Source organism: Paraburkholderia sp. BL6665CI2N2 (assembly GCF_004366535.1).
Lineage (GTDB): Bacteria > Pseudomonadota > Gammaproteobacteria > Burkholderiales > Burkholderiaceae > Paraburkholderia.
On the sequence record NZ_SORC01000001.1, the window covers coordinates 6,543,664 to 6,659,006 of the forward strand.

At 61.5% G+C, this 115,343-nt stretch carries 101 protein-coding genes, 1 other RNA gene, 4 pseudogenes and 1 riboswitch (2 of these 107 only partly in view); of the genes and pseudogenes, 49 read left to right on the forward strand and 57 right to left on the reverse strand.

What is annotated here, in order from left to right; genetic code table 11:
- Nucleotides 1–732 carry the 3' portion of a lipid IV(A) 3-deoxy-D-manno-octulosonic acid transferase gene (gene waaA / locus B0G81_RS29365; RefSeq protein WP_134140245.1) on the forward strand. 582 nt of this gene lie to the left of the window's left edge, so only the last 732 of its 1,314 coding nucleotides appear in the window; the start codon falls outside the window, past its left edge; it ends in the stop codon at nt 730–732.
- Nucleotides 733–750: 18 nt separating this feature from the next.
- Complete coding sequence (locus tag B0G81_RS29370) at nt 751–1,554, forward strand: cell filamentation protein Fic (protein WP_243856628.1); 804 nt, start codon at nt 751–753, stop codon at nt 1,552–1,554.
- Between the two features lie 4 nt (nt 1,555–1,558).
- Here B0G81_RS29370 and ureG read toward each other — a convergent pair whose 3' ends face one another.
- The 17 genes and pseudogenes from ureG to tssH form a co-directional block, all read right to left on the reverse strand.
- Nucleotides 1,559–2,212: an urease accessory protein UreG gene (gene ureG, locus B0G81_RS29375; protein ID WP_134140249.1), complete on the reverse strand. Its 654-nt coding sequence runs from the start codon at nt 2,210–2,212 to the stop codon at nt 1,559–1,561.
- Between the two features lie 11 nt (nt 2,213–2,223).
- Nucleotides 2,224–2,904 (reverse strand): urease accessory UreF family protein, encoded by a 681-nt coding sequence (locus B0G81_RS29380; protein ID WP_134143242.1) that lies wholly within the window; start codon nt 2,902–2,904, stop codon nt 2,224–2,226.
- Nucleotides 2,891–3,574, reverse strand: coding sequence for an urease accessory protein UreE (ureE, locus tag B0G81_RS29385; RefSeq protein ID WP_134140251.1), 684 nt, complete (start codon nt 3,572–3,574; stop codon nt 2,891–2,893). Before ureE ends, B0G81_RS29380 begins: the two co-directional genes overlap by 14 nt.
- A 3-nt stretch (nt 3,575–3,577) precedes the next feature.
- Complete coding sequence (ureC, locus tag B0G81_RS29390; RefSeq protein ID WP_134140253.1) at nt 3,578–5,284, reverse strand: urease subunit alpha; 1,707 nt, start codon at nt 5,282–5,284, stop codon at nt 3,578–3,580.
- Between the two features lie 58 nt (nt 5,285–5,342).
- Complete coding sequence (locus B0G81_RS29395; RefSeq protein WP_106285881.1) at nt 5,343–5,648, reverse strand: urease subunit beta; 306 nt, start codon at nt 5,646–5,648, stop codon at nt 5,343–5,345.
- Between the two features lie 27 nt (nt 5,649–5,675).
- Nucleotides 5,676–5,978 carry an urease subunit gamma gene (ureA, locus tag B0G81_RS29400; RefSeq protein ID WP_012431981.1) on the reverse strand — a complete coding sequence of 101 codons (303 nt, stop codon included), beginning with the start codon at nt 5,976–5,978 and terminating at the stop codon, nt 5,676–5,678.
- 175 nt (nt 5,979–6,153) lie between these two features.
- Nucleotides 6,154–6,957 carry a transporter substrate-binding domain-containing protein gene (locus B0G81_RS29405; RefSeq protein ID WP_134140258.1) on the reverse strand — a complete coding sequence of 268 codons (804 nt, stop codon included), beginning with the start codon at nt 6,955–6,957 and terminating at the stop codon, nt 6,154–6,156.
- A 378-nt stretch (nt 6,958–7,335) separates the two neighbouring features.
- Nucleotides 7,336–11,338 (reverse strand): annotated as a pseudogene (gene tssM, locus B0G81_RS29410) (type VI secretion system membrane subunit TssM).
- 28 nt (nt 11,339–11,366) lie between these two features.
- Nucleotides 11,367–12,614 (reverse strand): type VI secretion system protein TssL, long form, encoded by a 1,248-nt coding sequence (gene tssL / locus B0G81_RS29415; protein ID WP_134143243.1) that lies wholly within the window; start codon nt 12,612–12,614, stop codon nt 11,367–11,369.
- A gap of 145 nt (nt 12,615–12,759) precedes the next feature.
- The gene (tssK, locus tag B0G81_RS29420; protein WP_134140263.1) at nt 12,760–14,103 is read right to left on the reverse strand and encodes a type VI secretion system baseplate subunit TssK; all 1,344 of its coding nucleotides are present in this window, start codon (nt 14,101–14,103) and stop codon (nt 12,760–12,762) included.
- Nucleotides 14,104–14,115: 12 nt separating this feature from the next.
- Nucleotides 14,116–14,628 (reverse strand): type VI secretion system lipoprotein TssJ, encoded by a 513-nt coding sequence (gene tssJ / locus B0G81_RS29425; RefSeq protein ID WP_134140268.1) that lies wholly within the window; start codon nt 14,626–14,628, stop codon nt 14,116–14,118.
- 71 nt (nt 14,629–14,699) lie between these two features.
- Nucleotides 14,700–15,182: a type VI secretion system tube protein Hcp gene (locus tag B0G81_RS29430; protein WP_134140272.1), complete on the reverse strand. Its 483-nt coding sequence runs from the start codon at nt 15,180–15,182 to the stop codon at nt 14,700–14,702.
- Between the two features lie 222 nt (nt 15,183–15,404).
- On the reverse strand, nt 15,405–15,878 hold the full coding sequence (locus B0G81_RS29435; protein ID WP_243856630.1) for a hypothetical protein: 474 nt from the start codon (nt 15,876–15,878) through the stop codon (nt 15,405–15,407).
- Nucleotides 15,859–16,392, reverse strand: coding sequence for a L,D-transpeptidase (locus B0G81_RS29440; RefSeq protein ID WP_134140276.1), 534 nt, complete (start codon nt 16,390–16,392; stop codon nt 15,859–15,861). The genes B0G81_RS29435 and B0G81_RS29440 overlap by 20 nt, the downstream gene beginning before the upstream one ends.
- Nucleotides 16,393–16,424: 32 nt before the next feature.
- Nucleotides 16,425–17,924, reverse strand: coding sequence for a type VI secretion system contractile sheath large subunit (tssC, locus tag B0G81_RS29445; RefSeq protein ID WP_116119174.1), 1,500 nt, complete (start codon nt 17,922–17,924; stop codon nt 16,425–16,427).
- Between the two features lie 70 nt (nt 17,925–17,994).
- Nucleotides 17,995–18,540: a type VI secretion system contractile sheath small subunit gene (gene tssB, locus B0G81_RS29450; protein ID WP_116119175.1), complete on the reverse strand. Its 546-nt coding sequence runs from the start codon at nt 18,538–18,540 to the stop codon at nt 17,995–17,997.
- Between the two features lie 36 nt (nt 18,541–18,576).
- Nucleotides 18,577–21,296: pseudogene (gene tssH / locus B0G81_RS29455) on the reverse strand (type VI secretion system ATPase TssH).
- Nucleotides 21,297–22,022: 726 nt separating this feature from the next.
- Between tssH and B0G81_RS29460 the strand changes: the two are divergent.
- From B0G81_RS29460 to B0G81_RS29555, 19 genes and pseudogenes are all read left to right on the forward strand, one after another.
- Nucleotides 22,023–22,595 (forward strand): TagK domain-containing protein, encoded by a 573-nt coding sequence (locus tag B0G81_RS29460; protein WP_166679078.1) that lies wholly within the window; start codon nt 22,023–22,025, stop codon nt 22,593–22,595.
- Complete coding sequence (locus B0G81_RS29465; protein ID WP_134140281.1) at nt 22,592–23,464, forward strand: type VI secretion system accessory protein TagJ; 873 nt, start codon at nt 22,592–22,594, stop codon at nt 23,462–23,464. Before B0G81_RS29460 ends, B0G81_RS29465 begins: the two co-directional genes overlap by 4 nt.
- On the forward strand, nt 23,461–23,997 hold the full coding sequence (tssE, locus tag B0G81_RS29470; RefSeq protein WP_134140283.1) for a type VI secretion system baseplate subunit TssE: 537 nt from the start codon (nt 23,461–23,463) through the stop codon (nt 23,995–23,997). Before B0G81_RS29465 ends, tssE begins: the two co-directional genes overlap by 4 nt.
- A 15-nt stretch (nt 23,998–24,012) precedes the next feature.
- Nucleotides 24,013–25,902, forward strand: coding sequence for a type VI secretion system baseplate subunit TssF (gene tssF / locus B0G81_RS29475; protein ID WP_134140285.1), 1,890 nt, complete (start codon nt 24,013–24,015; stop codon nt 25,900–25,902).
- Complete coding sequence (gene tssG, locus B0G81_RS29480; protein ID WP_134140288.1) at nt 25,902–27,014, forward strand: type VI secretion system baseplate subunit TssG; 1,113 nt, start codon at nt 25,902–25,904, stop codon at nt 27,012–27,014. Before tssF (B0G81_RS29475) ends, tssG begins: the two co-directional genes overlap by 1 nt.
- The gene (locus B0G81_RS29485; protein WP_134140290.1) at nt 27,007–28,113 is read left to right on the forward strand and encodes a type VI secretion system ImpA family N-terminal domain-containing protein; all 1,107 of its coding nucleotides are present in this window, start codon (nt 27,007–27,009) and stop codon (nt 28,111–28,113) included. Before tssG ends, B0G81_RS29485 begins: the two co-directional genes overlap by 8 nt.
- Before the next feature lie 498 nt (nt 28,114–28,611).
- Nucleotides 28,612–29,001 (forward strand): DUF3592 domain-containing protein, encoded by a 390-nt coding sequence (locus tag B0G81_RS29495; RefSeq protein ID WP_134140293.1) that lies wholly within the window; start codon nt 28,612–28,614, stop codon nt 28,999–29,001.
- Between the two features lie 6 nt (nt 29,002–29,007).
- On the forward strand, nt 29,008–29,580 hold the full coding sequence (locus B0G81_RS29500) for a hypothetical protein (RefSeq protein WP_116119185.1): 573 nt from the start codon (nt 29,008–29,010) through the stop codon (nt 29,578–29,580).
- Between the two features lie 88 nt (nt 29,581–29,668).
- Nucleotides 29,669–31,312: pseudogene (gene tssI, locus B0G81_RS29505) on the forward strand (type VI secretion system tip protein TssI/VgrG); the annotation flags it as partial.
- Between the two features lie 336 nt (nt 31,313–31,648).
- Nucleotides 31,649–32,080 carry a DUF1795 domain-containing protein gene (locus B0G81_RS29510; protein ID WP_134140297.1) on the forward strand — a complete coding sequence of 144 codons (432 nt, stop codon included), beginning with the start codon at nt 31,649–31,651 and terminating at the stop codon, nt 32,078–32,080.
- An 85-nt stretch (nt 32,081–32,165) separates the two neighbouring features.
- Nucleotides 32,166–36,326: an RHS repeat-associated core domain-containing protein gene (locus B0G81_RS29515; RefSeq protein WP_134140299.1), complete on the forward strand. Its 4,161-nt coding sequence runs from the start codon at nt 32,166–32,168 to the stop codon at nt 36,324–36,326.
- Nucleotides 36,326–36,775, forward strand: coding sequence for a hypothetical protein (locus B0G81_RS29520; RefSeq protein ID WP_134140301.1), 450 nt, complete (start codon nt 36,326–36,328; stop codon nt 36,773–36,775). The genes B0G81_RS29515 and B0G81_RS29520 overlap by 1 nt, the downstream gene beginning before the upstream one ends.
- Before the next feature lie 27 nt (nt 36,776–36,802).
- Nucleotides 36,803–38,476, forward strand: a complete 1,674-nt coding sequence (locus tag B0G81_RS44180) for an RHS repeat-associated core domain-containing protein (RefSeq protein ID WP_134140303.1) — start codon at nt 36,803–36,805, stop codon at nt 38,474–38,476.
- 5 nt (nt 38,477–38,481) lie between these two features.
- Entirely contained in the window at nt 38,482–38,964 is a 483-nt protein-coding gene (locus B0G81_RS29530) for an Imm26 family immunity protein (protein WP_134140305.1), read from the forward strand.
- A gap of 128 nt (nt 38,965–39,092) precedes the next feature.
- On the forward strand, nt 39,093–40,052 hold the full coding sequence (locus B0G81_RS44855; RefSeq protein WP_134140307.1) for an RHS repeat protein: 960 nt from the start codon (nt 39,093–39,095) through the stop codon (nt 40,050–40,052).
- Nucleotides 40,049–40,711 (forward strand): RHS repeat-associated core domain-containing protein, encoded by a 663-nt coding sequence (locus tag B0G81_RS29540; RefSeq protein WP_243856632.1) that lies wholly within the window; start codon nt 40,049–40,051, stop codon nt 40,709–40,711. Before B0G81_RS44855 ends, B0G81_RS29540 begins: the two co-directional genes overlap by 4 nt.
- Complete coding sequence (locus B0G81_RS29545) at nt 40,708–41,355, forward strand: hypothetical protein (protein ID WP_208328566.1); 648 nt, start codon at nt 40,708–40,710, stop codon at nt 41,353–41,355. Before B0G81_RS29540 ends, B0G81_RS29545 begins: the two co-directional genes overlap by 4 nt.
- Nucleotides 41,356–41,426: 71 nt before the next feature.
- The gene (locus B0G81_RS29550) at nt 41,427–41,705 is read left to right on the forward strand and encodes a hypothetical protein (protein WP_134140311.1); all 279 of its coding nucleotides are present in this window, start codon (nt 41,427–41,429) and stop codon (nt 41,703–41,705) included.
- A 2-nt stretch (nt 41,706–41,707) separates the two neighbouring features.
- The gene (locus B0G81_RS29555; RefSeq protein WP_095420942.1) at nt 41,708–41,926 is read left to right on the forward strand and encodes a DUF2283 domain-containing protein; all 219 of its coding nucleotides are present in this window, start codon (nt 41,708–41,710) and stop codon (nt 41,924–41,926) included.
- Between the two features lie 73 nt (nt 41,927–41,999).
- Here B0G81_RS29555 and B0G81_RS29560 read toward each other — a convergent pair whose 3' ends face one another.
- The 8 genes and pseudogenes from B0G81_RS29560 to B0G81_RS29595 form a co-directional block, all read right to left on the reverse strand.
- Nucleotides 42,000–42,305 (reverse strand): hypothetical protein, encoded by a 306-nt coding sequence (locus tag B0G81_RS29560; protein ID WP_134140312.1) that lies wholly within the window; start codon nt 42,303–42,305, stop codon nt 42,000–42,002.
- 121 nt (nt 42,306–42,426) lie between these two features.
- Nucleotides 42,427–43,308, reverse strand: a complete 882-nt coding sequence (locus B0G81_RS29565) for an urease accessory protein UreD (RefSeq protein WP_134143245.1) — start codon at nt 43,306–43,308, stop codon at nt 42,427–42,429.
- A gap of 116 nt (nt 43,309–43,424) precedes the next feature.
- The gene (urtE, locus tag B0G81_RS29570; RefSeq protein WP_116119192.1) at nt 43,425–44,117 is read right to left on the reverse strand and encodes an urea ABC transporter ATP-binding subunit UrtE; all 693 of its coding nucleotides are present in this window, start codon (nt 44,115–44,117) and stop codon (nt 43,425–43,427) included.
- Between the two features lie 21 nt (nt 44,118–44,138).
- The gene (urtD, locus tag B0G81_RS29575; protein WP_134140314.1) at nt 44,139–45,002 is read right to left on the reverse strand and encodes an urea ABC transporter ATP-binding protein UrtD; all 864 of its coding nucleotides are present in this window, start codon (nt 45,000–45,002) and stop codon (nt 44,139–44,141) included.
- Nucleotides 44,999–46,183, reverse strand: a complete 1,185-nt coding sequence (gene urtC / locus B0G81_RS29580; protein WP_116119193.1) for an urea ABC transporter permease subunit UrtC — start codon at nt 46,181–46,183, stop codon at nt 44,999–45,001. Before urtC ends, urtD begins: the two co-directional genes overlap by 4 nt.
- 1 nt (nt 46,184) lies before the next feature.
- Nucleotides 46,185–47,846: an urea ABC transporter permease subunit UrtB gene (gene urtB, locus B0G81_RS29585; RefSeq protein WP_134140316.1), complete on the reverse strand. Its 1,662-nt coding sequence runs from the start codon at nt 47,844–47,846 to the stop codon at nt 46,185–46,187.
- A gap of 210 nt (nt 47,847–48,056) precedes the next feature.
- Nucleotides 48,057–49,352 (reverse strand): urea ABC transporter substrate-binding protein, encoded by a 1,296-nt coding sequence (gene urtA / locus B0G81_RS29590; RefSeq protein WP_106285903.1) that lies wholly within the window; start codon nt 49,350–49,352, stop codon nt 48,057–48,059.
- Between the two features lie 455 nt (nt 49,353–49,807).
- Nucleotides 49,808–50,902, reverse strand: a pseudogene (locus B0G81_RS29595) (DUF3443 family protein); the annotation flags it as partial.
- 17 nt (nt 50,903–50,919) lie between these two features.
- Here B0G81_RS29595 and B0G81_RS44860 point away from each other — a divergent pair.
- Nucleotides 50,920–51,249, forward strand: a complete 330-nt coding sequence (locus B0G81_RS44860; RefSeq protein WP_243856635.1) for a hypothetical protein — start codon at nt 50,920–50,922, stop codon at nt 51,247–51,249.
- Nucleotides 51,250–51,399: 150 nt separating this feature from the next.
- On the opposite strand, the gene B0G81_RS29600 is transcribed toward B0G81_RS44860, so the two are convergent.
- From B0G81_RS29600 to B0G81_RS29620, 5 genes are all read right to left on the reverse strand, one after another.
- Nucleotides 51,400–51,852: a DUF2844 domain-containing protein gene (locus tag B0G81_RS29600; protein WP_134140320.1), complete on the reverse strand. Its 453-nt coding sequence runs from the start codon at nt 51,850–51,852 to the stop codon at nt 51,400–51,402.
- 144 nt (nt 51,853–51,996) lie between these two features.
- On the reverse strand, nt 51,997–53,331 hold the full coding sequence (locus B0G81_RS29605; protein ID WP_243856637.1) for a DUF3443 domain-containing protein: 1,335 nt from the start codon (nt 53,329–53,331) through the stop codon (nt 51,997–51,999).
- 30 nt (nt 53,332–53,361) lie between these two features.
- Nucleotides 53,362–53,832 (reverse strand): DUF2844 domain-containing protein, encoded by a 471-nt coding sequence (locus B0G81_RS29610; RefSeq protein ID WP_134140323.1) that lies wholly within the window; start codon nt 53,830–53,832, stop codon nt 53,362–53,364.
- Between the two features lie 196 nt (nt 53,833–54,028).
- Nucleotides 54,029–54,352: a rhodanese-like domain-containing protein gene (locus B0G81_RS29615; RefSeq protein WP_091796474.1), complete on the reverse strand. Its 324-nt coding sequence runs from the start codon at nt 54,350–54,352 to the stop codon at nt 54,029–54,031.
- Between the two features lie 59 nt (nt 54,353–54,411).
- Nucleotides 54,412–55,065: a protein-L-isoaspartate O-methyltransferase gene (locus B0G81_RS29620; RefSeq protein WP_106279814.1), complete on the reverse strand. Its 654-nt coding sequence runs from the start codon at nt 55,063–55,065 to the stop codon at nt 54,412–54,414.
- A gap of 301 nt (nt 55,066–55,366) precedes the next feature.
- On the opposite strand from B0G81_RS29620, the gene B0G81_RS29625 reads away from it, so the two are divergent.
- The 6 genes from B0G81_RS29625 (at nt 55,367) to B0G81_RS29650 (ending at nt 62,307) form a co-directional block, all read left to right on the forward strand.
- Complete coding sequence (locus B0G81_RS29625) at nt 55,367–56,446, forward strand: LacI family DNA-binding transcriptional regulator (RefSeq protein ID WP_134140325.1); 1,080 nt, start codon at nt 55,367–55,369, stop codon at nt 56,444–56,446.
- A gap of 3 nt (nt 56,447–56,449) precedes the next feature.
- Entirely contained in the window at nt 56,450–57,937 is a 1,488-nt protein-coding gene (locus B0G81_RS29630) for a sugar ABC transporter ATP-binding protein (RefSeq protein WP_134140327.1), read from the forward strand.
- Nucleotides 57,918–58,931 (forward strand): ABC transporter permease, encoded by a 1,014-nt coding sequence (locus B0G81_RS29635; RefSeq protein ID WP_134140329.1) that lies wholly within the window; start codon nt 57,918–57,920, stop codon nt 58,929–58,931. Before B0G81_RS29630 ends, B0G81_RS29635 begins: the two co-directional genes overlap by 20 nt.
- 89 nt (nt 58,932–59,020) lie before the next feature.
- Nucleotides 59,021–59,983 carry a substrate-binding domain-containing protein gene (locus B0G81_RS29640; RefSeq protein ID WP_116119201.1) on the forward strand — a complete coding sequence of 321 codons (963 nt, stop codon included), beginning with the start codon at nt 59,021–59,023 and terminating at the stop codon, nt 59,981–59,983.
- A 91-nt stretch (nt 59,984–60,074) separates the two neighbouring features.
- A complete protein-coding gene (locus B0G81_RS29645) occupies nt 60,075–61,124 on the forward strand; it encodes a sugar phosphate isomerase/epimerase (RefSeq protein ID WP_134140331.1) in 1,050 nt (349 codons plus the stop codon).
- 31 nt (nt 61,125–61,155) lie between these two features.
- Nucleotides 61,156–62,307 (forward strand): Gfo/Idh/MocA family oxidoreductase, encoded by a 1,152-nt coding sequence (locus B0G81_RS29650; protein ID WP_134140333.1) that lies wholly within the window; start codon nt 61,156–61,158, stop codon nt 62,305–62,307.
- 38 nt (nt 62,308–62,345) lie between these two features.
- Here B0G81_RS29650 and B0G81_RS29655 read toward each other — a convergent pair whose 3' ends face one another.
- Nucleotides 62,346–62,606, reverse strand: coding sequence for a hypothetical protein (locus tag B0G81_RS29655; protein ID WP_106279827.1), 261 nt, complete (start codon nt 62,604–62,606; stop codon nt 62,346–62,348).
- Between the two features lie 174 nt (nt 62,607–62,780).
- On the opposite strand from B0G81_RS29655, the gene B0G81_RS29660 reads away from it, so the two are divergent.
- Nucleotides 62,781–63,845, forward strand: coding sequence for a type IV toxin-antitoxin system AbiEi family antitoxin (locus B0G81_RS29660; protein ID WP_134140335.1), 1,065 nt, complete (start codon nt 62,781–62,783; stop codon nt 63,843–63,845).
- Nucleotides 63,820–64,713: a nucleotidyl transferase AbiEii/AbiGii toxin family protein gene (locus B0G81_RS29665; RefSeq protein WP_134140337.1), complete on the forward strand. Its 894-nt coding sequence runs from the start codon at nt 63,820–63,822 to the stop codon at nt 64,711–64,713. The genes B0G81_RS29660 and B0G81_RS29665 overlap by 26 nt, the downstream gene beginning before the upstream one ends.
- Nucleotides 64,714–64,741: 28 nt before the next feature.
- Here B0G81_RS29665 and B0G81_RS29670 read toward each other — a convergent pair whose 3' ends face one another.
- Entirely contained in the window at nt 64,742–65,911 is a 1,170-nt protein-coding gene (locus B0G81_RS29670) for an ABC transporter substrate-binding protein (RefSeq protein WP_134140338.1), read from the reverse strand.
- A gap of 34 nt (nt 65,912–65,945) precedes the next feature.
- Nucleotides 65,946–66,887 (reverse strand): CysB family HTH-type transcriptional regulator, encoded by a 942-nt coding sequence (locus B0G81_RS29675; protein ID WP_106279834.1) that lies wholly within the window; start codon nt 66,885–66,887, stop codon nt 65,946–65,948.
- 220 nt (nt 66,888–67,107) lie between these two features.
- Here B0G81_RS29675 and B0G81_RS29680 point away from each other — a divergent pair, with 220 nt between their 5' ends.
- From B0G81_RS29680 to cobA, 6 genes are all read left to right on the forward strand, one after another.
- Nucleotides 67,108–68,787 carry a nitrite/sulfite reductase gene (locus B0G81_RS29680; RefSeq protein ID WP_106279836.1) on the forward strand — a complete coding sequence of 560 codons (1,680 nt, stop codon included), beginning with the start codon at nt 67,108–67,110 and terminating at the stop codon, nt 68,785–68,787.
- A 22-nt stretch (nt 68,788–68,809) separates the two neighbouring features.
- The gene (locus tag B0G81_RS29685) at nt 68,810–69,349 is read left to right on the forward strand and encodes a DUF934 domain-containing protein (RefSeq protein WP_134140340.1); all 540 of its coding nucleotides are present in this window, start codon (nt 68,810–68,812) and stop codon (nt 69,347–69,349) included.
- Complete coding sequence (locus B0G81_RS29690) at nt 69,346–70,092, forward strand: phosphoadenylyl-sulfate reductase (protein WP_134140342.1); 747 nt, start codon at nt 69,346–69,348, stop codon at nt 70,090–70,092. Before B0G81_RS29685 ends, B0G81_RS29690 begins: the two co-directional genes overlap by 4 nt.
- A 109-nt stretch (nt 70,093–70,201) precedes the next feature.
- Nucleotides 70,202–71,164, forward strand: coding sequence for a sulfate adenylyltransferase subunit CysD (gene cysD, locus B0G81_RS29695; protein ID WP_106279842.1), 963 nt, complete (start codon nt 70,202–70,204; stop codon nt 71,162–71,164).
- 25 nt (nt 71,165–71,189) lie between these two features.
- A complete protein-coding gene (locus tag B0G81_RS29700) occupies nt 71,190–72,506 on the forward strand; it encodes a GTP-binding protein (protein WP_116119209.1) in 1,317 nt (438 codons plus the stop codon).
- A 62-nt stretch (nt 72,507–72,568) separates the two neighbouring features.
- On the forward strand, nt 72,569–73,324 hold the full coding sequence (cobA, locus tag B0G81_RS29705; RefSeq protein ID WP_166679079.1) for a uroporphyrinogen-III C-methyltransferase: 756 nt from the start codon (nt 72,569–72,571) through the stop codon (nt 73,322–73,324).
- A gap of 157 nt (nt 73,325–73,481) precedes the next feature.
- Here the strand turns inward: cobA and B0G81_RS29710 are convergent, their stop codons facing one another.
- Together B0G81_RS29710 and B0G81_RS29715 are read right to left on the reverse strand one after the other, a co-directional pair.
- On the reverse strand, nt 73,482–73,742 hold the full coding sequence (locus tag B0G81_RS29710) for a PAAR domain-containing protein (protein WP_134140346.1): 261 nt from the start codon (nt 73,740–73,742) through the stop codon (nt 73,482–73,484).
- 28 nt (nt 73,743–73,770) lie between these two features.
- Nucleotides 73,771–74,670, reverse strand: coding sequence for a DUF6396 domain-containing protein (locus B0G81_RS29715; RefSeq protein ID WP_347877473.1), 900 nt, complete (start codon nt 74,668–74,670; stop codon nt 73,771–73,773).
- Here B0G81_RS29715 and B0G81_RS29720 point away from each other — a divergent pair.
- Complete coding sequence (locus B0G81_RS29720) at nt 74,623–76,119, forward strand: IS5 family transposase (RefSeq protein ID WP_243856640.1); 1,497 nt, start codon at nt 74,623–74,625, stop codon at nt 76,117–76,119. The genes B0G81_RS29715 and B0G81_RS29720 overlap by 48 nt on opposite strands.
- On the opposite strand, the gene B0G81_RS29725 is transcribed toward B0G81_RS29720, so the two are convergent.
- The 11 genes from B0G81_RS29725 to lptF all read right to left on the reverse strand — a co-directional run bounded on the left by B0G81_RS29725 (nt 76,107) and on the right by lptF (nt 94,450).
- The gene (locus B0G81_RS29725; RefSeq protein WP_347877468.1) at nt 76,107–77,066 is read right to left on the reverse strand and encodes a tetratricopeptide repeat protein; all 960 of its coding nucleotides are present in this window, start codon (nt 77,064–77,066) and stop codon (nt 76,107–76,109) included. The genes B0G81_RS29720 and B0G81_RS29725 overlap by 13 nt on opposite strands.
- A 122-nt stretch (nt 77,067–77,188) precedes the next feature.
- Nucleotides 77,189–78,841, reverse strand: a complete 1,653-nt coding sequence (locus B0G81_RS29730; RefSeq protein WP_243856642.1) for a DUF6396 domain-containing protein — start codon at nt 78,839–78,841, stop codon at nt 77,189–77,191.
- A 122-nt stretch (nt 78,842–78,963) separates the two neighbouring features.
- Complete coding sequence (locus B0G81_RS29735) at nt 78,964–80,616, reverse strand: tetratricopeptide repeat protein (protein ID WP_243856644.1); 1,653 nt, start codon at nt 80,614–80,616, stop codon at nt 78,964–78,966.
- An 11-nt stretch (nt 80,617–80,627) separates the two neighbouring features.
- Nucleotides 80,628–82,622: a phospholipase D-like domain-containing protein gene (locus B0G81_RS29740; protein WP_134140350.1), complete on the reverse strand. Its 1,995-nt coding sequence runs from the start codon at nt 82,620–82,622 to the stop codon at nt 80,628–80,630.
- Between the two features lie 101 nt (nt 82,623–82,723).
- The gene (locus tag B0G81_RS29745) at nt 82,724–84,265 is read right to left on the reverse strand and encodes a tetratricopeptide repeat protein (RefSeq protein ID WP_134143249.1); all 1,542 of its coding nucleotides are present in this window, start codon (nt 84,263–84,265) and stop codon (nt 82,724–82,726) included.
- A 131-nt stretch (nt 84,266–84,396) separates the two neighbouring features.
- Nucleotides 84,397–86,322: a phospholipase D-like domain-containing protein gene (locus B0G81_RS29750; RefSeq protein ID WP_134140352.1), complete on the reverse strand. Its 1,926-nt coding sequence runs from the start codon at nt 86,320–86,322 to the stop codon at nt 84,397–84,399.
- 48 nt (nt 86,323–86,370) lie between these two features.
- Nucleotides 86,371–89,139 (reverse strand): type VI secretion system tip protein TssI/VgrG, encoded by a 2,769-nt coding sequence (tssI, locus tag B0G81_RS29755; RefSeq protein WP_134140354.1) that lies wholly within the window; start codon nt 89,137–89,139, stop codon nt 86,371–86,373.
- Between the two features lie 40 nt (nt 89,140–89,179).
- Nucleotides 89,180–91,066, reverse strand: coding sequence for a type VI secretion system baseplate subunit TssF (gene tssF / locus B0G81_RS29760; RefSeq protein ID WP_134140356.1), 1,887 nt, complete (start codon nt 91,064–91,066; stop codon nt 89,180–89,182).
- Nucleotides 91,067–91,817: 751 nt separating this feature from the next.
- The gene (locus B0G81_RS29765; RefSeq protein WP_134140357.1) at nt 91,818–92,189 is read right to left on the reverse strand and encodes a CbiX/SirB N-terminal domain-containing protein; all 372 of its coding nucleotides are present in this window, start codon (nt 92,187–92,189) and stop codon (nt 91,818–91,820) included.
- A gap of 11 nt (nt 92,190–92,200) precedes the next feature.
- Nucleotides 92,201–93,349 (reverse strand): LPS export ABC transporter permease LptG, encoded by a 1,149-nt coding sequence (gene lptG / locus B0G81_RS29770; RefSeq protein WP_106279858.1) that lies wholly within the window; start codon nt 93,347–93,349, stop codon nt 92,201–92,203.
- A gap of 3 nt (nt 93,350–93,352) precedes the next feature.
- Entirely contained in the window at nt 93,353–94,450 is a 1,098-nt protein-coding gene (gene lptF, locus B0G81_RS29775) for an LPS export ABC transporter permease LptF (protein WP_106279860.1), read from the reverse strand.
- Between the two features lie 137 nt (nt 94,451–94,587).
- Here lptF and B0G81_RS29780 point away from each other — a divergent pair, with 137 nt between their 5' ends.
- The 3 genes from B0G81_RS29780 to B0G81_RS29790 all read left to right on the forward strand — a co-directional run bounded on the left by B0G81_RS29780 (nt 94,588) and on the right by B0G81_RS29790 (nt 97,391).
- Nucleotides 94,588–96,114 carry a leucyl aminopeptidase gene (locus tag B0G81_RS29780; RefSeq protein WP_134140358.1) on the forward strand — a complete coding sequence of 509 codons (1,527 nt, stop codon included), beginning with the start codon at nt 94,588–94,590 and terminating at the stop codon, nt 96,112–96,114.
- Nucleotides 96,115–96,172: 58 nt separating this feature from the next.
- On the forward strand, nt 96,173–96,589 hold the full coding sequence (locus B0G81_RS29785; protein ID WP_134140359.1) for a DNA polymerase III subunit chi: 417 nt from the start codon (nt 96,173–96,175) through the stop codon (nt 96,587–96,589).
- 91 nt (nt 96,590–96,680) lie between these two features.
- Nucleotides 96,681–97,391: a DUF2486 family protein gene (locus B0G81_RS29790; protein ID WP_134140360.1), complete on the forward strand. Its 711-nt coding sequence runs from the start codon at nt 96,681–96,683 to the stop codon at nt 97,389–97,391.
- A gap of 66 nt (nt 97,392–97,457) precedes the next feature.
- Here B0G81_RS29790 and B0G81_RS29795 read toward each other — a convergent pair whose 3' ends face one another.
- Complete coding sequence (locus B0G81_RS29795) at nt 97,458–97,796, reverse strand: c-type cytochrome (RefSeq protein ID WP_134140361.1); 339 nt, start codon at nt 97,794–97,796, stop codon at nt 97,458–97,460.
- Between the two features lie 177 nt (nt 97,797–97,973).
- Nucleotides 97,974–99,647, reverse strand: coding sequence for a dihydroxy-acid dehydratase (gene ilvD / locus B0G81_RS29800; RefSeq protein WP_134140362.1), 1,674 nt, complete (start codon nt 99,645–99,647; stop codon nt 97,974–97,976).
- A 178-nt stretch (nt 99,648–99,825) separates the two neighbouring features.
- Here ilvD and B0G81_RS29805 point away from each other — a divergent pair, with 178 nt between their 5' ends.
- Nucleotides 99,826–100,812, forward strand: a complete 987-nt coding sequence (locus tag B0G81_RS29805; protein ID WP_134140363.1) for a LysR family transcriptional regulator — start codon at nt 99,826–99,828, stop codon at nt 100,810–100,812.
- Between the two features lie 119 nt (nt 100,813–100,931).
- Nucleotides 100,932–101,837 (forward strand): prolipoprotein diacylglyceryl transferase, encoded by a 906-nt coding sequence (lgt, locus tag B0G81_RS29810; protein ID WP_134140364.1) that lies wholly within the window; start codon nt 100,932–100,934, stop codon nt 101,835–101,837.
- Between the two features lie 98 nt (nt 101,838–101,935).
- On the opposite strand, the gene B0G81_RS29815 is transcribed toward lgt, so the two are convergent.
- The 5 genes from B0G81_RS29815 to B0G81_RS29835 all read right to left on the reverse strand — a co-directional run bounded on the left by B0G81_RS29815 (nt 101,936) and on the right by B0G81_RS29835 (nt 104,390).
- Nucleotides 101,936–102,667 (reverse strand): SIMPL domain-containing protein, encoded by a 732-nt coding sequence (locus B0G81_RS29815; RefSeq protein ID WP_106279874.1) that lies wholly within the window; start codon nt 102,665–102,667, stop codon nt 101,936–101,938.
- A gap of 174 nt (nt 102,668–102,841) precedes the next feature.
- Entirely contained in the window at nt 102,842–103,300 is a 459-nt protein-coding gene (locus B0G81_RS29820; protein ID WP_012432042.1) for an EVE domain-containing protein, read from the reverse strand.
- 107 nt (nt 103,301–103,407) lie between these two features.
- Nucleotides 103,408–103,589, reverse strand: a non-coding RNA gene (ssrS, locus tag B0G81_RS29825) — 6S RNA.
- 133 nt (nt 103,590–103,722) lie between these two features.
- Nucleotides 103,723–104,037 (reverse strand): cell division protein ZapA, encoded by a 315-nt coding sequence (locus B0G81_RS29830; protein ID WP_106279877.1) that lies wholly within the window; start codon nt 104,035–104,037, stop codon nt 103,723–103,725.
- Nucleotides 104,034–104,390: an ATPase gene (locus B0G81_RS29835; protein ID WP_106279879.1), complete on the reverse strand. Its 357-nt coding sequence runs from the start codon at nt 104,388–104,390 to the stop codon at nt 104,034–104,036. The genes B0G81_RS29830 and B0G81_RS29835 overlap by 4 nt, the downstream gene beginning before the upstream one ends.
- Before the next feature lie 208 nt (nt 104,391–104,598).
- Nucleotides 104,599–104,870: riboswitch (cobalamin riboswitch) on the forward strand.
- Between the two features lie 90 nt (nt 104,871–104,960).
- Between B0G81_RS29835 and B0G81_RS29840 the strand changes: the two genes are divergently transcribed.
- Genes B0G81_RS29840 through cobC form a run of 6 tightly spaced genes read left to right on the forward strand, consistent with a single transcriptional unit; the run spans nt 104,961 to nt 111,278 of the window.
- Nucleotides 104,961–106,862: a TonB-dependent receptor gene (locus tag B0G81_RS29840; protein WP_134140365.1), complete on the forward strand. Its 1,902-nt coding sequence runs from the start codon at nt 104,961–104,963 to the stop codon at nt 106,860–106,862.
- Nucleotides 106,863–106,892: 30 nt separating this feature from the next.
- Nucleotides 106,893–107,945: an iron ABC transporter permease gene (locus B0G81_RS29845; RefSeq protein ID WP_134140366.1), complete on the forward strand. Its 1,053-nt coding sequence runs from the start codon at nt 106,893–106,895 to the stop codon at nt 107,943–107,945.
- Nucleotides 107,945–108,787: an ABC transporter ATP-binding protein gene (locus tag B0G81_RS29850; RefSeq protein WP_134143250.1), complete on the forward strand. Its 843-nt coding sequence runs from the start codon at nt 107,945–107,947 to the stop codon at nt 108,785–108,787. The genes B0G81_RS29845 and B0G81_RS29850 overlap by 1 nt, the downstream gene beginning before the upstream one ends.
- A gap of 35 nt (nt 108,788–108,822) precedes the next feature.
- The gene (gene cobT / locus B0G81_RS29855) at nt 108,823–109,884 is read left to right on the forward strand and encodes a nicotinate-nucleotide--dimethylbenzimidazole phosphoribosyltransferase (protein WP_134140367.1); all 1,062 of its coding nucleotides are present in this window, start codon (nt 108,823–108,825) and stop codon (nt 109,882–109,884) included.
- Between the two features lie 42 nt (nt 109,885–109,926).
- On the forward strand, nt 109,927–110,703 hold the full coding sequence (locus tag B0G81_RS29860) for an adenosylcobinamide-GDP ribazoletransferase (RefSeq protein WP_134140369.1): 777 nt from the start codon (nt 109,927–109,929) through the stop codon (nt 110,701–110,703).
- A complete protein-coding gene (gene cobC, locus B0G81_RS29865; RefSeq protein ID WP_106279891.1) occupies nt 110,688–111,278 on the forward strand; it encodes an alpha-ribazole phosphatase in 591 nt (196 codons plus the stop codon). Before B0G81_RS29860 ends, cobC begins: the two co-directional genes overlap by 16 nt.
- Before the next feature lie 28 nt (nt 111,279–111,306).
- Here the strand turns inward: cobC and B0G81_RS29870 are convergent, their stop codons facing one another.
- The 4 genes from B0G81_RS29870 to cobU are packed head-to-tail and all read right to left on the reverse strand — an operon-like array spanning nt 111,307 to nt 114,809.
- Nucleotides 111,307–112,209 carry a cobalamin-binding protein gene (locus B0G81_RS29870; RefSeq protein WP_134140370.1) on the reverse strand — a complete coding sequence of 301 codons (903 nt, stop codon included), beginning with the start codon at nt 112,207–112,209 and terminating at the stop codon, nt 111,307–111,309.
- A 53-nt stretch (nt 112,210–112,262) separates the two neighbouring features.
- Nucleotides 112,263–113,327, reverse strand: coding sequence for a threonine-phosphate decarboxylase CobD (cobD, locus tag B0G81_RS29875; RefSeq protein WP_134140372.1), 1,065 nt, complete (start codon nt 113,325–113,327; stop codon nt 112,263–112,265).
- A complete protein-coding gene (cbiB, locus tag B0G81_RS29880) occupies nt 113,320–114,255 on the reverse strand; it encodes an adenosylcobinamide-phosphate synthase CbiB (protein WP_134143251.1) in 936 nt (311 codons plus the stop codon). The genes cobD and cbiB overlap by 8 nt, the downstream gene beginning before the upstream one ends.
- Nucleotides 114,255–114,809, reverse strand: a complete 555-nt coding sequence (gene cobU / locus B0G81_RS29885) for a bifunctional adenosylcobinamide kinase/adenosylcobinamide-phosphate guanylyltransferase (RefSeq protein ID WP_134140374.1) — start codon at nt 114,807–114,809, stop codon at nt 114,255–114,257. Before cobU ends, cbiB begins: the two co-directional genes overlap by 1 nt.
- A gap of 263 nt (nt 114,810–115,072) precedes the next feature.
- Between cobU and B0G81_RS29890 the strand changes: the two genes are divergently transcribed.
- On the forward strand, nt 115,073–115,343 hold the beginning of the coding sequence (locus B0G81_RS29890; protein ID WP_208328620.1) for a cobyric acid synthase. It continues 1,190 nt past the right edge of the window; the window shows 271 of its 1,461 coding nt (coding positions 1–271); its start codon is at nt 115,073–115,075; its stop codon lies off the right edge, out of view.

The window sequence follows — 115,343 nt, forward strand, 5'->3', positions numbered from 1 at the left end:
ACCGCGCTCGGCGCGCGCAACGTGGCCGTGCTCGGCAATCTGAAATTCGACATGAGCACGCCGCCGGAACTGGCGGCGCGCGGGCATGCGTGGCGCGCGGCGATCGGCGCGCGTCCGGTGTGGGTCGCGGCGAGTACGCGCGAGGGTGAAGAGGAACTGGTGCTGCAGGCGTTCGCGGCGCTAGGCATTGATAACGCGCTGCTGATTCTGGTGCCGCGTCATCCGCAACGTTTCAACGAAGTGGCCGCGCTGGTCGAGAAGGCCGGGCTGCGGATCGCGCGACGGTCGGTGTGGGCGCCGGATGCCAAGGTGGCGTCGGCGGCAACGAGTGGCGCAGTGCCGCCGTTGCCTGCGGGCGTGAACGTGCTGCTGGGCGATTCGATGGGTGAGTTGGGTGCTTACTATGCCGCGTCGGATCTGGCGTTCATCGGCGGTAGTTTGTTGCCGTTGGGTGGGCAGAATCTGATCGAGGCGTGCGCGGTCGGTGTGCCGGTACTGATCGGACCGCATGTGTTCAACTTCACGCAGGCCACCGCGGATGCGGTGGCGGCGGGCGCCGCGGTGCAGGTTAAGGATCCTGAGGATCTTGGGCGGGCGTTGCGCGAGTTGTTTGGTGATAAGGCCAGAAGGCTGGCAATGGGCGGCGCAGCGTCGGCATTCGCCGCGCGCCATCGTGGCGCGACGGCGCGTACCGTGGATGTGTTGATGGCGTTGTTGCCGGAGGGAGAGTGAGGGCGGGGTGCGGAAGCGGTGCTGCCGCTCAGCTTTGCGCGTTCATTGCTGATATGTTGCGCGAAGGTTGACATTCCGGCACTGCGCTTTCCTTCGCTTTCACCGACTGCAATGACGCTTTTCACCGACCTCGGTTTCAAATGGGATCGCGCCGCGATTCTACAAGACATCCCGACCCATTCAATTCGACGGGTGTGCTTCCGTTTTCATCGAATGCTGCCGGAATTCGTGTGGGATGCGAGCGTTGTCGAAGGTAATCCCTTCACGTTCACCGAGGTGAAGACACTGCTTGACGGTGTAACTGTGGGCGGTCGAAGAATATCCGATCAGGACCAGGTTCTGAACCTGCTTGAGACTTCGAAGTATCTGCTGGCGATTGTGCAGAACGGGCGATTCGCGCTCGATAAGGCGACGTATTGCGGGTTACACCGGCCAGCTGCGCGTCAAGAGGCCCATGAGTGGGGTGTCTTTCAAGGAGAAGGAAAGACGCGCCACACGCCGCTACCAACCCTGCCGGGCGCCCCGGAACTCAACCGCGTCTTTGCTGCAGGCACGCGGGCGCTGACTGATCAGGTCTCCAACGCCTTCGAACGCGGTTGTGCTTTTTTCCTCTTCGGCGCACTGCAGCAGTTCTTCTTCGACGGCAACAAACGCACATCACGTTTCATGATGAATGGCGTGCTGATGGCAAACGGTATCGACGCGATCAGCGTCCCCGCTCAGCGTGCGGCCGACTTCAACGAAAAGATGGTGCGCTTTTACCTTTCGAAGGACGGCACCGAAATGATGGCATTCCTGCTGGAATGCCATCCGGGCGAGTGAAGCCTCAAACCTTCAACAACCCCTTCTCCTCAATAAACTTCACCACCACCTCCAACCCGTCGAGCGCCTTCAGATTGCACATCACGAAGGGCCGCTCGCCGCGCATCTTCTTCGCGTCCGACGCCATCACCTGGAGGTTCGCGCCGACCATCGGCGCGAGGTCCGTCTTGTTGATCACCAGCAGATCAGACTTCGTAATGCCGGGGCCGCCCTTACGCGGGATCTTTTCGCCGCCCGCCACATCGATCACGTAGATCGTCAAATCCGACAGTTCCGGACTGAACGTCGCGGCGAGGTTGTCGCCGCCCGATTCGATGAACACGATATCCGCATCGGGAAAACGCGTCAGCATGCGGTCGACCGCTTCCAGATTGATCGAGGCATCCTCGCGAATCGCCGTGTGCGGACAGCCGCCCGTTTCGACGCCCATGATCCGTTCGGCCGGCAACGCGCCCGCCACGGTCAACAGACGCTGATCTTCTTTCGTATAGATGTCGTTGGTGATGGCGACGAGGTCGTACTGTTCGCGCATCGCCTTGCAGAGCATTTCGAGCAGCGTGGTTTTGCCCGAGCCGACCGGGCCGCCGACGCCCACGCGCAGCGGCGGCAGTTTTTTCGTGCGGACGGACGAGTGGGCGGGCTGATGAAGTGCGTTCATGATGGATCGTTTTATGAGCGAAAGAGCCGCGAATACTGCGACTCGTGACGCGCCGAAAGAATGCCGAGTTGCGGCGCGAAAGTGTTGATGTTCTCGGGCGACGTGGCCATGGCGCGCGTGACGGCAGCATCGATCGGCTCGCGCAAAGCGACGATGATGCGTTGACCGGCGAGCTGTCCCAACGGCACGGCCTTCAACGCGGCGGCGGCCTGGTTCTCCACCCAACTGAAGGCGTAGGCGGCGAGCGCGGCGTCGACGGCGGCGTCGTGCGTGTAGGCGGCGAAAGCGAACGCCGTGGGTTGAGCGAGCGGCGTCAGCGAGGCGAGCGTCGTGCGCCGCTCGGCGTCGCCCCATTCGAGCGATACGCACAACTGCCGCAACGACCAGCCCATCTGCTCCGTTTCGCGGCGCAGTTCCGCGGATTCGCGGCTCGCCAGGAATTCGCTGTTGGCCTGCGCGAGGGCCGAAGCGTCATGCGTGCGCCAGCGTTCCATCTGATGCGCGAGGAACGGCAGTTCGCCGTGCGCGAGCACGTCGGTCAAGCCGCTGGCGATCCAGTCGCGGGCGGAGTCGGCGTCGGTGATCAGTTGCGCTTCGATGGCGGCTTCCAGACCCTGCGAGTAGCTGAATGCGCCGATCGGCAGCGCCGGCGACGCAAGGTGCAGCAGCGCCGTCAGTTCAGCGATGCGCATGATGGTGGTGATGCCCGTGGCCGCACGATTCGTCGTGGACGTGATCGCCGTGATCGTGATCGTGCGCATGCTCATGGCCGTGGTCATGATCGTGCGAATGCGAATGACCGTGCGCCGCGTGGCTATGCTCATGGTCGTGACCATGCTCATGTCCATGATGCTCGCCGAACACCTGTTGCGCGAGCGCATAGTCTTCGGCGAAGGTTTCATCATGACCATGCTTGTGGCCGCCGCCATACGCGCCGGACTCCGGCTGGAACGGCATCGAAACCTGATCGACGGTCGCGCCGATGCGCTTGAGCATGTCGGCCAGCACCGGATCGTATTCGAGCTTCAGGTAATCGGCGCCGACCTCCACTGGCGTATGGCGGTTGCCGAGGTGATAAGCGGCGCGAGTCAGAGTCAACGCGTCTTTCGCGCACACGTAGAGCACCGTTTCCGGTGCGGCGACGACGCGTACGAGGCCGCCGTCGTCGGCGACCAGTAAGTCGCCGTCGCGCAGCACGGTGCCGCGCGGCAACAGCAGCGCGACTTCTTCGCCGTTATCCAGCGTGGCGGCGAGCCGGCTCTTGCGGCGATCGTCGAACGCCAGTGTCAGCGTCGGCGCGCGCTTGACCAGCACGGGCGCGAGCTTCAGATGCGGCGCGATGAGTTTGTCGATGGTGCGCATGGGCTAGAACAGGAAGTAGCGTTGCGCCATTGGCAGCACGGTGGCCGGTTCGCAGGTCAGCAGCTGACCGTCGGCAATCACCTGATAGGTTTCCGGATCGACACTGATCGCCGGACGCCACGCATTGTGGATCATGTCTGCCTTCGAAATGTTGCGGCAGTTCCTGACCGCAACGATACGCTTGTTCAGGCCGTAGCGTTCGCCGACGCCCGCATCGGCGGCCATTTGTGAGACAAAGGTCAGCGACGTGCGTCCCAGGGCGCCGCCGCGCGTCGCGAACATCTCGCGATAGTGCACCGGCTGCGGCGTCGGAATCGACGCGTTAGGGTCGCCCATTTGCGCCATGGCGATCATGCCGCCCTTAAGGATCAGCGACGGCTTGATGCCGAAAAACGCCGGCTCCCAGAACACCAGGTCGGCCCACTTGCCCGGTTCGATCGAGCCTACTTCGTGCGCGATGCCGTGCGTGATCGCCGGATTGATCGTGTACTTGGCGACGTAGCGCTTCGCACGGAAGTTGTCGTGGCGCGCGTTGTCTTCAGGCAGTGCACCGCGTTGCACCTTCATTTTGTGCGCCGTCTGCCAGGTGCGGATGATCACCTCGCCGACGCGGCCCATCGCCTGCGAGTCCGACGACAGCATCGACAGCGCGCCGAGGTCGTGCAGGATGTCTTCGGCGGCAATGGTCTCGCGGCGAATGCGCGATTCGGCGAACGCGATGTCTTCGGCAATCGACGGGTCCAGGTGGTGGCACACCATCAGCATGTCGAGATGCTCTTCGAGCGTATTGACGGTGTACGGGCGCGTCGGATTGGTCGAGGAGGGCAGCACGTTCGCTTCGCCGCATACCTTGATGATGTCCGGTGCGTGGCCGCCGCCCGCGCCTTCCGTGTGATACGTGTGAATCGTGCGGCCCTTGAACGCGGCCACGGTCGCTTCGACGAAACCGGCTTCGTTCAGCGTGTCAGTGTGAATCGCGACCTGCGTGTCGGTATCGTCGGCGACTGAGAGGCAGTTGTCGATCGCGGCGGGCGTCGTGCCCCAGTCCTCATGCAGCTTCAAACCGATCGCGCCCGCGGCGATCTGCTCCAGTGCCGGCTGCGGCAGACTCACGTTGCCCTTGCCGAGAAAGCCGAGATTCATCGGATAACCGTCCGCCGCTTGCAGCATGCGTTCGAGATGCCACGGACCCGGCGTGCAAGTGGTCGCGTTGGTGCCCGTGGCCGGCCCGGTGCCGCCGCCGAGCATCGTGGTCACGCCGCTCGCGAGCGCCTCTTCGATCTGCTGCGGGCTGATGAAGTGAATATGCGTGTCGATGCCGCCGGCCGTCACGATCAGGCCTTCGCCCGCGATCACTTCGGTGGACGCGCCGATCGCGATCGTCACGTTCGGCTGGATGTCGGGATTGCCCGCTTTGCCGATTGCGGCGATGCGGCCGTCCTTGATGCCGATGTCGGCTTTGACGATGCCCCAGTGATCGAGAATCACGGCGTTCGTGACGACGGTATCGACCACGTCGGCATGCACGCGTTGCGACTGGCCCATGCCGTCGCGAATCACTTTGCCGCCGCCGAATTTCACTTCTTCGCCGTAGGTGGTGAAGTCGCGCTCGACTTCGATCAGCAATTCGGTGTCGGCGAGGCGCACGCGGTCGCCGGCGGTGGGGCCGAACATTTCCGCGTATGCGCGGCGGCCAATGCGTAAGGTCATGGTGTGGGTCCGGAAATGAACAGGGTGATCTGGGCGCGTGCAAAGAGGCCGAGGGGCCTCACAGCTTGCCCATCACCTTGCCGTTGAAGCCGTAGACGACGCGATCGCCCGCCAGTTCGACCAGCTCGACGGTGCGCTCCTGGCCGGGCTCGAAGCGCACGGCGGTGCCCGCCGCGATGTTCAGCCGGAAGCCGCGCGCGACGTCGCGATCGAACGAGAGCGCCTCGTTCACTTCGTAGAAGTGATAGTGCGAGCCGATCTGTACCGGACGGTCGCCGGTATTCGACACGACCACCGTGACGGTGGCGCGGCCCGCGTTCAGTTCGTGTTCGCCGTCGTCGATGAGGAGTTCGCCGGGAATCATCTAGCCTGCCTTATGTGATTGCAGTGATCAGGGGATCGGGTGATGAACGGTGACGAGTTTGGTGCCGTCGGGGAACGTGGCTTCGACCTGAATGTCGGGGATCATTTCCGGCACGCCTTCCATGACGTCGTTGCGGGTGAGCAGCGTGGTGCCGTAGTGCATCACTTCGGCGACGGTTTTGCCGTCGCGGGCCGCTTCCATCAGCGCGGCGGTGATGAAGGCGATCGCTTCCGGGTAGTTCAGTTTGAGGCCGCGCGCGCGGCGGCGTTCGGCAAGCAGCGCGGCGGTGAAGATCAGCAGCTTGTCCTTCTCGCGAGGTGTCAGCTTCATCGAATGAGTGCGTAGGGTTGTGACGTTCGTTGCGACGATCCGGGGCGGGACCGGCCGCCACGATGATAGGCGCTGCGTGTCATGGCCGCGATCGCGTGCGCCGCACGGGATGCGTCCATGACGAGTGCAATGCCGGATAAGCCGGTCACGGTATCAAGTTCGGCTAACGGCGCGCTTACAGATCGGCCGGCAGCGGCGCGCTGAACCACTTCTTCGACATCGTGTTGAGCGTGCCGTCCTGCTTCGCCTGCGCGATCGCGGCGTTCACTTTCTGCTGCAGGCGTGGCTCGTTCTTGTTCATACCGACGAAGCACGGCGAATTCTTGATGACGAACTTCGGCTCCGGGCGGCGCGGCGGATTCTTCGCGAGGATCGCGGCCGCGACGATGTTGCCCGCGGCGATCAACTGCACCTGGCCCGACAGGAACGCGGCGATGGTCGCGTTGTTGTCTTCGAAGCGCTTGATGGTCGCGTTCGGCGCCATTTGCGTAAGACCGATTTCCTCGAGCGCGCCGCGGGTTGCGCCGACCGTCTTGCCGGTCAGATCGGCGGGGCCGCCGACCTTGATGTCGGCGGGGCCGAACACGCCCTGGTAGTACGGCGCATAGGCGGTCGAGAAGTCGATCACCTTCTCGCGATCCGGCGTCTTGCCGAGCGACGAGATCACCAGGTCGACCTTGCCCGTTTGCAGATACGGAATGCGGTTGGCGCTATTGACCGGCACGAGTTCGAGCTTCACGTTCATCGACTTCGCGAGCAGGGCGGCGGTGTCGATGTCGTAGCCCTGCGGCTTCATGTCCGCGCCGACCGAACCGAACGGCGGATAGTCTTCCGGCACGGCGACTTTGAGCACACCGGCCTTGGCGATGTTATCGAGCGTATCCGCGTGAGCGGCGGGCGCGGTGACGGCAAGGACGGGCGAGAGCAACAGTGCGGCGAGCCAGGCGCGACGCGCGGGGCGAAGAGTCGATCGAGTCATGTTCTGTGAGCGGTGGTGGCGACGAGCGGTCGGCTGCCGTCGGGACGCGGCAGTATCGTGGGAAGGAGCAGAGCAAGGTGCATGCCAAAGCGGTCGGGCTTGGGCTGGCAAGGCGTGCGCAATCGTGATGCACAGACTTGATGCATTGCAATGCGCCGGATTGGTGCGTTGCTGGTTTTGCGCGGGTGACTGACTCCGGCGCGAGACACACGAAACGCACCGGATCCTTCTCCTAGTTGAGCTGCGCCGGACGACTGGATGAATGACGTGAATGCGTTGCGTGCGACCTGCGCGTTTTGAATGGCGTTCGACTTTGCTTTGCGAATATGCATGACTGGCCGGGCATATTCCTGGGTGTGCCGACGGCTCGCGTAGATATCAACGAGGAATGCGACCGCCGTCCGCCGCAGCGGAAACCGGCGTCGCCGAGGGCAAGCCGGGCGGCGGACCGCTGTCGGGCAGGCTGAACATCGACATTGAGTTGGGGCAACGGAACGCGGTGAGCACATCGCTGGTCAGCGGGTTGGCGACGCTGCCCGCACCGGTGATATCGAGCACCGCCTTGCGTCCGTCGAAATCGAATTCGACGCGCGTGCGCCCGGGCGTAGCCGTCTGGACGATCTGCCCCTTGCGCAACAGACGCATGAGTGCCCAGGGGCCGTCCGCCGCGACCGTCGAAGTTTCGGGGCGAATGCGCGGACTCGCGGTCATTTCGGCGTGCACCCCGCCGCGCGGCCCGGGCCAGCTCACCGCAAATGGTGCGACGGGCCCGTGCTGATACAACATGCTTTGACCATCTATGTCGATCGCCAGTGTCGTCACGGTCGGATCGAGTTCGGGCACGCGGATATCGGTCTTCCAAAAAAGCTGTTTGCCCTGGTCGCCGAAGAACACGTCGCGGATTTGCCTCGCATGCCGGAATGGTTCGAGGTCGGGGCCCTGTACGGGCTCCGTGGCGCCCGGTAGCGTTCTGTAGCGCCACGGCTTCGCCGAGGTATCGACGAACGGTGCGAGGTTCTTCGTGAAGAAGTCGTCGATCACGCCGCCCTGTGCGAATACGCGTGTGAAGTCGTCGACACTCACGTCGCGCGGACTGTCTGGCGCAAAAGGATAGTTGCCCTCCACGGTCATTCGGCAGGTATCGCTGACCACGGCCTGCATCTGCCGCGAAAGCAGTTGGCCGATGCCCAGATTGACTTCGCGCGAGCCCTGTACCGAGAGGCCGAGCAACACCTCGCGAAATGGCGCCGGCGTGGTGTTGGCTGCCATTTTCAGTTTCGCCGCGGCATCGCTGGCGGGCGGCATGCTGTTGTTTGCGATCGCGTTATCCGCGACCGTCAATGTGGTGTAGTAATCGTTGAGCAGGCTCGTTACGCCGTCGAGACCTGTCTTGCCGGCCTGGGCGGTTGCCGGCGCATCGGCGGCCGAAGTGTCGGCGCTGCCTGTGACCATCTCGCGCAGCGCGGCGAAATGGCCGTCCACCAGTTCGCGCTCGACGCGTTCTTCCGCGCGGATGCCCAGCGCCTTATCCGCTTTCTGACTGAACTGGTCGGTCGTTTTCTGCAGCAGAGAACCATTGGCGGCCGCGATCGACTGGGTGAGCGTCGTTTCATGCACGGATGCGCGAGCAAGGCGCGCCAGCGGCGAATCGGGTGCTGCGAACTGGCGCAGCACCTGCAGATTGAAGGCGAGGCTGGTACCGGCGACCGTGCGGATATCGCCGAGGAAAGCGTCCCACTGCTGCGCGTATTCGGTCAGATAGAGCCGGCGAATGGCTTCCGTCAGCGGATCGTCGGCGCTCGTTACCGTGCTCACGATTTCAGCCGTTTTTTTTTTGAGCCTCGCCAAGATACGAACGTCCCATGACCCAGGCGTCGTCGTCGCGCGCTGCCTGGACGAACTCCGGCAGCCGCTTGTCGAACAGGTTCCGGTATCCGTCGAACGTGAAAAGGCCCGGCACGCCGCGAGAGAGCGGCGCGCCGCTGGCGCGCGTGAACACCGTGCCGGCCTGCGGTCCGACCGCGCGAAGCAGCGTGAACTCATCGGGCGCTTCTTTTTGCATGCCCGCCTTGGCGCGATCATAGAGCCGCTGCGTGGCGTTGCTGCTGTCGAGAAATGCGCGGGCTTGCTGGATCAAGCCGTTGTTGCGGATCAGCGGCGACCGAACGATACGCTCGCCGGAAAATAACTGCTCGACGTGTTCGATCATCGAAGCCCGTCCGCCGAAGATCGACGCGCTGTCATTTTTTGCCCAGTCGTCGAGTACCCAGGCCTTGATGTCGGTCGAGTTGAACCTGGCCTTGTCATACAGCATCAAGTAGACGCGCAACGCGTCGTAGGTTGCTTTGGCATCCTTGTTCGCCATCGACTGAGCAATGACATCTTCGAGGCGATGAACAATGGACGGCAGCAGCAGATTGTCCTCGAGCGCACGATACGTGTCGCGGCTCGCCTCGACGACACCCGGCGCGCTGTAGAGGCCATAGCGAAAGCGGCTGTCAGGGTCCGACAGATCCAGTCCTGTCCAGGTCGGCAGGTAGCGCGCCTCGCTCAACGTGTCCGGCACGGCTTCCGGTTTGGGCTCGCGGTAAAGCTGCATGACCTCGGCCGCGAGCGCCTGGGTCTTGCGCGCGACCGCATCCAGATAGTCGGTGTTGTTGCCGAAGCTCACACGCATGCCCATTGCGAGCCAGACGAACAAAACGATACCGAGCGTATGACCGACCAGCCGCAATAGACGGAAACGGTACTCCCAGCGCAGATTGGGACGCACCAGGTGCGCTTCGGGAAAGACGACCTTCGTGAACAGATCGTGCAAAAAGTAGCTATGGTTCGCGGCGGGCCGCGCCGCGTCCGCCGAGAACAGGCGACTGCGCCCCGCCATCAGACGCTGCACGACCGTGAGCGGTTCAGCAGTGACTGTTTGCCCTGCCTGCAACGCACTCGTGAAATAGACGCCTCGCAGCATCGTGTGATTTTGCGTATCGTCGTAACGCGAATCGATGAACAGTTGCCCCAGCAACTCGGCAAGCGGAACGCAGAGCGCGGCGAACGCTTCCGGCAGTGCCGCGAGCCGCCGGCGGCGCTCGATGTCGTACTCGTCTTCCAGCCGTGTGTTCACGCCGCCGGCGAGACGCGTGACAAGCTGCCTGAGTTCTCCGTTGCACGCAACGGCGAGGTTGCTCCGGGCCGATTGGCCACTGACCGGGAGCGTGAATCCCCACATTTGCGCGCGATGTTCCTCGGTCAGCGATCCGAAATAATCGGCGAACCCGGACAAGCGGTCCATTTGCGTAATCATCAGGTACACCGGAAAGCGGATACCCAGCCGGGTGCGCAAATCGGCCAGCCGTTCGCGCAGCAGGTCGGCTTCGGTCGCGCGCACCGTGGGGTCGGAGGCCGTCAGTATGTCGAGGCTTATTGCGAGCACGGCGCCGTTGATCGGCGCGCGCGGGCGGTGACGGCGAAGCATGTCGAGGAAACCATGCCATTCGTCTTCGTCGACACGCCGACGCCAGTCGGCATCGCCCACCGCGGCGTCTGCTCCCTGGGTTGCGGCCATGTCGCGGCCGGCGTTGTTGTCTTTGCTCTGCGCGCGTTTGTCCGCGAGCGCGGGCAATGACTGGGTCGATGCGCCATGTCGCGTGTAGTAGCCGGCGGTATCGATCAGAACGGCATCGTTCGACATCCACCAGTCGATGTTCTTCGTGCCGACGGATGCGCCGACCGTTCGCGGTGTCGCTCCGCCAATCGGAAACGCCAGCCCGGCGTTCAGCAATGCACTCGTCTTGCCGGAGGAGGTCGAGCCGAGCGCGATGAACCAGGGCAGCTCGTACAGATAACGCGTGCCCTGGAAGAGCCGTCCCACGCCTCTCGCGCCCGTGCGCATGGACTTCAGCCGCGCGAGCGCGGCGTTGATGCGAGCCTCGACCTCTTTGAGTCTGCCGGCGGCCGGCGACTCCTCCTTCTTGCCGCCGAACGTAAGCGCCTTTTTAAGGAACGCTTCGTCGCTGCGCATTTTCTGCCAGAGCCAGTACAGACCAAACGCGGCAAAAAGCGCCAGCACGACGGCAATGGCGATCACGCGCGCCGCGACAGATGTCAGCGGCGCGGCACGCCCGAAGCTCAACAGCGGCCCTGCGTACCAGACCAGCAGGCAGAGCAGCGCTCCGAACACCACGCCGGTCGACCAGCCCTTGAGCCAAAGCAGTGCGCTCACGAGCAGCAGCGCGATCACGAGGACGCGCATGCCGACGCTAACAAGAGGCTTGAGGCCGCCAAACGCGACGAACGGCCCCAAAAACCAGATCACCAGTCCGAGGACCAACAGCGCGAGGAACGCGAGGAACCAGCGCGATACCAGAAACGACAACTTCTTCATCCTTGAGTCTCGATGGGCATGTTATTGATCACGGCGTGACCGTGATTTCTACGCGGCGGTTCTGTGCACGGCCTTGTGCCGTTGCGTTGTCGCCAATGGGATTCGCCTCGCCGCCGCCGATCGCCTCAAGGCGCGCCGCAGCCACGCCCGATGCTTGCAACATCTGCATGACCTGGGTTGCGCGTTCTTCGGAGAGCGCATCGTTCGATGCGAACTGGCGGCTTCTGATCGGCAGGTTGTCGGTGTGGCCGGTGACGGTGACCTTACCGGGCACCTTGCCGATTTCGCCCGCGATCTGCGCGATCAGCGGCCCCATCGACGCGTTGACGTTGGCGCCGCCTGGCGCGAACATCGAGTCACCGCGGAATGTCACCGAACTGTGGCGTGTGTCTTCATCGACGCTGACTGTGCCGGCCGCGATCTCGTTCTTCAACAGTTCCTTGAGATGCGGCAGCCGTGGGGCCGGCGGCGGTGTCAGATGGCCGATATCGATAATCTGCTTTTCGACATCCGCGCTGTGGTTGAGCAGATGGTATTTGAACCAGCCGAATAGTCCGAGCAGGATTAGCCCGAGAACGGCAAACGTGATCCAGACCGGAAAGTCGTAGACAGACAGGCGCCGTCCGCGGGCGTCGGATTGCACTGGCGGCGACAGCGCGATCGGCACGACGCCTCGCTGCGTCTGGACCTCGTTGTAGAGCCGTTGGCGCACGGAATCATGCTTGCGAGCGCCGTCGGCTTCATGGCGATAGCGGCCCATGAAGCCGAGGCTCAGAATCCGGTAGACGACTTCGAGCAGGTCGAGATGCTCGCGCGGCTCGTTCATCAGCCGTCCGATCAGCAGATAGACCTTGTCGCCGCCTTGACGGTCCTCGTGGAATTCGGTGGCCAAGCCTTTGCGAAGCCATTCGACGCCGGTTTCGCGTTGACCCCAAACGGTCTTTCCGGCGGCCTCGTCGAGCGCCGTGGCCAGACAGTAACGCGCGCCGATCATGTGATCGCGCCTGATATTCGCTTGCTCGCACAGTCGCTGGAAGATGCGCACCTCCTGTTTGAGCAGCAGGTGAAGCTGATCGATGGCCGTCAGATCCAGATTGTCGGGCATGTCGGCAAGCGCGCGCAGCAACGGGCGCGCGGCTTCCAGCAGCGGATTGATCGCGTCCTCCACGGCCTGCAGGCGGGTGGCCTGCGGTTCACCGGCGGGGATGCTGGCGAGCAACGTGGCCGGCAGTTCGGGCTTCGCGCCGGACGCGGAGTCGCCAGCTTTTTTCTCCATGGCGGCGGACGTAGCGCGGTCGTCGGGCGCGAACGCTGTGCCGAAAGAAGGCAGTCCTCGGTCTGGATTCACTGTGTTCCCCTGATGCGATGATGAACGGGCGCTTCTACGGAAGCGCTCCTGTTTTCCGGTGAGTCACGGCTTATCAGCGCACGCCCCACAGTTCCAGCCTGAGTGCGGGGAACTCACCCGCCACATGCAACGCAATGCCGCCATGCTGCGCAACGGCCTCCCACAGCGGACCCGTACGCGCGAGTTCGTAGTACACATAGCCGGCGTTGAATGGAATCTGCCGCGGCGGCACGGGCAGTGCCTGAAGCGCAATGCCCGGCAGGTGCGAGCGCACCAGATCCGGCAGACGTTCGGACGGTCCCATCTTGGCCTGCATGGCGAATTGCTGGACCAGCGTGTCCGGCGGCATCTGGGCCGACACGGCGAGGACCAGCGAACTGAAACTGCGAATCTCCGCCGGATCGACCACCGCGTTGCGCATGCCGTATCCCGCGTCGGTAAACGGAATGCTTTGCGCACTGCGTACGAGGACCGCGTTGAGCAGCCAGTGTGTGTCGTCGACCACGGGCTTCAGGCACAGATGCGGCTCGATGTGCTGATACGGCGGATGGCTCTCGAGCGGCCGGCGCGTCTGCGGACGCACGTAGGTCGAGAGTTCTCCAGCCATGCTGAGCAGGAGCGCGTAGAGATCGACGGGGGAGGTGGTCGGAACCCGGCGCAGGTGTTGCAACAGCGGTTCGTAGCGGTTGAGCGTTTGCAGCAGCAGATAATCCGAGACCTCCGCAACCGTGCCGGCCTGGCCGTCGCTCCCGGTCAGCCGTTTGGCGAGCGCATCCGCGCGCAGGCGCGTGAGGTCGTGGACCTTCGCCAGCCAGCTCGTGAGCAGCGCGTTGGCGCCATAGCCCGACACCGGCGGGACTAGCGTATCGTCGAGTTCGATGCTGCCGTCAGCGCGAAGCGTCTTGACTCGCGTCAACGGTAGACCGATCCACGCGTCGGTCATCTCTTTCTGCGGTACCAGTCGCAGCCGCAGGTTGGATAGTTGAACGGCTTTCGGACCCTGTCCGATCGAGTTCGTATCGCGCAAGTCCGTGTCGAACACGGCATAGCGGGCGAGCGAATGGGAGGACTCGTCGAAGCTGGTTTCTTCCGCGTTGGGCACGCGAATCGACACGGCAAGATGGATGACCTGGTCCAGATGCTCCGGGCGTACCGTCAGCGGTGCGGGCGGCGGCGTGTTGCCTGGCGAATCGAAGGGCGTGCCGTCGGCGAATACGCCGTTGGCGGACTTCAGAATTACTTTGCCGAGCGCGAGCGCTTCATTGTCGATTGCATAGTGAGAGAAGCCGAAGAAAAAGGGCGAAAGTGGCGCCGCGCGCTTGTGAGCGAAATGTTCGAGGTAGCGTTCCTGCTGCTGGAAAAGCTGAGGGCGCAGGAACAGACCTTCACTCCAGGTGACCTTGTTATACCAACTCATGCGTGTGGTCCATTACTTGTTTTGTTTTTGTGCGTCGGTGATCCGGATCGCACTGGTATCGAGATTGATCGTCAGCTTCAGTTTCGGCGCGATCCGGTACCACGCAGCCGGTGGCGATGACGGCAGTGTCCAGGTGGCGCGCCACACGGAGTTCGGCAGATCGCGGTAGGCCGCGACGACACCTAGTGCGGTCGTGGCCTGATCGGCGTTGCGTTGGATAGTCCTGTTTTCTCCCGGGCGAAGCTGAAACTGCTCGCGCACGACGAGGTCGTCGGCGAGCACGGTCTTGTCCTTGTCCTGCAGCGAGAAAAAGTCGGCGGCAGTGAACGCGTCGGCGTTTTTCAATTCGTAAATGCGCACCACGATCGGCGCGGCGCGTTTCTGGTCATCGGGATTGACGCTCGATGAGGCGGTTATCGACAGGTCGAGCTTCACGGGTTCATGAACGGCTTTGGGATCGTTGCTCGCGCATGCGGTGAGTCCGAGCACGCAGATAAGTGCGACGACGTGAGTGGACGGGCGCATCGGCAGTGAACAGGGGAAGTGGGGCGTTATAGGGTCCGGCGCGCACGCCGGACCTCGCAAGACAAGAGCGCTTACGCTTCCTTGTTGAGTTTGATGTCGTAGCCTGCCGTCACGGCGCCACCACTGCCGCCCTGGGCGTTCTGCACGACGTATTCCTGCTTGACCTTCGCGAACGACAGGCGCACTTGTTCACGGATGCCGTTGTCAGCATTGCTGCCCGACGGATGAACCTGCGTAACGATGACGTCGTTCATCGTGATCTTCAGGTATTCGAGCGGATTGCCGCCTGCCTTGCGCACGGTCAGCACGGCTTGGTCGATGTGCTTGCCGGTCAGGCAATACTTCATCAGGTTCGGGCTTGCACGATCGACCAGGTGCTCGAACGCCAGATCTTCGACAGTTGCCTTACCCGTGCCGCCGCCCGAACCCATGTGCATGTTCGACTGCTGCAGGATTTGCCAGCCCCAGCTCGACACTTCGATTTCATTCTTGTGCGCCGAATCCTGCGATTCGCCGTCGATGCCGTTGATCTTGATAAAAATGTCCTGTGCCATTTAAAAACTCCGTGAGTGAAAAAACAGACTGCTCTTTGTTGCGGGACTGCCGCGTCGTATGAGCGATGCTCTTTGCCACTGGATGTCGCCGCGTATTGGCGGCGCTTCGGCTACCTACCGTTTTTTTTTCGCAGACGAGGCGCGTACCGCGTGCGGACGTACGCGTGCACGCGCGCACCGCGATGGCTGTGGCGTTGGCTACGGTGCGGCGGGCGCATTACTTCATTTCGTTGGCCGTTCGGTCTGCAAGACGGCGTAAGTCAGCGCCTTGCAGAACGTTTCCATGCCCGACGGACAGGATGACGTGGAAAGCCCTTTGATTTTGTTGAGGTCGGCCGTATCCAGCGTGCTGTCGATATGACGCAGCACGAAACCTTTGAGCGATGGATTGCGCTTGATCAATTGACCAAGTCGCGGCAATGTATTCCACCGATCCACCAGTAGTCGCGCAATTGCCTCCGAGTACCCCTCCGCGATGTCGCCGTCATCGCACTGTCCGTACTTCGTGAACGCGACGTTGGCCGCGTTCCAGGTCGTGATCTTGTCAACCATCGCATCCGCACCCACTGCATCATGTTCGGTGCAAGCCTTACCGTAGGCCAATGACATTGACAGGAAACCGAGCACCGTAACGAGACATGCGATCGGCCTGAACACAGCGCCACGAATTGGAAGTCTAACCATGACTGTGCCCATGAAGGCTGGCGTGACGGTTGCGCCGGGACGCGGCGTGCGCGCCCATGCTGTCGTTGCCGACAACTTCGACGGTGGTCAGCGCGTCCGTTCTCATCAGATTGCCGATAGCGTTCATTGCGTCGTCTGTCGTTCGGATGCAACCCATGGTCGGATGTTGCGGACCCGCCAAATGAGTCGCGTTGGCCCGTCCCGAATGGACGCCGATGCCGGGATGACCGGGCACGCTGAAGCGAACAATGCCGTGTAGCCCATAGGGGCCATTGGCGGACGCAGCGTGAGGGTGAGGTATCACCCTGTCCTGGACTGTGTAGACGCCGTTCTGAATATGACGAATCGTGGCATGACTGTCGACGTTGTTGTACGCAGCCCAGGTGCCGGTCGTATTGCCAGCAGAATCAACTAGCGCAATCTGGTGTGTACGCCCATCAAACCGTAGTGAAGACATCTGAGAGACACCCTTTTTGTTAATGGCCGAGGCATTGGGAATGACCTCCGGGACCGCCGGCTGGATCACGCGGCGGCCGGCGGCGTTCTGGCAGCGATCGATCAGGCCGCTTCCTTCACGGTAGGCAGCCGGGCAACGAGACGCAGCGACACCGTGAGTCCCTCGAGCTGGAAGTGCGGGCGCAGGAAGAACTTCGCCTGGTAGTAGCCGGGGTTGCCTTCGACATCCTCGACGACCACTTCGGCCGCCGCCAGTGGGCGACGCGCTTTGGTTTCCTGCGATGAATTCGCCGGGTCTGCGTCGACGTAGTTCATGATCCATTCGTTGAGCCAGCGCTGCATATCCTCACGCTCGCGGAACGTCCCGATCTTGTCGCGCACAATGCACTTCAGGTAGTGCGCGAATCGAGAGCAGGCAAACAGATACGGTAGACGCGCCGACAGGTTGGCGTTGGCAGTCGCATCCGGATCGTGGTATTCGGCGGGCTTCTGCACCGACTGGGCGCCGATGAAGGTCGCGTGGTCGGTGTTTTTACGGTGCACGAGTGGAATAAAACCGTTCTTCGACAGTTCCGCTTCGCGACGGTCCGAGATTGCAATTTCCGTCGGGCACTTCATGTCGATGCCGCCGTCGTCGGTCGGGAACGTGTGGCACGGCAAGCTCTCGACCGTGCCGCCCGATTCGACGCCGCGAATCAGCGAGCACCAGCCATACAGCTTGAACGACCGGTTGATGTTCACGCCCATGGCGTACGCTGCGTTGGCCCACGCATAGTTGCGGTGATCGGGACCGTTGGTGTCTTCCTCGAAGTCGAATTCATCGACCGGGTTCGTCTGCGCGCCGTACGGCAGCCGCGACAGGAAGCGCGGCATTGCGAGCCCGATATAACGCGCATCTTCCGTATTGCGCAGAGAATTCCACGGCGCGTATTCGAGATTTTGCGCGAATATTTTCGTCAGATCGCGCGGGTTGGCGAGTTCCTGCCACGATTCCATCTGCAGCACCGAGGGCGAGGCCCCCGAGATGAACGGCGTATGCGCGGCTGCGGAGATTTTTGCAATCGAGCCGAGCAGGTCGACGTCGGGCGGTGTGTGGTCGAAGTAGTAGTCAGCAACGAGGCAGCCGTACGGTTCGCCGCCGAGCTGGCCATATTCTTCTTCGTAAATCTGCTTGAAAAGCGGACTCTGATCCCATGCGAGACCCTTGTATCGCTTCATCGTGCGACGCAGTTCTTCTTTCGAAACGTCCATGAAGCGGATCTTCAGCCGCTCGTCCGTTTCGGTGTTCGACACCAGATGATGCAGACCGCGCCACGCCGATTCCAGTTTCTGGAAATCGTTGTGGTGGAGAATCAGGTTGATCTGCTCCGACAGCTTGTGATCGATTTGCCCGATGATCGCTTCGATGCTCTTGTACGCGTCGTCGCTGATGATGATCGACTGCTGCAGCGCCTGCTCGGCGAGCGTTTGAACCGCATATTCGACGGCGTCGCGAGCCGCAGCGGTCTTGGGGCGAAATTCTTGCGCGAGCAACTGCGAAAAGTCTGTCTGTGAGTGCGCGGCAGTTGCGGTTGCCGTCGCCTTTACCTGCTGTGTTGTCATGGTGTGTCTCTGTGGTTCTCGGGTCGTTCTTGAGTCGTTTTTGCCGGTGCGCCTTCGCCAGCAGTGGCGGTCAGTTCGACGGTTTGTCGGTATGGCTGTGTTCTGTCTCGTCGATAACCTTCGGCTTCGGCACGGCGGCGAGCGCTTTCAGCAGGGCCGGATCAGCCAGCAGCTTGTTGACGAGCGCTTCGGCGCCGGATTTGCCGTCCATATAGGTTTGCAAATTGGCCAGTTGCGTGCGCGCGTCGAGCAGGCGATGCAAGGGCTCGACCTTGCTGGCGACGGCGGCCGGCGAGAAGTCCTCCATGCTTTCGAATGTCATGTCGACCATTAATTGGCCCTCGCCCGTGAGCGTATTGGGCACTGCGAATGCGACGCGTGGCTTGAGCGCTTTCATGCGCTCGTCGAAGTTGTCGATATCGATGTCGAGGAAACGGCGATCGGCGACAGCCGGCAGCGGTTCGACCGGCTTGCCGGACAGATCGGCGAGCACACCCATCACGAATGGCAGTTCCACCTTTTTCTCGGAACCGTAGATCTCGACGTCGTACTCGATCTGGACGCGCGGCGCACGATTGCGCGCGATGAACTTCTGCGAACTGTTTGAAACGGACATGCATGACTCCGTAAGCGTGGGAAATGGCCGGCAGGTTTAATGAGTCTCGCCGACAGAAACCGGGGATATGCTCTCGGCGACCGCCGTCTTGTTGGCTGATGCAAAGACGAATGCGGCAGCGGGCGCGGCGTTGCTGTCGCCGACGTGGATTTCGATGCTCGAGAGGACTCGCTTCGACGAGAATGCGTCGAGCCAGAGAGCGGACAGTCTCGGTAGAACGTGTTGTTCGATAAACCCGATCAACACCCGAGCGCCGGTCTCCTGCACGAGGCAGCGGCTGATGATGTAGTCGATCACCTGCTCGTTGTAATGCAAAGCAATGCCATGACTGTCGGCCATACGCCGCACGACACGGTTCATATGCAGACGCACGATGCTGGCGAGCGACGCGTGGACCAGCGGGCGATACGGCACGACGGTCACGCGTCCGAGGAAGGCTGCGGGAAATACTTTCAGCAACTCCGGGACTAACGCTTCACGCAGGGCGTCCTGATCGGGCGCGAGCGTGGCGTCCGCGCATAGGCTCGCCGTCAACTCGGAACCGGCATTACTGGTCAAAAGAATCGTGGTATTGCAGAAGTCGATGTAGCGTCCGTCGCCGTCTTCCATGTAGCCCTTGTCGAATACCTGGAAGAACATTTCATGTACGTCGTGATGCGCCTTTTCGATCTCGTCGAGCAGAACAACCGCATACGGGCGCCGGCGGACGGCTTCTGTCAGCACGCCGCCTTCACCGTAGCCGACGTATCCGGGTGGTGCGCCCTTGAGTCCGGAGACCGTGTGCGCCTCCTGATACTCGCTCATGTTGATCGTGATCAGGTTCTGCTCGCCGCCATACAGGGCTTCGGCCAGTGCGAGCGCCGTTTCCGTCTTGCCGACGCCGGACGGCCCCGCCAGCAGAAACACGCCGAGTGGCTTGCGTGGATCGGTAAGACCCGCACGCGCCGTCTGCACCCGCTCACCGATCTGGCGCAAGGCATCGCTTTGCCCGATCACGCGGGCGGCGAGTGTTTCGGGCAAGGCGCGCACAGCCGCAACTTCATTCGTTACCATGCGGCCGACGGGAATGCCGGTCCAGTCCGAGACGATTTCCGCGATGATCGTTTCGTCTACTTCCGGGAAGACTAGTGGCGTCTCACCCTGAAGATCACGGAGACTGTGCGCCAACAGCCCGAGTGTCGCGAGGGAGGGCACAACATCGGCGTGATCCGGATCGGGCTGGGTAAGGATGGCGTCGCGGGCGCTCGCTAACGCCAGTGCAGCTGCGAGCTGGGCCCGCCAATGTGCGTCGATTGCGCTTTCCTCCGCAGAGAGCGTACCGATGCGCGCCCTCGCGGCACTCAGCGCCTCCTCCGCATGGAGTCCGATACGCGCCTCCTGTTCGAGCAGGCGACACTCGACGCGCGCCGCCTGAAGTCGTTGACGCACGCTTTGCAGTTCGCGCGGCGGCGCATGCTGTGAGAGCGCAACGCGTGCGCATGCGGTGTCGAGCAGACCGATTGCCTTGTCGGGCAACTGCCGCGAAGGAATATAACGATGGGACAAGGTAACGGCGGCGCGGATCGCTTCGTCTCGGACAATCACGCCGTGGTGCTTCGAAAACGTGTCGGCCAGTCCCCGCACCATGTCGATGGCTGCGGCTTCCTGCGGCTCGGCGACCTGCAGTAACTGAAAGCGCCGAGTGAGAGCGGGATCTTTTTCGATGTGCCGCTTGTACTCCGACCAGGTTGTCGCCCCGATCATGCGCACCGCGCCTCGCGCGAGGGCCGGCTTGAGAAGATTGGCGGCGTCGCCGGTGCGGCCTGACCGCCCGCGCCGACGAGCGTGTGGATTTCGTCGACGAACAGAATGATGGGTGTCGTGGACCGTAACGCGGCTTCGAGCACGCCTTTGAGCCGCGACTCGAATTCCCCTTTCATACTCGCACCAGCCAGCAATGCACCGACGTCGAGCGTCATCAGCCGCACGTCGGCCAGCGCGGGCGGTACGTCGCCATTGGCGATGGCAAGTGCGAGCCCTTCTACGACGGCAGTCTTGCCGACGCCGGCCTCGCCAGTCAGAAGCGGGTTGTTTTGACGGCGGCGCAGCAGGATATCGATGATCGTGCGAATCTCCTGCTCGCGTCCTGTCACGATGTCGATTTCACCCGCGCCGGCTCGCGCGCTCAGGTCGCTGCAGTACTGCTCGATTGGCGAGCGCTTCGAACCTGCGGGTAATGCCTGCGAAGCCTCGCCCGGCATCGCGGCGGAGAAGTCCGTGTTGTCGTACGGCGCGTCGGAAGACTCGGGCGAGCCGTCGATCCAGGCAATCAGTTCGTCGCGTGGCGTATCGGCCGGGATGCGTGCGAATGCGGGCGAAGCCGAAAGCAGTACCCGACGCAGTTCCGGCGTGCCAAGCAGTGCCGCAAGCAACCACGCGCCACGTATCCGGCGGTCGCCGAAATCGAGCGTGGCGAGCACCCATGCTCGCTCGACGGCCAGTTCAATATGGTGCGAGATGTCGCTGATCGAACTGGCGCCCGCGGGCAAGGCAGCGAGCGCCCGTGCGAGATCGCGTTCCAGTGTTGCACGTTCGATTCCCGCATGCCGGGCAATGCGGTGCATGTCGCTGTCCGGCAATTGCAGCAATTGATGCAGCCAGTGGACAAGCTCCACATACGGGTTGCCGCGCAGCTTGCAAAACGCGGTAGCGGATTCGATGCTGCGGAAAAGTGTGGCCCCGAGCTTGCCAAAGAGTGCCTGGCGGGAAATCGTCATGAACTGGTCGCGTGTGGTTTATTAGGATAACTGATTTGAATTGCGCCTGCACAAGTGGAAATGGAAGCTATTCAAGGGAATTGTCTTATACGGTCAAACGCTTCGCTTTCTTGTAACTTGGCGCTTTTCGAACCCGCCTCCGTTTAATGGTGTTTTTTGAATTATCGGACTTGAAGTTTGGATCAGTCAATGTGTGCAGGTGATTTTTATTTTCCTGTCATTTGTGAATCTTTTTTGATCGTCAACAAATGTAGAGTTAGCCTGTTCTGAGAGTTGTTGAGATAAAAATGTAAGTTAAATCATTGAAAACTATCGTCTTTAGCGTGGAAGTTCGGCTTGTTTTAGTGTTAGGAGATTTCCCCGCATTGGATTGAAAATTCCCTCTGTGTAGGATAAATCTGGCTTGTTGGTGCTTGATATATGTCGGATTATTTATATTTTGGATTGTCGCTTAATTTATCTCGAATTAAGTCTCTATTTTTTAAACATTGCTGCCGAAATTTACGGTGGACATAAACTGCGTAGTCATGCGTTAATCAGTTCTGTTCGGTATAACGGGTGCAGGATCGGCATAGACCTGCTTGGCGTCAGGCAATGACATTTCATACTTACTTCCGCAAAGTTCTTGGCAAGCCGTCGCGCGCAACCGCCGATCGGAGTGCTCTGCATCGTGACCCGTCTTGGATTCACTTGGGTTCACGCGGGCAGGTTCATGCGCAATCACGTATGGAACGTCAAGGGCTGGCTGGGCCGGATCGCAACGACTGCTCACCGGAGTCGAGCGAGGCTATCTTCGAGTTGCTGGGTTCGTCGGCGAACGCTGCGTGCGACACGTCGGCATACGAGCGGCCGGGCGCGTCGGCAAATACCGATCGGGACGATCTTCTCGCCACGCTCAATGAACAGTATTACCAAGCGCTCAAATCGCCGTACTTCCTGCCCAACTCGGAATGGATCGGGTCGTCTGCAAACGGGATACCCGGATTGGGCAAAGAGGCGATGGGTGAACGAGCCCGCGCTGAGGATGATTTAAGTTCAATCCACAGTCTGCTATCCGACATCGACGTGCTCGAGGAAGCCTTCGATGCGTTGCACGAGGGCGGCGTGACGGATCTGGCCGGACAGGACGCGGTGCCGGAAATCCTTCGCCTGTTCGCACCAGCCGAATATCACGCGTCGGCGGCACGCCGCGTGGGAATGGCGCCGCCGCCAGTCGCGCGGCGGGACCATCACACGCTCGCGATAGACAGCCCGCTAGCCGCTCTGAACACTCACGTTCACCACGGGTCCAACGAATGACCGCCCAACCGCTACAAGATGTCTTCGCGAGCCAGGATCGCCAGTGCTCGCCGGCAGCGCAGATCGAAATGGTCGAAGCGAACATTCGTAGTCAGCCGACATCGGCCGCGCATCGCTGGATGCTGTTCCAGTGGCTATGTATCACCTGCCAGTGGACCCGGGCCGTCCAGCAACTCCAGGTTTTTGCCCAACTGGAACCGTCCCAGACGTCCGTCGCGCAAGCCTGTCGAGACTTGGTTCGTGCAGAACACTGGCGCGCAAAAGTCATGGCCGGGCAGCAGGAGCCGGGGTGGGTATTCGGCGACGCGCCCGCGTGGATACATGGCATGCTCAGTGCGCTCAAACTGTCCGCGCAGGGACAACAGAACGCGTCGGATGACGCCCGGGAGCGCGCGTTGGATCTCGCCCCGCTGGTCCCCGGGCAAACCTCGAATCAGCGCTTTGAGTGGATCGGCGACAGCGATTCGCGGCTAGGCCCGGTCTGCGAGCTAATTACCGCGGGGCGCTATCGCTGGCTTTCGCTGGCGGATCTCGCCAGTTGGCGGATCGAAAGGCCGTCGACGCTACTCGACCTCGTGTGGGCGCCGTGCACGCTGTCGCTTATCGACGGCGCGGTGGTGCGCGGCTTCATGCCGGCACGTTACCCGCTCGCCGCCCATGAGCCTCCTGTCCTGCGCGAAACGCTGCAACTCGGACATGAGACCGTTTGGCATGAGTCGGGGCGGACGGCCGTCATTGCATCCGGGCGTAAGACCTGGACGACAAGCGTGGCCGATTTCGATCTGTTCGAATTGGCTGACTGTTCGTTTAGTCCCGCCGCAGTGGACGGCGCCGCGCGCTCCAGTGCGGCGGCAGGAGTGCAGCGATGAGCCGCAAACGTCATGAACCGGACCGAACGGCGCCTGCGCTGCGCCAGGCCGATGCACAGCTGCTGCCCACCTTGTTCGATCGGCTGCGCGACGACGCACCGCACCGGCAGACCGAGGCACCCGGTGACTATGCGGTCAGCCGGGCGCAGATGCGCGACATCATCCAGCGCGATCTTGCGTTTCTGCTCAACGCGACCAGCATGGAAGACCTGATCGATCGGAAGCGGCATTCATACGCGGCCGCATCGACCATCAACTTTGGCGTGCCGCCGCTCGCAGGGGCATTCATGGCGTCGCACAAATGGGCGAAGATCGAACAGGTGATACGGGGCGCCATACGCGACTTCGAGCCGCGCCTGATTGCACATACGGTGCAGGTCGTGCCCCTCACGGATGTCGATAGCCAGAGTCGCTACAACCACCTCGCGTTCGAGATTCGCGGAATGATCCGCATGGACCCCTATCCGCTCGAGTTCATGGTGCAAAGCTCGCTCGACCTTGAAACGAGCCGCCTGCACGCAGCCGCTCGTTGACCACAGGACATTGTTATGGATCCGCGACTGCTCGATTACTACAACCAGGAACTGATGTATGTACGCGAACTGGCTGGCGAGTTCGCGCAACTGCATCCGAAGATCGCACGCCGGCTCGGCATGCAGGCCGGCGAGATGACCGATCCGTACGTCGAACGGCTGATCGAATCGTTCAGCTTCATGGCGGCGCGTATGCAGCTCAAGCTCGACGCGGAATTCCCGCGCTTCACGGGACGTCTGCTCGAGGTGATCTACCCGAACTATGTGGCGCCCACGCCGTCCATGTCGGTCGCGCGTTTCTATCCGAGTCCGAGCGAAGGCAACCTTGTCGAAGGCTTCTGCGTGCCGCGCGGCAGCATGCTCACGGGCAAGAAGTCGCCGGGGGAGGACACTGTGTGCGAATTCCGCACGGGCCAGGACGTCGCACTCTATCCCCTTGAGATTACCCATGCACAACTGACGGGGATTCCGCCGGACATTCCCATGCTCGACCGCTATGTGCCGCCCCACACACAAGTGCGTGGCGCATTGCGGCTGCGGTTGCGTGCCACGGGCGAGGCCAAAATCGCCGAGCTGCGCGGACTCGACCGCCTGCCGGTCTATCTGGCCGGGGACGAGCAGGTTGCGTCGCATCTGTTCGAACTGCTTCACGCGGCAGGCATTGCCTCGATCACGGGCGAGCCTGGGTGTTTCGGCGACGCGGCGCGTCCCTTCTGTGCGGTCACACATGGCGCGGTCGCACAGGAGGGGCTTGGCATCGATCAGGGGTTGCTGCCGCTTACCTGGTCGAAATTCCATGGTCACAATCTTCTGCACGAATATTTCGCATGTCCGAGCCGCTTTTATTTTTTCACGCTGACCGGACTGCGCGAAGGGCTGAGCAAGGCAAAAGGCCGTGAAGTCGAGATCGTCGTGCTGCTCGACCAGTCGCCGGACCGGCTGATCGGCCTTGTCGACGCCTCGCGTTTCGCGCTGTTCTGCACGCCCGTGATCAATCTGTTTCCGCGCAAAGCGCAGCGCATCGAATTGAATACGGCCAGCACGGAATTCCATCTGGTTCCGAAGCGCAACGCGCCGCTCGACTACGAAGTCTATTCGGTCGAAGCGCTCACGGCGCAGGTCGGCAAGAAGTCGACGGAATTCGCCTTCCGGCCGTTGTATCAAACGCTGAACAATGACGAGGGCAACCACGGGCGCTATTTTTCGCTGCGCCGCGAACGCCGGTTGTTATCGGACTCGGCCCGCCGCTACGGCACGCGCACGCCGTACATCGGAACTGAAGTGTTCGTGTCGCTGGTCGACCAGCAGGAAGCGCCGTATCACGAAGGAATGCGCTATCTGTCGATCGACGCCTGGCTGACCAATCGCGACTTGCCGAATCTGTTGCCGCGCAACGGCGTGAACGATCTGGACGCCGTTGATTCGGTGCCCGCGATCAGCGTCGGCTTGATTCGTGCGCCGAGCGCGCCTCGCGCGCCGTTTGCCGAGCGCGAAACCGCATGGCGGCTTATCCGGCAACTGAACTTCAACTATTTGCCGCTGGAAGATATGGATCACCGCCCTGGCGGGCAGGGTGTGCGCGACATGCTGCGCCTGTTCCTCACCGGCGACGACGTGGGACCGCGGCGTCAGGTGGAAAGCCTCGTCGGCGTGAAGACGCGGCCGGTCGCAAGGAAACTGTCCGGTGGCGGCCCACTGGTGTTCGGTCGCGGCATCGAATGTCAGTTGACGGTCGATGAAACCGGCTTTTCCGGTTTGAGCCCCTACCTGTTCGGGCTGATTCTCGAGCACTATCTGGCACGGCACGTATCCATCAATTCGTTCACGCAGACCGAGCTTCACTCAATGCAGCGCGGCCAATTGATGCGCTGGCCCGTGCGCATGGGCACACGCGGAGTGGCTTGATGGAGCGGGCCTTATTCACGTCAACGCTGCGCGACACGGCGCTATCGGCGGATGCAGTCGAGCGGCTGCAGACGCAGCCATGGCATTTCGGATTTTTTTCGCTGATGCGCCGCATCGGTGCCGATGTGCGTATCGATGCGATCGGCAAGGCGCGGCGTCCGCGTGCCGAACCATTCCGGTTAGGCCAGAAGCCGAGCCTTGCATTCGCGCCGCGTGAGATCGCCAGTGTGGGTGAACTCGGCGGGCGCCTGCATATTCGTCTGTTCGCGCTCGGCATGCTTGGACCGAATGGGCCGTTGCCCATCCACATGACGGAGATTGCCAGGGAGCGTGAGGAAAGCCGGCGCGATCCTACGCTCGTCCATTTCCTCGATATTTTTCACCATCGCTACCTCACGCTGTTGTACCGCGCGTGGGCCGACGCACAGGCGACCGCTGGACTCGACCGTGCCGGGCCCGATAGCGAACGATTCTCCTTTTATGTCGCGAGCCTGACCGGCCAGGATACGCGCGAGATTGGGCAGCGCGCTTTGCCCGCACACGCGCAACTTGCCGCGTCTGCGAACCTCGTGCGCGAAGCCCGCAACCCGGATGGCTTGCGCATGACGCTCGAGCGGTATTTCGGCGTTCCCGTCGCGATCGAGGAGTTCGTTTTTAACTGGATCGACGTTGCTGCCGACGATCACAGCTATATCGGCAAGCCCGGCGGTGCGGCGACGATGGGCGACGGCGCGATGCTGGGTGAGCAGGTGCCGGATCGTCAGCACCGTTTCCGGATCATCATCGGCCCGGTCGATATCGACGAATACCTGCGCTTCACGCCTCGCGGCGCGGATCTGCCGCAACTGGTCGATTGGGTGCGGAGTTTCATCGGTCGCGAATTCGAATGGGAGCTGGAGTTGCGCATCCGCGCACAAAGCGCGCCGCCTGCCGTAATGGGCGGCCCGCAGCAATTGGGTTGGTCGGGATGGCTCGGTCGCTCGCCCAGCGGCGAGCCGATTACCGGCATGCGCTTCGAGCCTGAACGCTACGCCGGCACTTTCGCGAAACAAAGTATCGACGCGGCGGGCAAGCGCCGGGTCACGCCGCAAGTGAAAGGACAAGATGAGTAGCAGCAAGAGACAAGCGACGGCGAAGGTGTCGGCAGTCAAGGCCGTTGCACCCCTGCCTCACGACTGGATGTCACCTGTCGAGGCCGCCGCGCCGTGCGGGACCGACCTCGAATACGACCCGGAATTCGTCGTGCTGTCCGCGCAGATGGCCGTGAAAGTGGACGCGCAGTACGGCGACTTCGTCGGGATACCGGAACCGGTGAACTGGAGCGAGGTCGAGCGCGATTGCCGACGCCTGATGATGCGCAGCAAGGACATGCGTCTCGCGGTGTTGTTCACGCGTTGCCGCACGAGGCTCGCGTCAGCGGCGGGACTGGCGGAAGGGCTGGGGCTGTTGGCCGCATGGCTCGCCGCGTTTCCCAGCGCGCTCCATCCCCAACCCGGTGTCGACGACGATCAGGAAGCGGCGCTCGAAATCCGCATGAACGCTTTGCAGGCGTTGACAGATTCGGATGGGTTGCTGTCCGACCTGCGGGAGATCGCGTTGACTCGTTCCACCGCCACGCGCCTTCAGATGCGCGACGTCGAGCGCGCGTTTGCTCATCCACGGCCGAGCGATGCGCTCGCGCCCGAGTCCGTTTCGCGGCAACTCGAGGATCTTCGCATCCAGCAGCCGGACATGCTTCGCGGCTTCGATGGCGCGCTCGCGAGCCTGGAGTCCATCGATACCTGGTGCAAGGCGCATCTCGGCGTCTACCTGCCGGACCTCGCTGCGCTCACGCGGCCATTGCGGCGCGTAGTGGGAGATCGATCGCGCGTGACGATGGCGCCAGATGACGGATCGGTGGAGGCGATGCCGCTCGACGATGCTTGTGCGGCGGCATCGTCGAACGAGGAGACGCGCGTCGAGCATGACGACATTTCGCCGCGGACCGGTTGCGCCGCGCCGGTCAGCCTCGGCGTCAATGTGGCGGCAGCGGGCCGTGAGGGCGCTTTGGAGCGTATCCGGGACGCTCGATACTGGTTCGAGCAACACGAGCCGAGCAGTCCGATCCCCGTTTTGCTGAAGCGCGCCGAACGGTTTGTGGGGAAACGGTACGTGGATGTCGTCAAGGCCATTCCCACGGAGTTGCTCGAACAATGGGATGGCGAGGAATAGTCGTGGTGCGCGATGTTTAGAGCCTTCACTGTGATTGCCATCGGAATAGCGCTTCTCGTCGTGGCGTCGCTGACGGCGATGAATACCCGGCATTTTGTTTTGTCGTCGGTTGTGGTTCCCGGGCGGGTTGTCGCACTGAATGCGGGCGGGAGTCATCCGGGAGTGGCGTTTGTGACACGGAGAGGTGAGCGTCTCTCTTATCCCGAGGGTGGGTTCATCTTCGATATGAAAGTGGGGGACGTCGTGCAGGTTCGCTACGCAGAGGATGAACCATTGCAGAGCGCGACATTGGATAAGGTCGGCACGGTCTGGTTCGGTCCGATCTTGCTCGCACTCCTTGGCGGCGGGTTTCTGGTTGCCGGTTTGTTGAGTTGGCTACGGACGAGAACGAAAGGGGGTAGAGCATGTCGTCGTTAAGACGAAGTCGATGGCGGGTTTTCCACTGACGCCAGTTGTTGAGATTCTCCCTGTCCGACAGCCTCTAGGAGAGCAAAGCCGATGTTCAAATTTATTGCATCGCTCGTGCTTGGAACTGCGTTTCTCGTCGTCGCGCTATTCAATGTGCTGTCCACGCGCCAGTTCTTGCAGGAGTCGATTGTTGTGCCAGGAAAGGTCGAGGCCTTGAACGCGGGAGGAAGCCATCCTCAAATCACCTTCGTGACAAAGAAAGGTGAAGTCATTTCGTACCCGCAAGGGGGCTTCATTTACGGCATGAAGGTCGGAGAGGATGTCAAGGTGCGGTATGCAGAGAACCGTCCGCTCCGGAGCGCTCGAATCGAAGAATTTGGGGCGATCTGGGACACGGCGATAGCGTTTGGGTTTATTGGAGGCTGTGCGCTTTTGACAGCTGTCAGTAACTGGCCGAGGAAGGACAAAAGCCGGAGGTGAATCAACATGTGGTTATTTCGGGAAAGTCTTTGGAGTTTCGAGACCGGCGCGACGGGAGGCTTTAGTCTGGATTTCCTCGTTGCATCTGGCGGGGAGGTCTTTCTTAAAGACCCAAAGCAGCAATCACACACGTTCCACTATGGAGGCGTCGGGGTAGGTTACGGATTTGGCGCGCGGCTGCCTCGAATCAAACTGCCCAAAGTGACGCTGCCCGAGATCAGACTCCCGAAGATAAGCGGACACGAGGTTGGTGGATCCGTTGCTTCGAAGAACTTCACCAGTAACGGTTATGTGTTCATGACCGATGCGTTTGCGGGCAGTGAGCTCCGTCGGTCCGATTTACAGGGCGGCGTTGTCTATATCGACGCCGGTGCAGGTCTGTTCGCCGGAGAAGGTGCGACTCTGATGCTGCTCGGCATCAACGCCGCGTTGCTCACGATGAGCATCGTGAATCCCGGCTTGAGTGGCCTTACAGACTACGCGATTCGTCAAGCACCCGCCGCTCTCGTGATGTACGGTCATACAGCGGCCTTGCAAGCCGGCTTCGGCGCGGGCTTGCTTGTCGGTATGTTGCACTGAAAGAGGCAGAGCGTGATTGTGCGGCGGTAGCGAACTCTCAGCCGCAAACCGTAGATTGAAGTGAAAACACTATCTTAATAGATTCGTTATGCTTAATTTACTGACAAGCCGTACCGTTACCATGGATGGGCCTGCAATCCCGCTGTCGTCCATGAACGACCCGCTGTTGGAGCTAAAAGCGATACAAGGCGCCGAAATCCTTTCGGAGATCTACCGCTACACGCTGTCGTGCCGCACGCCACTCGGAATTCCGGCGGAAGAGGCCGCCAATCTCGACCTGAAATCGATGATCGGCAAGGAGCTGACCGTCACGATCCAGTTGGACGGCATGGGAACGTTCATGGCCGGGATTGAAGGAATGGCGGGAATGGGCAATGTCGGGGCGGGCATCCGCGAGATAAGCGGCATAGTGACGGAAGCCCGATACGCGAATCAGACCGACCAACACAGCAGTTACAACCTGGTGCTGAAGCCTTGGATCTGGCTGGCCGACCAGAGGTCGGATTTCCGGATATTCCAGCGCAAGACGGTCGTCGAGATCATCGAGAACGTGTTTGACAAATACATGTACTCGTACGACCTGCGTCTGAGTGGCTCGTATCCGGTGCTGGACTATCAGGTTCAGTACGGAGAAACGGATTTTTATTTCATTCAGCGATTAATGGCCGAGCACGGCATTTATTGGTTCTTCGAGCACTCGAATACGTTTCATCGGATGGTGCTCGTGGATCAGCTCGGCGCGCACAAACCGGTAGAGAGCGTCGCCTATCAGAACTTGTGGTATTACCCGCCGGGACACAAGATCGATCAGGAATATATCCACGCATTCGACACGGGCGGCGCGCTTCAGTCGGGCCGTTGGACGACGAACGACTTCGACTTCAAGAAACCTGCGGCACGCCTGACTGTGCAGAACGAATTGCCTCAGGAGACAGCGCATAACAACTTCGAACGCTACGAATGGCCGGGGGATTACACCGACCCTGGGCACGGAGAGCAGCTCGCGCGCTTGCGTATGGAAGAAGTGAGGGCACAGGGCGAGCGTGCGTCGGGTAGCGGCAACCTGCGCGACGTGGTGTGCGGGACGACCTTTCATCTAAACGGTTATCCGCACGAGGCTGCGAACCAGGAGTATCTGGTAATCGGTGCCTCGTTCTTCGCAACGGAAACCGGAGAGGCAAGCGGCGGCGAGTACTCTTTAAGCACGTCGTTCACGGTCCAGCCCGCGACGACGGTGTTTCGGCCGTCGAGCAAGCAATATCCAAAACCACGCACCAGCGGACCACAAACGGCGATCGTCACGGGACCTCCGGGGCAGGAAATCTGGACCGACCAGTACGGCCGCGTGAAGTTGAGTTTTCACTGGGATCGATCAGGTGTGAAAGACCAGAACTCGTCTTGCTGGATACGTGTGTCGTATCCATGGGCGGGCAGCAACTTCGGCGGCGTGAACATACCGCGCGTGGGTCAGGAAGTGATCGTGGATTTCGTCAATGGCGATCCCGACCGGCCGCTTGTAACGGGGCGTGTTTTCAATGCTTTCTCGATGCCGCCCTGGGATCTACCGGGCAATGCGACGCAAAGCGGGATCATCAGCCGTTCGATGAAGGGCGGCAAGTCTAACTACAGCGGTATTCGCTTCGAGGATAAGCAGGGAGCGGAAGAGTTCATGATCCAGGCGGAGAAGGATATGAACACCACTGTGAAGAATAACGAAACTCATGTGGTGGGAACGGACCGGACCAAGATCGTCAACGGGCAGGAAGTGACAACGGTGCAGGGCGACCGGACGCAGACGGTCAATGGGCAACACATGGAGACAATCAAGCACGATATCTCCCAGACGTCGACGGACGGCAACGTCAGTGTGACGTCCGAAAATGGCACCGTGACAATCTCCGCGAAGACGCAGATCAAGCTCGTTGTCCAGGGAACGACTGTCGTCCTGACTCCGAAGTTAATCAGACTGATTTCAAAGACGATCGAAAGTCAATCTTCCGCCGAAACGAACATGAAAGGCAGCAAGATCTATCTGAACTGCTAACTGCCTCTGAACAGCCAATAGACAATGACAGTGCACTACACAATGCATGAAGGCAGGATCACCTTGCCCGCCGGCTATAGCGACCGGACAGTAAATATTTTCGTACAGGAACCGATGACGAATGGCCTGTCCAATCTCCAGGTCGCGCGAGACACCGCGCGACAAGGCGAAACACTCGATGATTATGTGAATCGCCAGATCGCTTTGCTAAAGCGGAAGATCAAGGGCTTGTCTGTCACTTCACGCGAAGCAGTTGTGCTTGCGGGATGCCGCGCGGACGGCATCGAAATTGAAACCCGCTATCAGAGCAATGGAAAGTCTGTCTACCAACGCCAATGCGCGGTCTTTATGGCCAACGACAGGGCACTCATCTTCACGGCGACCAATACCGTCCCGTTCACTTCAGAGCAACTCACGATCTGGCGGCGGACGACCGATACATTCGTACCCGCCTGATCGATTTTCATTGTCGTCTGTCCAGTCGATCCTGTTTGCGCCGCTGCCGGTGCACGGTATTCAAGAGCGCGTCTAGAGGAAGAGCATGTTTGAAGCAGCACGTGTCGGAGACGAGATACAACATACGTCGGCCCTGGCTGGTTTTCTGATCGGCGCGATACTTGGCGCAGCGCTGATTTTCGCTGTTGCAATGTTGACGATCAGTTGTCCGTTTCTTGTTGGATTTATTGCCGGCTTTATGGCCAGCATGATCGCGGAACAGATAGTCAATATTGCGACCCAATTAGGCAGCCTGTTTACGAGCACAACCGGCAGTATCACGGAAGGTTCGGCGAATGTGTATGTCAACGGGCGGGCAGCCGTCCCCGCCAAAATCAGTGCCGCCGCGTGCGATCACGATACGCCTCACGAACTGGCGGCATGTGGATCCAGTACCGTATTTATTAACCAGCACGTCGCCGCACGTAAAGGCGACGACATTCAATGTGGCGCGACGATCGAGAAGGGCTCGAAGAACGTATTCTTTGGCAGCGACAAAGCCTGTGAAATAGCGGTAGCCAGTGAAATACCGGCGTGGGCAGTGAATCTCAAGAACGCGTTGTTTCTGGTCGCGGGCGTTGCCGGCGGCTTGGCGGGCGCGCTAAAAAACGGCATGAAGGCGACATGTCCGTGTGTCTTGAAGTTTCTCGCTGGCCAGGTTGCGGGAATCTACGTGGGTTCCAAAGTCTCGGAGGGCGTGTCTGGGCTGTTCGGTCATCCCGTCCATGTGCCGACCGGTCAGAAAGTTCTCGTCAACGAGCTGGATTTCGAGTTGCCCGGCCTCTTGCCGTTCTTTGGTTCACGCTCGTATTCCAGTGCGATCGATTCGAGCGGTATGTTGGGCCGCGGCTGGCAGCATAACTGGGACATTCACCTGAAACGCAGTAGCCGCGGTCTCGAATATGTCGGATTTCAGGGGCGCGAAGTCGGCTTCGACGATATCCTGGCCGGTCAGTACCAGTACAACTCGTTCGAACAACTCTACCTGTCTCACGCGTTGGACGGCCGCTATGTTCTGAACGGCCTCGACGAAATCTTTTACGGATTCAGCGTGCATCCGCTGAACGGCCGGCACGTGCTGGAGCGTATCGAGGACAAATTCGGACACTTCATCGAGTTCCGTCGAGACTCGGGCGGCGCACTCGTCGAGGTGCGCAACGACGCGGATGTCGTCCTTGAATTGCTGCATGCCGATGGACGCTTGATCGGCGTGGACCGCGTCGACGGTACGCGGCGCAGTCTTGTCCGTTACGGCTACGATGAAAATGGACAACTCATCCGCGTGCGCGATCGAACCGACACGCTGGTGCGACAGTTCGCCTATGCCGCCGGGTTGATGATCCGGCATGCCAACGCGCTTGGCTTTACTTGCAGCTACCGTTACGCGCAATACGGTGACGAGTGGCGGGTGGTCGAGCATGCCACGGATTCCGGCGAGCGGTACACGTTCGCGTACGACATCGAGACGAGGCGCGCGAGCGTCAGTAGCGAAGCGCTTGGCACGCAGCATTGGGAGTACGACGCGGACAGCCTGGTCACGCAATGGACCGACTATCTGGGCGCGCGCTATCAGTTCGAATATGACGGGCACCAGCAGCTGGTGCGCATCGAGTCTCCGGGCGAGCGTATTCATCGTCTCGATTACGACGCACTTGGGCGAATCACGAAAACAGTGGACGCCACCGGCCGGGTCTGGCAAAGCACGTATCACCTCAAAACGCTGCGACTGTCTAGCAACACACTGCCTGACGGCAGCGTCTGGCAGTGGAACCATACGGAGCAGGGTCTGCTGGTCGAACGGATCGATCCGCTCGGTCAGGTGGCACGGTTCGAACACGACGGGCGCGGACTGCTCACGTGCTACACGGACGAGCGGGGCGGAACGAACAGCTTCACCTACGACGACCGCTACGGCCTGCTGCTGAGCCGCACGGACTGCTCAGGTTCGACCACGCGCTATGCGTGGAATGACGAGAGCGAGCTGGTCCGCCAGACCGATGCGCTGGGGCAGGTGACGCAGTTACTGCGCAATGCCACCGGCGCGGTCGGCACGGTGGTTCATGCCGACGGCACGCGCGAGACATTCGAGTACAACGCGCTCGGCCAGATCAGCCGGCACAGCAACGCGTTGGGATACGTCTCGCGGTGGGACTACACGCCGCGCGGGCAGGCCGAGCGTTACACGGACCGGCTGGGGCGCACGCTTACCTATCGTTACAACGCGAATGGACAGCTGGTGAGACTGACCAATGCGAACGGGGCGAGCTACGACTTTAGCTATGACGCTGCGGGTCGCCTGACTGCCGAGGTCCGTCTGAACGGCGTGCGGCGCGAGCTGCGCTACAACCCGAACGGCGAAGTGATCGCGCAAACGATGACGGGCCGGCACGGCGAATCGGAAATGATCGGTCTGGAGCGGGATGCAGCCGGGCGGCTGATCGGCAAGCACGGCAGGTGCGCGACTACCCGCTACGTCCATGACCCGCTCGACCGCGTGACGGCGGTCCACCGGCAGCCGTGCGCGGCCGGCGTGGCGCTGGGCATCGAGCCCTGCGAAGTGACGTTCGAGTATGACGCGCTGGGCCGGTTGCTGGCGGAAACGGTGGACGGCCAGCGTTCGGAGTCGCGCCATGACGCGCTCGGCAATCTGACCGAACGCAGGCTTCCTCTGGGTCAGCGGATCTCGATGCTGCACTACGGCTCGGGGCACGTGCACCAGATCAGCCTGGACGGTGAAACGCTCAGCGATATCGAACGCGATGCGCTGCACCGCGAAGTGCAGCGCACGCAGGGGCCGCGTGTCTGCCGCACGACTTACGATCCGCGCGGGCGCACGGTGTCGCGGCTGAGCGAACGCTCAGGGCGCGAGGGAATGGCGGACAACGATCTGCTCGGGTCGGCCTATCAGTACGATCTTGCCGGCAATCTGCATCAGGTGATCGGGCAAGGCGGCGGTGCGCACTCGCGCGGCACGGTCCATTACTCGTACGACGTGATGGGCCGGATGACGGGCTACCACGACGGCAACGGGCTGAACGAGAGTTACCTCTACGACGCGGCTGACAACCTGATCGACGCGACGCGTGACAGCGCGGCGAGCCGGATTCTGGACGATCTGCTCAGCCGTTTCCGGCAGACGGGCTACAGCTACGACGGCTTCGGGCAGCTTAAGCGCCGGGTGCGGGATGGGCTGGTGCAGGACTTCGTCCATGACGACGAGGGGCGGATGGTGCGCGCGTCGGGTCAGGGCCGGCATGGCTGGCACAGCACGGCCTATCGATACGATGCGATCGGTCGGCGAACGGGCAAGCTCACGCGTCGCGCGGCGGCGGACGGCACGGCGCTCGTGGAGGAGACGCGCTTCGTGTGGGAAGGCATGCGCATGGTGCAGGTGCTGCGCGATGAGACGGTGCGCACGTACGTCTACTCACCGGATTCACCGTACCGGCCGATGGCGCGGGTGGACCAGCCTGTTGTCAGTGTCGACGGACAGTGCCGTGCGGGTGGCCGACGCGTCGTGTGGCATCAACATGCGCACGACAATGGTCAGGTGTACGACGTGACGGGCGCAAACGGCGAGGTGGTGTGGGAGCCGGGTTTCACGGGCTTCGGGGAGTACAGGGGAACAGAGTGGCTCGACGACAGGCCGTTCGACGAGGCGCTGCGGTTTGCGGGTCAGTATGCGGACGAAGAAACCGGGCTGCATTACAACACGTTCCGGTACTATGATCCGGCAACGGGACGGTTTGTCAGTCAGGATCCGATCGGGTTGGCGGGGGGATTTAATCTTTATGCGTATGCGCCCAATCCGGTTGGATGGATTGATCCGCTGGGACTGAATGCCGACGATCCCCTCAATACTGCACTTGGCAGCAAGAACAATCCGTTCGCTACTTCTAGGGCCGCTCGTCGGGAAGCAATGCGACAAGGAGGCATTCCAACAAGCCAGCAACCTATAAGCCAATCCAGTAATGGTTCCGGTAGAGAATACACATATGAGACTGAAACCTCAGGAGGGGGGGAAGGCCGTTCTTCGGTACAGGAGCAAACCTTAGATAGAAGTCATCGTGGGGAGCCACATTGGGAAGCCGGAAAGGTCAAAATGGACGATCAAGGAAATCCAAGGATGAATAAATACGGTCGGCCGGCATTGCGTAACGGAAAGGGCAAGGCTTATTACGAAAATTCATCTAACGGAGGATGCTGATGAGCGACAAAAATTACAAAAAAGAGCTCATGTTTCGGCGGGCGCAAGGAAGGCTGGTTGTAGAGGAATATTCAAGGAAACTTGCCCACTTATTGAACCATCATGTCCGCAGCGAAGCATTTTTGGACTTGAAAAAAACGGATGAAATTATAGATAAATTGTCAAATAAGACGGTAAATTACAGTGATAATGCGCAGATAGGTTCTGAAAATGAAATGGTTCATTTTATCAAGCGAAAAGTTGGTCGATCGGGTTTTTATGTTCTGATTGATGAGGCGTGGAAATTTTGCGGTGCATACAAAGTTGATGGGGGATTTGAGTTAAATAGTAATTTTAATTTCAATGAAAATTTAAGCGATGAGATCAGAATAATTGACGTTGATTTGCTATTTCAAATTCAGATTGACTATGATTTCAATGAAATAACTTGTCTATATTTGGAATATTGACAAGTCGGATGTCTCATCGCTGCCGGCATGGTGCTGGGCGTCGAGCCCTGTGAAGTGACGTTTGAGTACGACGCGCTGGGCCGGTTGCTGGCGGAAACCGTGGACGGCCAGCGTTCGGAGTCGCGCCATGACGCGCTCGGCAATGTGACCGAACGCAGGCTCCCTCTGGGTCAGCGGATCTCGATGCTGCACTACGGCTCGGGGCACGTGCACCAGATCAGCCTGGACGGTGAAACGCTCAGCGATATCGAACGCGATGCGCTGCACCGCGAAGTGCAGCGCACGCAGGGGCCGCGTGTCTGCCGCACGACTTACGATCCGCGCGGGCGCACGGTGTCGCGGCTGAGCGAACGCTCAGGGCGCGAGGGAATGGCGGACAACGATCTGCTCGGGTCGGCCTATCAGTACGATCTTGCCGGCAATCTGCATCAGGTGATCGGGCAAGGCGGCGGTGCGCACTCGCGCGGCACGGTCCATTACTCGTACGACGTGATGGGCCGGATGACGGGCTACCACGACGGCAACGGGCTGAACGAGAGTTACCTCTACGACGCGGCTGACAACCTGATCGACGCGACGCGTGACAGCGCGGCGAGCCGGATTCTGGACGATCTGCTCAGCCGTTTCCGGCAGACGGGCTACAGCTACGACGGCTTCGGGCAGCTTAAGCGCCGGGTGCGGGATGGGCTGGTGCAGGACTTCGTCCATGACGACGAGGGGCGGATGGTGCGCGCGTCGGGTCAGGGCCGGCATGGCTGGCACAGCACGGCCTATCGATACGATGCGATCGGTCGGCGAACGGGCAAGCTCACGCGTCGCGCGGCGGCGGACGGCACGGCGCTCGTGGAGGAGACGCGCTTCGTGTGGGAAGGCATGCGCATGGTGCAGGTGCTGCGCGATGAGACGGTGCGCACGTACGTCTACTCACCGGATTCACCGTACCGGCCGATGGCGCGGGTGGACCAGCCTGTTGTCAGTGTCGACGGACAGTGCCGTGCGGGTGGCCGACGCGTCGTGTGGCATCAACATGCGCACGACAATGGTCAGGTGTACGACGTGACGGGCGCAAACGGCGAGGTGGTGTGGGAGCCGGGTTTCACGGGCTTCGGGGAGTACAGGGGAACAGAGTGGCTCGACGACAGGCCGTTCGACGAGGCGCTGCGGTTTGCGGGTCAGTATGCGGACGAAGAAACCGGGCTGCATTACAACACGTTCCGGTACTATGATCCGGCAACGGGACGGTTTGTCAGTCAGGATCCGATCGGGTTGGCGGGGGGATTTAATCTTTATGCGTATGCGCCCAATCCGGTATCGTGGATTGATCCGTGGGGGTTAAGTTGTGAAACGATCGACCCTAGGACAGAATCATTTGAAAGCTGGGTTGCCAGAAGTCGTGGCGAAGCAGATGTGTACTTGAGAAGCAAGGGAACGGGTTCGGTTGATTATGTTGGCATTTCGAAAAATTCAACTGAACGTTATGCTGCGGGTCTTGGCTATAAGCTTAGATTGTTAACAGAGGACACCGGGCAGCTGCTTAGAAATCAGGCGAGAGCCGTTGAGCAAGCCATAATCGATGCCAAGCGTGGAGTCTTCGAAAATATTGACAACAGTATTGATCCGGGTAGAGCTTTATATAAAGATGCTGTTTCTTGGGGGCAAAACTGGCTTAAGGATAACGGATGGGGGCGTTTACTGGAGTGAGTCAAATGAAAATGAAGGAAGTCATAAACCTTCTTGATGGTGGAAAGAAATCCGATCCTGTGCTGGGCGATGTTTTTGTTATGCACATGAAGGGCATTGGTTTTATTCCGGGAATGGTCGTCAAGGATGATATGAAGTACGGGTCGGAAAGACTTTACCTGATATATATTTACAATGAAATTTCTGAAGACAAGAATATCGGCTTTAGGCTGGTTAAGGAAAATATGATTGTGCCGCCAGCGCTTGTTACGAAAATGGACTGGAGGGCTAATGGTGGATTTGAAATTATCGGAAATACTCAGAAGGCTGGGATGGACGTATTCAAAAATCACTGTTTTTACGATGATTTGAGAATGCGCTATATTGATCAAAATAAAGAAGTGTGCGAAAAATTTGACCCATGTGGAATCTATGCCATTTCCAATATTGGATCTGAAGCCATAAGTATTTATGAAAAACTGAATCCTGGCATTGAGATTGTCGAATAATTCTCGGAATGAGTAACTAAAGTGCCGCAGCGCGGCCCTTTGTTCATTCTGCCAGCCGTGGTCTGGCATGATGGTTAGGCATGCGTAACGGTAATCGACACCGAAGCTGACGTGCTCACCAGGTTTCCGTGGACGGCCAGCGTTCGGAGTCGCGCCATGACGCGCTCGGCAATGTGACCGAACGCAGGCTTCCTCTGGGTCAGCGGATCTCGATGCTGCACTATGGCTCGGGGCACGTGCACCAGATCAGCCTGGACGGTGAAGCGCTCAGCGATATCGAACGCGATGCGCTGCACCGCGAAGTGCAGCGCACGCAGGGGCCGCGTGTCTGCCGCACGACTTACGATCCGCGCGGCCGCACGGTGTCGCGGCTGAGCGAACGCTCGGGACGCGAGGGAATGGCGGACAACGATCCGCTCGGGTCGGCCTATCAGTACGATCTTGCCGGCAATCTGCATCAGGTGATCCGGCAGGGCAGCGGTGCGCGCTTGCGCGGCACGGTCCATTACATGTACGACGTGATGGGCCGGATGACGGGCTACCACGACGGCGACGGGCTGAACGAGAGCTACCTCTACGACGCGGCCGACAACCTGATCGACGCGACGCGTGACAGCGCGGCGAGCCGGATTCTGGACGATCTGCTCAGCCGTTTCCGGCAGACGGGCTACAGCTACGACGGCTTCGGGCAGCTTAAGCGCCGGGTGCGGGATGGGCTGGTGCAGGACTTCGTCCATGACGACGAGGGGCGGATGGTGCGCGCGTCGGGTCAGGGCCGGCATGGCTGGCACAGCGCGGCCTATCGATACGATGCGATCGGTCGGCGAACGGGCAAGCTCACGCGTCGCACGGCGGCGGACGGCACGGCGCTCGTGGAGGAACGCGCTTCGTGTGGGAAGGCATGCGCATGGTGCAGGTGCTGCGCGATGAGACGGTGCGCACGTACGTCTACTCACCGGATTCACCGTACCGGCCGATGGCGCGGGTGGACCAGCCAGTTGTCAGTGTCGACGGACAGTGCCGTGCGGGTGGCCGGCGCGTTGTGTGGCATCACCATGCGCACGACAATGGTCAGGTGTACGACGTGACGGGTGCAACTGGCGAGGTGGTGTGGGAGCCGGGTTTCACGGGCTTCGGGGAGTACAGGGGAACGGAGTGGCTCGACGACAGGCCGTTCGATGAGGCGCTGCGGTTTGCGGGTCAGTATGCGGACGAGGAAACCGGGCTGCATTACAACACGTTCCGGTACTATGATCCGGCAACGGGACGGTTTGTCAGTCAGGATCCGATCGGGTTGGCGGGGGGATTTAATCTTTATCAATATGCGGCGAATCCGGTATTGTGGGTTGATCCGTGGGGGCTGGCAGGTGACCCTGCAACTGCGACACACATTACCTATCAAGGTCTTGATGCGGCGACCGGAAAACCCTACGTCGGATATGCAAGCATGCAGGGGAATCAAACTGCACAGGACGTTCTCAGGTATCGATATGGAAACGACTTTAGTCGCTTTGGTGGTCAGGCACCTGATATCTTGTTCGAAGGATATGGGCAAGCGGGCAAAGATATCGCGCGTGGTTTAGAGCAACGAACATTTGAAAATCTTGGTGGTCTTGAGGGTGCGGCAAATAAACAAAATCCAGTAGGCGCGGGAAATGCTCGGAGAACAAAATACTTGAGTGCGGCGGATGAGCATTTAAATAAAACGTCCGGGAAACCCAGTGGAAGTGCCGATGTTGATCGATGAAAAGTGATTTTTTATTGGGGATGGTGATGGCGAAGCGGATGATTTGGGTCCCTGGCGACTTGATTAATGTCAAGTTGCGGGAGAATCTTTATACGATAGGTCAAATGGCGGTCAGCCCGGTTATACAGTTTTATGATATTTTCAACTCGGACGGAATCTGGAGGGATGTCGACTTAAATGTCATAGACCCTCTTTTTCGAGTGTTTGTCGGAAATGTGGTAAATAGAAATTTGTCTCAAGGAAAAATTAAGGATGCGTCGGTTGTTGCGCGAATCGAGCCATCAGACCATCTTTGGATAAAGCCTTATACATTGACCATGGATGGTTTTCATTATAAGGGTGATAAACATTCTTTTCCGTTTTTGGGTGGAAAATTAATCGATCTTGGGCCAAATGGCGATACCGGTGTCACTTTGGGTAAGGCAGTGAGGGAGGATCTTACATTACCTAGAGATCGAGAATTAATTGAAAAATATGAGTTGACAAATATGTGGGGAGATGAGGATTTATCTGATCGCCTATGTCGATATTTTGACACTGGTATCAACCGTGATGATCTAAAATTCGAGGTGTTCCCTGGTTTGTGGGAGGACAGAATGTCGTTGAGGCCACTAACTCGACGGTTGCCAGTGCCTTTTAGATAGTTCTTTTCGTTTATGCGTACGCGCCGAATCCGGTATCGTGGATCGATCCGCTGGCGCTGTCTTGTGATTTATTGTCCAAGCGTAAGAAGGTAGTAAATTCAAACATGCCGCACGCGGTGGAGAGGGCTGTTGAGCGAGGTGTTTATCCGGATAAGAACACAGCATCAGATGCTCTGAAGGCGTTATCAAAGCAAATAGAAAAGGACGGTTACCCTGTTGGGACGATCGTGGATACTGCTCATGCAGATCGAGTTCTGGTGCCCATCGGAAATAACGGTATGGCGGTGTATCAAATGGCAAAGAACGGAACTGCAAAAATAAAAACGGTCTTGATTAATCTGCTGGAGTAGAAATGGCTGACCGAAAGATTGATATGGTGGTGAATGAAGATGGGGATGTTGCCTATTTGTCCCTGCCAGACCACCCTGGGAAAGGAAGTCCTGGGGTGGTTGCAAAACAGATAAGTCTCCATTCGATAATAAAAGAATACAAGGGGCCTGAAATATATCTTGATTTTGATAAAAACGGAGTGCTTATCGGGATGGAATTTTTATTAGAACAGGCGGATTAAAAGATGGAGCCGCAGACGCGGCCCTTTATTGGCCTGCTCAGCGATAATGATGGCGTGAGCCAATCCACTCTCTTCATGAACTGTTTTTGCGTTCCCTGCGTTCAGCGGCCTGCACGAGCCATACCTTGCGCAGCTCGTCACTGGCAGCCTTGCGCGCGATGGCAAACGCTTCGCGTTCGCTCGCCCTGGCGACATCATCGTATCCGGGGGTGACGGTGAGGCGTTGCCGGATGTAGTCAATGGAGACATGGACGCGCTGGCCGGCCTTGAAGAATGACTCTGCGCCTAACCACCTGTCGATATGTTCCCATGGCATGAAGGGCTGCTGCGGGCGCGGTGGTATATCCAGTGAGTAGCCATCGGGCGCATCGCGCAGCATGATGGTAATCGTGCGTGGTCGTGCCGCTCTGGGGGACGTGCTTTATGATTGCCATTAGCTACGAACCTAACCAACGCGAACAATGCGAACCACGACTTTACCCACAACGCGCTAGCCCCCCTCAAGTCGCCCAAATCCGCAACGGCCTCCCCCCAACCCCATGCACCACCGGCCGCAACTGCATCCAGCATTTCACAAACGCCCGCTGCAGCATCTCCATCGACCTCGAAACCCCCCGCACGACGAGCACTCCAGAAGTCACGCAAGAAGCCGCCATCCGCACCGAATCATCGAACGGCAATTGAGCCGTCAACGCCTCAGCAAGCGCATCATCGCAAGCATCCCCAACAGCCCAAAGCGTCCCATACGCAGGAAACCCCGCCAGCCCTTGAGCAGCATCGCGTAGCGAATCATTCGCCTCAAAACTCGCGCGCTCGAACCACAGCAACTCGCCATCAGCCCCAAGAATCCGCGAAACCGCACGCAAACGCCCATCCGACCACCGCTCACCAGCAGCCTGGCGCCCGAGCTGCGTCGCGTCCCAGCCGATCGCAGTGGCATCGCGAGCCAGCGTCAGCGAAAAATCCAGCTCCGCATTCGCATGATCGAAAACGATATTATTCTGCGGCAGCCAATCGAGCTTAGCCCGCTCACCGACACGCACGCCGATCTGCTGCTGCGCCTCACGCCCATTGGACTTGTACCACTTGGTCGCCCCCGGCGTGGCAATAACAGCATGCGCGTCGTCACCGACAGAAACATCAATAGCAAGCCGATCACCACCCGCAACACCACCCGGCGGATGCACGATCACCGCATGACAAATGCCTTGTCCTTCAGGATAAAGCGGCCGCTGAACCCGCAACGGCCCGTCATGCAGCCGATGCTTGAGCGTGGTCCGCTCCCCATCCTTGACGAACCCAAGTTCCAGACGTGCGCGCCATTGCGAATGCGCGCCGTCTTGCGCGGTAGCGAGTGTGACGTGATTTTCGTGAAGCGACATGCGAATGGAGTGCGACCAGACGAAGAAAAGCAAAGCGTGCCTGCGCACGTCAGACAGCGCTCAACAGCGCTGACACAGGATGCGTCGAGAATAGCATGCACGATGTCCAACGCCGTTCACACTGCGATCAACCCCCGCACGCCATCCGCATCCATATTGGCGCCTTCGCCGCCCGCGATGATCTCGCCACGGCTCATCACCCAATACCGGTCGGCGATGTCCTTGGCGAAGTCGTAATACTGCTCGACGAGCAGCACCGTCATGCCCATTTCTTCGACCAGTTGACGCAGCGTGCGGCCGATATCCTGAATGATCGAAGGCTGAATGCCTTCGGTGGGTTCGTCGAGGATCAGCAATTGCGGATCGCTCATCAACGCGCGGCCAATCGCGAGCTGTTGTTGCTGACCACCCGACAGATCGCCGCCACGACGGCTGCGCATATCCTTCAGCACCGGAAAGAGTTCATAGATACGATCCGGGATTTTCTTGGGCGCCTTCTTGCTGGCGGCTCCCACCAGCAGATTTTCTTCGACGGTCAAGCGCGGAAAGATATCGCGCCCCTGCGGCACGTAAGCGAGGCCCTTTTCCACGCGCGAGTAAGTCGGCAGTTTGGTGATCGGCGCGCCGCGCCAGGCGATCGACCCGCTCTTCGTTTGCACGACGCCCATCAGACAACGCAGCAGCGTAGTCTTGCCCACACCGTTGCGGCCGAGCAGCACGGTGAGTTTGCCGTCGGGCACGGTGAGCTTCACATCGCGCAGAATGTGGCTGCCGCCGTAGTACTGGTTCAGGTTTTCGACTTCTAGCATGTCCGTTCGACCCTTTCGTTTTCACCTGCCCAGATACGATTCGATGACCGTCTCGTCGCGTTTCACTTCGTCGAGTGTGCCGTGAGCCAGCACGCGCCCTTCGGCCATCACCGTCACCTTGCCGGCCGCGCCCGACAGCGCCGCCACGAACTCCATGTCGTGCTCGACGACCATCATCGAACAGGTGCCGCGCAGATGGTTGAGCAGTTCGGCAAGTTGCATGGTTTCGTCGTCGGTCATGCCGGCGGCCGGTTCGTCGAGCAGCAGCAAAGCCGGTTGCTGCATCAGCAACATGCCGATTTCGAGCCGTTGCTTCTGGCCGTGCGAGAGTTCGCCGGCGAGCCGCCGCGCTTCGCTCTCCAGACCGATCAGCGCGAGTGTCTCCTCAATGCGCGCTTGCGCCTCGCGATCCAGCCGCGCGCGCAACGAAGCCCACCAGCCCTTGTCGGCCTTCATCGCCAGTTCGAGGTTTTCCCACACGGGATGTTGCTCGAACACAGTTGGCTTCTGAAACTTGCGACCGATGCCCGCGCGCGCGATGGACGGCTCGTTCATCCGCGTCAGATCGATCGACTGGCCGAGATAGACCTTGCCGGAATCCGGCTCGCTCTTGCCGGTGATGACGTCCATCATCGTCGTCTTGCCGGCGCCGTTCGGACCGATGATGCAGCGCAATTCCCCGGCGTCGATGGTCAGCGTCAGCGCATTCAACGCGCGAAAGCCGTCGAAGCTCACGGTCACGTCTTCGAGGTACAGGATCGTGCCGTGCGACACGTCGATCTCGCCGGGCACGACCGCGCGGCCCAAGCTCGCGACGCCGCTCAACGAGGTTTCAGCCGGTTCTTCCGGTAAAGCCAGGTCAGGAACCATCGGGTTTTCGTTCATGAGCGGTTCCTCTTGCGCGTCACCATTTCGATCAGTCCCATGATGCCGTTCGGCAACAGCAACGGAACCAGCACGAAAATCAGACCGAGAAAGAACAGCCAGTATTCAGGGAAGTTCGCCGTGAAGAAGCTCTTCGCGCCATTCACCGCGAAGGCGCCGATGATCGGACCGATCAGCGTGCCGCGTCCGCCCACGGCGACCCAGATCGCCATTTCGATCGAGTTGCCCGGCGACATTTCGCCTGGATTGATAATGCCGACCTGCGGCACATACAAGGCGCCGGCGATGCCGCACAACACGGCGGACACGGTCCACACGAACAGCTTGTACGCAAGCGGGCTGTAGCCGAGGAACATCAAACGCGTTTCGCCGTCGCGCACCGCGGTCACCACGCGGCCGAGCTTCGAGGTGACGATGGCTCGCGCGCCGATGAACGCGAGAATCAGCACGGCGAACGTAATCAGCAGCAGGGCAGTGCGCGTGCCCGGATGCGTGATCGGAAAGCCGCCTATGCGCTTGAAGTCGGTAAAGCCGTTATTGCCGCCGAAGCCCGTTTCGTTGCGATAGAACAGCAGCATCGCGGCGAAGGTCATGGCCTGCGTGATGATCGACAGATACACGCCCTTCACCCGCGAGCGGAACGTGAAGAAGCCGAATACCCACGCGACCACCGCCGGCACCAGCACCACCAGCAGCAGCGCATAGCCGAGATGCTGCGTGCCTTGCCAGTACCACGGCAGTTGGTGCCAGTCGAGAAACACCATGAAGTCGGGCAGGTCGCTGCCGTATTTGCCTTCGTGGCCGATCGAGCGCATCAGGTACATGCCGATCGCGTAGCCGCCGAGCGCGAAGAACAGCGCGTGGCCGAGGCTCAGAATGCCGCAGTAACCCCACACGAGATCGAGTGCGAGCGCGGCGATCGCGTAGCACATGAACTTGCCGGTGATCGTCATCGCGTAGGCGGACAGATGCAGCGCGCTCGTCTCCGGCACGACCAGCGTGGCGAACGGCACGCCCAGACCGAAGACGATAATCAACGCGACCAGTGCGAGCCAGGCGCGCCGCGACAACAGCGCAGGGCGCGGCGGCAGGCCGAGCGCGAAGCCGGATTGAGGCTCGCGCCCGGCGCTGGCGCCACCGCTCGCTGCGCCGACATGAGCCGATGAAGTTGCCGATGTCATCTCATGCCTCCGCGCTGCGGCCCTTGAGGGCGAACATGCCCTGCGGACGCTTCTGGATGAACAACACGATCAGCACGAGCACCGCGATTTTCGCAAGCACCGCGCCCCAGAACGGTTCGATTGCCTTGCTGATGAGCCCGAGGCCGAAGCCGCCGATCACCGTGCCGGCGAGTTGACCGACACCGCCGAGCACGACGGCCATGAAGGAATCGATGATGTAGCTCTGGCCGAGGTCCGGACCGACATTGCCGATCTGCGAGAGCGCGCAGCCGCCCAGACCCGCGATGCCCGCGCCGAATGCGAACGCATACGAATCGACCCGCGCGGTCTTCACGCCGACGCAGGCCGCCATACGGCGGTTCTGCGTGACGGCGCGCACGAAGAGGCCGAGACGCGTCTTCGTGAGCACGGCCCACGCGATGCCGACCACGATCAGCGAGAACGCGAGAATCGCGAGCCGGTTGTACGGCAGGATCAGATTGGGCAAGACGGTGACGCCGCCGCTCATCCACGCCGGGTTGACCACCTGCACGTTCTGCGCGCCGAATAGCATGCGCGTCGCCTGAATCAGGATCAGGCTGACGCCGAAGGTGGTCAGCAACGTCTCGAGCGGACGGCCATAAAGATGCTTCAGTACCAGCCGTTCGAGCACGATGCCCACCAGTCCTGCGGCGACGAACGAAGCCGGAATGGCGAGCAGCGGATACCAGTCGAACGCGCCGGGCGCGAAGCGCTGAAAGAGGTTCTGCACGACGTAGGTGGCATACGCGCCGATCATCAGGAATTCGCCGTGCGCCATGTTGATCACGCCGATCAGCCCGTAGGTGATGGCGAGGCCCAGTGCGGCGAGCAGCAGCACGCTGCCGAGCGACAGGCCCGCGAACAATGTGCCGGCGATCTGGCTGCGGCGCTGGATCGCGTCGAGTTCGTCGATGCCGCTTTGCGCGGCGGCGCGCACGCGATCGTCGGCTTCCACGAAGGTGCCGTCGGGCTTCTTCGCGACGAGCGGCCGCAGCAGTTCGTTCATGTCGAGGTCGTGCCGCGCGGCGACCAGTTGCACGGCTTCGAGGCGCCTGGCCGGATCGGCGTCATGCAGCGCCGTCATTGCCCATAGCGTGTCGAGGCGCTTCTTCAACGCGGGATCGGTTTCCTTCGCGCGTGCCGCGTCGACGAGCGGTTTAATCGACGGATCGGGGTTTTGCAGCAGCGCGGTAACGGCGGCATCGCGTGTCGCCACATCCGGCGAATCCAGTTGCAGGCCGGAGAGCGCACCCGCTACTTTGGAGCGCAGCAGATTGTTCAGCGTGACCGGTTGCGCATCGCCCGCGGCGACGGTCTTGCCGGTGACCGCGTCTTTCGCCGTATCGCCGTCCTGAAGCAGCACGGCGCCCGCGTCGGTGGCGAGCGCGCTATCTTCGGAGAGCGCTTTGAGCACCGCCATCGATTCTTTGTCGTGATTGGCGATCAGCTTGTCGATGGCCGCGGACTTCGCGTCGAAGTCGTCGCCTGCGAGCGGCGCAACATCGGCTTGGGTCAGCGCGAAGGCGGCCAGCGGTGCGCCGGCGAGCAGCACGAGTGCCGCGCCAGCGACGCCGCGTCGTGCGACCTTTCCTGCGACTTTTCGTGCGACCTTTCGTGCGGATGTCAGGAATGAAAACGCCATGGTGGCCTTTGAAGAAAATCCGGCGCAGCGGCGCGGCATGTGGGCAAGCGCCGTTGCCGCGCCGTCGGGTTGCTGCGCGCGAGGGTCGTGCCTTTCGGACGTCCGATCAAGGCACGAACGCGGGTGCGGTGGGCGCGCCCGTCGCGGGATTGCAATCGGCAAATCGAGGTGCCGCGTCGGCGAGTTTCACCGTCGCGGCACGCTTTGCCGTCAGGCGACGCGCGAGCGCTTCAGGAACGCCGGAATCGAACTGACCACGTCCGGCTTGCTCGAATTGCCGGCGATGAACGGGCTCCACGGCTGCGCGCGAACCGCGGTCTTGGTACGCCACACCACATTGAACTGACCATCGGCACGCACTTCGCCGATCATCACCGGCTTGTGCAGGTGGTGATTGCCGTCCATCTCCAGCGTAAAGCCAGACGGCGCCGCGAAGGTCTGGCCGACCATCGCCACGCGAACCTTGTCCACTTCCGTGCTCTTGGCCTTCTCGACTGCCTGCTTCCACATATGGATGCCGACGAAGGTCGCTTCCATCGGGTCGTTGGTCACGCGCTTGGTGCCGCCCGGCAGGTTGTTCTGCGCGACCCATGCGGCCCATTGCTTCTTGAACTTTTCATTGGCCGGGTTGCGCAGCGACATGAAGTAGTTCCACGCGGCCAGGTTGCCGACCAGCGGTTTCGTATCGATGCCGCGCAGTTCTTCCTCGCCGACCGAGAACGCAACGACCGGCACGTCCGACGCCTTCAGCCCCTGGTTGCCCAGTTCCTTGTAGAACGGCACATTCGAGTCGCCGTTCACCGTCGAGATCACCGCGGTCTTGCCGCCTTGCGAGAAGGTCTTGATGTTCGCGACGATGGTCTGATAGTCGCTGTGGCCGAACGGCGTGTAGACCTCCTGGATATCGGCTTCCTGCACGCCCTTCGACTTGAGGAACGCGCGCAGGATCTTGTTGGTCGTGCGGGGGTACACATAGTCGGTGCCCAACAGGAAGAAGCGCTTGGCGCCGCCGCCTTCCGCGCTCATCAGGTATTCGGTCGCCGGAATCGCCTGCTGATTCGGCGCTGCGCCCGTGTAGAACACGTTGCGCGACATTTCCTCGCCTTCGTATTGCACGGGGTAGAACAGCAGGCCGTTCAGTTCCTCGAACACCGGCAGCACCGATTTGCGCGACACGGAAGTCCAGCAGCCGAACACCACGGCGCACTTGTCCTGCGTGATCAGCTGACGCGCTTTTTCAGCGAACAGAGGCCAGTTCGACGCCGGGTCGACCACCACCGGCTCCAGTTGACGGCCCATCACGCCGCCGTTCTTGTTGATGTCCGCAATGGTCATCAACGCGGTGTCCTTGAGCGATGTCTCCGAGATCGCCATCGTGCCCGACAGCGAATGCAGGATACCTACCTTGATCGGACCACTGGACTGCGCCTGCGCAAACGGAACCTGACCTGCAAGCGCCAACGCGCCCGACATGGAGCCGAACTTCAACAGACTGCGACGTTTCATGTATATCCCCTTGCCATTGATGGTGACTGTTTATGGGCGTCGATTTCAGCCAGCAGGGCTTATCCCGCATGACTTGCCGCTTATGTACTGCAAGGCACATGCCATGCAGTAATTTCGACTTGTATGGCGTGGGGCGCATGCTGCGGCGCGGATGCGGGAGGGCGGCGAATGCGTGATAGGCGCGGAATTGGTGCAGCATCGCGTGAGGCGCCTCGTTCGGGTGCGTATCGCGCCGCAACGAAGCGCATGTATCCGCCAGCGGGCGTCGGCGGTGCATGGCCGCTGCGCGGTTGTGCACGCAGTGCCGTGCTGATGCTTAGGCGCGGATCGACGAGCGCGTGGCGAGGAAGTGGAGCGGGCGGGGTTCGGTCGGTCACGGAGCGGCCGGCGTGGTGCGGCGCCGGCCGTTTACTATTTTTAGTCCCGGTTGCGGGACTTGCATCGCTCGCCTTCGATCAGAAGGCGATGAACGGCCCGGGTTGCTTGCCGACCATCACGTTATTGATTGCCGTGTACACGCTGCGGCCGAAGAAGAACGGCAGGCCCCAGATGAACATGCCGGCCGATGGCGAACCCAGGCTGTCATAGGCCGCGTACTGGTTTGCCATCAAGGTCCAGCCGTTGGCGAGCGAGAACGGCACGTTGACGGACGCGGCGGTTTTGCCAATGCCGCTGAGAATGGCCGACAGGCTGAGCGTGGTCGCCGGCACGTACCAGTCGCCGGAATAGGGCACGGTGTAGTCCGCGAAGATGTTCGTGTTGGAACCGCTGTCGATGGCACTGCTGAACGTGTTGCCTTTGTACGTGGTCGAGAAATAGCCGTACTGGTCGAGTGCGAGGACGTTCGGCTGCGAGGGCATGGCATTGTTCTCCTGCGTGCCGATGCCGAACACCAGTTCACCCGTCACGCTCGCCTGGCCGCCCGCGGGCAGCGCAGGCAAACGGATGATCGTGCCGTTATTGTCGGAGGTGAAGTCGGCGACCGGATTCATGACCTGCGTGTCGAGTGGAACACGTGTATTCGTGCATGACGTCGCGGACGTGCAGTAGTAGTAAGCCGATGGCAGTACGGTCTGCGCCGCCGCGGGGAAGTCGCGCTGCGCCGGACCGATGCCGATCACGCCGTTCGCACCGAGCGCCGTCGCCGAGCCGAGGTTGTGGCCGCCGCGCGACTGACAGTCCGACGGCGTCGCGTATTGACCGTCGGCGATCACCTGTAGCGGCATGTTGCCCGCAGTTCTGCCGCCGATCGTGACGTCGGCGCGCTTGACGGGCCCCCACGTGTAGCCGGAGCCGAACACGGCGCACTCGGCGATCGACGCGTTGCCGGTCGGATCATCGGTGGCGCCGGATTGCGTCGGCAAGTGGGCGGCGAGCGCGGAGCCCAATGCACTGGCAAGCACGCGCACGCCGACCGAGCCGGTGTCGAGTTGCATGTGATCGACCTTCGCGCACTGGGCGCTGCCCTCAACGCCGGGTATGCAGATCGTCACGGTGACGTACGGCATATTGACGTAGTTGCCGGTCCATCGTTCCACGGTGATGGGGGTGGTGTTGGAGGTGGGGGTTGGTGTTGGTGTCGGAGTTGGTGTCGGAGTTGGTGTCGGAGTTGGTGTCGGAGTCGGAGTCGGAGTCGGAGTCGGAGTCGGAGTCGGCGTCGGCGTCGGAGTTGGTGTCGGAGTTGGCGTTGGTGTCGGAGTTGGCGTTGGTGTCGGAGTCGGCGTCCGAGTTGGTGTTGGCGTCAGTATCGGCGTCGGCGTCGGCGTCGGCGTCGGAGCTGGAGTTGGTGCCGGAATCGGAGCCGGCGTCGGAATCGAAGCCGGCCCCGGCGCAGCCGTCTGACTCGCGCCCGACGACGAAGCCGGCGTCAAGCCGACCGACCCCGACGCCGGGGTAGCGCTATTCCTAGCCGCATTGCCGCTGCCATCGTCGCCATTACCACCGCCGCCACAAGCGGACAGCGCCACGCTGGCGCCCAGAAACGCGCAGCCAAGCGTCTTGTTCAAAGTCGTCATGTTTATCGTGTTGTATAAAGCCGCGCGTCGCTTCATTGCAATTGCTCCACCCGAACCCCAACGGGCACCAGACGCGGCAAATACGCCTTGCCGAAAAACCGGCCCGCACGGCCGGCCGATTCGATATGAAAATCGCCGTTGTGTTCGATCATCGGACCGACGCCGCGCGCGCGTTCGGCGGCGGCACTCGTGAAATTGGGAAAGTAGCTGCCGAGCAGCGCGTTCATGTCCGGGCGCACGGGCCCTTGCCAGGTGACGGCAAACACCACATTGCTGGGCAACACGTATTCATGGACCGTGACACCGTCGGCGCCATACGAAGCACGCATCGTGTACGGCGTGACCGCTGCGGTCGTGTTCAATGCAGCCGCTGATCGCAGCACCGATTGCGATGCCGGCCGCACACCCGGCGGCCCACCCAATGCCGCATACGAAGCGAGCGGCAACATGCCCGCTACGGCTAGCGCGAGCTTCACAACATTCATTACATGGCTCCCGAAAACAGATCGGAGCATCGTGCCAGCGGGCCGTTATTGGGATTGGGTGAAAAATCCCATTGGAAAATCGGAAACGGCTTGAGGAGACGCCACCAACAGGCAGCGTCTCCGAGTCAGCCATGCTGTCAGTCGTCAGAAGGCGACGAACGGTCCGGTCTGCTTGCCGACCTTGGCGTTGCCGATCACGTTGTAGATATCGCGGCCGTAGAAGAACGGCAGCCCCCACAGGAACATGTTGTTCCTGCTATTCGAGAAGGACTGGCCGAGGTTATTGAACGCGGTGTTGCCACTGGCCATCAGGCTGGTGACGTTGGCGAGCGGAAATGCCATTTGGAGCGGCGGGCTCGTTCCGTTAGTCGCTTCGATTGTCGCGATCGGATTCAGCGGGCTGGCCGGCGTGTATAAACCTTCGACGGAAGAGGGAATGGTGCTGTCCGGAAACGCGTAAGCCGGGGTGCCGCTATCGATCGCGCTCTGGTTGAACACATGCCCCTGATACTGCGTCGTGAACGCGCCGTATTTGTCGAGCGCGACGACGGTGGCGGTGGCCGGCAACGTATTGTTCGACTGCGTGTTGACGCCGAACACTAACTGGCCCGTCACGTTTGCCTGACCCGTAGCCGGCACGGCGGGCAAACGGATGACTGTGCCGTTGTTGTCGGTCGCGAACGCGGGGACGGGATTGGCAACTTCCTTGCTCGCCAGCATGCGTGTGCTGACGCAGTTGGTCTGCGAAGCGCAATAGTAGTAGAGACCGGGCACCGCGGTGGTCAGGGCATCGAGCGAGTCGCTCGTGAAGTTGTCGATGCCGAGAATTCCATTCGCTCCCAAGGTGTCGAAGCGCGTGCTCAAGTCCCCGCCGTTGTGCGCGATGCAGTCGGTCGGCGTGGAAAACTCGCCGTCGGCAATCACCTGGATCGGCAGATTGCTCGCCGTCTTGCTGCCGATCGTGATGTCGGCGCGTTTGACGGAACCCCACGTAAAACCCGAGGCAAACGGCGCGCATTCGGCAATCGGCGCCGAGCCGATCTTGTCGTCTACCGCGCCGGCTTGCGTGAGCAGCAGCGGGGCCAGCGTCGGTATCGCGTTTGCTGCAATGCGCACGCCGGTCGAGCCGGTGTCCACCAGCATGTTGTCGACGGTGACGCAGCGGCTCGCGTCCGAGGTTCCCGGCACACAAATCTTGATCGACACGAGCAGGCGGTTGAGCCCGTTGGCGTCGCCCGTCGAGGTGCCGACGCGAACCGGCACGGTGTTGTCGCCGGTAGCCGGAGTGGATGAATTGTTCGAGCTACCGGAACCGCCGGAGCCGCCGGAGCCGTTTGGCGCTGGGGTCCAGGCCGGCGTAGCGTTCCAGCCGATGGAGTTGCTCTGGTTGCCGCTCGAACTTCCGCCGCCGCCGCAGGCGCAAAGAGCGATCGTCGCCAGGGCCGCCGCGAGCCCGAGCGTCTTCTTCAATGTGTTCATGTTGTGTTTTTTCATAGCTCGACGCGGGTCCTATTGCAGATCGCCAGGACGCACGTCGGCGGGCATCAGGCGCGGCAACCAGGCCATGCCGCTGAAGCGCCCCAAACGGCCGGCGGATTCGATGCGAAAGTCTTCGTTGCCGTCGATAAGCGGCCCCGTGCCGGCCGCGCGGCTTTGGCCGGCATTCATGAAGTTGGGGAAGTAGCTGCCGAGCAGCGCCGTCATGTCGGGACGGATCGGCCCGCTCCATGTGACTGCGAACACGATGTTCTGCGGCAGCACATATTCATGGATGGTGACGCCATTGGCGTCGACCGACTGGCGCATGGAGTAGGGCGCTGAGCTGGCCGGTTGAGCCGCGGGCGCCGCGGCGCCCGACTGCGGCGTGGCACGCAGCAGCGCCGTGGACGATGCGCCCCTGGATGGCGCCCCGCCCAGCCTTGCATACGACGAGAGCGGCAACAAGGTTGCGGCCAGCATCGCGATCTTCAAAAATCTCATCACATGACTCCCCAAAATATCGGGAGCATGTTGCCTGCGCGATGCTCAGGAAACCGTATGAAATTTCGGAAGCGAATGCACGAAGCGGCGCAACGGAAGCTGGCCGCAGTGTCGTGGCGAAGGAGGTGACGTCAACGCGGCGTCAATTGAAGCCAGGCCGCGTCGAGGTTGACGGCGGCCTGAGCTGGGCGGCTGATCAGTACGTGGGAACGGACGGATCGACCTGACGCGACCACGCGTCGATCCCGCCTTGCAGATTGAAGACGTTGGTATGGCCGCGCGATTCGAGGAACATCGCGACTTGGGCGCTGCGCGCGCCGTGATGGCAAACGCAGACGATCTGCGCGTCGTCGTCGAGTTCTTCGCTGCGCGCGGGGATCTCACGCATTGGAATCGACACAGCGCCGGCGATCGACGCTGTTTGAATTTCCCACGGCTCGCGCACGTCGAGCAGCACGGGCGCGGGACGCGAAGTATCGGCGAGCCATTCGGCGAGCGCCGGAGCGGTCAGATTTTGCATCAGCGGAACATCCGGTTCAGAGGGACGGCGGGCGTGGCCGCCGTCCGGGATCGTGCGAGTTAGAACTTGAAACGCGACGGCTGCACGGCGTTGATGAGCGGCTCGACATACGTTTCGAACACGTCGGCAATACGGTACTGCTTCTCGTCGATACGCGTGATGATCTGCGCCTTCATGACCGGCGCGGTGCCGACGAACGCCGCCAGACGGCCGCCGATTTTCAGATGGTCGAGCATTTCCTGCGGCAGCACCGGCAGGCCGCCCGACACGCAGATCACGTCGTACGGCGCAGCGCCGGCCCAGCCGCGCGCGGCGTCGCCGGTGGCGACTTCGGCGTTCAGCACACCGTTGGCGGTCAGATTGCTCTTCGCCAGTTCCGCCAGTTCCGGTTCGATGTCCACCGTCAGCACGTGCTGACCGCGGTGCGCGAGCAACGCGGCCATATAGCCCGAGCCAGCGCCGATTTCGAGCACGCTTTCGTGTTTCTTCACCGCCAGTTCCTGCAGCACGCGCGCTTCGATGCGCGGCGCCAGCATGTGCTGGCCGGCCGGCAACGGCACTTCGAAGTCGACGAAGGCCAGTTCGCGATACACGGCGGGGACGAAGTTTTCACGCTTGACGATCGAAAGCAGATTCAGCACGTCCTGGTCGAGCACTTCCCAGGGGCGGATCTGCTGTTCGATCATGTTGAAACGCGCTTGCTCGATGTTCATGGTGGGTTCGGCTGTATGGTTTGGCGAGTCTTGCGGGGTTTGCTAGGTTTGCTATCAGCCACTGACCGCCGGCCTTGCCCGCGCAACTCGGCACGCAAAGCCCGTCAGGGTAACTGCGGGATTGTACCAAATGACGGTGGCGATCCGCGCCTCGGCGGGCAGCGCGCGGCGCCATCGCAAGACGAAAGTGCGCGATGCCGGGCAGCGCACGCCCCCGTGTTAATCCCTAGCGATCTTTCCTTGCGCTTCTCGCATTCATCGCTCAAGAATGTAATCGATTACATTTTCAAGGCGAGTTCACTTGTCCAGATCGTCATCCAGGACGGCTCCCGCGGCGGTGTCCGCTGCGCGTTCCCAGCCCGGCGTCGCGCCATTGCGCGGCGCGGCCGAAGGCATGTCGATTGCCGGCGTGGCCGAGCAGGCGGGCGTCTCGGTGGCGACGGTGTCGCGCGTGCTGAACGGCCACGAGAACGTGCGGCCCGCCACGCGCGACAAGGTGCTGGCCGCCATCGACGCGAGCGGCTACCGCGTCAACGAACTCGCACGCAACCTGCGCACTGCCGAGAGCCGGCTGCTGCTGACCATGGTCCCGGACGTGGGCAACCCCTTTTATGCGGAAATCGTGCGCGGCATCGACAGCGTGGCGCGTCAGCACGGCTACTTCATGCTGCTGTGCGACACCGGCGCCGATCCGGGCCGCGAGCGCAGCTATTTCGATCTGCTGCGGCGGCGCCGCGCGGACGGCGCGATCTGTCTCGATCCGGCCACCATCCAGCAGGCGCTGGGCGAGGCGTCCAGCGCGCTGCCGTGGGTCGCCTGCTGCGAGTTCGACCCGGCGATGGGTGTGCCGTACGTCGGCATCGACAACTACCGCGCCGCAGGCGACGCCGTCCGCCATCTGCTCGCGCGCGGCCATCGTCGCATCGGCCTCATCAATTCCGATGTCGATTACCTGTACGCGCGGCAGCGTCAACAGGGCTATCTGGACGCGTTGACCGCAGCGGGTATCGCGCCGGACGAACGCTGGCGCATGAACCTGAACAGCCTCGACTATGAAGCCGGCGCGTCGGCTGCGGCCACCCTGATGAATCAGCCGCAGGCGCCGAGCGCGATCTTTGCGGTCTCCGATACGCTCGCGATCGGCGTGATCCACGGCTTGCGCAGCGTCGGCAAGCGCGTGCCGGACGACATCGCCGTCGTCGGCTTCGACGATATCTCGCTCGCCGCGCAAATCGATCCGCCGCTCACCACGATCGCGCAACCCATGCGCAAGCTGGGCGAAACCGCCGCGCGCCTGTTGCTGCAACGGCTCGCCAATCCGTTGGCGAACGTGCCGGGCGTGCTGCTGCCGCATCGGCTCGTGATTCGCGGGAGCGCCTGAACCATGAGTCTCGCGATCCGTTTCGACGACATCCGCAAAGACTTTGGCCCCGTGCGCGTGCTGCACGGCGTGAGCTTCGAACTGGCGCCGGGGCGCATCTACGGTCTGCTCGGCGAGAACGGCGCCGGCAAATCCACGCTGATGAAGATTCTTGCCGGCTACGAGACCGCAACCTCGGGCACTTTGCTCGTCGATGGGCAAGCGCACCAATTCATCGGATCGCGCGATGCCGAAGCGCAAGGCATTGTGCTGATCCACCAGGAGTTCAATCTTGCCGAGCATCTGACGATCGCGCAGAACATGTATCTCGGTCATGAAAAAAAGCGCGGCTGGTTCGTCGACGATGCCGCGATGAACACCGAAGCCGCGCGCTTTCTCGCGCAGGTCGGGCTGGAAAAAACGCCTGATACGAAAGTGCGCGAATTGATCGTCGCGGAAAAGCAGATGGTGGAGATCGCGAAGGCGCTGTCGCGGCGTGCGCGGCTGCTCATCATGGACGAACCCACTGCGACGCTCACACCGTCCGAGACCGAGCGCCTCTTTACGCTGATGGCCAAGCTCAAGGCCGACGGCGTGACCATCATCTACATCTCGCACAAGCTGGACGAAGTGGAGCGCATCACCGACGAAGTGATCGTGATGCGTGACGGCCGTTTTGTCGCGCGCGGGGAAACTTCCGGACTCGCGCGCCAGCAGATGGCGAACCTGATGGTCGGCCGCGAGCTATCGGACATGTTTTCCGACAAGATCACCGTATCCGCCGACGCGCCGCCAGCGTTGAAGGTGGAAGGCCTGGCAGTGCCCGATTGGGTGGAAGACCTCAGCTTCGACGTGCGCGCCGGCGAAGTGCTCGGCTTCGCGGGACTGGTAGGCGCGGGCCGCACCGAAGCGTTCGAAGCGATCATCGGTCTGCGCAAGCGCACAGCGGGCCGCATCGAAGTCGCCGGCCGTCCCGCCGATCTGAACAGCCCGCGCGACGCAATGCGCCACGGCATCACGTATCTCAGCGAGGATCGCAAGGGCAAGGGCCTGCATGTGAACCTGAGCCTGCAGGACAACGTCACGCTGATGACGCTCGAACGCTATGCGCATCCATTGCTCGACATGAAAGCGGGACGCGCCGCATTGACCAAAGCCGTGAGCGAATTCGGCATCCGTACGGGCGACCTGTCGAGCCGCGCGCGTATGCTCTCCGGCGGCAATCAGCAGAAGCTCGCGCTCGCCAAATTCCTGCAGCCCGACCCGAACGTGATCGTGCTCGACGAGCCGACGCGCGGCGTCGATGTGGGCGCGAAACGCGACATCTATTTTCTGATTCACCGTCTTGCCGCGCAGGGCCGCGCGGTAATCGTCATTTCATCCGAACTGATCGAGCTGATCGGGCTGTGCCACCGCGTCGCCGTGATGCGCGCGGGACGCCTGCAAGCCACGCTTACGCTCGAACACTTGACCGAAGAGGAGTTGATCGCCCATGCGACCGGCACCCACTGAAGCCGTGCAATCCGGCCGCGCGTTGCGCTTCGCGCATCGACTGTATGCGCTCGGGCCGCTCGTCGGACTGATCGCGCTGTCCATTGTCGGCACGTTGCTCAACCGCGACTTCGCGACCCTCGACAACATGATGAACGTGCTCACGCGCACGTCGTTCATCGGCATCATCGCGGTCGGCATGACCTTCGTGATCATTTCCGGCGGCATCGATCTGTCGGTCGGCTCGATGGCCGCGCTGATCGCGGGCAGCATGATCTGGCTGATGAACGGACTCGCCGCGGGCGTCGGCGGACACACGTTTCCGCCGCTGATGATTCTCACGCTCGGCATCGTGGGCGCGCTGATGCTCGGCGGCCTATTCGGTTGCGCGCACGGCTTGCTGATCACCAAAGGGCGCATCGAGCCGTTCATCGTCACGCTCGGCACGTTGGGCATCTTTCGCGCGGTGCTGACCTGGCTCGCCGACGGCGGAGCGCTGACTCTGGATAACTCGCTGTCCGACTTGTATGGCCCGGTGTATTACGCGAGCCTGTTCGGCGTGCCGGTGCCGATCTGGGTGTTTCTTGTGGTCGCGGCCGGCGGCGCGCTGATTCTCAACCGCACGGCATTCGGCCGTCACGTGCAGGCGATCGGCTCGAACGAACAGGTCGCGCGGTATGCGGCGATTCGGGTCGACACCGTGAAGATCGTCACCTACATGCTGCTAGGCATTTGCGTGGGCGTGGCCACCGTGCTGTACGTGCCGCGGCTCGGCTCGGCGACGCCGACGACCGGCTTGCTTTGGGAACTCGAAGCGATCGCCTCGGTGGTGGTCGGCGGCACCGCGCTCAAAGGCGGCGAAGGGCGCGTGATCGGCACGGTGATCGGCGCGATCCTGCTTTCGGTGATCGCCAACATTCTGAATCTGACCAGCATCATCAGCGTGTACCTGAACGCGGCGGTGCAGGGCGTAGTGATTATCTTCGTCGCGTTCGTACAACGTGGACGACGGTAGCGGTGGCGCTTCATATTGCGCCTTGAATCTGTAATCACGGCGAGTTGAAAATCGGGGCGCACGAACGCCTCACAAACGGAGACACAACCATGAAGCAGGTCATTCGAGCGGTCGGCGCCGGCATGCTGGCGTTGGGAATACTTGGTACGGCGAACGTCGCGCGCGCCGATGAAAAAGTCACGTTGGGCGTCGCGATTCCGACGGCCGATCACGGCTTCACGGGCGGCATCGTCTGGTGGGCGAACAAGGCCAAGACCGATCTGGAGAAGGCGCATCCCGATCTGAAGGTGATCGTCAAGACCGCGGCCGGCGCGCCCGAACAGGCGAACCAGTTGCAGGATCTCGTGACGGTCAACAAGATCAATGCACTCGTGATCTTCCCGTTCGAATCGGCTTCGCTCACGCAACCGGTCGCGCAGGTGAAGAAGAAAGGCGTGTACGTGACGGTGGTGGATCGCGGCCTGACCGACACCAGCGCGCAGGATGCGTATGTGGCGGGTGACAACACGGCGTTCGGCAAGATTCCCGCCGAGTTTCTGGCGAAGGAGCTGGGCGGCAAAGGCGATATCGTCGCGCTGCGAGGCATTCCGACGACGCTCGACAACGAACGCTGGACCGCGTTTACCGGCGTGCTGAAGGCGTATCCGAACATCAAGATTCTCGACGCCAAGTACGCGAACTGGAATCGCGACGACGCCTTCAAGGTCATGCAGGATTACCTGACGCGCTTCAAGCATATCGACGCCGTCTGGGCCGCCGACGACGACATGGCCGTCGGCGTGATCAAGGCGATCGAACAGGCCAAACGCACCGACATCAAGATCGTGTTCGGCGGCGCGGGCTCGAAGGGCATGGTGAAGAACGTGATGGACGGCGCGCCGATGATCAAGGCCGACGTGTCGTACTCGCCTAAGTTCATCTACGACGCTATCAAGCTCACTGCCGAAGCGCGCCTGAAGGGCGACAAACTGCCGGCCACCACGATCATTCCGTCGGTGCTGATCACGAAGGAGAACGCGCAGCAGTTCTATTTCCCGGACTCGCCGTTCTGACCTGAGCATCCGGGGCGCGCCGCCGGGCTTAGCCGGACTATGTGCCGTAGCGGCACGGCGAGCGCGCCGTCCTCGTTCAAGGAGCCGTACGATGAAAACCATCCAAGGGCCGGCGATCTTTCTCGCCCAGTTCATGGGCGACGAGGTGCCGTTTGACAACCTCGCGCATCTTGCCGAGTGGGCCGCGGGTCTCGGCTTCAAGGGGATACAGGTGCCGTGCGACAGCCGCCTGATCGATCTCGAACAGGCGGCGGCGAGCCAGACGTATTGCGACGAGTTGCGCCAGATCGTGGACGACGCGGGCGTGACGATCACCGAACTGTCGACGCATCTGCAAGGTCAGCTCGTTGCCGTGCACCCGGCTTATGACGCGTTGTTCGACGGCTTTGCCGCTGCCCACGTGCGCGGCGATCCGGCGGCGCGCACGCAGTGGGCGATCGAGCAGATGAAGCTTGCGGCGAAGGCTTCGCAGCGTTTGGGATTGAGCACGCATGTGTCGTTTTCAGGGGCGCTGGCGTGGCCGTATCTGTACCCGTGGCCGCAGCGCCCCGCAGGTCTGGTCGAAGCCGCGTTCGACGAACTCGCGCGCCGCTGGACGCCGATTCTCGATGCGTTCGACGCGGCGGGCGTCGACGTGTGCTACGAATTGCATCCCGGTGAAGACCTGCACGACGGCGTGACCTTCGAGCGTTTTCTCGACGCGGTGAAGCAGCATGCGCGCGCGAACATTCTGTACGACCCGAGTCATTTCGTTTTGCAGCAGCTCGATTACCTTGCGTTCATCGACATCTATCACGAGCGCATCAAGGCGTTCCATGTGAAGGATGCGGAGTTTCGTCCGAACGGCAAGCAGGGCGTGTATGGCGGCTATAGCGGCTGGGTCGAGCGGGCGGGGCGCTTCAGATCGCTCGGCGACGGCCAGATCGATTTCGGCGCGATCTTCTCGAAGATGGCGCAATACGATTTTCCCGGCTGGGCCGTGCTCGAATGGGAGTGCGCGCTGAAGCATCCGCACGACGGCGCGCGCGAAGGCGCAGAGTTTATTCAGCGGCACATCATCCGCGTGGCCGAGCATGCATTCGATGATTTCGCCGGCAGCGGTGTCGATGCCGCGCAGTTAAAGCGCGTGCTCGGCATCTGAGGAGCGCGGCCAAACCGAAGGAGTAACGGCGATGCCACAACGAAGGCTCAGACTGGGGATGGTCGGCGGCGGACAGGGCGCGTTCATCGGCGCCGTGCATCGGATCGCGGCGCGGCTCGACGATCGTTTCGAACTGGTGGCGGGCGCGTTGTCGTCCGATCCGCAGCGTGCGCAGGCGAGCGCCGGTGAGGCGGGAATCGCGCGCAGCTATGCGGACTGGCGCGAAATGGCGCGCGCCGAAGCCGCGCGCGACGACGGCATCGACGCGGTAGCGATCGTCACGCCGAATCATTTGCACGCGCCGGTCGCGACGGCGTTTCTCGAAGCGGGTATTCACATCGTGTGCGATAAACCGCTGGCGATTTCGCTGGCGGAAGGCGAGGCGCTGGCGAAACTGGCTCGCGAGAAGAACAAGCTGTTTGCATTGACGCATACGTACTCCGGCTATCCGCTGGTGCGTCATGCGCGCGAGTTGATCGAAAGCGGTGAACTGGGCGAAATACGCGTGGTGCAGGTCGAATACGCGCAGGACTGGCTGGCAGAGCCGATCGAAACGAGCGGCACGAACAAGCAGGCGGGTTGGCGCACGGACCCGGCGTTAGCGGGGCCGGCGGGATGTCTCGGCGATATCGGCACGCATGCTTATCATCTTGCTGCGTTTGTCACGGGTATGACGCCGCACGCGCTTGCGGCGGAAGTGCATACGTTCGTGCCGGGGCGTCGCATCGACGACCACGTGCAGGCGATGCTGCGTTATCCGAACGGCGCGCGCGGCATGCTATGGGCGAGCCAGGTGGCGAGCGGCGCGGAAAATGCCTTGCGTTTGCGGGTGTACGGAACGAAAGCCGGTCTTGCGTTCGATCAGGAGCATCCGAATGAATTGTGGTTCACGCCATTGGGCGGCGCGGCTGAACGTCTGACACGAGGGCGCGTGAAGAGCACGATTGCGGCTCACGCGACGCGCGTCCCGTCGGGACATCCTGAAGGTTATCTGGAAGCGTTCGCGCAGTTGTACAAAGACGCGGCGTTGCAGATCGAAGCGTTGGACGCAGGCCGCGCTTTGCCCATCGAGAGCCTGTTGCTGACGACGGTGGAAGACGGTGTGGCGGGGCTACGTTTTATTGATGCGATGCTCGCGAGTAGCGCGGCGGATGGGCAGTGGCGGGAGATAAAGTCCGCTTGAGCGCGGACACGTGGCGGACGGGCCCGGGCAGGCGCCGACTAGCTGCCTTTGCTCTTCTTGATCTGCTCTTCGAACGCGATATCCAGCTTGCTCGCCTTGCGCGGCTTCGGCGGCCCGAAAGCGTCGACGAATTTGACGAAGTCGTCGAGCGTCAGCGGATCGGAGACTTTTTTATCCGTGCCGCTCGATTTGTCGACCAGATAGAACAGGCCGCCGGACAGGCTGATCGCGGCGAACTGCGGATTGCCGCTGCGGGTTTTCAACCGCTCGACGGCGTGGATGGCTCGGGTAGTGCGCATGATGGGAAGGCGTCTAACTGAAGGTACGCACTTTAACAGTAATCCAACGCGTGCCGGACTCCAGCAAGGAACGGGCGGACCGCGATGTCTTCAGTCGCGGACCGATCTTGTACGATTTTTTCGCTATGTACGATTTTATGATACATTCACAAGAAATCGTACACATGCAAATTTATGCCGCGTGCCGCCCATTCCTTTCTTGAAGCCCAAGTTCTCGCCGAAGCATGCGACGCCTTTGAGCGCTCTACCGGCATTTACAGGGCAGCGCCTGCTCGCAAGCATGTTTCGTATAGCGACGCCTCGATCTCTTTCGACCTTGCCGGACGGAAATTCGAAATGCCTACGCTCGTCACGACCCGGCTCGGCCTGGCGGAGATGGCAAACACTCTTCTTGCGGAAAGCCGGTCTTCTGTGATGGAGCCTCATCCGCTCTACCGCCGGCTCATGCTGGTCGCTCCTTACATCGAGCCGCAACTCGCCGACCGCCTGATCAAGCAAAACGTGCCATTTCTGGACGCAGCGGGCAACGTCTTTCTCAGCGAGCCCGAAGGTATGGTCATGATTAGTGGCCGGCCCAAACCCCAGCAATTGCAAAAACCGCAGACAGGCCGCGCCACGACGCGAAAAGGTTTGCAGGTGATGTTCGCTATTGCGACACAACCGGGCCTCGTGTCGGAACCGTACAGAACTATCGCGCAGGCCGCTGGCGTCGCGTTGAGTACAGTCAACCAGGTGATTGACGATCTGCAGTTCCGTGGGCTGCTCGCCCAGAAGACCAGTGGCGAGCGCATCTTTCCGGACTGGCAGAAATTCGTTTTCGAGTGGAGCAGCCTCTATCAGACCCGCCTGCGACTCAAACTGGGAGCACGGCGCTTCGCCAGCACGACGCCCGACTGGTGGCGCGAGTTCGACTTCGCAAGTGTCGACGCTCGCCTGGGTGGCGAGTCGGCGGCCGACATCCTGACGAATGAACTGAAGGCCGCGAACGTCACCCTCTACAGCCGCGCACCGCTGGGCAATCAGTTCATGCTGAACGCCAGGCTGCGCCCTGATCCACGCGGGGATGTCGAGATTCTTGAATCGTTCTGGCCGCAGTCGCTGGAGCTTAACTGGATGGAATCGGGCCGCCAGCCGCTAGTCCATCCGTTCCTCATTTACGCGGACCTCGTTGCCTCGGGCGACAGCCGTAATCTTTCCGTCGCCGCGCAAATCTATGAGCAGTACCTTCCCCAGCCTTAAGGTAGCCGACGAGCGGCCCGTCCACCCCGTTACCGCTGCGCTGCTTGCCCGCGTCCAGGAGACTGCGGATCAGCTAGGCACGAAGTTTGTTGTCGCCGGCGCAACCGCGCGGGATTTGGTGCTATGGCATGTGCACGGCGTTCGTGCTGAACGCGCCACGCGTGACGTCGACGTTGCCGTTTGCGCAATCAGTTGGGACGCGTACGGCGCCCTGATTACCGGGCTCGAACGGACAGGCGTTTTCAGGGCGAGTACCCGGGCACAGCACACTCTGATGTTCGACGATCCGAGCGTCGGTTATTCGATACCGTTGGACCTGGTTCCGTTCGGCGAAATTGAAACTCCCGAGGGCGCGGTCGCGTGGCCGCCCAAGGGCGAAGTTGTAATGAATGTGCTGGGGTTTCGGGAGGCCGTCGACGAATCCGTCGAAATCGATCTGGGCGACGGTCTCAAGGTTCCGGTTGTAACTCTGCCTGCGCTTGCGCTTCTAAAAATTCTCGCGTGGCACGACCGGCGAGTGTCGAAGAACACTGACGCTTCTGATCTGCTTCTGATCCTTCGCAACTACGGCGACGCGGGCAACGCGGCCCGCGTCTGGGACGACGGCGCAGACCTTCTCGAGCAGCACGGCTTCGATGTCGATCTTGCCGCGTCCGCACTACTTGGCCGCGAATCGCGGCAGATCGCGTCTCCCGCAACAGTTAATGCAGTTTCGGCAATCCTCTCGGACGAAGCCGTGTACGACACGCTGAGACGCGACATGCAGGCGCGTGCCGTCGCGCAGATGCTGGACGACTTCGCCGATGGATCCGACCGGACGTTGTCAGCCTTCCGGAACGCATTTCTGGGCGTATCGGCCGGCGCCTGATTGGATCAGGAGCCGGCCATGAGCCGCCTCACTGACTCAAATAGACAAACTTGCCGTTCTTGATCGTCCCCATCACGCTAGCGCGCTGGTCCAGCCCCACGTGATCCTTCGGGCTCGTATTGACCACGCCGTTCGGCACGACCAGCTCATGCGCATGCTCCAGCTCGTCACGCAGCGCCGTGCGGAACGCCGGCGTGCCCGGCTGCGCCGTCTTCAGTGCGCGCGCCACCGCGTCCTGCAAACGCGGATACACGCCGGCCGCGTCGCCCGCGAACTGCGTTACGCTGCCCGGGCCGTACTTCGCTTCATATTCGTTCGTGAACGCGAGCGCCGCCTTCTTTGCCGGATGATCGGCCGGCAGCGTGCGCGCCACCACGACCGGCTGCGTCGGGAACAGCGTGCCTTCCACGTCCTTGCCGCCCAGCTTGATGAACTCCGGCGTGGCGATGCCGTGCGTCTGGTAAATCGGGCCCTTGTAGCCGCGCTCGATCAGCGTGCGTTGCGGCAGCACCGTCGGCGTGCCGGCGCCCGCGATCAGGATCGCGTCCGGCTTGGCGGCCATGAGCTTCAGAATCTGGCCGGTGACGCTCGCGTCGGTGCGGTTATAGCGCTCGGTGGCCACCAGCTGGATATGGCGCAGCGCCGCGAACTTGCTGAACTCGTTGAGCCAGCTTTCGCCGTAGCCATCCGCGAAACCGATGAAACCCACCGTCTTCACGTTGTGGTTCGACATGTAGCGCGTCATCACGTCGGCCATCGCGCTGTCGGTTTGCGCCATCTTGTAGGCCCACACCTTCTTGCCTTCCTGCGGCTCGACCACGCTTGCCGAGCCGATCAGCGTAATCATCGGCGTCTGGCTTTCGGCAACCGGATCGAGCGCGGCCATCGCCGCCGGCGTAATGTTCGGCCCGACGATCACGTCCACGTGGTCTTCGTTGATCAGTTTGCGGATGTTGCGCACGGCGGCGCCGGGGTCGGACGCGTCGTCGAGGAAGATGTAGTCGGCTTTCTGGCCGGCGATCGTGGCGGGCCACATCAGCATCGCGTTCTTGCTGGTGATGCCGATCACGGCCGCCGGGCCGGTGCTCGACAGATCGATGCCGACCTTGATGTCGGCGTTTGCAGCGGTGGCGAGCAGGAGCGCGCCAAAACCAAAAGCGGCAGCGAGGCCGCTGATTTTTTTCTTATACGACGTCATCGAAGGGTCTCCGTAGCAGGATGCGAGGGTGTTATCAAAGTTCGTAGCTTTCGTGTTCGCCCTTGAGCGCCTGCTCGATCAGCTTGCGGTTCATGCTCGGCGACAGCAGTTCGACGAGCGTATACACATAGCTGCGCAGATAGGCGCCCTGTTTCAGCGCGACCCGCGTCACATTGCTGCCGAACAGGTGGCCGACCGGCATGGCGCGCAAATGGCGGTCGCGCTCGGCGTTGAACGCGATATCCGCCATGATGCCGACGCCGAGGCCCAGTTCCACATAGGTCTTGATCACGTCGGCGTCGATCGCCTCCAGGACGATGTCCGGATGCAGCCCGCGCAGGCGAAACGCCTCGTTGATCTTGGTGCGGCCGGCGAACGCGTTGTCGTAGGTGATCAGCGGATACTGGGTCAGATCATCCAGCGACAAAAGTTTGCGGTCGAGCAGCGGATGATCCGGTTGCATCACCGCGACGTGGTGCCACTGGAAGCACGGCAGCGAGACCAGTTCCTTATAGTTGGAGATCGCCTCGGTGGCGATGCAGAGGTCGGCCTGGTCGTGCAGCACCATTTCGGCGACCTGGGTCGGGCTGCCTTGCAGAATCGAAAGGTGGACCTTGGGAAAGCGTTTCTTGAATTCGGCGATGGCGGCCGGCAGCGAGTAGCGCGCCTGGGTGTGGGTCGCGGCGATCACCAGATTGCCCTGATCCTGTGCCGCGTAATCTTTACCGACCCGTTTGAGGCTCTCCACCTCCTGCAGAATCTTCTCCACCGACTGCAAAATGATGCGCCCCGGCTCGGTCAGCGAGCGCACGCGCTTGCCATGCCGCGTGAAGATTTCCACCCCCAACTCGTCTTCCAGCTCGATGATCGCCTTGGAAACGCCCGGCTGGCTTGTGAACAGCGCCTTGGCCGCTTCCGTCAGGTTGAAGTTCTGCCGCACAGCCTCGCGGACGAAGCGGAATTGGTGCAGGTTCATATATAACCTCTCCGCATATCAAAAGAATTTTTTAGTCGTTTGAAATATAAGGGCAGTTTATTACGATCTGTCCATCTTTTTCAATATGGATATCTGTATTTGTCATAAGCAAATGAGCGATGGGTCTAAACGTTCATGAGCCGAGGGTGACAAAGGGATGTATCCAGGGCGCGGCGAAACCGGATCGCCGTGCATCACTGCAAAAAATTGGGGTCCCCGAATGTACCAATACGATCAGTACGACCAGACCATCGTCGATGAACGGGTCGCGCAGTACGCCGATCAGGTTCGCCGCCGCTTGTCGGGCGAATTGAGCGAAGAGGAGTTCCGTCCGCTGCGCCTGCAGAACGGCCTGTACATGCAGCGTCACGCGTACATGCACCGCATCGCGATTCCGTACGGCAACCTGCGCAGCGACCAGATGCGCGTGCTCGCGCAGATCGCGCGCGAACACGACCGCGGTTACGGCCATTTCTCGACGCGCTCGAACATCCAGTACAACTGGATCAAGCTCGAAGAAACGCCGGAAATCCTGCGCAAGCTTGCCGCGGTGCAAATGCACGGCATTCAGACCTCGGGCAACTGCATCCGCAACATCACCGCCGACCAGTTCGCCGGCGTGGCGCCGGATGAAGTGGTCGATCCGCGTCCGTGGGCCGAAATCTTGCGTCAATGGTCCACGTTCCACCCGGAATTCGCGTGGCTGCCGCGCAAGTTCAAGATCGCCGTGTCGGGTTCCAGGGAAGACCGCGCTGCCGTGCAGATTCACGACATGGGCGTGTATCTGCGCAAGAACGAGCAGGGCGAACTGGTGGCCGATATCCTGGCCGGCGGCGGCATGGGCCGTACGCCGATCATCGGCGCGATCATCCGCAAAGATCTGCCCTGGCAACATCTGTTGACGTACTGCGAAGCGGTGCTGCGCGTATACAACCGCTACGGCCGTCGCGACAACATGTACAAGGCGCGCATCAAGATTCTCGTGAAGGCGTTGAGCCCGGAGAAATTCTCGGCGCAAGTCGAAGAAGAATGGCAGCACCTGAAGGATGGTCCTTCGACGCTCACGCAAGCCGAAGTGGATCGCGTGTCGCAGTACTTCCAGCCGCCGGTGTACGAGAAGCTTGCTGATACCGATGCTTCGTTCGAAAAACATCTGCTGGAAAATCGTGCGTTTGCCCGTTGGGTCGAGCGTAATGTGCGTCCGCATAAGGTGTCGGGCTATTCGTCGGTCACCTTGTCTTTGAAGCCGACCACGATCGCCCCCGGCGACGCCACGGACGCACAGATGGAAGCGGTCGCCGATTGGGCCGACGAGTACTCGCTCGGCGAAATCCGCGTGTCGCACGAACAGAATCTGATTCTCGCGAACGTGAAGAAACGCGACCTGTTCGCGCTGTGGGAAAAGGCCAAGGCGCAAGGTTTCGCGACGCCGAATATCGGCTTGCTGACCGACATCATCGCTTGCCCGGGCGGCGACTTCTGCTCGCTCGCGAATGCGAAGTCGATTCCGATCGCGCTGGCCATTCAGGAACGCTTCAACGATCTGGACTACGTATACGACCTCGGCGATGTGTCGCTGAACATCTCGGGCTGTATCAATGCTTGCGGTCACCACCACGTCGGCAACATCGGCATTCTGGGCGTCGATAAGGACGGCTCGGAGTGGTATCAGGTGACGCTCGGCGGCGAGCAGGGCACGGGCGCTACCGGCGCACACCTTGGCCGTGTGATCGGCCCGTCGTTCTCGGCGGAAGAAATGCCGGACGTGATGAGCAAAGTGATCGATACGTTCGTGGAAAACCGCCACGAAGGCGAGCGCTTCATCGAAACGTACAACCGCATCGGCATCACCCCGTTCAAGGAACGTGTGTACGCCTCGCGTCAACCGGCTCACGCGTAACCGCGAAAAGGATACAGAACAGATGGCTTCTATCATCAAGAATCGCGCGATCGTCAACGATGACTGGACGGTCGTGCGCCCGGCAGAAGATGGCTCGCTGCCCGCAGTGGGCGAATTGCCGGCAGGCAAGGTGCTGGTGCCACTCGCGCTGTGGCAGGCTGAACGTGATGCGTTGACCGCCTCGCGTAGCGCCGCTGAGATCGGCGTGTGGCTCGCGCCGGACAGTGAACCGGCGGATATCGTCGCCGACTTCGACAAGATCGCGCTGATCGGCGTGGACTTCCCCGTGTTCCGCGACGGCCGTGGCTATAGCATCGGCCGCTTGCTGCGCGAGCGCTATGGTTACAAGGGCGAGCTGCGCGCAATTGGCGACGTGCTGCGCGATCAACTGGCGTTCATGTTCCGTTGCGGCTTCGACGCGTACGCATTGCGCGCGGACAAAGACTTCGACGACGCACTGAAAGCGTTCGACGAATTCAGCTTCAACTATCAGGGCGCGGTGAACTCGTCGCCGCTATTCCGCCGCCGTGAAGCGGGCGAACTGGCAAAGGCATCGGCATGAGCGAAGTTCAAACCCTCACGCCGGAACTCGCCGCAAAGGTCGAGCGCCTCGATGCGCTGCTCGACTCGATCGCCGCGCGTCACGAGAACGTGAAGCTCGCCAGCAGCCTCGCAGCGGAAGACATGCTGCTCACGCATGCGATTCTGTCGCGCGGCGTGAAGATCGGCATCTTCTCGCTGAACACCGGCCGCTTGCATGCGGAAACGCTCGGCATGCTCGATCGCGTGAAAGAGCGCTACGGCTACGACATCGAACAGTTTCATCCGCAAGCCGCGGCGGTCGAGGAATACATCGGCTCGCACGGGCTGAACGCGTTCTATGAAAGCGTCGATCTGCGCAAGCGTTGCTGCGAAATCCGCAAGGTCGAACCGTTGAACCGCGCGCTGTCGGACGTGAGTGCATGGGTCACGGGCCAACGTCGCGAGCAGTCGGTAACGCGTGCGGAACTGCATGCGGAAGAGCATGACGACGCACGCAATATCGCCAAGTTCAATCCGCTGACCGATTGGACCGAAGCCGAAGTGTGGGACTACCTGAAAGCGTTCGACGTGCCGGTCAATCCGCTGCATGCGCGTGGTTATCCGAGCATCGGCTGCGAGCCGTGCACGCGCGCCGTGCGCCCCGGTGAAGATAGCCGGGCAGGGCGCTGGTGGTGGGAGTCGCGCGATACGAAGGAATGCGGACTGCACATCACGACGATTACGCCGATCGGAGTAGAGCGCGGCGCAGACGTCCAGGCCTGAAGTTGAGCGAGCGGGCCTTGGTTTTCGGCCCGAACACCGCACATACCGATTTGAATACCTGCGCGACGCGAGCAACCGCTTGCGACGCGAACCAACGAAGGACCCAGATATGAGCACCACGCTCGATTCCACTGTGAACGCACCGCTCGCCAACACGGCAAACCGTATGGATCACCTCGACTGGCTCGAAGCCGAGTCGATTCACATCCTGCGCGAACTGGTCGCCGAATGCAGCAAGCCCGCGCTGCTGTTTTCGGGCGGCAAGGATTCGGTCGTGGTGCTGCACCTCGCGCTGAAGGCTTTCGGCATTGGCGCGAATCGCAAGACCGTGCTGCCGTTCCCGCTCGTGCATATCGACACCGGCCACAACTACGAGGAAGTGATCGATTTCCGCGATCGTCGCGCGAAAGAGATCGGCGCTGAACTCGTGGTGGGTCATGTCGAAGATTCGATCAAGCGCGGCACGGTGCGTCTGCGTCGTGAACTGGATTCGCGCAACGCCGCGCAAGCCGTGACGCTGCTCGAAACCATCGAACAGTACGGCTACACCGCGCTGATCGGCGGCGCGCGCCGCGACGAAGAAAAGGCCCGTGCGAAAGAACGGATCTTCTCGTTCCGCGACGAATTCGGCCAATGGGATCCGAAGGCACAGCGCCCGGAACTGTGGAGCCTGTATAACGCGCGTCTGCACAACGGAGAACATCTGCGCGTGTTCCCGATTTCGAACTGGACCGAACTCGACGTGTGGCAGTACATCGCTCGCGAACAGCTCGAACTGCCGTCGATCTACTACGCGCATCAACGCGAGATCGTGCGCCGCAATGGCCTGCTGGTGCCGGTTACGCCGCTCACGCCGATGCGTGAAGGCGAAGTCAGCGAAACCGCGCTGGTGCGCTTCCGTACCGTCGGCGACATTAGCTGCACGTGCCCGGTGGAAAGCGACGCGGACGATCTCGAGAAGATCATCGCCGAAACGGCCGTGACCGAAATCACGGAACGCGGCGCGACGCGGATGGACGATCAGGTCTCCGAAGCCGCGATGGAACAGCGTAAGAAGCAAGGTTATTTCTAAGCACACGGACGAGGGTAAAGCAATCATGAGCGGTATTCACCAACCAGAAGACCTCGGCGTGCTGCGTTTCATTACCGCGGGTAGCGTCGACGATGGCAAGAGCACGTTGATCGGCCGCCTGCTGTACGACAGCAAGGCTGTGCTTTCAGACCAGCTTTCGGCACTGTCGCGCGCGAAAAATAAGCGTACCGTCGGCGACGAAATCGATCTGTCGCTGCTGACGGACGGCCTCGAAGCCGAACGCGAGCAAGGCATCACGATCGACGTCGCGTACCGTTACTTCGCGACTGCGAAGCGCAAGTTCATCATCGCCGATACTCCGGGCCACGAGCAGTACACGCGCAACATGGTGACGGGCGCGTCGACGGCACATGCGGCGATTATTCTCGTCGACGCAACGCGCGTGACGTTTGTGGATGGCGTGGCGCAATTGCTGCCGCAAACCAAGCGTCATAGCGCGATCGTCAAGTTGCTCGGTTTGCAGCACGCGATCGTCGCCATCAACAAGATGGACCTGGTCGATTACAGCGAGCAGCGCTTCAACGAGATCCGCGACGCTTATGTCGAACTCGCGCGTCAACTGGGTTTGAGCGACGTGCGTTTCGTGCCGGTGTCGGCGCTCAAGGGCGACAACATCGTGACGGCGAGCGAAAGCATGCCGTGGTACGCGGGCGAGCCGTTGCTGGATCTGCTCGAAGCGTTGCCGGTGGAAGTTCCGACGGGCCAGGCGCTGCGTTTCCCGGTGCAATGGGTGGCGCGTCAGGACGGCAGCCAGGCCGACGATTTCCGCGGCTACATGGGCCGTGTCGAAGCCGGTGAAGTGAAGCTCGGAGATACGATTGTCGTGTTGCCGGCCAATCGCGAAGCGACGGTTGCGGAAATCATCGCGCCGGTGCCGGGCGGCACGGCCGCGGTGGACCGCGCGTTCGCCGGGCAAACGGTGACGATTCGTCTCGCGGAAGACGTCGACGTGTCGCGCGGCGACACTTTCGTGTTGCGTGAAGCGGCGCCGGAGCCGGCGAAAAAGCTGGAAGCCGATCTGTGCTGGTTCGACGACACGCCGCTGTCCACGCAACGCAAGTATCTGTTGAAGCAGACCACCAATACGGTGTTCGCGCGAATCGGTGCGATCAAGGAAGTGCTCGACGTGCATACGCTGTCGCAGGCGACCGATCGCAAGGATCTGACGATGAACGACATCGGCCGCGTGGCGCTGACGTTGCAGAAGCCGCTGGTGTGCGATGTGTATGACTCGCATCAGGGCACGGGTGCGTTCGTGCTGATCGATGAGGCGACGCATCATACCGTTGCGGCTGGGATGATTCGGGCGTTTTCGGCTTAAGCGGGCGAGGGCGCATGGCGACGCGACGCATCGCTCGCGCCCCAACCAACAGGTTGATTCAAATGGGTAAGGTTTATCTGATCGGCGCAGGGCCCGGCGCTGCGGACCTGATTACGGTACGCGGCGCGCGGCTGCTCGGCACCGCCGACGTGGTATTGCACGACGCGCTGGTGGAACCGGCCATGCTCGATTACGCGCCTGCGCATGCGCGGCGGATTGCGGTGGGCAAGCGCTGCGGGCAATTGTCGACAGCCCAGCAGTTCATCAACAAGCAGATCGTCGACGCCGCTTTGGAGCACGACGTGGTGGTGCGCCTGAAAGGCGGCGACCCGATGTTGTTCGGCCGCGCTGATGAGGAAATGCGGGCGCTGGAAGCGGCCGGCATCGACTATGAAGTGGTGCCTGGAATCACCGCTGCGCTGGCGAGCGCAGCTTCTTTGAAGCGCTCGTTGACGCTGCGGGGTGTATCGCGCAGTGTCGCGTTGGCCACGTTCAGCCGTGCGCCGGGTTCCGATGAGATTCGTGAACAGGTGAACGCGGACTCGCTCGTGTTTTACATGGGCCGCGATAGCGGCGTCGAGATCGCGCAGCAGTTGATCGATGCCGGCAAGCCTGTTGCCACGCCGGTGGCGATTGTCGAAGCTTGCAGCACCGAGCGCGAGCGCATGCTGACGCTCACACTCGAAGAACTCGCAGCCGGCGACGCGCAGCGCTGGGTCGATGCATCGCAGCCGAGCCTGCTGATGATCGGCGACGCGTTTGCTGCGCGGCAGGTCGAGGTTGTTCGCTCCGCGGATGGGTTGTTGGTCGCGGCTTGAGGTTTTTGGTTGTTGCTGTGTATGTTGTTTGTTGTGCGCTTTGGAATGTTCGCCTTTCCTTTAGGCACGTGAGAGCGCACGTGACCATGTCCCGCCGCGTGCCTGCGCGATTGCCTGTGTCTTCGCCATCGTCAGCATGCGCCACTGCCGCCCGCGCTCAGGGCACCGACAGGGTATGACACGCACTGATGAGAGCACATCCGCATGCTGCGTGATGTCCTTCGAGCGCAACGGGCTTGTCGTCGACCATCAATGATTCGTCACCTTCGACGATCGGATTCACGCCATGCTCCGGGCACGCCACCAGGTCACCCTTGCGCGCGATCGCCTTGCCGTCAACGACGTCGACCTGTGATCCTGTGATCACTTTTCCACCGTGGGTCGTGGTGTCGCCCACTACAATTACCTGTCTTGCCATTGCGTTTTCCTCTTCTTTAGCGGTTCGATCACAGTGCGATATTCGTCACGCCGGGGACCGCGCCGTCAACGTTCGGACTACCGAGGTAGGTCCACGTGACATCATGGCGATCAATTTCCAGAGTCCGCTCGCGTGGATCGGGGAAAGGCTGTCCTTGATCAACAAACGCCTGCTGGGTCCACGTGTTATAGAGAAACGCCTGGGGATGCGCACCGGCGACGCGGCCTTCCCAGATGCCCTGCTGCGGGCATCGCTGGTGTCCGACGCATTGACGTATTGGCGTACTGGCGGATATTTCCCGCAGCCAGCCAGCACTGACCATGTGCGCGAGGATCATTTCGCGAGATGGTGGAAGCCGATGGGCTTCGCCCAGGTAATGCCATTGCATCGTCTCGTGCGACAGGCTGGTCATCGTCGCGGGTTCGAACCGCTCGCCGGCCTGATAGTGTTCCGGCCGTCCGCTACGGGCCGGTGTGAGCTGCGCCCTGGGCGTTCCTGGGGCATCGAACAGCGCCAGCCAGTAGCCGGTTTGGGGTACCCGCTGGTCGCCGTGGACCGCGTAGGGGCTTTCGGCAAGCGGCATTACGCTATGACCCTCCGGCACCTGTTCGCGGCCCTGCAGTGCTGCATGTGATGCAGATTTGAGCTTTGCGGGCGGTGCGACGGTCTTGGCCGCATCGATCAGCGTCTGCTTGTTGCCGTCCCACTTCGGCAGTGGCGCGGGCGGCAGTGGCAATACCTTGTCAAGGTTAGGTAGTCGGCCTTGCAGAAGTTCATGAGGCCTCGCCTGGCTTGGCGATGCAGCTAGTTGGCGGGTAATAGAACTCCCAGAACGAATATCGATCTGATAAAAATTCTGGGAGTTTTGGAGTGGTCGCCAATGAGCACGCCTGATTTCTTTCGTAGCCGTCTGGACGCGATGATTGATTTACGTCACCCGCTTGCCGTGTTGGCAACGAAGATGTCGTGGGCTTCAATCGAAGCGACGCTTGGTCCCCTGTTCGAGCGGCGCTCACGCGATGGACGGGTAAGCGAAGGGCTTGACCTGTTTGGCTCGAACTCGCTGGAATTTGCCGGTGGCGTCAGTGCGGCTGGACGTCCGCGCTTGCCTATGCGGCTGATGGTGGGTCTGCTGTACCTGAAGCACGCCTACAACGAGAGTGACGAAACCGTGTGCGAGCGCTGGGCGCAGGACGTGTACTTCCAGTTCTTCTGTGGCGAGGAGTATTTCCAGCCGCGTCTGCCGTGCGACCCGACCAACCTGGTGCGCTTTCGGCAGGCGCTGGGCGAAGCCGGTGTCGAGGAGCTGCTCGCGGCGACGATCGCGGCTGCGGTGCAGATGAAGGCGGTGACGCCGGTCGAATTCGAGCGCGTGATTGTCGACACCACGGTGCAAGAGAAGGCGATTGCGTATCCGACCGACAGCCGTCTGCTGGAGGTGGCGCGGGCCAGACTCGTTCAGTTGGCGCAACGCGCCGGGTTGGCGTTGAAGCAAACTTACGAGCGTGAGGGCAAGCGGCTGCGGCGCCGCGCAGGCGGCTATGCCCATGCGAAGCAGTTCAAGCGCCTGCGTCGTGTACTCAAACGTCAGCGCACAGTATTGGGACGGTTGCTGCGCGATATCGAACGCAAGCTCTCCGGAGCTTCGGACGAACGGCAGGCACAACTGCGCGTCTGGCTTGAGCGGGCCTGGCGCATTTGCCGCCAACGTCCAAAGGACAAGAACAAGCTCTACGCACTGCATGCGCCTGAAGTTGAATGCATTGGGAAAGGAAAGGCACGCCAGCCCTACGAGTTCGGCGTCAAGGTGAGCCTCGCGATCACGGAGAAACACGGGTTGATCGTCGGTGCCCGGGCGTTCCCCGGCAACCCCTATGACGGCCATACGCTTGCCGAGCAACTCGAACAGAGCTCCATTCTGCTGCAGGATCTGCCCGGTACACCGCAGCCGAAGACCATATTGGTCGATCTCGGGTTTCGCGGCGTCGACGCGGAATTATCGTCAGTACACCTGATTCATCGCGGCAAACACAAGACGCTGACCAGCACGCAGCGTCGCTGGCTCAAGCGACGACAGGCGATTGAACCGATCATCGGCCATGTGAAGCACGACCACGGTATGCGTCGTTGCTGGCTCAAAGGGCAAACCGGCGATGCGCTGCATGCCGTGCTGTGCGCCACGGGCTACAATCTGCGCTGGCTGTTGCGTGCGATTGTTCGCCTGGGTCTGCGGCCCATCTTTTTTATCCTCGCCTGGCTCCATTGGATCGTCAAAGTCCCGTCGCATCCGCTGCTTGCGCACCGGCAATGCTTCCGGCCGCTTAGCCTGCCCGCTCCGACAAAATGTCCCATCGGCGTCGTGCATCAAGCAAACTGAATTTTGCAGGTCCGACTAGGTAGCTTGAGGCGGCCTTGGTAATGTTCCAGCGCATTGCCGATCTGGCTATAGCGCTCGGCGCGGGCTTTGTCAGCTTGATCGACAAGGCTGGTGCCATCACTAAGATATGTGCCTCGAAATTCGACTGCTAGCTTGCTCGCACATTCTGCGCAGCCAAGCTTAATCCCCTCTTGCAGAACTGTTCGCGCCCGGATTTTTTCTGCGACTGAATATTCGCCGGCGTACAGAAAACCCAACCTATAGGCCGCGAGGCCATAGCTTTGCGCAAAGGCACACTCCAGCATCTGAGTGCCAATTGTCCGGTTACCCCAGAATTCTCCATTTGGATCATCGTAAGTGCCGGCGATCTTGTAGCCAAGGAACGTCTGCGCCGATGGACTGCCCATGTCCGCCGCGCGCTGGAAAAACGCATAGGCGCTGGTTGCATCACCGCCCCTGATCGTGCCGTTCTGGTGGTACGTGCCCATTATGTCGTACGCGTCGGGTACACCCAGTTGCATCGCCTTTTCCACCCAGCGAACCGCAACCTCTGGATCGTGCTCCGGTACCGCGTAATCCGACAGGACCAGCGAGGCAATATTGAGCATAGCCTTCCAGTGGTTGCGCTGGGCGGCCTGCTGGTAGAGCTGGTAAATCTTCGGATAGTCGCGATCCTTGTAGTAGATATCCGGATTGTCCAGCGCCAGCGCCTGCTGGAACCACAATTCAGCCTGCGGATCAACACGCGGCACATGCTGGTCCTGATAAAGGCAGGTGAACAGCTTGCGATGCGGATTAAACAGTGGCAGCTTTTCGTAACGCGGCAGGTCGGACATGGCGGTAGTCAGCTTGCTGGTCAAGGAAGTCAGTCTCCCGGCCTGCACAGAAGAGGTGGTCAGGAACAGGACGACGAAGACAATGCGGCAAAGGATGGTTGTGCACTTCATAGATGTCTCGTTCAAGCTAGCTCAGGCAGCCTCGGTTTGACGCCATACTCCGGACACGCCGCCAGGTCACCCTTGCGCGCGATCGCCTCGCCATTGCTTTCTTCTCTTGTCCAGCCATTCGATCACAGTGCGATATTCGTCACGCCGGGGACCGCGCCGTCAACGTTCGGACTACCGAGGTAGGTCCACAGCACATCATGGCGATCGACGTGGAGAGACCTGTCGCGCGGATCGGGGAAATTCTGGCCGGGCTGGACAAACGCCTGCTGGTTCCACGTGTTATAGAGAAACGCCTGCGGATGGGCACCGGCAACGCGGCCTTCCCAGATGCCCTGCTGCGGGCATCGCTGGTGTCCGACGCATTGACGTATTGGCGTACTGGCGGATATTTCCCGCAGCCAGCCAGCACTGACCATGTGCGCGAGGATCATTTCGCGAGATGGTGGAAGCCGATGGGCTTCGCCCAGGTAATGCCATTGCATCGTCTCGTGCGACAGGCTGGTCATCGTCGCGGGTTCGAACCGCTCGCCGGCCTGATAGTGTTCCGGCCGTCCGCTACGGGCCGGTGTGAGCTGCGCCCTGGGCGTTCCTGGGGCATCGAATAGCGCCAGCCAGTAGCCGGTTTCGGGTACCCGCTGGCCGCCGTGAACCGAGTAGGCGCTTTCGGCAAGCGGCATTACGCTATGCCCCTCCGGCATCTGTTCGCGGCCCTGCAGCGCTGCATGTGATGCGGATTTGGGCTTTGCGGGCGGAATGACGGTCTTGGCCGCATCGATCAGCGTCTGCTTGTTGCCGTCCCACTTCGGCAGCGGTGCGGGCGGCAGTGGCAATACCTTGTCAAGGTTAGGTAACTTGAGGCGGCCTTGGTAATGTTCCAGCGCATTGCCGATCTGGCTATAGCGCTCGGCGCGGGCTTTGTCGATGCGGCCGATCAAGTTGGTGCCACTTGCCAGTCCCAACCCGTCGAACTCGCTAAATAGGGAGTTCGCACACTCGGCACTGCCAAGCTTGACACCTTCGTGTAAAACCCTAAGTGCACGGAGTTTAGCTTCGGAAGTGTTCGGACGTGCGTAGATGAGACCCAACTTGTCCGCCGCATCCCCATACCCTTGCGCCAACGCACATTCCAGCATTCGCCTACCGATAGGCAGGTTGCCCCAGAATTCGCCCTCCGGATCGTCGTAAGTACCAGCTATTTTGTAGCCGAGGAAGGTCATTGCAGACGGGCTGCCCATGTCCGCCGCGCGCTGGAAAAACGCATAGGCGCTGGTTGCATCACCGCCCCTGATCATACCGTTCTGATGGTATGTACCCATCATGTCGTAGGCATCCGGCACGCCGAGTTGCATCGCCTTCTCAACCCAGCGGATCGCAACCTCCGGATCGTGTTCCGGTACCGCGTAATCCGACAGGATCAGCGAGGCGAGATTGAGCATGGACTTCCAGTGATTGCGTTGCGCGGCCTGCTGGTAGAGCTGGTAAATCTTCGGATAGTCGCGATCCTTGTAATAGATGTCTGGGTTGTCCAGCACGAGTGCCTGCTGGAACCAAAGTTCCGCCTGCGGATCAACAGGCGGCACGTGCTGGTCCTGATGAAGGCAGGTGAACAGCTTGCGATGTGGATTAAACAGTGGCAGCTTTTCGTAACGCGGCAGGTCGGACATGGCGGTAGTCAGCTTGCTGGTCAAGGAAGTCAGTCTCCCGGCCTGCACAGAAGAGGTGGTCAGGAACAGGACGACGAAGACAATGCGGCAAAGGATGGTTGTGCACTTCATAGATGTCTCGTTCAAGCTAGCTCAGGCAGCCTCGGTTTGACGCCATACTCCGGACACGCCGCCAGGTCACCCTTGCGCGCGATCGCCTCGCCATTGCTTTCTTCTCTTGTCCAGCCATTCGATCACAGTGCGATATTCGTCACGCCGGGGACCGCGCCGTCAACGTTCGGACTACCGAGGTAGGTCCACAGCACATCATGGCGATCGACGTGGAGAGACCTGTCGCGCGGATCGGGGAAAGGCTGTCCTTGATCAACAAACGCCTGCTGGGTCCACGTGTTATAGAGAAACGCCTGGGGATGCGCACCGGCAACGCGGCCTTCCCAGATGCCCTCCTGCGGGCATCGCTGGTGTCCGGCGCATTGACGTATGGCGGTACTGGCGGATATTTCCCGCAGCCAGCCAGCACTGACCATGTGCGCGAGGATCATTTCGCGTGATGGTGGAAGCTGACGGGCTTCGCCCAGGTAATGCCATTGCATCGTCTCGTGCGACAGGCTGGTCATCGTCGCGGGTTCGAACCGCTCGCCGGCCTGGTAGTGTTCCGGCCGTCCGCTACGGGCCGATGTGAGCTGCGCCCTGGGCGTTCCTGGGGCATCGAACAGCGCCAGCCAGTAGCCGGTTTCGGGGACGCCCCGGCCTTCCCTGACTGCATAAGGACTCTCGGCGAGCGACGGGACACCGTAGCCATCCGGGATATGTTCGCGTCCCTGCAACATTGCGTTTGACGTTGTTCTGAGCTTTGCAGACGGAATGACAGCCTTGGCCGCATCGATCAGCGTCTGCTTGTTACCGTCCCACTTAGGCAGTGGTGCGGGAGGGAGCGGCAGCACCTTGTCCAAATTCGGCAGTCTGAGGCGGGTTCCATAATGCTCAAGTGCATCTCCGAGTACACGATATCGTTGCGAACGAGCCTGATCAACGTGTCCAACGAGGCTCTTTTCGTTCGACAAATTAAACCCGTCGAATTCGACGGACAAATTTTTGGCGCTTTTGGCGCTCCCCAATTTCACTCCTTCGTGAAATGTCTTCAACGCCAGCGCTTTTGCTTCCGGCGTGTAGCCACTTAGCTGCAAGTACCCAAGTTCATAGGCTGCATCCCCGTAACCCTGCGCCATCGCACACTTCAGCATCTCAATTGCAATTGACCTGTTTCCCCAGAAGTCCCCGTCGGGGTCATCATAGGTTCCCCCCAGTTTGTCCCCCAGAAACGTCATTGCAGACGGGCTGCCCATGTCCGCCGCGCGCTGGAAAAACGCATAGGCGCTGGTTGCATCACCGCCCCTGATCATACCGTTCTGATGGTATGTACCCATCATGTCGTAGGCATCCGGCACGCCGAGTTGCATCGCCTTCTCAACCCAGCGGATCGCAACCTCCGGATCGTGTTCCGGTACCGCGTAATCCGACAGGATCAGCGAGGCGAGATTGAGCATGGACTTCCAGTGATTGCGTTGCGCGGCCTGCTGGTAGAGCTGGTAAATCTTCGGATAGTCGCGATCCTTGTAATAGATGTCTGGGTTGTCCAGCACGAGTGCCTGCTGGAACCACAGTTCCGCCTGCGGATCAACAGGCGGCACGTGCTGGCCCTGATGAAGGCAGGTGAACAGCTTGCGATGCGGATTAAACAGTGGCAGTTTTTCGTAACGCGGCAGGTCGGACATGGCGGTAGTCAGCTTGCTGGTCAAGGATGTCAATGGTCCGGCCTGAGCACCGGTGGTGAATAGAAACAGGGCGATGAAAACAATGCGGCAGAGGATGGTTGTGAACCTCATAGATGTCTCGTTCAAGCTAGCGCAGTGCTGTCAGATGACGGAACCGTCACTGACGCATGCATCGTTGAGGTAGCGCGATGATCCTCAAACTCCAACAAGAAGCCCTGCATGCTTTGATTGTTCTTCCTTGTCTGCGCATTGTCTTTCATTAACTTTTCCCATTTGTCAAAGACCTTCGGCATCTCACGTCGATCTCCAGATCCGTTTGTCCGTCCGCCTGAATGCAGTTCAAAAACCCGTCCGCGCAGATCCGCGGCCCAGACCTGCCCGGTCGCCGCTATGTTGATCTCACTGTCCACCGACATGCTGCGCTGGTTCAGATTCGCGCTGCCGAGCGTCACGAACACATCGTCGATGAGCATCAGCTTCGAGTGGATATAGATCTCGCGATAAGCCATCTGGTTACCGATCACCCCACTAGTGCGCAGCCGGGCGACGCTCACTTTCAGACCCAGCGTGTCCTGCAACTGCTTAAGGCTCGGACGGTCCAGCACCTTGTTGCCTTTCTTGCCCTTGTGCGCATCCTTGTAATCCTGGTCGAGCTTGCCCTTGTCGACGTGTGTTGCCTGTTCGGGCATTGACGTGCTTGCACCCAGTTCGGTCAGCATGTCGAATGTACGCGGCACCATACCGTCGTCTTCGGGGTGTGGAATCACGATAAACAGATGCAGCACCGGCACATCCGTCATGGGTTTGTCCGGCAGTCTCGCCCAGGCATCGCAGAACTTTCCGCGTTCTCTTTTCAGGTGACGGGCAAACTCCGGATAGAAAAAATACTGGTTCTCGATGTAGATATAGTTGCGGGCAAAGCTGGTTGCCTGGAAGTAGAGCTCCTTGATGCTCTTGTCCAGTTCGTGCGGCTGAGTGCGTACGATCTGCACCCCATGTGCGGGATTCTTTGGCAAGACAGGAACCTTGGGCGGCAATTCCGTCAGTTCTCTCGTTTGCAACGCGGCGGGAGCGAACAGGTTCCAGCCCCGCTCGAAATTCTCGTGCAGTCGTTTCAGCGCTGGTCCGACGACGCGACAGGCGTAATCCTGATATGGCTTGGTGTGCCCGTAGGCTGTCTTTCTGAGTGGTCCTTTCGGATCCTGCGTAGTTCGCTCATGGGTGAGTTCTACATCGACGTTACCGGCTGACCACGTTTCTCGCAGCGGATCGTCGATCTCGTGTGCTGTCCGGTCCCAGAAATCCGTCACGGAATTTAGTCCCATGACGTAACCCACCGCCTTGCTGCCACCGTCATGTGCATAGTCGATCAGGACCGGTTTCTGGTGGTGGGTAGGATAATTTTCGAGCAGGCCGGTTTCATCGATCGGGTTGCCCGATTCGTAGGCAGGCTGATCTTCCTCTTTCGGCGCCGTTGCCAGCATCGCCTTGACATCGCCGGCAGCGATGCCGCGCAGAACAACCTGAAGGCGCGGATTCGAGCCTGCACCGCTTCGGCCACCGGGCAGGTGGCGCGCCCACCAATCAGCGCAGTACTTGTGGCGTCCGGGGTTGGCATACGGCGGCGATTGCCGGACGTGATTCGCAACGGCACTCCAACTTTGGTTCACGTCGCTGTAACCCGGCATGTTGTTCTGCCTGGCCGAGCCTCGCGCGTCGTACCAGATCAATAGTCGCACCGTTACCGGATTGTCCTTTCGTGTCGTGACGGCCTCCAGCAGGCGACCATACCTCACGCCCCGTGGCCAGCCATTACCTTTTTCTATTTCATTGCCAAGGTCTGGGTCGAATCTCCGGCACATTGGGCCACGCGTCAACTCCATGCCCGGATCGAAACCCCAGCAGACAATATCGACGGTGGATCTTGCATCCCAGATGTCCTTCGCAATCTCCGCAAAACCTTCCTCGCCGCAGACCATGAAATGCAGCCTGTTTCCGTAAGTGATGGGCATCTCCTTGCGGTTCTCGAGAAGCCATTGCACCGATCCGTTTGCCTTGCGACCCGCTTCATCGATCGCCACATCGATGGGGTTCTGCGTCTTGAGGTGGTTAGTCATGCGGTTATCCTTATCGATCAGTCGTACCGTAGCCTGAGCGGATCATCAGGCCACGCGTTCGCACCGGTTCGAATGCGTGGCCCTCTTGTCCAGCCATTCGATCACAGTGCGATATTCGTCACGCCCGGCACCGCGCCGTCAACGTTCGGACTACCGAGGTAGGTCCACGTGACATCATGACGATCAATTTCCAGAGTCCGCTCGCGTGGATCAGGGAAAGGCTGTCCTTGATCAACAAACGCCTGCTGGGTCCACGTGTTATAGAGAAACGCCTGAGGATGTGCACCGGCAACGCGGCCTTCCCAGATGCCCTGCTGCGGGCATCGCTGGTGTCCGGCGCATTGACGTATTGGCGTACTGGCGGATATTTCCCGCAGCCAGCCACCACTGACCATGTGCGCGAGGATCATTTCGCGAGATGGTGGAAGCCGATGGGCTTCGCCCAGGTAATGCCATTGCATCGTCTCTTGCGACAGGCTGGTCATCGTCGCGGGTTCGAACCGCTCGCCGGCCTGATAGTGTTCCGGCCGTCCGCTACGGGCCGGTGTGAACTGCGCCCTGGGCGTTCTCGGGGTACCGAACAGCGCCAGCCAGTAGCCGGTTTCGGGTACCCGCTGGTCGCCGTGAACCATGTAGGGGCTTTCGGCAAGCGGCATTACGCTATGACCGTCCGGCATCTGCTCGCGGCCCTGCAGCGCTGTATGTGATGCGGATGTGGGCTTTGCAGGCGGTGCGACGGCCTTGGCGGCATCAATCAGCGTCTGCTTGTTGCCGTCCCACTTCGGCAGCGGTGCGGGCGGCAGTGGCAATACCTTGTCCAAATTGGGCAGCTTGAGGCGGCCGTCATAGTGTTCAAGCGCATTCCCAAAAACTGCATAACGCTCCGCGCGCTGTATATCCACCTTTCCGGAGAGATTTCGCCCTGTCGATAGATTGAATCCTCGGAACTCTGAATCAAGCGCCTTTGCGCAGTTCGCACTACCTAGCTTGACTCCTTCGTGGAGAACTTTGAGTGCACGAAGCTTCGCTTCGTAGGTTTCCGGCCGCGAATAGATAAAGCCAAGCTTTTCGGCTGCATTCCCGTATCCTTGTGTCAAGGCGCACTCAAGCATGCGTGTTCCGACGTCCGAATTACCCCAGAATTCGCCATCTGGATCATCATATGTACCCGCCATTTTGTATCCGAGATAAGTCAGCGCCGACGGATTGCCCATGTCCGCGGCGCGCTGGAAGAAAGCGTAAGCAGTGGTGGCATCTCCACCCCGAATCAGCCCATTCTGATGATAGGTTCCCATGCGGTCCCATGCATCCGGCACGCCGAGTTGCATCGCTTTCTCCACCCAGCGTATGGCTAGTTCCGGATCGTGAACCGGCACCGCGTAGTCACTCAGAATCAACGAGGCGAGATTAAGCATGGCCTTCCAGTTGTTTCGCTCTGCAGCATTTGTGTAAAGCTGATAGACCCTCGTCCAGTCGATATCCTCGAACCAGATGTCCGGGTTATCGAGCGCCAGTGCCTGCTGGAACCACAATTCGGCCTGGGGGTCGACGGAAGGCAGGTGCTGGTCCTGATAGACGCATGCGAAGGTCTTTCTGTGCGGGTTAAACAGCGGCAGTTTGGTGTAGCGCGGCAGATCGGACATATTCGCAACGAATCGGTTGGTTACTGGCGTCATAAGGCCGCCCCATACGGAAGCGGCAAACAGACAAGGGGCGACGAGAGCAATCAGGAATAGCTTCAGGCGTCTGGCAATACGCTTCATATGCGCGCCGCTCAGACCGTGACGTCGGCAGGAACAGTAGTGGAGGCAACCATGGTGGCGGTTGAGCGGTGGTCTTCGAATTTCAGCAGAAAGCCCTGCATGGCTTGATGCCTCATTCTCAGCTCGCCGTTATCCTGCATTCGTCTATTCCAGTCCTGGAAAACAGCGGGAACCCTTTCCGGATCACCTGTGCCGTGAATACTCTTGTCGGAGTGCAGTTCAAAAATCTTCTGCCGCAGTTTGCCTACCATCTCCTGGCCAGACGCGGCAATGTTGATCTCGCTGTCTACGGCCATACTGCGCTGGTTGATGTTTGCACTACCGACAGTCACAAACACGTCGTCAATCAGCATCAGCTTCGAGTGGATGTAAATTTCGCGGTATGCCATCCTGCGCGCGGCGTCGAGACCGCTTGTGCGTAACCGCGCAATGCTCACCTCCAGTCCGTATGTACGTTCCAGTTGCTGAACACTGATCCGGTCCAGAACCTTATGCTGCTGGGGCACCGTCACGGCTCCGCCCATTCCGTCGTCTAACGTGACATCGTAGGACGCAGTCTTCGCGTCTGGATAGTTCTGGCTGAGCGAGCCATTCTTGACAAGACCGCCCTGCGCCTCCATCGCGTCACTGTGTCCGAGTTCGCTCAACATGTCGTGAGTACGTGGCACCATGCCGTCCTGCTCCGGGTGCGGGATGACGATGAACAGATGCAGCTTTGGGATGTCCGCGAGAGGCTTGCCGTACTTGCTGCACCACCATCGACAGTATTGGAGGCGTGCGTCCTTCAGGTTGCGTGCCAGTTCTGGATAGAAGAAGTATTGGTTCTCGATATAAATATAGTTACGCGCCCAGGTCGTTGCCTGCATATAGAGCGCCTTGATTGTCTTTTCTCTTTCATGCGCCTGTGTGCGTACTATCTGGACGATCTGGTTGGGGTCTGTTGGGAGAGTGAAGATTTTCGGCGGCAACGGCTGCTCTGCGATTTTCCATGCGGATGGCGCGTCCTCGTTCCACGCCGCCACAAAATTCTGGTGCAGCCGCTCCAGCGCGGGACCAACCAGACGACAGGCATAGTCCTGGTACGGTTTGGCGTGTTTGTACGACGCGGCGCTGGCCTTGTTCTCAGTCGCTGCTTCGTGCCCGATCTCTTTCTGGACGCTGCCGCTTGACCAGGATTCTCGGAACGGATCGTCGACTTCGTGAGCAGTGCGGTCCCAGAAATCGGTTACGGAATTCAGTCCCATGACGTAGCCGACTGCCTTACTCCCACCGTCGTAAGCGTAGTCAATCAGGATGGGCTTTTGATGGTGCGTGCCGAATCCATCCAGCAGTGCCAGCTCGCTCGCCGACGGCTGATCCTTCTCGCCCTGCAACCCGTGATTGGCATCCAGGAGACTGACATCACGCAAGACGATCTGCAGGTTCGTCGTTTTGCCGGGGTGTCCGTTGGCCATATAGCCGAGATTTCGGAACCACCATCCTCGACAGTAGTCTTGACGCGACTGTTCCGGATAGGGCGAAGTGAATGGACCTATCTGAGCGGTGTCGGTGTAGCCAGGCATGTTGTTCTGCACCGCCGATGCGACTGAATTGAACCAAATCAACAGCCGCACCTTGACGCCCTGGTCTGCAAGCTGTTCGAGCAAAGAGCCATATGTATGGCCGCGTGGCCACTTGTCGTTTCTCGTGCGCTCCAGTTCCATGCCAGGATCGAAACCCCAGCAGATGATGTCCGCCGATTCTTTCGCGTCGTTAAGATCTTTCGCGATAGACCTGAAGCCTTCCTCGCCACAAATCTTGAAGTCCAACTGGTTGCCGTAGTACTTCTTTACCCTTGGGTCCGTCTCCAGGAAGAACTGTGCCGAACTCTGGGCCTTTCGTCCCTGCTCATCGATGGCCACCGTTGCCGCATTCTGCGTATCGAGGTGATCTGCCATGTCGTTATTCCTTGTTCAGATAGTCAGATTGGCTGGACTGGGACGGACCTACGCGAGGCGCTCGCCGCGGTTCGAGCGCTGATCGGCATGCGCGGGATCGGCATGAAGCGCATCCTTGACCTTCAGCTCGAACTGCCCACCATTGCTCAGCTTCACGCGATAAGCCGATGTACCAGGCTGGTGATTCTTCACGACCACCCGGCCGGACTCGTCGGTCGCGCCTTCCGCAATCTTTGCGTCGCCCTTGTACAGCTCGTATGGCTCGTATGCGTAGTGGTGCGCTTCATCCGGCAATGCGCGCAGCGCAAAGTGCAGGTCCTGCTGCATATCCTGCGATTCAGGCAGCTTCGGTTTGCCGACGTTGTCCGGTCCGGTAAAGACCCGGCCCGCCGAATGGACTTCAAACTGACCGGATGTACCGCTGCGGATCTGGCCCGCTGTCCAGCGCGTATAGCTTCCGCCACCGCCAATTTCCACTTCCTGCTCGGCGCTGATGCGAATCGTGGTAGCCGACACTGTCACGTTGAGTTTCGCGAGCAGGTTGATACTGTCCTTCAGCGCCTTGAGATCGATGTCGCCCGACATCGCCACCAGCCGCCAGCCGCATGCCTGCACCACGGTGCGGATGCCGTTCGCCACGCTGACCAGCAGTCTCCGGCCCACGGACAGTGCCGTATGGCCGCCCGAAGTCATCGCCACATGTTCGCCGGCGGCCAGATGCATCGAGCACGGCGTATTGCCGGCCAGCCCGGCTTCGCCGTTGAGCACGAGGTGCGCCTTGGACAGTTCGGGGAAATGACTCTTCTGCTGATTGGCCTTGCCGCTGCCGCGAATGTCGTCGTGCTGTGTCCGCAGGGCGCTGGCCACAGCGTCCTGATCACCGCGCTCCTGCGCCTGCTGCGCGCGCGCGAGCGTGGCGAAGGCATCATGCTGGTCACGCGCGGTTGCCAGTTGACCAGCCGTCTCGGTCATATCCTTCATGGGCGCAGACGCACCACTGCGAGGCGCCGTCGTGATCAGCATGCCCTGATTGGCGCGCAGCACGCCATGTGCGTCAGTGCCCAACTCGAACCCTTCACCGCGTTCCCTGTCCCGTCCCGCGTGTCCGTCGATGCGCGTGTTGTACCCCAGCACCAGCCGCGACTGCGCGTGGTCGCTCGCCACCTGAACCTGAAGTTTCCCGGGTGTATCGTCGGTGACCACGCTGTTGGCCGACTGGCCCTTGAGATCCTGGCTCCGCCAGCCCGACAGCGCATCGTTCTTCGGCAGTTGCCACGGCGCCTGGTGGAACTCCGTCGTATGTCCGGAGATGATGTATGGCCGGTCAGGATCACTGTCGTAATAGCCCACCAGCACATGATGGCCGACGCGCGGCAGCCACATCGCGCCGTGCTCGACTCCGTGCCACGGCGATGCCACGCGCAGCCAGCAGCTCGCGTTTTCATCTTTCTCGCCAATACGGTCCCAGATGAAGTGCGCCTTCACGCGTCCGTATTCGTCGCAATAGACGGGCTCATCACCGTATCCGGTGATGAGCGCCGTTTCCGCATAGGCACGCGGCCTCTTCGCCCTCTGCGGCGTGCGATAAAACGTGTTGGCGGGCACTGCGGAAAATTTGGTCGTGCAACTGTATTGCAGCTCGATCCCGCCGCTCTGCGTAACCGTGTCGTTGTTGACGAGCTCGATATCAGTGGATACGACGAGGTATTCGCCATCGCCCGGTCTAAGCGGATAGCCTTCGAGCGTGAACGTATGCCCCGCCATCAGCCCACGCAGATTGCCTTTGCCGTTCGCTCGCAGGCTCTTGGCGCGATGCGCTTCGACCTTCACGCGCGCCAGATGCTCGCCTTCGAACTGCGGGTCGCCGCGCAGCCCGGCCGTGCCCATCGGCCCTTCGAACGGCTGCGAATAGTCACCCCACGCGTACTCCTCGGCGTTGTCGAAGGCGCGTTTGCTGTAGTCCTCCTGGCTGACGGCCAGATTGCCCAGCGACTGCGTATAGTCGTAGTCGGTCAGCGCGACCTTGCCCGTCGTGATCTGCCGTGCGACGTGGAATTCGTGAACATGTTCTTCATCGATGCGCTGCCCGTTGCAGTCCACATAGCGCAGCGTCTGATACGCCGGGCCATGCTTTTTGTACGCACCGGGCGAGTCGCACAGCACGAGCGTGCTGCCGGTGAAGAAGAATGTGATACCCCATTCTTGCCACAGACGATTCAGAAATGCGAAGTCGGACTCCCACCACTGCCGCTGGTACTCGCGCTTAGGATAGGGACGGCGCTGCATGCCCGGACCGGCCAGCCGCAGTTCGTACGGAAATGGATAGCGCTGCAGGGTGTCTTCGGTGATCTGAATGACGGAGCGCTCCTGCCAGAGCCTGCTGTCGCGGTTCAATGTGGCGAGCCAGAGCCAGGGACGAATCCTGAGGCGGTAATGCGCGCGCCGGTCATCTGCGCCAATGCACTTTGCCGCCACGATCAGCCCCGTGAGCTTGCGGATATCCGCGCCGATATTGGCCGTCCCCGTCGCACCTGTCGCTCCCGCCATCCAGGTGCCGTTTCCTTCAATGGCAATATGAACCGTCACTTCCTTGCCGATCAGTGCATCGACATCGACCAGCGCTTGCGCCTCGCTGGCCGTCAGCGTTGCGTCGTCGACCGTACTGAGCTCGACCTCATAGTCATACAGGTGTCCGAGTTTTTCTTTGCCGCGCAGGCGCGAAACGGCAAACAGCGGTTCGCCGCTCCATTGCGGCAATGCCTTGCCGGTAATCTCCAGCGTGCGCGGCTGTTTGAGCCACGAGTTGATCCATGACATTCGCCTGCTCTCCCTGACTCCGTTGAATACCCGACCCGGTTCAGGCCGTGCCGCGCGTACCCATGCGCGGTGGCCAGTGTGCGATCGGTCCGCGCTGCGTGGAGCGCAGCACGGTCGTTGTAAACGAGTGCGTCGATACGTGCCGCGCGACGTAACGTTCAAGCACAAGGCCCAGCGTGTAGGGACTCACGCCGCCGAATCCGCTTTCGTCAAAGGTGAATTCGCACTCGATGCCGCGTCCGAACCCAATCGGGCTGTTACCGGGCAACCTTCTGTTGACGGGCGTAGCCTGCGCACGCACGAGGCTCTCGATCTGCCGCCCCAGCATCGCCGCATCCGGCATCACGAACAGACGCAGACGACGACGCACACCTTCGCCCGGATGGGCTTCGTCGTAGTTGTCGTCAAACATCCGGTAGTCGAGCTTCAACTGGGCCATCAGCTGCCAGGCCCGATCGCCGAAAGCCAGTGGCGGCTGCGGCGCGGTGGGCGCACGCACCAGGCCGATGCGATCAGCCGGAATCGACCTGTCCAGGAACAGGTCATTGCTGCCGTCGCACGTCAGCACGCAGGGCAGGTCGCGGTTGGTCAGCCACGCCTGCAACGAGAGGTAGCGGATGCCTTCCGTATTCGGCTGCTCGTCGTGGTCGACCAGCGAAATGAATGTGCGTGTCTCGGTAAAGGAGCGGCGCGTACCGTAGTGACGGTCGTCTATCTCAGTCCGGTTCAGTTCGCGGCGGATCGTGAAGTAACGCGAATTGCGACCAGCGTACCGGTCTACTGGCATATGCAGCGGATCGAAACGGAATGTCTCCGATTCTTCGGAGACCTGTCCCCATGCCGTCTCTATCGAGTGCACATCGTAGTCATGCGGTGCGGACGGCACGGGCACGAGCCCATGCGATTGCGCCGCGGGAGCCAGGTCGAGCCGTCCGGTCCGTCGGGGAAACAGGTTGATGACAGGGGTGCAGAACAGCGCGAAATGCGCGGCGTCGACGGCTTCCGCTAGCTTGTCCACGGGCCGCTCCAGCAGGATCACGATCTCAGCCTCGCTACCGTCGATGCTGGCGAGCCCCTTGCTGAGGCCGGTCAGTGTGAAGAACCAGAAGCGCGCCGGACAGGCGAAATACTCCTGCAGCAGGTTGTGACCGTGAAACTTGTCAGGCACAGCGGGCAGCAGGCTCTGTTGTGGTTCGAGCGCGTCATGGACGATTGCCTTGCGCGTGACGGCATGCAGCGAGCCTGTTGCGAACTGACCCGGAACGCCGGTGACGCTCGCCACGACGGCGGCGTGAACCAGTTCGAACAGATGCGAGGCGTTCGCTTCGTCGCCACAGAGATACACGGGCAACCGGTCCAGCCCGTCGAGACTCGCGATGGGCGCGCCGTTCGTGGTACGCAGCCGCAGGCGCAAAGCGCCTTGCACGGTTCGACCGGCTGGAACAAAACGGTCCAGTGCGGGGATGTCGGGTGGAATGCCGGTCAAGCGCGCCTGCACGATTTCCAGCGGGTATAGCGCGACATCCTGGCTGCTGCGGAACTCACAGGCTGTGCGCTCGCCATCGGGAACGCGCGAGGTGAAGATCGTGCCGCGCGGCACGACTGTTCCGTTTGCAGCGTGCTTGCCTCGCGCGCGCGGGAAGAGGCGGGCGACGGCCATCGAGGGCGTCGGACAGGTGTAGTTCGCGTAGACGGTTTGCAGCAGCGGCAGGATGAACCCGGGAAAGGCATCGTCCAGACGCATCTGCATATGCGCGGTGACGAAGGCCGAGGACTGAAGCAGGCATTCGACGTAGGGGTCGCCGATTTCGCCTGCGTGCAGGTTCATGCGCCGTGCAATCTTTGGATGCTGTTCAGCAAACTCCAGCGCGAGTTCGTGCATGTAGAGCAACTCATGGCTGTAATAGTCCAGCAGGCGTGGGTCCATCCGGTCAGCTTTCGAAAGGTCGATCGAACATGATATTTAGCGGACGATTTGCCCGATTCATGAGAAAAACATGACAGCTTTCATCTCTTCGATTCATATGGAATCCTGAAAAACATCATGAAAGTGTTGCCGCAGAAGAATGAGTAAACCGTATTTCGTTGTGACGCGCTATCAGATGCCGCGGAAAGCTCTGTGAGATTTTTCTGGTAACGTTAAATTTCGACTTCAAATAGAAAAGCCCGCTCGCGGCGGGCTGAAAGCGGTCTTATCCCAGAGGATGACTCTAGGTAGGGCGGAAAATGTTGGGGCGCTCTATCATCAGCGTTGGCGAATCGGCGTGTCCAGATAAGGACACGCGACCGGGACGGCGAAAGTCCGATCGAGGCAAAAGATTCAAGCTTGGTCGCTTGGGGGACCGCACGTCAGCGAGCAGGCCAGCCGTCCTGACCGGGTGTACGCGATGGGCGCACTCAAGCCCGTCCTCGGTGGGTGCCTTCCGCGTGTCCGGCGCTGCCTGGACAATCTCACCACGGTTCTTGCGGTGATCGCCAGACTCGCTGCCGCACACAGCGGTCACGCTTCTTTCCTCGACCACCCAGAAAAAGCCAAGCCCCATGTCCATCTCGCGTACAGGTTCGCTTGATGGAATGGGGCTTAAGTTGAGAGCGTTGCCCCGCACAGGGACAACGCTAATAGACCACTAACAAAGCAAGGAAAGGCCAAAGGCCCACGCGCTAAGCCAAAACCGCAATCAAACTTGCCGCAGACAATATTCCGCGACGGCATCGAGAACCGCTTCATCCTCGCCCACAGCAACAGCGCATTTAATGAGAACAGAAGGATGCAACGCCTGGCACTGTTCGATCACCAGAGGCAGATCTTTCCTGACATGCCCCCCTTGCCCAAAAAACACCGGCACGACGGTGACCACTTCACAGCCTTGAGCAACAAGCTCCCCCACGGCTGTAGGCAAATCCGGCTCCATCAACTCAAGAAACGCCAGCGCCACAGGTCCGGAGTCCGGAGAAGCGTCCCGCAACTTAACAGCCAAGCGCTCAAAAGGCTCGCGCCAGCGCGGGTCCCTTGCGCCATGGCCAAACAGAACCAGCCCTTGCGTAGCCATTTCATCAGCTCCTAATGCCGATCAACCCACTTCAACCCAACCAACCCAAGCACCAGATAAACCAATCCGGGCGTAGCCGCAGTCAAAGGAGCCGGCCAGGTATTCAACGTGCCGATATGCGAGAACAAAGTATTGAACAACTGGAAACTCATCCCCAGCATGATCCCGCCAAAAACCTTCATCCCAACAACCCCAGCCCGCGTATGCAAATACGCAAACGGTAACGACAAGACCAGCATCACGAACACAGCAAACGGATACAGCAACTTGCGCCACAACGCAATTTCATACCGCTGCGTATCCTGATGATTCTCAGTCAAATGCTGGATATACCGGAACAGATTGAACATCGACATCCGATCCGGCGACACCAGCAGCACCGACAGAATCTGCGGCGTCAATTCCGAGCGCAGCGAATACTCCGGCATCGCGACTTCCTTCGCCCGATACACCGGATTCAGCGCATCGGCGGGCGTACCCGGAGGAGGGGGCACATCGATCAATTGCGTATCGGTCACGCCAGTCAACTGCCAATGACCCGGCGGCTGATACTTGCCACTCTTCGCGGTCCGCACATTGGAGAGCCGGAACTTCGAATCGAATTCATAAATGCGCACATTGCTGATCGTCGCATCCGGCTTCAATTCGCCGACGTTCACGAAGCGCGTCACCTGCTCGCCGTCCGCGCGCGCCGTGAGCGTATCTTTCACCCACACACCGGACTCGAAGTTACTCGACACGGAAGACCCCAGCGCCTCGAGCCGCACACGCTCCGACAACTGATCCGTATAAGGCCCGACCACCTCGCCAATCAGATAAGTCAGCAAAACCAGCGGAATGCCGATCTTCAACAGCGAACGCAAAGCCTGATTCGTAGCGAGCCCGGACACGCGGAAAATCGTGTACTCGGAGTTCGCGGCCATCTGCGCGAACACATAAATCGCGCTGATCAACGCCGCGACCGGAATAATTTCGTAGAAGCGCGACGGCGTTTGCAACGCAACCCGCAACACCGCGTACTGGAATTTGTAGTTGCCGTGCCCGACCGAATTCAATTCGTTGATCAGGTCAAAGAAGAAAAACAGACCTGAAAAAGCAAACAGAATGAAGATGAACGTGAGATAGATCTGACGCGCGAAGTACCTTTCATAGATGCGCATCGGTCAGGCTCCCTGCGAACGGCTGAACATCGCTCGCGTGAAGAGCGGCCGGTTGCGCACGCGCAGCCAGAAAATAAACGTGACGATCGCCGCGACGATCACGTGCAGACCCACCAGTCCGACCGGGAACGACATCTTGCCCTGCTCGATCCACGACTGCACCACGTTCAACAGATTCGAATACGTTAGATAGATCAGCACGGCCATCACAAGATTGATGGTGCGGCTGCGCCGCGGATTCTGGTGCGCGAGCGGAATGGCCAGCAGCATCAGATTGATCGCGATGAGCGGTAGCCCCGCACGCCACGCGAATTCGGCGAGATTGTCGTTGGTCGGGTTGCGCAGCAGCGTGAGCGTGGGCGTGCCGGTCGTGCTGGGCGTATTGACGACCGGCTGGCTCTGGATCTTCACGCCATAGCGTTCGAACTCCATGATGCGGAAATCGGGCTGCCCCGGCTGGCCGTCGTAACGGCGGCCGTTTTCCAGCACGACGAAGCGATCGCCGTTCTTACGCGTTTCCGTATGGCCGGTCTTCGACACGACCACGTTGACCTTGCCGTTCTCCGTGCTGGTCACGAACACATTTTCCACGCGAGCCTGGTCGGGCGACATCTTCTCGATGAAGAACACGCGGTGGCTGGTGGCCGATTCGCGGAACTGCCCCGGCGCGAGCAGCGAGACCTCGTCACGTTGCTGGAAGCGCGCGCGGATCAGCTTGCTCTGCTGGTTCGACCACGGCCAGCCGACGAACACGAAGAACATGATGAGGATGATGATCGGCGTGGCAAAAATGCCGATCGGCTTGATGAAGCGCGTCAGACTGACACCCGAGGAGAGCCACACGACCATCTCGGAGTCTTTGTACCAACGGGTCAGGACGAACAGGATCGACACGAACAGGGTCGCGACGAGCATGATCGCCAGGTAGCCGATCACGGTCAGGCCGATCAGGACCAGCACGTCGCGCGGGTCGATCTCGCCCGAGGCTGCGAAGCCGACGATGCGGATCATCATCGTCGTCAGCACGAGCGTGAGGAGAACCATGAACACGGCACCAGCCGTATACGCGAGTTCGCGCTGGAGGGAGCGTTCGAAGATCATTATTGATGATGAGAGGGGGCGCTCTCAGTGGCGCACGGGTTGCTTCCCGTCACACCTCCGGTGCAGCCGCCGCAGGAAAAATAGCGGATAATTGCGGCTTTCATCCTAAGCCCAGATTTTATCCGAGGACAAGCGCGATGGACTTTAGCATAAAAGCCTGTGATTGGACCAAAGGCTCGTCAAACGGTTTCCTGACTGGGAAATCCGATTGCATCGTAATCGGCGTGTTCGAGTCGCAAACCCTGTCGGGTGCGGCTCTCGAGATCGACGAGGCCACCCGCGGCCTGCTGACCCGCATCATCAAGGCTGGCGACATGGACGGCAAGGCCGGCACCACGCTGTTCCTGCATGAAGTGTCGGGCATCGGCGCGTCCCGCGTGCTGCTGGTCGGCCTCGGCAAGCAGGACGCTTTCAACCAGAAAGCCTACGGCGACGCCGTGCGGGCCGCCTGGCGCGCGCTGCTCGGCACCAAGATCGTCCAGGTCACCTTCACGCTGGCGCAACTGCCGATCCTCGAACGCACGGCCGATTGGGGCGTGCGCGCCGCGATCCTCGCGCTGCGCGAGCTGACCTACAAGTTCACGCAGATGAAGAGCAAGCCGGATAATTCGGTGCGCGCCTTGAAGCGCATCGTCTTCAGCGTCAATACCGGCGACGAGAAGACCGCCAAGCTGGCCGCGAAGCAGGGCGCCGCGCTCGCCAACGGCATGGACCTGACGCGCGACCTCGGCAATCTGCCGAGCAATGTCTGCACGCCGACCTACCTCGCCAACACCGCCAAGAAGCTCGCCAAAGACTGGAAGCTGAAGGTCGAAGTGCTGGGCGAAAAGCAGTGCGAAGCGCTCAAGATGGGCTCGTTCCTGTCGGTCACGGCCGGCTCGGTCGAACCGGCGCAGTTCATCGTGCTGCAGTACCAGGGCGGCGCCGCGAAAGCCGCGCCGGTGGTGCTGGTCGGCAAGGGCGTGACGTTCGACACGGGCGGCATCTCGCTGAAACCCGGCGAAGGCATGGACGAGATGAAGTACGACATGTGCGGCGCCGGTTCGGTGCTGGGCACATTGCGCGCCGTCGCCGAAATGGGCTTGAAAATCAATGTGGTCGGCATCATTCCGGCGGTTGAGAACATGCCGTCGGCCACGGCCACCAAGCCGGGCGACATCGTCACCAGCATGAAGGGCTTGACGATCGAAGTGCTCAATACGGATGCTGAAGGCCGCCTGATTCTGTGCGACGCGCTGACCTACGCCGAGCGCTTCAAGCCGGCCGCGGTGATCGACATCGCCACGCTCACGGGCGCGTGCATCATCGCGCTGGGCCACCACAACAGCGGCCTGTTTTCGAAAGACGATGCGCTGGCGGGCGAGCTGCTCGACGCATCGCGTGAAGCGTCCGACCCGGCCTGGCGCCTGCCGCTCGACGACGAGTATCAGGATCAGCTCAAGTCGAACTTCGCGGATCTGGCCAACATCGGCGGCCGTCCGGCGGGCAGTGTGACGGCGGCGTGCTTCCTGTCGCGCTTCACCGAAGCCTATCCGTGGGCGCATCTGGATATCGCGGGCACGGCGTGGAAGAGCGGTGCGGCGAAGGGCGCCACCGGCCGTCCGGTGCCATTGCTCGCACAGTTCCTGATCGATAGGGCCGCTGACGGTCGCGCCGCACAATGACGCAATGCAGTAAAGGTGCGGGCGCGGCTGCGAATGCAGCCGCCAGGCGGAGCCGCCGATGACGAGAATCGACTTTCACTCGAACGTCGGCGATTCGCTGCTGTATGCGTGCCGCCTGATCCGCAAGGCGTATCAGGCGGGCCAGCCGACCATCGTGCTGGCCGAGCCCGCGCGCCTGAAGGCCTTCGACGAACAGTTGTGGATCTTCGGGCCGCTCGAGTTCGTGCCGCACTGCATGGCGGGCTCGCCGCTCGCCGCGCAAACGCCGATCGTGCTCACTTCCAGCCTCGACGATGTGCCGCATCATCAGGTGCTGCTCAATCTGGGCGCCACGGTGCCGGCGCAATTCGCGCGCTTCGAAAGATTGCTGGAAGTGGTCGGTAACGCACACGAGGAACTCGCGGCGGGCCGCGAACGCTATCGCTTCTATCGCGATCGCGGCTATGCTCTGAACAACTACAAGCAAGGCAGCTAGGTCCCATTCGGTCCGCGTCGCGTGTGTCGGGTTCAGTCATTCGGCATGCGCGCGGGCTGCTTCAGCTTCGACTCAAACACGGAGAGTGCACGTGTCCGATCCCAACGACGATTCGATCCCGGTTCTGCACGAGGTTCTCGTGCAGGGTCATCCTGTGCAGCCGCAGCAAACGTCGAGCGATGCGGCCAAACTGGACGGCCCGCGCGAACCCAGTTTCAAGGCGGAGCCCGTGCTCGCGCCGCAGCCGGTGCTGACGCCGGAGCAGGTGAGGTCGGCGGAGCCGGTGCTCGCGGCGCAGCCGTTGCACGCACAGGAACCGACCTTCGCACCGCAGCCGGCGGTGGCGCCGCAACCGGCCGATCCGCGGCAAGCGGCCGATCATCACCATCCAAAGAAGCGCTCGCGGGCGCACCCGGCCGCCGAACCGCGGCGTGCGCATGACGACGCATTCGCGACGTCCGCGGGCGTGTTCGATCGGGCCGAGCCGATTACGCCGCTCGAGGCGGGCTCGACCGTACCGCCGGATATCGCGCGCGAAGGCGCGGGCGAGCCGCCGGTGGATCTCGATCTGGACGCCGACGTCATCGCCGAACGTCTGCGCCGACGCATCGCGGGTTTCCTGGCGGGCGACGGGCGCAGCGTAATCGAGGAACGTTGCCGCGAGACCTTGCACGCGCACACGGGGTGGCTCATCGACCAGATCACGCGCGAAGTGGCGCTCACGCTGGAGAATGAGATGACGAGCTGGGTGCGGGAAGCGGTGGTGGAAGAGATCGCGCGGCGCGCCTCAGGCAGCGCGTGATCCTATGAGATGAAGTGCGGGCGCGCCAAGCGGCGCTCGCGCGCAGTGCTCCTCGCCTGAACAGGCTTATTTGAGCTTGAGCACCCAGCTTGCGAGCGTAGCTGCCTGATCGGGCGTGAGTTGCGTATTCGCGGGCATCGGCACTTCACCCCACACGCCCGTGCTGCCATCCAGAATCTTGTGCTTCAGATAAGTGGCGGCGTCTTCGCGGCCGGCATATTTCGCCGCGACATCATGCAGCGCCGGTCCCATGAAGGAACGCGTGACCGAGTGGCAACTCATGCAGTTCTGCTGCTGGGCCAGCGCGAGGCCCGCGGCATCGGCATACGCCGCCGGACTGCCGGCACTCAACGCGGCGCCCAGCACGACGGCCGCTGCAAGCGCTGTGTGCGACTTTGATTTCATTCTGGTCTCCGTCGGTGCAAGCGCCCGACTTGTGGTGCCAGCATTATAAAAGGAAAGGGGCGCACGGTTTCCCATGCGCCCCTTTCGCTTTCACGTAGCTTTAGGCCGTCTCACAGGCCGGTCGCCGCGATCCCGGCCGACGTGCGTTCACCACGCCAACCATAGCGTAGCCGTCGCTCAGCCCGTTATCGCCCCCTTGTTGGCCGGCTGTGCCAACGCGAAGTACTTCGCCATCACGCCACGCGTGTAACGCGGCTTCGGCTGCTGCCATGCGGCGCGGCGCCGCTCCAGTTCGGCGTCGTCGATATTCAGTTGCAGCAGCAGCTTGTGCGCGTCGATCGTGATCGAGTCGCCTTCCTGCACGAACGCGATCGTGCCGCCCACGAAGGCCTCCGGCGCAACGTGCCCGACCACCATGCCCCACGTGCCGCCCGAGAAGCGGCCGTCGGTGATCAGCCCGACGCTTTCGCCGAGACCCTTGCCGATGATCGCCGAGGTCGGCGCGAGCATCTCCGGCATGCCGGGGCCGCCCTTGGGACCGAGGTAGCGCAGCACCACGACGTCGCCGGCCACGATCCTGTCGGCCAGAATCGCTTCGAGCGCGCTTTGCTCGTCGTCGAACACGCGCGCCGGGCCGGTGATAACCGGGTTCTTCAAGCCGGTGATCTTGGCGACCGCGCCGTCGACGGCCAGGTTGCCCTTCAGGATCGCGAGGTGGCCTTCCTTGTAGAGCGCCTTGTCGATCGGGAAAATCACCTGCTGATCGGCGCGCGGCTTGCCTGGCACGTCCTTCAACTCTTCGGCGATGGTCCGCCCGGTGATCGTGACGCAATCGCCGTGCAGCATGCCCGCGTCGAGCAGGATCTTCATGACTTGCGGAATGCCGCCTGCCTTATGCAGGTCGGTGGCCACGAACTGGCCTGAAGGCTTCAGATTGCAGATCACCGGCACCTTCTTGCGCATGCGCTCGAAGTCGTCGATGCTCCATTCCACTTCGGCCGCGTGGGCGATCGCCAGGAAGTGCAGCACGGCGTTGGTCGAGCCGCCGGTGGCCATGATCACGGCCACGGCGTTTTCGATCGACTTCTTCGTGACGATGTCGCGCGGCTTCAGATCCTTCTTGACCGCTTCGACCAGCACGCGAGCCGATTCGGCCGCCGAGTCGACCTTTTCCTGATCCGGATTGGCCATCGTCGACGAATACAGCAGCGACATGCCCAGCGCCTCGAAAGACGAGCTCATGGTGTTGGCGGTGTACATGCCGCCGCACGAACCCGTGGACGGGCAGGCGTTCTGTTCGATCCCGTCGAAATCTTCCTGCGACATCCGGCCGGCCGTGAACTCGCCCACGGCTTCGAACGACGACACGATGGTCAGGTCGGTGCCCTTCCAGTTGCCCGGACGGATGGTGCCGCCGTACACGTAGATGCTCGGCACATTGGTGCGCAGCATGCCGATCATGCCGCCGGGCATGTTCTTGTCGCAGCCGCCGATCACGACCACGCCGTCCATCCACTGACCTTGCACGCAGGTCTCGATGCAGTCGGAGATGACTTCGCGCGACACGAGCGAGTACTTCATGCCTTCGGTGCCCATCGACATGCCGTCGGAAATGGTCGGCGTGCCGAAGATCTGCGGATTGGCGTCGGCGCCCTTGATCGCGGCGACGGCGGCATCGGCGAGACGCTGCAAGCCGGCGTTGCACGGTGTGATGGTCGAATGGCCGTTGGCGATGCCGATCATCGGCTTGTCGAAGTCGGCCTTCTCGTAGCCGAGCGCGTAGTACATCGAGCGATTCGGCGAGCGCGCCACGCCCTGCGTGATGTTCTTCGAACGACGGTTGTATGCCATGGGGAACTCCTGTCCTTTTGTTTTGATCCGCACCGCGCTGCGGGTTTCAGTCGCGCCGGCGTGGGCTGCCGGCGGCATCCGTCCAGTGTAGACCGGCGTGCCGCGCAACGACGCAGTTTTGCGATGCGCGCGTCCAATGTATTATTCGTGGCTCATTAGGTCGTAAAATGTATCACTCATGCTGCCAGCCATTCCTGATCTGCGCCAGTTGCGCTATTTCGTGACCGTCGCCGAAGAGAAGCACTTCGGGCGCGCGGCCGTGCGCCTCTCGATGACGCAGCCGCCCTTGTCGCAAGCCATCCGCGCGCTCGAAGAGACGCTCGGCGTCGAATTGTTCGCGCGCACCAAGCGTTCCGTCGAACTGACGTCAGTGGGCGCAGATTTGCTGCCTGAGGTGCAGCGCCTGCTGGCGAGCGCCGAGGGCCTGCGGCCGCTCGCGCAGAGCCTTGCGCGTGGCGAGGCGGGCGTGTTGTCGCTGGCTTTCGTGTCCACGGCTGACTACGGGCTTCTGCCGCTGTTGCTGCGCGACTTCGGCGCGCGTCATCCGCGCGTGCGGCTGGAATTGACCGAAGCCACCAGCGACATACAGGTCGACGAACTGGTGGCCGGGCGCATCGACGCGGGTCTCGTGATCGCGCCGCTGCCGTCGCGCCACGCCCCCCAGCTCTCGTGGCTGCCGATCGCGCGCGAGCCGCTGGTGATCGCCATGTCGACGGAGATGGCGGCGCGCGTGGCCAGCGCCAGTGGCGACCATGCCGACCCGCGCGCCGAATGGCTGGACACGCCGATCAGCCTGCGCGATGTCGCCGACGCGCCGCTCGTGGTCTTCCCAAGACGTCTGGCGCCGGGCTTTTATGACATCATTATGGATTGCTACGGCGTGGCGGGCCTTGCGCCCCGGGTCGGCCAGGAAGCGATCCAGATGCAAACGATCGTGAGCCTCGTGTCGGCCGGCATGGGTGTCGCACTGGTGCCGCAATCGTTACGTAATCTGCGCCGCACCGGCGTGGTGTACCGGCCGCTTTCCGAGTCGGTGCCCGCGATCGAGACGGGCCTCGTCTGGCGGACCGCGGAGGTGAGCCCGGTGCTGGCGGGTTTCATCGACATCGTGCGGGCGCATGCGGCGACCGTCGAGGCGCAACAATCCGCCGCGCCGCGCCTATAGACGCGTCCGCGCGAACGCATTGCCGGCCGGACCGTCCAATGCATGCACCGCAAGCTGCGGGCAGCGCCGCCCGTTACTAGACTTTTCGCTTCTGAACCTGAACTGCCCATAACAACACGATGCTCATTCACCCCAATTTCGACCCCATTGCCATTCATCTGGGGCCGCTCGCCGTGCGCTGGTATGGACTGATGTACCTCGTCGCGTTCATCGCGGCGATCGTGGTCGGCCGGTTGCGGCTGCGTTTGCCGTATGTCGCGGCGCAAGGCTGGACCGTCAAGGATATCGACGACATGCTGTTTTACGGCGTGTTGGGCACGATTCTCGGCGGCCGGCTCGGCTACGTGTTGTTCTACAAGGCGAGCTTTTATTTCGCGCATCCGCTCGACATCTTCAAGGTCTGGGAAGGCGGCATGTCGTTTCACGGCGGCTTTCTCGGCGTGACGCTGGCCATGGTGCTGTTCGCGTATCAGCGCAGACGCTCGTGGCTGCAGGTCACCGACTTTGTCGCGCCGATGGTGCCGACCGGGCTCGCGGCAGGGCGTCTTGGCAATTTCATCAACGGCGAGTTGTGGGGCCGCGTGACCGATCCGTCGGCGCCGTGGGCCATGCTGTTTCCAGGCGCCGCGCCCGACGACGCCGCGTGGCTCACCGCGCATCCGCAACTGGCCGCGCAATGGCATCTGAACGAAGTGTTCGCGCAATATCACATGCTGCCGCGCCATCCCTCGGAACTGTATGAAATCGCGCTGGAAGGCGTCGCGCTGTTCTTCGTGCTGTTCTTCTTCTCACGCAAGCCGAAGCCGATGGGCGCGATTTCCGCCGTGTTTCTGATCGGCTACGGCCTCGCGCGCTTCACGGTCGAATTCGCGCGCGAGCCGGACGACTTCCTCGGCTTGCTGGCCATGGGACTGTCCATGGGGCAATGGTTGTCGCTGCCGATGATCGTCGTCGGTATCGGCATGCTGGTGTGGTCTTATCGCCGCGCGCGCCACGAACCGGCGCAGGCGGTCAGCGCGAACTGACCGCTACGGTTTATCGTGGCGAGTGGTCAAATGAGAAAAGCCGCGCGAGCGGCTTTTCTTTTACTGCGTCGAAGCAGTGCTTCTAATACCAGGAAGCGTTATTTCATCTGCACCGAGCCCGACACGTTGACGGTTACCGTCGACGTTCCGCCTTCGATCGGCACCGGCGCCGCGGCCTTTGCGTCGGCGCCCATGGCGCGCGCGCTCATCATCATCACCGGACGCGGCATCACGCCGTTGTGGCCGACGTTGACCTCGCGAATCGAATAACCGCTGTAGCCGAACGCCTGCGCGGACGAAGCGGCCTGCTCGCGGAACGACTTGATCGCTTCGCCGGTGAGCTTCTGCTCCGCCGCGCGCTGCGCTTCAGGCGAGAGCGAGAACTGCACATTGCCGACCTGCATGATCGATGCCATCTGACCCGCGAGCTTGGACACTGCGGCGAAGTCGTGCGATTCGAGCACGATCTCCGTCCGGCCGCGCCATGCGGAAATGCGCCCGTCACGGTCGGTGGACGGATAGATCGAGAACGAGCCCGTGCGCGCCGTCACGCCGCTCACACCCTTGGCTTTTTGCAGGGCCGAATCGGCGCGCTGGTTCAGCGTTGACGTGAGCGCCGACGGATCGCTCGCTTCCTGCTCGTAGAACAGCGTGATATCGACGACGTCTTGCGGCACTTCGGCGCTGGCCTGCGCGTTCAACGACAGCACGCCTGCCGGCTGATATTGGCCGGTGCTTTGCGCGCGTGCCATGGCCGGCGTCAGTGCGAGCGCGGCGGGCGCGGCGCAGACGAGAGCGAAAGCGAGTGCACGTGCGGTGTTTTTCGTCATTGTTGGACTCCTTGCTTGAACAGGTTGTGCACGATTGGTGCAAACGCCGCGCCGTGGCATGGCGTTTGCGAGATCGTTAGGCGCTTGTAACCTGAGCTTGGTTCCCGGGTTTGACGTTGCTTTAACGTTTGCGTGTACACAAATACGCGCCACGCATTCATCGTGCATGCACGATCAGGCGAGCCGTTTTGTGATGAATCGCCATTCGGCCTCGGTCACCGGTGTAATCGACAGGCGGTTACCTTTGGCGAGCACGCGCATGTCCGCGAGTTCGTCGTGCTCGCGTAACGCGGCGAGCGGAATAAGCGGGATCTTCTTCTTGAACACCACATCGACGAGCACCCAGCGGGGCGTTTCCTGCGACGACTTCGCGTCGTAGTAGGGGCTCTTCTTGTCGAACTGCGTCGGGTCGGGATACGCAGTGGACGATACCTCCGCAATGCCCGCGATGCCAGGCTCCGGACAGCTCGAGTGATAGAACAGCACACCGTCGCCGACCTGCATCATGTCGCGCATGAAATTGCGCGCCTGATAGTTGCGCACGCCGGTCCACGGCAATGTGCGATGCGGTGCGTTGGCGAGATGGTCGATGCTTGCTTCGTCCGGTTCGGACTTCATTAGCCAGTAGCGCATGAATCGAATTGAACGTTAAGGGGTTGAAGATGCGGAAGAAATCGGCCAACAAAAAACAGCGCCCAAAGAAAAACGGCACCGAACCGAAGTCCGATGCCGTTCTAAATAAGGTCCCCGCCTTAGCCGCTAGGCCGGCATCCTGAACCGGGGGTTCAGAATTGGTCGCAGTTAGCAACACTTCGGGTACATCAGACAGAGTGACGCGCACACCCGTGCTACAAATTTCCGCAACCGTGCACATGGCATTGGTTCAAGGAATATATGACCTTGGCGAACCAGGCAGGGAAGCTAAACCGATGAAGCTGAAAAACGAACTACCGATTGAACTCAAACGTTTGCTGAATCTTGCACACCTTGTGCTCACACATTCCGTTTGAATCCGCCGCCGATCTCAGGACCGGCAGCACGATAACACATGTACCTTATTGCACGCTGTACTGCTCAATCACAGTACCTAGTTGTTCGTTCATTTGATGCATTGTACGCCGGATTTCTTCAGCGGGAAATGCTTCTCCGTGTCTCACGCTCGATTGCAGTCTAAGCAGTTCCGATGCCAGCGACAGCGCAGCCATGACGGCAATGCGATCCGTGCCGCGCACGTTGCTGTTATTGCGGATCTTCGACATTTCGGCGTCGACGCGTGCAACCGCTTCGAGCAGCGCCGCTTCCGTTTCCGGCGAGCAGGCGAGGCGATAGGGCACGCCGAGAATCGATACTTCGATCTGCTTGGTGGTCATGCATTTTCTCCGTGGCGGGTCACGTCGCTCCCGGCTTCGGCTACTTGCTGAGCCGGCTCGAGCAGATCGAGCTGGTTGTCCGGCTCACTGTGCGCGCGCGCACGCGGCAGCTTCTCGAGGATCGCGTTCAGGCGCACTTGTGCGTCGTCGATCTTCGCCGAAAGCGCGTCGCGCTCCGCCTGCAGCGCGTTACGTTCCTCGCGCAGCATTGCAAGTTCCGTGCGCGTGGCTTCGGCGTCGGCGCGCGATTGCGCGAGTTGCTCTTCGAGCGCGAGTCGCGCCTCATTGTGGCGCTGGCTGATCGCGATCAGCTTGCCGATATTTTGTGAAAGTGTTTCGAGTTCGGTGAGCATCTGCTGCGTCCTCTAAAGACATCGCATTTTAGCGCGGAATGTCGCAGGTTCCGACAATTGTCTCGTTTCGAGACGTAACAACATCGCTTTGTGCAGGCTTTTTATCGACCATATGATGAAAAAGTACTCACGCGTCGGACAAGAGCCTGCACTTAACAGAACACATGGCCTGCGATCTCACCATTCTTGACGGACTCCGAGGCCGCTCCTAAACTGCCCGCACTCTGGTGCCCGCGTGCGGCATTTTTTCAACGGCCCACGCAGTTAAACGGGAAGCAGGGCGCGCGGTTCATCTGGATTCAGCTAAACGCGCCAACCTGCGCTGCCCCCGCAACGGTAAGCGACCACATTCGTCATGCAAGTCGATCCCGCTCGCGAGCTGGAAGTTCAACTCGCGAGTGTGCCACTGCGCGTCTCGCGTGGGAAGGCGGGATCGATGCGTCGCCAGCCCGGATACCGGCCAGAGGGAGAGGCACGTCCCGCGCGAAAATGTTAAATACGCGGGCGCCTCGTTACGCATCGGCCTGCGGGGAAGCGGGCCGCGCACGCTATCCACAGGACGTTCACCCCATGCTGTCCCCCTTCGCCCGCGCGGCGCTGCTCGCCTTTTCGAGCCTGCCGATCGTGGTGCACGCGCAAGCTGCGTCTCCATCTTCTGCTTCATCTGCTTCGTCTTCGTCGGCGGATTCTTCGAGTTCGGTGTCCTCTTCGGCGGTGCTGTCGCCCGTGGTGGTGACCGCGGATCGCGGGCCGCAAGCGCTCGCCGACACGATCCCGCAGACCTCGCTGTTCGATCAGCAGGATATCGCCGACACCACCGCGACCGATTTGCCGGGCCTCCTGCAACTCGCGCCCGGCGCGCAAATCTCGCGCACGGGTGGTCCCGGTTCGACGACGAGCCTCTCCTTGCGCGGCGCGTCCTCGACGCAATCGCTGCTGCTGATCGACGGCGTGCGCGTCGATTCGGTGAGTCTGGGTGCCCCGCAACTCGCGCAGATTCCACTCGACCAGATCGATCACGTGGAGGTGGTAAACGGCAACGTGTCGGCGTTATACGGCTCGGGCGCGATCGGCGGTGTGGTGCAGGTGTTCACGAAAAGCGGCGGCGATCACCCGCCGCGTTTCAATTTTTCGCTCGGCTACGGCAGCTATCACACGCAGACGCAGCAGGCGGGCGTGAACGGCGCATTGGACCAGGACGGCAATACCACCTTCAGCATTTCGCTAGCGCGTTCGAAGGACGACGGCTTCTCGTCGCTGAACACGAAGGAGGCGCCCAGCGCCAATCCGAACGCGAACGGTTATCTGAACGAGAGCGTCTCGGCTTCGCTGCGCCACAAGTTCAACGACAAATGGGACGCCGGCGCCAGCTACTTGCAGTCGAACGGCAACAACAGCTACGACAACGCGTACGGCGTGCCGACCGATCTGAACAACCTGTATAGCAAGGTGCGCCAGGTCTCGGTGTTCGCGAACGGCAAGCTGGCCGACTGGTGGACCACGCACTTCATCGTCGCCGAAGGCGACGACCGCAGCGTGTCGAACACCAACGGCGTGTACAACGGCCGCTTCGATACCGACAATCGCCAATACACATGGCAGAACGATTTCGCGCTGGCCGCGCAGCAGAAACTGCAGGTCGGTTATGAGCATCTCGATCAAAGCCTCGATTCGGACACGTTCGCGGCGCCGGACCGTCATGTGGATTCGGGCTTCGCCGGCTATACGGGACGCTTCGGGCGCAACCAGTTTCAGGCCAACGTTCGGCGCGACCAGTATTCCGATTTCGGCGGAGCGAACAGTTACTATCTCGGCTACGGTTTCGACATCACCGGCCATTGGAAGGTGACCGCAAGCTATTCGGATTCGTTTCGCGCGCCGAGCTTCGACGATCTGTACTATCCGATCAGCGGCAATCCGTCTATCCAGCCGGAGCGCAGCCATTCGATCGAAGCCGCGCTGCAGTACGCATCGAATGCGCTCGGCGTGATGCGCCTTTCCGCATTCCAGACGCGCTATTCGAATCTGATTAACTACGAGCAGGTGACGCCCGGCATCTATCTGGCCGAGAACGTCGGGCATGCGAAGGTGCAGGGCATCGAAGGATCGTGGAGCGGCCATGTCGGCAAGACGGACGTGCGCGCGTCGCTGACGCTGCAAAATCCCGTCGACCTCGACAACGATGCCGACCTCGTGCGGCGCGCCCGGCGCTTCGGGGCGCTGACGGTGAACCGCAGCATCGCCGGGTGGCGGGTGGGCGGCGAGTGGATCGTGAGCGGCCCGAGCAACGACAGCAGCGGCAAGCTGGGCGGCTATGGCGTGGTGAATCTGTCGGCGCGCTACAACATCACGAAAGCATGGTACGTGGCCGCGCAAATCCAGAATCTGTTGGACAAGGACTATGAAACGGCCTACTCGTATAACTCGCCACGGCGTGGTGCGTATCTCACGGTTGGTTGGCAGCAGCAGTGATGGTTACGCCTCCTCGTTGAGTTCGCGCGGATGAATCGCCATTCGGGTTCGATGCCCGCGACACTGCGCGTGATGAGCGCGAAGCGCGCGGCCGCGATCTGGCTGGCGCTCGCCCTGATTGCGCTGGCGGTGCTGATGGCGTCGCTCGCGCTTGGCAGCGTATCGCTCGCGCCAATGCGTGTGCTGGCGGCGCTGATGCCGTCGCATGCGCCGTCTGTCGGCACCGCCGACCTGACTGCGGAAATCGTCCGCACGCTGCGTCTGCCGCGCGCGGTAGCCGGCTTCGCCTGCGGCGCGCTGCTCGCGTTGGCCGGCGCGTTGCTGCAGGTGCTGTTGCGCAATCCGCTGGCCGAGCCCTACGTATTGGGCGTATCGGGCGGTGCGGCGAGCTTCGCGCTGGTCGCGATGATCGCCGGTTGCGCATGGTGGATTGTCGACGCAAGCGCATTCGCCGGCGCGTTCGTGTCGATCCTGCTGGTGCTCGGCCTCGCGCGCCGCGAGTTGTGGCGCGGCGAACCGCAGGACACGTCGCCGCGTTTGCTGCTGACCGGCGCGGTGATCGCAGCGGGCTGGGGCGCGCTGATAACTTTGCTGCTCAATCTCGCGCCCGATAACCGCTTGCGCGGCATGCTGTTCTGGCTGACTGGCGACCTCAACGGCGGCGCGATGCCGTGGACGGCGCTCATCGCGCTCGTCATCGTGCTGGTTGCGATCGTGCCCGCCGCACCGCGTCTGAATGTGCTGCTGCGTGGCGACGCCGCCGCGCAGGCATTAGGCGTCGCGGTGATGCCGCTGCGATTGCGGGTATATCTGGTGGCTTCGCTCGCCGCGGCCGCGGCGGTGACGACGGCGGGCACCATCGGCTTTGTCGGACTGGTCGTGCCGCACATGCTGCGGCTCGCGTTCGGCAACGATCAGCGCATGCTGCTGCCGGCCGCCGCACTCGGCGGCGGCGTCGCGGTGATGGGCGCGGACCTGATCGCGCGCACCGTGATCGCGCCGGCGCAGTTGCCGGTCGGCGTGATCACGTCGATCATCGGTGTGCCGGTGTTTCTGTGGATGCTGCTGCGCAGGCGCCGATGATGCAAACCCGTCACGCTCCTTCTCATGAAGCGACCCTCAGCGCGCAACGTCTGACCTTGCGCGTCGGCGCGCGCACTTTGCTCGACGCCTTCACGCATACCTTCTACGCCGGCGAGATCTGGTGTATCGCCGGCCCGAACGGCGCGGGCAAGACGACTTTGCTCTCCACGCTCGCGGGTTTGCTGCAACCGTGCGCGGGACATGTCGAACTCGATGGCGTGCGCCTCGCCGACTGGCCGCCAATGCCGCTCGCGCAACGCCGCGCGCTGATGCCGCAAAGCGCGCCCGACGCGTTCAGCGCGAGCGTGCTCGATATCGTGATGCTGAACCGCTTCCCGCATCTCAGCGGCTGGGGCTGGGAACGCGAAGCCGATCGCGAAGCGGCGCACGCGGCGCTGGATCTGTTGGGACTCGCCGCATTCGCCGCGCGCGATGTGCTGTCGCTCTCGGGCGGCGAGCGGCAACGCGTGGCGCTGGCGGCGGTGCTGTGCCAGGACGCGCCGTTGCTGTTGCTCGACGAACCGTTGTCGCATCTCGATCTGCATCATCAGATCGACTGCCTCGAAGCGCTGGCCGCGTGGACGCGCGAGCCTCGGCGTACAGTGATGTTTTCATGCCACGACCTGAACCTCGCGCGCCGTTTCGCGACGCATGCGCTGCTGCTCGACGGCGCGGGCGGCGTGTATGCCGGACCGGTGCACGACGTGCTGACGCCGACGCTGGCGAGCCGTGCATTCGGCTACCCGTTGATTCTGATTCGCGACGGCGAACACGAGGCGCTGATTCCCGCACCGCGCGCGCGTCACGAATCGCCTGCCGGCCATGACACGCCGGCAAGCTGACCGCTTCATTCCAACATTCTCTTTCAAACACGCTCATGACTTCATTGCCACGCTTGCCTGGATTGCCCGAAGTCGAACCACTCGATCAAACGCTGCGTGACGAGTTGCAGCACATCATCGATACCAAGACGAAGCCGCCCGGCAGTCTCGGCCGGCTCGAAACGCTCGCGCGTCAGATGGGCCTGATTCAGCGCACCACGCATCCCACCGTGACGCGCCCGGCGATGATCGTGTTCGCCGGCGACCACGGCGTTGCCGAGGAGGGCGTGAGCCCTTATCCGCAAGCGGTGACCGCGCAGATGGTCGCCAACTTTCTCGCGGGCGGCGCGGCGATCAATGCGTTGAGCCGCGTCTCGGGCATCGAACTCGAAGTCGTCAACGCGGGCATTGCGACGCCGTTGCCATCCACCGCGGGTCTTATCGACATTCCGATTATGGCCGGCACCCGCAACTTCGCGCGCGAACCGGCCATGAGCCGCGACCAGGCAATCGCCGCGATGCAGGCGGGCGCGGCGCGCGTGCGGCATCACGCGGCGCTCGGCACCAATGTGATCGGCTTCGGCGAGATGGGGATCGCGAACACCTCGGCGGCCGCGTGTCTGATGAGCCGCTTGTGCGGTGTGCCGATCGACGAATGCGTCGGCCGCGGCACGGGGCTCGACAACGCGGGGCTCGCCAGGAAGCGCAACGTGCTGGCGTCGGCGCTCGCGTGTCACCCTGTGTCCAGCGATCCGCTCGACGTGCTCGCCACTTTCGGCGGCTTCGAGATCGCGATGATGGCAGGCGCGTATCTCGCGGCCGCCGAGGCGCGCATGACGATTCTGGTCGACGGCTTCATCGGCACCTCGGCCTTGCTGATCGCCGACGCCTTCGCGCCGAGCGTGCGCGAGTACTGCGTGTTCGCGCATGCGTCGAACGAAGCGGGGCATCGGCGCATGCTCGATCATTTCGGCGCGCTGCCGTTGCTGTCGCTCGACATGCGTCTGGGTGAAGGCACCGGCGCGGCGCTCGCGGTGCCGTTATTGCGCGCGGCAACGGCCTTCGTCAACGAAATGGCGAGCTTCGAATCGGCCGGCGTCGCGAATCGTGATGCGTGAGCCGTTCGATCGTTCAGCCAGAAACGCACGCCTCGCACAATCATGAATCCGCTCGCTGAACTGCGGTACTTCTTCACAGCGCTCGGCTATTTCACGCGCATGCCCGTGCCGCGCTGGGTCGGCTATGAGCCGCACTATCTGAACGCGGCGGCGCGTTATTTTCCGCTCGTCGGCGTATTGATCGGCGGATTGAGCGCGCTGGTCTATCTCGCCGCGCTGCGTGTATTTCCTGCGGGCGTGGCGGTGCTGTTGTCGATGGCCGCGTCGCTGCTCGTGACCGGCGCGTTTCACGAAGACGGCCTCGCCGATTGCGTCGATGCGTTCGGTGGCGCCTATACGCGCGAAGACGTATTGCGAATCATGCATGATTCACGCATCGGTGCTTTCGGTGCTATCGCACTCGTCGTCGCGCTTGCGTTGAAGTGGCAAACGCTCGCCGCATTGCCGCCGGTGCGCGCCGCAAGTCTGATGATTGCCGCGCACGCGGCGAGCCGCACCTGTGCGATCAGCTACCTGGCCACGCTCGATTACGTGCGCGCCGAAGGCAAGGCCAAACCGGTCGCGCAGCGCCTGAGTGTAGGGGCGTTCATGTGCGCAGCGATGTTCGGTTTGCCGTGGTTGCTGTGGCCGAATGGGCTCGCCGCGCCGGACTGGCGCTTCGCGGGTTCGGTGATTGTGGTTCTGGTCGTGCTTCGTATCGCGATGGGCCGTTATTTCGTCAGACGCATTGGCGGGTATACCGGCGACTGCCTCGGCTTCGCGCAGCAAGTTTTTGAATTGAGCATCTACCTGGTGGGGCTCGCATGGATATCGTCCTGATTCGTCATCCCGCGGTCGCGCTCGACGCGGGCGTGTGTTACGGCCACAGCGACGTGGCGCTCGCCGAAGATGCCGAGGTGTCGTCGACGACACTTGCCCTGAAGCTTGCGACCTTGCAGGTGCCCGCGCCGCGCGTGCTGATGTCGAGTCCGCTGAAGCGCTGCTCGGCCCTCGCCGCCGAGTTGGCGAACGACTTCGGCAGCGTGGTCAGTCACGACGACCGGCTGATGGAAATGGATTTCGGCAACTGGGAGGCGCAGCGCTGGGATGCCATCGATCGCGAATTGCTCGATGACTGGGCGGTCAACTTCGAACACGCGCGGGCGCATGGCGGCGAAAGCGTCGCGCAGTTCGTCGCGCGGGTGCGGGCATGGCTCGATGCATTCGCGCTCACGCGAGAGTTGTCGCCGGCTTATGTGGTCACGCATGCGGGCGTGATGCGGGCGATTGCGTCGATCGTGCTGGACGTGCCGCTGGAGCGTTGTTTGCGATGGTCGCTCGATACGACCGGGATTGTCTGGTTGCGCAGAAACGATGAAACGCAGCAGTGGGTGTTGGTGCGGTGGAATGCGTGAGGCGCGTTGCGGCTGGATGGTCCTCGCGTTACTGCGCGCCAGGCTTCCTGCGTGAACGCGCCACTTCGAGGTCCTCGCACATTTGCTTCGCGCCTTGCGCAATGCGAGGCGCGGGGCGGTTGATCAGATCGCCGTCGATCGCGAAGAGGTTGTTGTTTGCCACGGCGGTCAGGCTCGGCCATGCGCGCCATGTGCCGAGTTGCGGCAAGGTGGTGTCCGGCCTGGTCGCGCCCGGTGCTGCGGTGACGATTGCTTCCGGATTCGCGGCGAGCACCGCTTCCGTCGACACCGTTGGCACCAGCGGCTCGAGTCCGGCGAACACATTGCGGCCGCCGCACAGCGCGATGACGTCGCTGACCATATGCTTGCCGTTGAGCGTCATCAACGGTTGATCCCACACCTGATAGAACACGCTGACGGGCGGCCGGCTCGCGTACTGGTTGCGCAGTTTCGCGATGTCCTGACGATAGGCGGCCGCCGCCGCATCCGCGGTCGATGACGTGCCCAACAATTGTCCGAGTTTTGTCAGCGACACGGCGACGTCGTCGAGATGATGCGGCTCGCTGAAGAACAACGGAATGTGCATCTCGCGCAGGCGATCGAGCTGACGCTGCGCATTGCCATGGCGCCACACCACGATCAGATCGGGTTTGAGCGCGACGATGCGTTCGAGATCGAGTGCCTTGTTATCGCCGACGCGCGGCAACTGTTTCGCCTCGGGCGGATAGTCGCTGTACGAGACGGCGCCGACCACTTTCGCACCGGCGCCCGCGGCGTACAGCAATTCGGTGACGTGCGGCGCGAGGCTGATGACGCGTTGCGCGGGAGCGGGCAGCGTGACGGTTGCACCGGTGTCGTCGACGACGGAGATGGCGGCATGAGCGTGCAGGGCGGTGATGAATAGTGTGGAGGCGAGGGCGAGTCGGTTCATCGGTGAGGCTGCGGGGCGCGGAATGATGGTGGGAGCGAGTTCGACTTTCTGAATCAACCCGCTCGCGTGGGATCGATTTCTCGTGCGGCTTCGCGCATGCTTTCTTCGAAGCGTGCCCATTCAGCTTCGTTCGCGGGCAAGCCGAATCGAACGCTGCCCGACGATGTGAATAGCCGCGTCCACACGCCGCGTCGCGCGAGGGCTGCATGCAGAGCGGCGGCGCGTGGGTCGTCGGTCCACGCGAAAAGCGGCGTGCTGCGGGTGTTGAAACCTTGCGCATGCAACAGACCGGTCAGGCGCGCGCTTTCTGCATCGAGTCGTGTGCGCATATCACGTTGCCAGGCTTCATCGGCGAATGCGGCTTTGACGGCGTGACGGGCTGGACCACTGACCGTCCACGCGCCGAGCGCGCCGCGCAACCTTTGGAGCAAAGCAGGCACGCCGAGTACAAATCCCGCGCGTACACCGGCGAGGCCGAAAAATTTTCCCGGCGAGCGCAATACGATCAAGCCCTCGCGATGCGTGCTCGCCGCGAGCGAGGCAGCCGGCATCGTATCGGCGAAGGCCTCATCGACCAGCAGCGTGCCGCCGCGCGCGCTCAGCTGTGCATGCCAGTGCAGCAGCCTGGCGGCGCTCAGATGCGCGGCGGTCGGATTGTTCGGATTCACGACGACTACATGCATGAGCGCTTCGGGCAACGTTTCCCACGCGACGTCGAGCGGCATCACTTCATGGCCGCTGCGCTCGAATGCGGGCGCGTATTCGCTATACGTAAGCGGCGCGATGCCGACGCATGCGCGCGGCAGCAGCGCGGGCAGCGCGCGAATCGCCGCCTGACTGCCCGCGACCGGCAGTACATGCGTCGCGTCGGGCGCGCCGTAATAGCGCGCGGCGCACGCGGCGAAATCGTCGCCTTCGTCGGGCAGACGGCGCCAGGCATCGGCGGGGACCGGCGGGACCGGATAGCCGTGCGGATTGATACCGGTCGACAGATCGAGCCACTGCGCGTACGGAATGTCGTAGCGCCGCGCCGCTTCGTGCAGATTGCCGCCGTGCACGACTGCATCTATCGCGGCGAATGTTTCGCCGCCCACGTGGACGTTCACTGAATCAACCATGAAACGGCACGCTTAACAACGCCAGCACGATCAACACCGCAAGCCACAGAATCACCGTACGCTCGACCAGCATCAATGCGGCGCTCACGTGACTGGCTTTCGCGGTATGCCCGAAGCCGAGCGTCGGCCGGTGTTCCAGCGCGCCGTGATACACCGCCGGCCCGCCGATCAGCACGTTCAGGCTGCCCGCGCCCGATGCCATCACCGGCCCGGCGTTCGGGCTGTCCCACCTTGGCGCCTGCTCGCGCCAGCAGCGCCACGCGGTGCGCGTGTCGCCGAGCAACGCGTAGCTCGCGGCGGTCAGGCGCGCGGGAATCCAGTTGAGCACGTCGTCGATACGCGCGGCGGCCCAGCCGTAGCGCAAATAGCGCGGCGTGCGATAACCCCACATGGCGTCGAGCGTGTTGGCGAGGCGGAACGCGAGCGCGCCCGGACCGCCCGCAATGGCGAACCAGAACAGCGCGCCGAAGATCGCGTCGTTGCCGTTTTCGAGCGCCGATTCGACGGCGGCGCGCGATAACGCACCTTCGTCGGCGTCCGCGGTTTCGCGCGAGACGATGCGCGCGGTCAGCAAACGCGCTTGCGGGAGATCACGCTGCACCAACGCCTGCGCGATCGGCGCGATGTGCTCGTGCAGACTGCGCGCGCCGAGCGCGAACCACAGCAGCAGCACATGCGCCACGCAGGCCGCGTAGAACGGCAGCACGGCGATCAGACACCATGCGATCAGCACCGGCGGCATGATCGCCAGCGACCACGCCAGCAGACCTTTAAGACGTAGGCGCCGCCCAGTGTTGTAGCGTTTTTCCAGGCGCTTCGCCCAGTTGCCGAAGCCCACCAGCGGATGCGCCGCGCGCGGCTCGCCGAACCAGCGGTCGACGGCGACGCCCGCGGTGGCCAGCGTCACGAGAAGCGGGAGCGAGAGCATCACGCGTGGCTCGCGGTTTTCAGCGCGAGCGGCAAACCGGCGACCATCATCGTGGCCTGAGTGCTCAACGCGGCGATGCGCTGGTTGAGCCGGCCGAGTTCATCGACGTAAAGACGCGTGGCCGCGCCGAGCGGCACCACGCCCAGGCCGATTTCATTGCTGACCACGATGAGCTTGCCTTTGGCGTTGATGAGGGCCGCTTCGAGCGCGGCGACATGCGCGTGATAGTGCTCGAGCGGCAGGGCGTCGCCTTCTGGCGGACACAGCAGATTGGCGAGCCACAACGTGAGGCAATCGATCAGGATGCAGTGGCCGGACGCGTCGTTTTGCGTCACGGCGCCGGCGAGATCGACGGCCGCTTCGAACAGTTGCCAATGCCCCGGCCGCCGTTCGCGATGATGCGCGATGCGCGCGCGAAATTCGGCGTCGTCCGTCACGCGCGCGGTGGCGATGTAGGTGACGGGGAGGGCGCTGTCGGCGGCAAGCTGTTCGGCGTGCGCGCTCTTGCCTGAGCGGGCGCCGCCGAGTACGAAGGTGAGGTCGCGGGGAGTCATCGCGTGATTGTACCGGCGTGCAGCGCGGGCCGGCGCGATGGGATAATGCCGCGTTTGATGGGTTTGGTGCGAGCGACGCGAGCGACACAAAGCGAGTTGCATGGATGCGTTAGCCGCGTTCCGCACCCCGCGTGCACTGTCGCCGCGTTGCCGCTTGCTTCACTGCTTAACCCAATCGACTCACCGTCCACCGCCAAGCCCGAGATTCCGTGACCACCACTTCGACCCCGCCTGTCGCCGTACCCGTGCCGCGCGGCACGCTGATGATTCAGGGCACCACGTCCGATGCCGGCAAGAGCACGCTGGTCGCCGGTCTGTGCCGCCTCGCGCGGCGCGCCGGAGTGCGGGTCGCGCCGTTCAAGCCGCAGAACATGGCGCTCAACAGCGCGGTGACGGTGGACGGCGGCGAGATCGGCCGCGCCCAGGCTTTGCAGGCGATCGCCGCGGGCATTGCCGCGCACACGGATCTGAATCCGGTGCTGCTCAAGCCGACCAGCGACCGCGGCGCGCAAGTGATCATCCATGGCAAGGCGC

Bases quoted from the DNA above. Each gene is read 5' to 3' on its own strand.
- B0G81_RS29690 (WP_134140342.1), top strand. From the start codon at position 69,346: ATGAGCGAAGTTCAAACCCTCACGCCGGAACTCGCCGCAAAGGTCGAG.
- B0G81_RS29840 (WP_134140365.1), top strand. From the start codon at position 104,961: ATGCTGTCCCCCTTCGCCCGCGCGGCGCTGCTCGCCTTTTCGAGCCTG.
- B0G81_RS29495 (WP_134140293.1), top strand. From the start codon at position 28,612: ATGTTCAAATTTATTGCATCGCTCGTGCTTGGAACTGCGTTTCTCGTC.
- B0G81_RS29725 (WP_347877468.1), bottom strand. From the start codon at position 77,066: ATGAAGTGCACAACCATCCTTTGCCGCATTGTCTTCGTCGTCCTGTTC.
- B0G81_RS29710 (WP_134140346.1), bottom strand. From the start codon at position 73,742: ATGGCAAGACAGGTAATTGTAGTGGGCGACACCACGACCCACGGTGGA.
- B0G81_RS29635 (WP_134140329.1), top strand. From the start codon at position 57,918: ATGCGACCGGCACCCACTGAAGCCGTGCAATCCGGCCGCGCGTTGCGC.
- cobT (WP_134140367.1), top strand. From the start codon at position 108,823: ATGACTTCATTGCCACGCTTGCCTGGATTGCCCGAAGTCGAACCACTC.
- B0G81_RS29740 (WP_134140350.1), bottom strand. From the start codon at position 82,622: ATGACTAACCACCTCAAGACGCAGAACCCCATCGATGTGGCGATCGAT.
- B0G81_RS29465 (WP_134140281.1), top strand. From the start codon at position 22,592: ATGACCGCCCAACCGCTACAAGATGTCTTCGCGAGCCAGGATCGCCAG.
- B0G81_RS29520 (WP_134140301.1), top strand. From the start codon at position 36,326: ATGAGCGACAAAAATTACAAAAAAGAGCTCATGTTTCGGCGGGCGCAA.
- B0G81_RS29610 (WP_134140323.1), bottom strand. From the start codon at position 53,832: ATGAGATTTTTGAAGATCGCGATGCTGGCCGCAACCTTGTTGCCGCTC.
- B0G81_RS29835 (WP_106279879.1), bottom strand. From the start codon at position 104,390: ATGCTCACCGAACTCGAAACACTTTCACAAAATATCGGCAAGCTGATC.
- B0G81_RS29870 (WP_134140370.1), bottom strand. From the start codon at position 112,209: ATGAACCGACTCGCCCTCGCCTCCACACTATTCATCACCGCCCTGCAC.
- B0G81_RS29735 (WP_243856644.1), bottom strand. From the start codon at position 80,616: ATGAGGTTCACAACCATCCTCTGCCGCATTGTTTTCATCGCCCTGTTT.
- B0G81_RS29700 (WP_116119209.1), top strand. From the start codon at position 71,190: ATGAGCGGTATTCACCAACCAGAAGACCTCGGCGTGCTGCGTTTCATT.
- B0G81_RS29830 (WP_106279877.1), bottom strand. From the start codon at position 104,037: ATGACCACCAAGCAGATCGAAGTATCGATTCTCGGCGTGCCCTATCGC.
- urtB (WP_134140316.1), bottom strand. From the start codon at position 47,846: ATGGCGTTTTCATTCCTGACATCCGCACGAAAGGTCGCACGAAAAGTC.
- tssK (WP_134140263.1), bottom strand. From the start codon at position 14,103: ATGAGTTGGTATAACAAGGTCACCTGGAGTGAAGGTCTGTTCCTGCGC.
- B0G81_RS29795 (WP_134140361.1), bottom strand. From the start codon at position 97,796: ATGAAATCAAAGTCGCACACAGCGCTTGCAGCGGCCGTCGTGCTGGGC.
- B0G81_RS29460 (WP_166679078.1), top strand. From the start codon at position 22,023: ATGGAACGTCAAGGGCTGGCTGGGCCGGATCGCAACGACTGCTCACCG.
- B0G81_RS29665 (WP_134140337.1), top strand. From the start codon at position 63,820: ATGAGCAGTACCTTCCCCAGCCTTAAGGTAGCCGACGAGCGGCCCGTC.
- B0G81_RS29430 (WP_134140272.1), bottom strand. From the start codon at position 15,182: ATGGCACAGGACATTTTTATCAAGATCAACGGCATCGACGGCGAATCG.
- B0G81_RS29395 (WP_106285881.1), bottom strand. From the start codon at position 5,648: ATGATTCCCGGCGAACTCCTCATCGACGACGGCGAACACGAACTGAAC.
- B0G81_RS29565 (WP_134143245.1), bottom strand. From the start codon at position 43,308: ATGTCGCTTCACGAAAATCACGTCACACTCGCTACCGCGCAAGACGGC.
- cbiB (WP_134143251.1), bottom strand. From the start codon at position 114,255: ATGCTCTCGCTCCCGCTTCTCGTGACGCTGGCCACCGCGGGCGTCGCC.
- B0G81_RS29485 (WP_134140290.1), top strand. From the start codon at position 27,007: ATGAGTAGCAGCAAGAGACAAGCGACGGCGAAGGTGTCGGCAGTCAAG.
- urtE (WP_116119192.1), bottom strand. From the start codon at position 44,117: ATGCTAGAAGTCGAAAACCTGAACCAGTACTACGGCGGCAGCCACATT.
- lgt (WP_134140364.1), top strand. From the start codon at position 100,932: ATGCTCATTCACCCCAATTTCGACCCCATTGCCATTCATCTGGGGCCG.
- ilvD (WP_134140362.1), bottom strand. From the start codon at position 99,647: ATGGCATACAACCGTCGTTCGAAGAACATCACGCAGGGCGTGGCGCGC.
- cobU (WP_134140374.1), bottom strand. From the start codon at position 114,809: ATGACTCCCCGCGACCTCACCTTCGTACTCGGCGGCGCCCGCTCAGGC.
- B0G81_RS29845 (WP_134140366.1), top strand. From the start codon at position 106,893: ATGAATCGCCATTCGGGTTCGATGCCCGCGACACTGCGCGTGATGAGC.
- B0G81_RS29405 (WP_134140258.1), bottom strand. From the start codon at position 6,957: ATGACTCGATCGACTCTTCGCCCCGCGCGTCGCGCCTGGCTCGCCGCA.
- B0G81_RS29380 (WP_134143242.1), bottom strand. From the start codon at position 2,904: ATGCGCATCGCTGAACTGACGGCGCTGCTGCACCTTGCGTCGCCGGCG.
- urtD (WP_134140314.1), bottom strand. From the start codon at position 45,002: ATGAACGAAAACCCGATGGTTCCTGACCTGGCTTTACCGGAAGAACCG.
- lptF (WP_106279860.1), bottom strand. From the start codon at position 94,450: ATGATCTTCGAACGCTCCCTCCAGCGCGAACTCGCGTATACGGCTGGT.
- B0G81_RS29780 (WP_134140358.1), top strand. From the start codon at position 94,588: ATGGACTTTAGCATAAAAGCCTGTGATTGGACCAAAGGCTCGTCAAAC.
- B0G81_RS29650 (WP_134140333.1), top strand. From the start codon at position 61,156: ATGCCACAACGAAGGCTCAGACTGGGGATGGTCGGCGGCGGACAGGGC.
- B0G81_RS29660 (WP_134140335.1), top strand. From the start codon at position 62,781: ATGCCGCGTGCCGCCCATTCCTTTCTTGAAGCCCAAGTTCTCGCCGAA.
- B0G81_RS29850 (WP_134143250.1), top strand. From the start codon at position 107,945: ATGCAAACCCGTCACGCTCCTTCTCATGAAGCGACCCTCAGCGCGCAA.
- tssC (WP_116119174.1), bottom strand. From the start codon at position 17,924: ATGACAACACAGCAGGTAAAGGCGACGGCAACCGCAACTGCCGCGCAC.
- ureC (WP_134140253.1), bottom strand. From the start codon at position 5,284: ATGACCTTACGCATTGGCCGCCGCGCATACGCGGAAATGTTCGGCCCC.
- B0G81_RS29545 (WP_208328566.1), top strand. From the start codon at position 40,708: ATGAAAAGTGATTTTTTATTGGGGATGGTGATGGCGAAGCGGATGATT.
- tssJ (WP_134140268.1), bottom strand. From the start codon at position 14,628: ATGCGCCCGTCCACTCACGTCGTCGCACTTATCTGCGTGCTCGGACTC.
- tssF (WP_134140356.1), bottom strand. From the start codon at position 91,066: ATGGACCCACGCCTGCTGGACTATTACAGCCATGAGTTGCTCTACATG.
- B0G81_RS29805 (WP_134140363.1), top strand. From the start codon at position 99,826: ATGCTGCCAGCCATTCCTGATCTGCGCCAGTTGCGCTATTTCGTGACC.
- urtA (WP_106285903.1), bottom strand. From the start codon at position 49,352: ATGAAACGTCGCAGTCTGTTGAAGTTCGGCTCCATGTCGGGCGCGTTG.
- B0G81_RS29435 (WP_243856630.1), bottom strand. From the start codon at position 15,878: ATGGGCACAGTCATGGTTAGACTTCCAATTCGTGGCGCTGTGTTCAGG.
- B0G81_RS29605 (WP_243856637.1), bottom strand. From the start codon at position 53,331: ATGAACACATTGAAGAAGACGCTCGGGCTCGCGGCGGCCCTGGCGACG.
- B0G81_RS44180 (WP_134140303.1), top strand. From the start codon at position 36,803: ATGGTGCTGGGCGTCGAGCCCTGTGAAGTGACGTTTGAGTACGACGCG.
- lptG (WP_106279858.1), bottom strand. From the start codon at position 93,349: ATGCGCATCTATGAAAGGTACTTCGCGCGTCAGATCTATCTCACGTTC.
- B0G81_RS29560 (WP_134140312.1), bottom strand. From the start codon at position 42,305: ATGCTGCGCGATGCGCCCGATGGCTACTCACTGGATATACCACCGCGC.
- B0G81_RS29555 (WP_095420942.1), top strand. From the start codon at position 41,708: ATGGCTGACCGAAAGATTGATATGGTGGTGAATGAAGATGGGGATGTT.
- B0G81_RS29860 (WP_134140369.1), top strand. From the start codon at position 109,927: ATGAATCCGCTCGCTGAACTGCGGTACTTCTTCACAGCGCTCGGCTAT.
- ureA (WP_012431981.1), bottom strand. From the start codon at position 5,978: ATGAAGCTGACACCTCGCGAGAAGGACAAGCTGCTGATCTTCACCGCC.
- ureE (WP_134140251.1), bottom strand. From the start codon at position 3,574: ATGCGCACCATCGACAAACTCATCGCGCCGCATCTGAAGCTCGCGCCC.
- B0G81_RS29500 (WP_116119185.1), top strand. From the start codon at position 29,008: ATGTGGTTATTTCGGGAAAGTCTTTGGAGTTTCGAGACCGGCGCGACG.
- B0G81_RS29645 (WP_134140331.1), top strand. From the start codon at position 60,075: ATGAAAACCATCCAAGGGCCGGCGATCTTTCTCGCCCAGTTCATGGGC.
- B0G81_RS29515 (WP_134140299.1), top strand. From the start codon at position 32,166: ATGTTTGAAGCAGCACGTGTCGGAGACGAGATACAACATACGTCGGCC.
- B0G81_RS29680 (WP_106279836.1), top strand. From the start codon at position 67,108: ATGTACCAATACGATCAGTACGACCAGACCATCGTCGATGAACGGGTC.
- B0G81_RS29730 (WP_243856642.1), bottom strand. From the start codon at position 78,841: ATGAAGTGCACAACCATCCTTTGCCGCATTGTCTTCGTCGTCCTGTTC.
- B0G81_RS29510 (WP_134140297.1), top strand. From the start codon at position 31,649: ATGACAGTGCACTACACAATGCATGAAGGCAGGATCACCTTGCCCGCC.
- tssG (WP_134140288.1), top strand. From the start codon at position 25,902: ATGGAGCGGGCCTTATTCACGTCAACGCTGCGCGACACGGCGCTATCG.
- cobC (WP_106279891.1), top strand. From the start codon at position 110,688: ATGGATATCGTCCTGATTCGTCATCCCGCGGTCGCGCTCGACGCGGGC.
- urtC (WP_116119193.1), bottom strand. From the start codon at position 46,183: ATGACATCGGCAACTTCATCGGCTCATGTCGGCGCAGCGAGCGGTGGC.
- B0G81_RS29685 (WP_134140340.1), top strand. From the start codon at position 68,810: ATGGCTTCTATCATCAAGAATCGCGCGATCGTCAACGATGACTGGACG.
- ureG (WP_134140249.1), bottom strand. From the start codon at position 2,212: ATGAACGCACTTCATCAGCCCGCCCACTCGTCCGTCCGCACGAAAAAA.
- B0G81_RS29820 (WP_012432042.1), bottom strand. From the start codon at position 103,300: ATGCGCTACTGGCTAATGAAGTCCGAACCGGACGAAGCAAGCATCGAC.
- tssI (WP_134140354.1), bottom strand. From the start codon at position 89,139: ATGTCATGGATCAACTCGTGGCTCAAACAGCCGCGCACGCTGGAGATT.
- B0G81_RS29675 (WP_106279834.1), bottom strand. From the start codon at position 66,887: ATGAACCTGCACCAATTCCGCTTCGTCCGCGAGGCTGTGCGGCAGAAC.
- cobA (WP_166679079.1), top strand. From the start codon at position 72,569: ATGGGTAAGGTTTATCTGATCGGCGCAGGGCCCGGCGCTGCGGACCTG.
- B0G81_RS29620 (WP_106279814.1), bottom strand. From the start codon at position 55,065: ATGAACATCGAGCAAGCGCGTTTCAACATGATCGAACAGCAGATCCGC.
- B0G81_RS29750 (WP_134140352.1), bottom strand. From the start codon at position 86,322: ATGGCAGATCACCTCGATACGCAGAATGCGGCAACGGTGGCCATCGAT.
- B0G81_RS29720 (WP_243856640.1), top strand. From the start codon at position 74,623: ATGAGCACGCCTGATTTCTTTCGTAGCCGTCTGGACGCGATGATTGAT.
- B0G81_RS29640 (WP_116119201.1), top strand. From the start codon at position 59,021: ATGAAGCAGGTCATTCGAGCGGTCGGCGCCGGCATGCTGGCGTTGGGA.
- B0G81_RS29530 (WP_134140305.1), top strand. From the start codon at position 38,482: ATGAAAATGAAGGAAGTCATAAACCTTCTTGATGGTGGAAAGAAATCC.
- B0G81_RS29600 (WP_134140320.1), bottom strand. From the start codon at position 51,852: ATGAATGTTGTGAAGCTCGCGCTAGCCGTAGCGGGCATGTTGCCGCTC.
- B0G81_RS29785 (WP_134140359.1), top strand. From the start codon at position 96,173: ATGACGAGAATCGACTTTCACTCGAACGTCGGCGATTCGCTGCTGTAT.
- B0G81_RS29615 (WP_091796474.1), bottom strand. From the start codon at position 54,352: ATGCAAAATCTGACCGCTCCGGCGCTCGCCGAATGGCTCGCCGATACT.
- tssF (WP_134140285.1), top strand. From the start codon at position 24,013: ATGGATCCGCGACTGCTCGATTACTACAACCAGGAACTGATGTATGTA.
- B0G81_RS29630 (WP_134140327.1), top strand. From the start codon at position 56,450: ATGAGTCTCGCGATCCGTTTCGACGACATCCGCAAAGACTTTGGCCCC.
- B0G81_RS29815 (WP_106279874.1), bottom strand. From the start codon at position 102,667: ATGACGAAAAACACCGCACGTGCACTCGCTTTCGCTCTCGTCTGCGCC.
- B0G81_RS29765 (WP_134140357.1), bottom strand. From the start codon at position 92,189: ATGGCTACGCAAGGGCTGGTTCTGTTTGGCCATGGCGCAAGGGACCCG.
- B0G81_RS29670 (WP_134140338.1), bottom strand. From the start codon at position 65,911: ATGACGTCGTATAAGAAAAAAATCAGCGGCCTCGCTGCCGCTTTTGGT.
- tssE (WP_134140283.1), top strand. From the start codon at position 23,461: ATGAGCCGCAAACGTCATGAACCGGACCGAACGGCGCCTGCGCTGCGC.
- B0G81_RS29655 (WP_106279827.1), bottom strand. From the start codon at position 62,606: ATGCGCACTACCCGAGCCATCCACGCCGTCGAGCGGTTGAAAACCCGC.
- tssB (WP_116119175.1), bottom strand. From the start codon at position 18,540: ATGTCCGTTTCAAACAGTTCGCAGAAGTTCATCGCGCGCAATCGTGCG.
- cobD (WP_134140372.1), bottom strand. From the start codon at position 113,327: ATGGTTGATTCAGTGAACGTCCACGTGGGCGGCGAAACATTCGCCGCG.
- cysD (WP_106279842.1), top strand. From the start codon at position 70,202: ATGAGCACCACGCTCGATTCCACTGTGAACGCACCGCTCGCCAACACG.
- tssL (WP_134143243.1), bottom strand. From the start codon at position 12,614: ATGGAGAAAAAAGCTGGCGACTCCGCGTCCGGCGCGAAGCCCGAACTG.
- B0G81_RS29745 (WP_134143249.1), bottom strand. From the start codon at position 84,265: ATGTCCGATCTGCCGCGCTACACCAAACTGCCGCTGTTTAACCCGCAC.